The 115343-nt window shown below is 52.1% G+C and carries 103 protein-coding genes, 2 pseudogenes and 1 riboswitch (1 of these 106 running past the window's edge); of the genes and pseudogenes, 54 read left to right on the forward strand and 51 right to left on the reverse strand.

The window, feature by feature from the left end; all coding sequences use genetic code 11:
• Window positions 1–332 precede the first annotated feature (332 nt).
• The 8 genes from ACO0LG_RS23440 to ACO0LG_RS23475 form a co-directional block, all read right to left on the reverse strand.
• Window positions 333–1427: an enoyl-CoA hydratase/isomerase family protein gene (locus ACO0LG_RS23440; RefSeq protein ID WP_423029974.1), complete on the reverse strand. Its 1095-nt coding sequence runs from the start codon at window positions 1425–1427 to the stop codon at window positions 333–335.
• 806 nt (window positions 1428–2233) lie between these two features.
• Entirely contained in the window at window positions 2234–2581 is a 348-nt protein-coding gene (gene hpf / locus ACO0LG_RS23445; RefSeq protein WP_110255966.1) for a ribosome hibernation-promoting factor, HPF/YfiA family, read from the reverse strand.
• 107 nt (window positions 2582–2688) lie between these two features.
• Window positions 2689–4179, reverse strand: coding sequence for an RNA polymerase factor sigma-54 (locus ACO0LG_RS23450; RefSeq protein ID WP_423029976.1), 1491 nt, complete (start codon window positions 4177–4179; stop codon window positions 2689–2691).
• Between the two features lie 11 nt (window positions 4180–4190).
• Window positions 4191–4946 carry an LPS export ABC transporter ATP-binding protein gene (lptB, locus tag ACO0LG_RS23455; protein WP_162039597.1) on the reverse strand — a complete coding sequence of 252 codons (756 nt, stop codon included), beginning with the start codon at window positions 4944–4946 and terminating at the stop codon, window positions 4191–4193.
• 1 nt (window position 4947) lies between these two features.
• Entirely contained in the window at window positions 4948–5511 is a 564-nt protein-coding gene (locus ACO0LG_RS23460) for an LptA/OstA family protein (RefSeq protein WP_162057449.1), read from the reverse strand.
• A 20-nt stretch (window positions 5512–5531) separates the two neighbouring features.
• A complete protein-coding gene (gene lptC / locus ACO0LG_RS23465) occupies window positions 5532–6176 on the reverse strand; it encodes an LPS export ABC transporter periplasmic protein LptC (protein WP_423029979.1) in 645 nt (214 codons plus the stop codon).
• The gene (locus ACO0LG_RS23470) at window positions 6173–6706 is read right to left on the reverse strand and encodes a KdsC family phosphatase (RefSeq protein WP_423029981.1); all 534 of its coding nucleotides are present in this window, start codon (window positions 6704–6706) and stop codon (window positions 6173–6175) included. Before ACO0LG_RS23470 ends, lptC begins: the two co-directional genes overlap by 4 nt.
• Window positions 6706–7746 (reverse strand): KpsF/GutQ family sugar-phosphate isomerase, encoded by a 1041-nt coding sequence (locus tag ACO0LG_RS23475; RefSeq protein WP_423029983.1) that lies wholly within the window; start codon window positions 7744–7746, stop codon window positions 6706–6708. Before ACO0LG_RS23475 ends, ACO0LG_RS23470 begins: the two co-directional genes overlap by 1 nt.
• A gap of 113 nt (window positions 7747–7859) precedes the next feature.
• On the opposite strand from ACO0LG_RS23475, the gene ACO0LG_RS23480 reads away from it, so the two are divergent.
• The 7 genes from ACO0LG_RS23480 to ACO0LG_RS23510 all read left to right on the forward strand — a co-directional run bounded on the left by ACO0LG_RS23480 (window position 7860) and on the right by ACO0LG_RS23510 (window position 14426).
• Window positions 7860–9842, forward strand: a complete 1983-nt coding sequence (locus ACO0LG_RS23480) for a monovalent cation:proton antiporter-2 (CPA2) family protein (protein ID WP_423029985.1) — start codon at window positions 7860–7862, stop codon at window positions 9840–9842.
• Window positions 9843–9874: 32 nt separating this feature from the next.
• The gene (locus tag ACO0LG_RS23485) at window positions 9875–10417 is read left to right on the forward strand and encodes an adenine phosphoribosyltransferase (RefSeq protein ID WP_423029987.1); all 543 of its coding nucleotides are present in this window, start codon (window positions 9875–9877) and stop codon (window positions 10415–10417) included.
• Window positions 10418–10503: 86 nt separating this feature from the next.
• Window positions 10504–10956, forward strand: coding sequence for a GNAT family N-acetyltransferase (locus ACO0LG_RS23490; protein WP_423029989.1), 453 nt, complete (start codon window positions 10504–10506; stop codon window positions 10954–10956).
• A gap of 128 nt (window positions 10957–11084) precedes the next feature.
• A riboswitch (S-adenosyl-L-homocysteine riboswitch) is annotated at window positions 11085–11159 on the forward strand.
• 25 nt (window positions 11160–11184) lie between these two features.
• On the forward strand, window positions 11185–12615 hold the full coding sequence (gene ahcY / locus ACO0LG_RS23495; RefSeq protein WP_423029991.1) for an adenosylhomocysteinase: 1431 nt from the start codon (window positions 11185–11187) through the stop codon (window positions 12613–12615).
• Window positions 12616–12722: 107 nt separating this feature from the next.
• Window positions 12723–13082 (forward strand): phage holin family protein, encoded by a 360-nt coding sequence (locus tag ACO0LG_RS23500; protein WP_423029993.1) that lies wholly within the window; start codon window positions 12723–12725, stop codon window positions 13080–13082.
• Entirely contained in the window at window positions 13069–13896 is an 828-nt protein-coding gene (metF, locus tag ACO0LG_RS23505) for a methylenetetrahydrofolate reductase [NAD(P)H] (protein ID WP_423029995.1), read from the forward strand. Before ACO0LG_RS23500 ends, metF begins: the two co-directional genes overlap by 14 nt.
• A 77-nt stretch (window positions 13897–13973) precedes the next feature.
• A complete protein-coding gene (locus ACO0LG_RS23510; protein WP_423029997.1) occupies window positions 13974–14426 on the forward strand; it encodes a DUF3592 domain-containing protein in 453 nt (150 codons plus the stop codon).
• A 156-nt stretch (window positions 14427–14582) separates the two neighbouring features.
• Here the strand turns inward: ACO0LG_RS23510 and ACO0LG_RS23515 are convergent, their stop codons facing one another.
• Window positions 14583–15485, reverse strand: coding sequence for an AEC family transporter (locus ACO0LG_RS23515; RefSeq protein ID WP_423030264.1), 903 nt, complete (start codon window positions 15483–15485; stop codon window positions 14583–14585).
• Between the two features lie 206 nt (window positions 15486–15691).
• Between ACO0LG_RS23515 and ACO0LG_RS23520 the strand changes: the two genes are divergently transcribed.
• Window positions 15692–16474, forward strand: coding sequence for an MBL fold metallo-hydrolase (locus ACO0LG_RS23520; protein ID WP_423029999.1), 783 nt, complete (start codon window positions 15692–15694; stop codon window positions 16472–16474).
• A 6-nt stretch (window positions 16475–16480) separates the two neighbouring features.
• Here ACO0LG_RS23520 and ACO0LG_RS23525 read toward each other — a convergent pair whose 3' ends face one another.
• Window positions 16481–16960, reverse strand: coding sequence for an Lrp/AsnC family transcriptional regulator (locus ACO0LG_RS23525; RefSeq protein ID WP_423030001.1), 480 nt, complete (start codon window positions 16958–16960; stop codon window positions 16481–16483).
• Window positions 16961–17137: 177 nt separating this feature from the next.
• Here ACO0LG_RS23525 and metC point away from each other — a divergent pair, with 177 nt between their 5' ends.
• Entirely contained in the window at window positions 17138–18364 is a 1227-nt protein-coding gene (metC, locus tag ACO0LG_RS23530; protein ID WP_423030003.1) for a cystathionine beta-lyase, read from the forward strand.
• Between the two features lie 32 nt (window positions 18365–18396).
• Here the strand turns inward: metC and ACO0LG_RS23535 are convergent, their stop codons facing one another.
• From ACO0LG_RS23535 to ACO0LG_RS23550, 4 genes are all read right to left on the reverse strand, one after another.
• A complete protein-coding gene (locus ACO0LG_RS23535; protein ID WP_423030005.1) occupies window positions 18397–18900 on the reverse strand; it encodes a hypothetical protein in 504 nt (167 codons plus the stop codon).
• 355 nt (window positions 18901–19255) lie between these two features.
• A complete protein-coding gene (locus ACO0LG_RS23540) occupies window positions 19256–21514 on the reverse strand; it encodes a penicillin-binding protein 1A (protein WP_423030007.1) in 2259 nt (752 codons plus the stop codon).
• An 8-nt stretch (window positions 21515–21522) separates the two neighbouring features.
• Complete coding sequence (locus ACO0LG_RS23545) at window positions 21523–23289, reverse strand: ABC transporter ATP-binding protein (RefSeq protein ID WP_423030266.1); 1767 nt, start codon at window positions 23287–23289, stop codon at window positions 21523–21525.
• Window positions 23279–25030 (reverse strand): ABC transporter ATP-binding protein, encoded by a 1752-nt coding sequence (locus ACO0LG_RS23550; protein ID WP_423030009.1) that lies wholly within the window; start codon window positions 25028–25030, stop codon window positions 23279–23281. The genes ACO0LG_RS23545 and ACO0LG_RS23550 overlap by 11 nt, the downstream gene beginning before the upstream one ends.
• Window positions 25031–25577: 547 nt before the next feature.
• Between ACO0LG_RS23550 and ACO0LG_RS23555 the strand changes: the two genes are divergently transcribed.
• Together ACO0LG_RS23555 and ACO0LG_RS23560 are read left to right on the forward strand one after the other, a co-directional pair.
• On the forward strand, window positions 25578–26465 hold the full coding sequence (locus ACO0LG_RS23555) for an amino acid ABC transporter substrate-binding protein (RefSeq protein WP_423030011.1): 888 nt from the start codon (window positions 25578–25580) through the stop codon (window positions 26463–26465).
• 371 nt (window positions 26466–26836) lie between these two features.
• Window positions 26837–27727 (forward strand): amino acid ABC transporter substrate-binding protein, encoded by an 891-nt coding sequence (locus ACO0LG_RS23560; RefSeq protein ID WP_423030013.1) that lies wholly within the window; start codon window positions 26837–26839, stop codon window positions 27725–27727.
• A gap of 50 nt (window positions 27728–27777) precedes the next feature.
• On the opposite strand, the gene ACO0LG_RS23565 is transcribed toward ACO0LG_RS23560, so the two are convergent.
• The 3 genes from ACO0LG_RS23565 to ACO0LG_RS23575 all read right to left on the reverse strand — a co-directional run bounded on the left by ACO0LG_RS23565 (window position 27778) and on the right by ACO0LG_RS23575 (window position 31493).
• Window positions 27778–29889 carry a prolyl oligopeptidase family serine peptidase gene (locus ACO0LG_RS23565; protein WP_423030015.1) on the reverse strand — a complete coding sequence of 704 codons (2112 nt, stop codon included), beginning with the start codon at window positions 29887–29889 and terminating at the stop codon, window positions 27778–27780.
• A 262-nt stretch (window positions 29890–30151) separates the two neighbouring features.
• A complete protein-coding gene (locus ACO0LG_RS23570; protein ID WP_423030017.1) occupies window positions 30152–30910 on the reverse strand; it encodes an anti-sigma factor family protein in 759 nt (252 codons plus the stop codon).
• On the reverse strand, window positions 30900–31493 hold the full coding sequence (locus ACO0LG_RS23575; protein WP_423030019.1) for a sigma-70 family RNA polymerase sigma factor: 594 nt from the start codon (window positions 31491–31493) through the stop codon (window positions 30900–30902). Before ACO0LG_RS23575 ends, ACO0LG_RS23570 begins: the two co-directional genes overlap by 11 nt.
• A gap of 139 nt (window positions 31494–31632) precedes the next feature.
• Between ACO0LG_RS23575 and ACO0LG_RS23580 the strand changes: the two genes are divergently transcribed.
• The 3 genes from ACO0LG_RS23580 (at window position 31633) to ACO0LG_RS23590 (ending at window position 33393) form a co-directional block, all read left to right on the forward strand.
• Window positions 31633–32031 (forward strand): c-type cytochrome, encoded by a 399-nt coding sequence (locus ACO0LG_RS23580; RefSeq protein ID WP_423030021.1) that lies wholly within the window; start codon window positions 31633–31635, stop codon window positions 32029–32031.
• A 103-nt stretch (window positions 32032–32134) separates the two neighbouring features.
• On the forward strand, window positions 32135–33007 hold the full coding sequence (locus tag ACO0LG_RS23585) for a metallophosphoesterase (protein ID WP_423030023.1): 873 nt from the start codon (window positions 32135–32137) through the stop codon (window positions 33005–33007).
• Between the two features lie 2 nt (window positions 33008–33009).
• On the forward strand, window positions 33010–33393 hold the full coding sequence (locus ACO0LG_RS23590; protein WP_423030025.1) for a cupredoxin domain-containing protein: 384 nt from the start codon (window positions 33010–33012) through the stop codon (window positions 33391–33393).
• A 35-nt stretch (window positions 33394–33428) separates the two neighbouring features.
• On the opposite strand, the gene ACO0LG_RS23595 is transcribed toward ACO0LG_RS23590, so the two are convergent.
• Window positions 33429–35531, reverse strand: a complete 2103-nt coding sequence (locus ACO0LG_RS23595) for a sensor histidine kinase (RefSeq protein ID WP_423030027.1) — start codon at window positions 35529–35531, stop codon at window positions 33429–33431.
• Window positions 35509–36246, reverse strand: coding sequence for a response regulator transcription factor (locus ACO0LG_RS23600; protein WP_162039622.1), 738 nt, complete (start codon window positions 36244–36246; stop codon window positions 35509–35511). Before ACO0LG_RS23600 ends, ACO0LG_RS23595 begins: the two co-directional genes overlap by 23 nt.
• Before the next feature lie 406 nt (window positions 36247–36652).
• Between ACO0LG_RS23600 and ACO0LG_RS23605 the strand changes: the two genes are divergently transcribed.
• The 16 genes and pseudogenes from ACO0LG_RS23605 (at window position 36653) to ACO0LG_RS23680 (ending at window position 50584) form a co-directional block, all read left to right on the forward strand.
• Window positions 36653–37957 (forward strand): SPFH domain-containing protein, encoded by a 1305-nt coding sequence (locus ACO0LG_RS23605; protein WP_423030030.1) that lies wholly within the window; start codon window positions 36653–36655, stop codon window positions 37955–37957.
• 2 nt (window positions 37958–37959) lie between these two features.
• A complete protein-coding gene (locus ACO0LG_RS23610) occupies window positions 37960–39372 on the forward strand; it encodes a hypothetical protein (RefSeq protein ID WP_423030032.1) in 1413 nt (470 codons plus the stop codon).
• 111 nt (window positions 39373–39483) lie between these two features.
• On the forward strand, window positions 39484–39978 hold the full coding sequence (locus tag ACO0LG_RS23615) for a hypothetical protein (protein ID WP_423030034.1): 495 nt from the start codon (window positions 39484–39486) through the stop codon (window positions 39976–39978).
• Between the two features lie 357 nt (window positions 39979–40335).
• Window positions 40336–41655: an HlyD family efflux transporter periplasmic adaptor subunit gene (locus ACO0LG_RS23620; RefSeq protein WP_423030036.1), complete on the forward strand. Its 1320-nt coding sequence runs from the start codon at window positions 40336–40338 to the stop codon at window positions 41653–41655.
• 161 nt (window positions 41656–41816) lie between these two features.
• A complete protein-coding gene (locus tag ACO0LG_RS23625; RefSeq protein ID WP_423030038.1) occupies window positions 41817–42224 on the forward strand; it encodes a hypothetical protein in 408 nt (135 codons plus the stop codon).
• A 76-nt stretch (window positions 42225–42300) separates the two neighbouring features.
• The gene (locus ACO0LG_RS23630) at window positions 42301–43278 is read left to right on the forward strand and encodes a TraB/GumN family protein (RefSeq protein WP_423030040.1); all 978 of its coding nucleotides are present in this window, start codon (window positions 42301–42303) and stop codon (window positions 43276–43278) included.
• A gap of 15 nt (window positions 43279–43293) precedes the next feature.
• Window positions 43294–43698: a hypothetical protein gene (locus tag ACO0LG_RS23635; protein WP_423030042.1), complete on the forward strand. Its 405-nt coding sequence runs from the start codon at window positions 43294–43296 to the stop codon at window positions 43696–43698.
• 95 nt (window positions 43699–43793) lie between these two features.
• Window positions 43794–45911 carry a peptidase domain-containing ABC transporter gene (locus ACO0LG_RS23640; RefSeq protein ID WP_423030044.1) on the forward strand — a complete coding sequence of 706 codons (2118 nt, stop codon included), beginning with the start codon at window positions 43794–43796 and terminating at the stop codon, window positions 45909–45911.
• A gap of 103 nt (window positions 45912–46014) precedes the next feature.
• Window positions 46015–46425 carry a hypothetical protein gene (locus ACO0LG_RS23645; RefSeq protein ID WP_423030046.1) on the forward strand — a complete coding sequence of 137 codons (411 nt, stop codon included), beginning with the start codon at window positions 46015–46017 and terminating at the stop codon, window positions 46423–46425.
• 177 nt (window positions 46426–46602) lie between these two features.
• Window positions 46603–47850 carry a putative Na+/H+ antiporter gene (locus ACO0LG_RS23650; protein ID WP_423030268.1) on the forward strand — a complete coding sequence of 416 codons (1248 nt, stop codon included), beginning with the start codon at window positions 46603–46605 and terminating at the stop codon, window positions 47848–47850.
• Window positions 47851–48082: 232 nt separating this feature from the next.
• A complete protein-coding gene (locus ACO0LG_RS23655; RefSeq protein ID WP_423030048.1) occupies window positions 48083–48508 on the forward strand; it encodes a hypothetical protein in 426 nt (141 codons plus the stop codon).
• On the forward strand, window positions 48447–49148 hold the full coding sequence (locus ACO0LG_RS23660; protein ID WP_423030050.1) for a gamma-glutamyl-gamma-aminobutyrate hydrolase family protein: 702 nt from the start codon (window positions 48447–48449) through the stop codon (window positions 49146–49148). Before ACO0LG_RS23655 ends, ACO0LG_RS23660 begins: the two co-directional genes overlap by 62 nt.
• Window positions 49099–49428, forward strand: a pseudogene (locus tag ACO0LG_RS23665) (sodium:proton antiporter); the annotation flags it as partial. The gene ACO0LG_RS23660 and the pseudogene ACO0LG_RS23665, both read left to right, overlap by 50 nt.
• Window positions 49429–49509: 81 nt before the next feature.
• A pseudogene (locus tag ACO0LG_RS23670) lies at window positions 49510–49728 on the forward strand (glutamate--cysteine ligase); the annotation flags it as partial.
• 8 nt (window positions 49729–49736) lie between these two features.
• Window positions 49737–49970 (forward strand): isochorismatase family protein, encoded by a 234-nt coding sequence (locus ACO0LG_RS23675; protein ID WP_423030052.1) that lies wholly within the window; start codon window positions 49737–49739, stop codon window positions 49968–49970.
• A 146-nt stretch (window positions 49971–50116) separates the two neighbouring features.
• The gene (locus tag ACO0LG_RS23680; RefSeq protein WP_423030054.1) at window positions 50117–50584 is read left to right on the forward strand and encodes a hypothetical protein; all 468 of its coding nucleotides are present in this window, start codon (window positions 50117–50119) and stop codon (window positions 50582–50584) included.
• Window positions 50585–50709: 125 nt separating this feature from the next.
• Here ACO0LG_RS23680 and creD read toward each other — a convergent pair whose 3' ends face one another.
• The 4 genes from creD to cdd all read right to left on the reverse strand — a co-directional run bounded on the left by creD (window position 50710) and on the right by cdd (window position 55048).
• The gene (gene creD, locus ACO0LG_RS23685) at window positions 50710–52137 is read right to left on the reverse strand and encodes a cell envelope integrity protein CreD (protein WP_423030056.1); all 1428 of its coding nucleotides are present in this window, start codon (window positions 52135–52137) and stop codon (window positions 50710–50712) included.
• A gap of 268 nt (window positions 52138–52405) precedes the next feature.
• Complete coding sequence (creC, locus tag ACO0LG_RS23690; RefSeq protein WP_423030058.1) at window positions 52406–53845, reverse strand: two-component system sensor histidine kinase CreC; 1440 nt, start codon at window positions 53843–53845, stop codon at window positions 52406–52408.
• Window positions 53842–54564: a two-component system response regulator CreB gene (gene creB / locus ACO0LG_RS23695; protein ID WP_423030060.1), complete on the reverse strand. Its 723-nt coding sequence runs from the start codon at window positions 54562–54564 to the stop codon at window positions 53842–53844. The genes creC and creB overlap by 4 nt, the downstream gene beginning before the upstream one ends.
• Before the next feature lie 82 nt (window positions 54565–54646).
• Window positions 54647–55048, reverse strand: a complete 402-nt coding sequence (gene cdd, locus ACO0LG_RS23700; RefSeq protein WP_423030062.1) for a cytidine deaminase — start codon at window positions 55046–55048, stop codon at window positions 54647–54649.
• Between the two features lie 51 nt (window positions 55049–55099).
• Between cdd and ACO0LG_RS23705 the strand changes: the two genes are divergently transcribed.
• From ACO0LG_RS23705 to ACO0LG_RS23720, 4 genes are all read left to right on the forward strand, one after another.
• Window positions 55100–56572, forward strand: coding sequence for a diguanylate cyclase (locus tag ACO0LG_RS23705; RefSeq protein WP_423030064.1), 1473 nt, complete (start codon window positions 55100–55102; stop codon window positions 56570–56572).
• A 139-nt stretch (window positions 56573–56711) separates the two neighbouring features.
• On the forward strand, window positions 56712–57353 hold the full coding sequence (locus ACO0LG_RS23710) for a DUF5610 domain-containing protein (RefSeq protein ID WP_423030066.1): 642 nt from the start codon (window positions 56712–56714) through the stop codon (window positions 57351–57353).
• Between the two features lie 504 nt (window positions 57354–57857).
• Window positions 57858–58289 (forward strand): CC0125/CC1285 family lipoprotein, encoded by a 432-nt coding sequence (locus ACO0LG_RS23715; RefSeq protein WP_423030068.1) that lies wholly within the window; start codon window positions 57858–57860, stop codon window positions 58287–58289.
• A gap of 1 nt (window position 58290) precedes the next feature.
• Window positions 58291–58728, forward strand: a complete 438-nt coding sequence (locus tag ACO0LG_RS23720; RefSeq protein WP_423030070.1) for a hypothetical protein — start codon at window positions 58291–58293, stop codon at window positions 58726–58728.
• Between the two features lie 188 nt (window positions 58729–58916).
• Here ACO0LG_RS23720 and ACO0LG_RS23725 read toward each other — a convergent pair whose 3' ends face one another.
• From ACO0LG_RS23725 to ACO0LG_RS23760, 8 genes are all read right to left on the reverse strand, one after another.
• Complete coding sequence (locus ACO0LG_RS23725) at window positions 58917–59759, reverse strand: 2OG-Fe(II) oxygenase family protein (RefSeq protein WP_423030072.1); 843 nt, start codon at window positions 59757–59759, stop codon at window positions 58917–58919.
• A 12-nt stretch (window positions 59760–59771) separates the two neighbouring features.
• The gene (locus tag ACO0LG_RS23730) at window positions 59772–60770 is read right to left on the reverse strand and encodes a nucleoside hydrolase (RefSeq protein WP_423030074.1); all 999 of its coding nucleotides are present in this window, start codon (window positions 60768–60770) and stop codon (window positions 59772–59774) included.
• Window positions 60771–61158: 388 nt separating this feature from the next.
• Complete coding sequence (locus ACO0LG_RS23735) at window positions 61159–62130, reverse strand: ABC transporter permease (protein WP_423030076.1); 972 nt, start codon at window positions 62128–62130, stop codon at window positions 61159–61161.
• A complete protein-coding gene (locus tag ACO0LG_RS23740; protein WP_423030078.1) occupies window positions 62127–63209 on the reverse strand; it encodes an ABC transporter permease in 1083 nt (360 codons plus the stop codon). Before ACO0LG_RS23740 ends, ACO0LG_RS23735 begins: the two co-directional genes overlap by 4 nt.
• Before the next feature lie 76 nt (window positions 63210–63285).
• Complete coding sequence (locus ACO0LG_RS23745) at window positions 63286–64815, reverse strand: ABC transporter ATP-binding protein (protein WP_423030080.1); 1530 nt, start codon at window positions 64813–64815, stop codon at window positions 63286–63288.
• 121 nt (window positions 64816–64936) lie between these two features.
• Complete coding sequence (locus ACO0LG_RS23750) at window positions 64937–65941, reverse strand: BMP family lipoprotein (RefSeq protein WP_423030082.1); 1005 nt, start codon at window positions 65939–65941, stop codon at window positions 64937–64939.
• Between the two features lie 279 nt (window positions 65942–66220).
• Entirely contained in the window at window positions 66221–67150 is a 930-nt protein-coding gene (gene rbsK / locus ACO0LG_RS23755; RefSeq protein WP_423030084.1) for a ribokinase, read from the reverse strand.
• Between the two features lie 446 nt (window positions 67151–67596).
• A complete protein-coding gene (locus ACO0LG_RS23760; protein WP_423030086.1) occupies window positions 67597–67974 on the reverse strand; it encodes a hypothetical protein in 378 nt (125 codons plus the stop codon).
• Between the two features lie 244 nt (window positions 67975–68218).
• Between ACO0LG_RS23760 and ACO0LG_RS23765 the strand changes: the two genes are divergently transcribed.
• Window positions 68219–68446: a hypothetical protein gene (locus tag ACO0LG_RS23765; protein ID WP_423030088.1), complete on the forward strand. Its 228-nt coding sequence runs from the start codon at window positions 68219–68221 to the stop codon at window positions 68444–68446.
• Window positions 68447–68475: 29 nt separating this feature from the next.
• Here ACO0LG_RS23765 and ACO0LG_RS23770 read toward each other — a convergent pair whose 3' ends face one another.
• From ACO0LG_RS23770 to ACO0LG_RS23795, 6 genes are all read right to left on the reverse strand, one after another.
• Window positions 68476–68787, reverse strand: coding sequence for a hypothetical protein (locus ACO0LG_RS23770; RefSeq protein WP_423030090.1), 312 nt, complete (start codon window positions 68785–68787; stop codon window positions 68476–68478).
• A 309-nt stretch (window positions 68788–69096) separates the two neighbouring features.
• Window positions 69097–69288, reverse strand: a complete 192-nt coding sequence (locus tag ACO0LG_RS23775) for a Thivi_2564 family membrane protein (RefSeq protein ID WP_422952219.1) — start codon at window positions 69286–69288, stop codon at window positions 69097–69099.
• A 100-nt stretch (window positions 69289–69388) separates the two neighbouring features.
• Entirely contained in the window at window positions 69389–69676 is a 288-nt protein-coding gene (locus tag ACO0LG_RS23780) for a collagen-like protein (RefSeq protein ID WP_423030092.1), read from the reverse strand.
• 312 nt (window positions 69677–69988) lie between these two features.
• Window positions 69989–71875, reverse strand: coding sequence for a hypothetical protein (locus tag ACO0LG_RS23785; protein ID WP_423030094.1), 1887 nt, complete (start codon window positions 71873–71875; stop codon window positions 69989–69991).
• Between the two features lie 413 nt (window positions 71876–72288).
• Window positions 72289–75060, reverse strand: coding sequence for a peptidylprolyl isomerase (locus ACO0LG_RS23790; RefSeq protein WP_423030096.1), 2772 nt, complete (start codon window positions 75058–75060; stop codon window positions 72289–72291).
• 1 nt (window position 75061) lies between these two features.
• Window positions 75062–75811, reverse strand: a complete 750-nt coding sequence (locus ACO0LG_RS23795; RefSeq protein ID WP_423030098.1) for a hypothetical protein — start codon at window positions 75809–75811, stop codon at window positions 75062–75064.
• A gap of 161 nt (window positions 75812–75972) precedes the next feature.
• Here ACO0LG_RS23795 and ACO0LG_RS23800 point away from each other — a divergent pair, with 161 nt between their 5' ends.
• The 5 genes from ACO0LG_RS23800 (at window position 75973) to ACO0LG_RS23820 (ending at window position 81464) form a co-directional block, all read left to right on the forward strand.
• Window positions 75973–77064: a PfkB family carbohydrate kinase gene (locus ACO0LG_RS23800; RefSeq protein WP_423030100.1), complete on the forward strand. Its 1092-nt coding sequence runs from the start codon at window positions 75973–75975 to the stop codon at window positions 77062–77064.
• A gap of 93 nt (window positions 77065–77157) precedes the next feature.
• A complete protein-coding gene (locus ACO0LG_RS23805) occupies window positions 77158–78084 on the forward strand; it encodes a pseudouridine-5'-phosphate glycosidase (RefSeq protein WP_423030102.1) in 927 nt (308 codons plus the stop codon).
• Between the two features lie 393 nt (window positions 78085–78477).
• The gene (locus tag ACO0LG_RS23810) at window positions 78478–79419 is read left to right on the forward strand and encodes a sterol desaturase family protein (RefSeq protein WP_423030104.1); all 942 of its coding nucleotides are present in this window, start codon (window positions 78478–78480) and stop codon (window positions 79417–79419) included.
• Window positions 79420–79436: 17 nt separating this feature from the next.
• Window positions 79437–80591 carry a sensor histidine kinase gene (locus tag ACO0LG_RS23815; protein WP_423030106.1) on the forward strand — a complete coding sequence of 385 codons (1155 nt, stop codon included), beginning with the start codon at window positions 79437–79439 and terminating at the stop codon, window positions 80589–80591.
• A gap of 18 nt (window positions 80592–80609) precedes the next feature.
• Window positions 80610–81464, forward strand: a complete 855-nt coding sequence (locus tag ACO0LG_RS23820; protein WP_423030108.1) for a LytR/AlgR family response regulator transcription factor — start codon at window positions 80610–80612, stop codon at window positions 81462–81464.
• A 105-nt stretch (window positions 81465–81569) separates the two neighbouring features.
• Here the strand turns inward: ACO0LG_RS23820 and ACO0LG_RS23825 are convergent, their stop codons facing one another.
• Together ACO0LG_RS23825 and ACO0LG_RS23830 are read right to left on the reverse strand one after the other, a co-directional pair.
• Complete coding sequence (locus ACO0LG_RS23825; protein WP_423030110.1) at window positions 81570–82676, reverse strand: patatin-like phospholipase family protein; 1107 nt, start codon at window positions 82674–82676, stop codon at window positions 81570–81572.
• Window positions 82677–82690: 14 nt separating this feature from the next.
• Window positions 82691–82888 carry a hypothetical protein gene (locus ACO0LG_RS23830; protein WP_423030112.1) on the reverse strand — a complete coding sequence of 66 codons (198 nt, stop codon included), beginning with the start codon at window positions 82886–82888 and terminating at the stop codon, window positions 82691–82693.
• Window positions 82889–83105: 217 nt separating this feature from the next.
• Between ACO0LG_RS23830 and ACO0LG_RS23835 the strand changes: the two genes are divergently transcribed.
• The 3 genes from ACO0LG_RS23835 to ACO0LG_RS23845 all read left to right on the forward strand — a co-directional run bounded on the left by ACO0LG_RS23835 (window position 83106) and on the right by ACO0LG_RS23845 (window position 90652).
• Window positions 83106–86411 carry a hypothetical protein gene (locus ACO0LG_RS23835; protein WP_423030114.1) on the forward strand — a complete coding sequence of 1102 codons (3306 nt, stop codon included), beginning with the start codon at window positions 83106–83108 and terminating at the stop codon, window positions 86409–86411.
• Window positions 86408–88060, forward strand: a complete 1653-nt coding sequence (locus ACO0LG_RS23840) for an SWIM zinc finger family protein (RefSeq protein WP_423030116.1) — start codon at window positions 86408–86410, stop codon at window positions 88058–88060. The genes ACO0LG_RS23835 and ACO0LG_RS23840 overlap by 4 nt, the downstream gene beginning before the upstream one ends.
• Before the next feature lie 678 nt (window positions 88061–88738).
• Window positions 88739–90652 (forward strand): reverse transcriptase family protein, encoded by a 1914-nt coding sequence (locus ACO0LG_RS23845; RefSeq protein WP_423030118.1) that lies wholly within the window; start codon window positions 88739–88741, stop codon window positions 90650–90652.
• A gap of 248 nt (window positions 90653–90900) precedes the next feature.
• Here ACO0LG_RS23845 and ACO0LG_RS23850 read toward each other — a convergent pair whose 3' ends face one another.
• The 3 genes from ACO0LG_RS23850 to ACO0LG_RS23860 form a co-directional block, all read right to left on the reverse strand.
• A complete protein-coding gene (locus tag ACO0LG_RS23850) occupies window positions 90901–91590 on the reverse strand; it encodes a tetratricopeptide repeat protein (protein WP_423030120.1) in 690 nt (229 codons plus the stop codon).
• A 323-nt stretch (window positions 91591–91913) separates the two neighbouring features.
• On the reverse strand, window positions 91914–92384 hold the full coding sequence (locus tag ACO0LG_RS23855) for a cache domain-containing protein (RefSeq protein ID WP_423030122.1): 471 nt from the start codon (window positions 92382–92384) through the stop codon (window positions 91914–91916).
• A gap of 228 nt (window positions 92385–92612) precedes the next feature.
• Complete coding sequence (locus ACO0LG_RS23860; protein ID WP_423030124.1) at window positions 92613–93377, reverse strand: creatininase family protein; 765 nt, start codon at window positions 93375–93377, stop codon at window positions 92613–92615.
• A 482-nt stretch (window positions 93378–93859) separates the two neighbouring features.
• Between ACO0LG_RS23860 and ACO0LG_RS23865 the strand changes: the two genes are divergently transcribed.
• Window positions 93860–94213, forward strand: coding sequence for a DUF1428 domain-containing protein (locus tag ACO0LG_RS23865; RefSeq protein ID WP_423030126.1), 354 nt, complete (start codon window positions 93860–93862; stop codon window positions 94211–94213).
• A 179-nt stretch (window positions 94214–94392) separates the two neighbouring features.
• Here the strand turns inward: ACO0LG_RS23865 and ACO0LG_RS23870 are convergent, their stop codons facing one another.
• Window positions 94393–95319, reverse strand: a complete 927-nt coding sequence (locus ACO0LG_RS23870; protein WP_423030128.1) for a LysR family transcriptional regulator — start codon at window positions 95317–95319, stop codon at window positions 94393–94395.
• A 121-nt stretch (window positions 95320–95440) separates the two neighbouring features.
• Here ACO0LG_RS23870 and ACO0LG_RS23875 point away from each other — a divergent pair, with 121 nt between their 5' ends.
• Together ACO0LG_RS23875 and ACO0LG_RS23880 are read left to right on the forward strand one after the other, a co-directional pair.
• Window positions 95441–96193 (forward strand): SDR family oxidoreductase, encoded by a 753-nt coding sequence (locus tag ACO0LG_RS23875; RefSeq protein WP_423030130.1) that lies wholly within the window; start codon window positions 95441–95443, stop codon window positions 96191–96193.
• Between the two features lie 22 nt (window positions 96194–96215).
• Window positions 96216–96428 (forward strand): tautomerase family protein, encoded by a 213-nt coding sequence (locus tag ACO0LG_RS23880; protein ID WP_423030132.1) that lies wholly within the window; start codon window positions 96216–96218, stop codon window positions 96426–96428.
• Window positions 96429–96509: 81 nt separating this feature from the next.
• Here ACO0LG_RS23880 and ACO0LG_RS23885 read toward each other — a convergent pair whose 3' ends face one another.
• Entirely contained in the window at window positions 96510–97400 is an 891-nt protein-coding gene (locus ACO0LG_RS23885) for a LysR family transcriptional regulator (protein WP_423030134.1), read from the reverse strand.
• Between the two features lie 168 nt (window positions 97401–97568).
• Between ACO0LG_RS23885 and ACO0LG_RS23890 the strand changes: the two genes are divergently transcribed.
• Window positions 97569–98432 (forward strand): MBL fold metallo-hydrolase, encoded by an 864-nt coding sequence (locus tag ACO0LG_RS23890; protein ID WP_423030136.1) that lies wholly within the window; start codon window positions 97569–97571, stop codon window positions 98430–98432.
• A 189-nt stretch (window positions 98433–98621) separates the two neighbouring features.
• Here ACO0LG_RS23890 and ACO0LG_RS23895 read toward each other — a convergent pair whose 3' ends face one another.
• On the reverse strand, window positions 98622–99488 hold the full coding sequence (locus ACO0LG_RS23895; protein ID WP_423030138.1) for a LysR family transcriptional regulator: 867 nt from the start codon (window positions 99486–99488) through the stop codon (window positions 98622–98624).
• Between the two features lie 96 nt (window positions 99489–99584).
• Here ACO0LG_RS23895 and ACO0LG_RS23900 point away from each other — a divergent pair, with 96 nt between their 5' ends.
• Window positions 99585–100502 (forward strand): DMT family transporter, encoded by a 918-nt coding sequence (locus ACO0LG_RS23900; RefSeq protein WP_423030140.1) that lies wholly within the window; start codon window positions 99585–99587, stop codon window positions 100500–100502.
• 28 nt (window positions 100503–100530) lie between these two features.
• On the opposite strand, the gene ACO0LG_RS23905 is transcribed toward ACO0LG_RS23900, so the two are convergent.
• Window positions 100531–101259 (reverse strand): metallophosphoesterase family protein, encoded by a 729-nt coding sequence (locus ACO0LG_RS23905; protein WP_423030142.1) that lies wholly within the window; start codon window positions 101257–101259, stop codon window positions 100531–100533.
• A 160-nt stretch (window positions 101260–101419) separates the two neighbouring features.
• On the opposite strand from ACO0LG_RS23905, the gene ACO0LG_RS23910 reads away from it, so the two are divergent.
• Together ACO0LG_RS23910 and ACO0LG_RS23915 are read left to right on the forward strand one after the other, a co-directional pair.
• Entirely contained in the window at window positions 101420–102010 is a 591-nt protein-coding gene (locus ACO0LG_RS23910; protein ID WP_423030144.1) for a hypothetical protein, read from the forward strand.
• A gap of 260 nt (window positions 102011–102270) precedes the next feature.
• On the forward strand, window positions 102271–103059 hold the full coding sequence (locus ACO0LG_RS23915) for a hypothetical protein (protein WP_423030146.1): 789 nt from the start codon (window positions 102271–102273) through the stop codon (window positions 103057–103059).
• A gap of 71 nt (window positions 103060–103130) precedes the next feature.
• Here the strand turns inward: ACO0LG_RS23915 and ACO0LG_RS23920 are convergent, their stop codons facing one another.
• Window positions 103131–103361, reverse strand: a complete 231-nt coding sequence (locus tag ACO0LG_RS23920) for a hypothetical protein (RefSeq protein ID WP_423030148.1) — start codon at window positions 103359–103361, stop codon at window positions 103131–103133.
• Between the two features lie 204 nt (window positions 103362–103565).
• On the opposite strand from ACO0LG_RS23920, the gene ACO0LG_RS23925 reads away from it, so the two are divergent.
• Entirely contained in the window at window positions 103566–105281 is a 1716-nt protein-coding gene (locus ACO0LG_RS23925; protein ID WP_423030150.1) for a serine hydrolase, read from the forward strand.
• Window positions 105282–105294: 13 nt separating this feature from the next.
• Here ACO0LG_RS23925 and ACO0LG_RS23930 read toward each other — a convergent pair whose 3' ends face one another.
• Window positions 105295–105468 (reverse strand): hypothetical protein, encoded by a 174-nt coding sequence (locus tag ACO0LG_RS23930; RefSeq protein WP_423030152.1) that lies wholly within the window; start codon window positions 105466–105468, stop codon window positions 105295–105297.
• A 725-nt stretch (window positions 105469–106193) separates the two neighbouring features.
• On the opposite strand from ACO0LG_RS23930, the gene ACO0LG_RS23935 reads away from it, so the two are divergent.
• Window positions 106194–109430 (forward strand): PAS domain S-box protein, encoded by a 3237-nt coding sequence (locus tag ACO0LG_RS23935; RefSeq protein WP_423030154.1) that lies wholly within the window; start codon window positions 106194–106196, stop codon window positions 109428–109430.
• A gap of 25 nt (window positions 109431–109455) precedes the next feature.
• On the opposite strand, the gene ACO0LG_RS23940 is transcribed toward ACO0LG_RS23935, so the two are convergent.
• Entirely contained in the window at window positions 109456–110097 is a 642-nt protein-coding gene (locus ACO0LG_RS23940) for a glutathione S-transferase family protein (protein ID WP_423030156.1), read from the reverse strand.
• A 59-nt stretch (window positions 110098–110156) separates the two neighbouring features.
• Window positions 110157–111029 carry a helix-turn-helix transcriptional regulator gene (locus ACO0LG_RS23945; protein WP_423030158.1) on the reverse strand — a complete coding sequence of 291 codons (873 nt, stop codon included), beginning with the start codon at window positions 111027–111029 and terminating at the stop codon, window positions 110157–110159.
• Between the two features lie 719 nt (window positions 111030–111748).
• On the opposite strand from ACO0LG_RS23945, the gene ACO0LG_RS23950 reads away from it, so the two are divergent.
• Together ACO0LG_RS23950 and ACO0LG_RS23955 are read left to right on the forward strand one after the other, a co-directional pair.
• Window positions 111749–113701, forward strand: a complete 1953-nt coding sequence (locus ACO0LG_RS23950) for a glycosyl hydrolase family 18 protein (RefSeq protein WP_423030160.1) — start codon at window positions 111749–111751, stop codon at window positions 113699–113701.
• A 90-nt stretch (window positions 113702–113791) separates the two neighbouring features.
• Window positions 113792–114841 (forward strand): cupin-like domain-containing protein, encoded by a 1050-nt coding sequence (locus ACO0LG_RS23955; protein ID WP_423030162.1) that lies wholly within the window; start codon window positions 113792–113794, stop codon window positions 114839–114841.
• Between the two features lie 122 nt (window positions 114842–114963).
• Here ACO0LG_RS23955 and ACO0LG_RS23960 read toward each other — a convergent pair whose 3' ends face one another.
• Window positions 114964–115343, reverse strand: the 3' end of a protein-coding gene (locus ACO0LG_RS23960; RefSeq protein ID WP_423030164.1) for a chitinase. The gene runs 1330 nt beyond the window's last position; the window shows 380 of its 1710 coding nt (coding positions 1331–1710); its start codon lies beyond the right edge, outside the window; the stop codon is at window positions 114964–114966.

The following is a 115343-nucleotide window of genomic DNA, read 5'->3' on the forward strand; positions in this document are numbered from 1 at the left end:
AAAGGCGACGGCGCACCTGGCCCTCAAGTTTTATGGCGCGGATTCCAACACCTGCCACATATCACCGACATGTTTCTAATCATGCGGAGCAATAAGTAATATGTGGGTAATGATCAGCCCTAAAGGGAGTTCCCGTTTGTGCAGTTCAAAAAATGGGAAGGCCCGAAACTCGCCTTTGGCTCAAACAGCGGTCCTTCTTAATTCATTTTCTGTACAGCACAAACGGCGTCTACACATGGGAACTGCGGAAAATCAAAAACAACGTCATCGCGACCTTCGTGCAAATTTCGTGAGCTACGATTGATCAAAGCTTTGATCGGTCATTCTTGCAATCACCCTTCCAAATACCGCAAAGGATGCGCATGAGCAGGCCAGGCTTCGGCAAAGAATCCTGTCAATTGTTCCGTCGTTACTTCAGCCAATGTCGCAGGTGACCAGCGTGGCGTATTGTCTTTATCCACCACCAATGCACGCACGCCTTCCAGCACTTCGCCATGTTTGAAGCAATGGCGTACCATGTTTCTTTCCATGCGCAGGCAGGCCGATACTGTCATGTCTTTGCTGCGGCGCAGTTGTTCCAGTGTGACTGACATCAGCAATGGCGAACGCTTTTGCATGGTGGTCAGGGTTTGCTGGGCGAATTCGCTGTTGTGCTGCTCCAGTTTTTCACAAATGGTAGTAACACTATTGCCTTGGAAGATGTCATTAATGGCCGCATGTTGCGTTGCCAGTTTGCTGATATCCGGTTTCGCCTGGTCTGCAAAAGTTGCTGCGAAATCGCGTATCGCCAGGCGCAGGTCCGTGGCGGTGCTTTCACTGAGCAAATTCATCAGTGCCGGTATTTCTGCAGTAGGTATATAGACATCCGCCAGACCGGCATAGATGGCATCAGCGGCAGTGATGATATCGCCAGTCAATCCAAGGTAAGTACCAATTTCCCCCTCAGTGCGCGACAGGAAATAGCCGCCCCCTACGTCAGGGAAAAGACCGATATTCACTTCCGGCATGGCCATCTTGGTACGCTCAGTGACGATACGCAAACGGCAATCTGGCCCTGCCTGTGCGATACCCATGCCGCCCCCCATGACCACGCCATTCATCAGCGCGATATAGGGTTTTGGGTAGAAATGGATTAAATGATTTAAGGCATACTCTTCCGTGAAAAAATCTTCCAGCAGGGCGGAGTCACCTTTGGGTGTGGCCGTGCCGACATCATAGAAAAAACGGATATCACCACCAGCACAAAATGCTTTCTCGCTGCTGCTGTGGATAAACACGGCACGCACGCTCTGATCATCCTGCCAGGCCAGCAAGGTCGTCGTCAGCGCTCTTACCATATCGAGTGACAGCGAGTTCAAAGCTTTGGGTCTGTCTAGGGTGATGTAGCCTATATTGTTCTTGACGGTGGTAAGTACAAATTCGCTCATGGTGGTTGACTATGCAGGGTAGGGGATGAAGCTGCTATTTTAACTTTGTCGGGCCTGGGCGTCACGGGGTGTATATGTTTATGAGGAAATAGCGTAAGGACTGGTTGTGGTTGCCGTTGGGTTTGACTTTGGGGTTTATGTTGTTTTTGATTTTCCGCAGTTCCCATGTGTAGCCGCCATTTGTGCAGTACAGAAAATGGAAAAAGAAGAGCCGCTGTTTGAGGTGTAGCAGGGGTTTCGTGCAGCATGCTGCACGCCTGCGTAACGGCATGCGCTTGCAAGCGCATGTTCCTAAGGGCAAGGCCGCAGGCGAGTTTCGGATCTTCCCATTTTTTGTACTGCACAAATGGGCACCCCGTAGGGGCGGCTACGCCTGGGTCGCCTTTCTTTGAATACTTACTTTGGCGACGCAAAGAAAGTATTTCGGCTGCCGGGCCGAGACCCGGCTTGTATCCACGGAGAGCAAACGTTTTAGTCAAAGTGCCACATGTAAAAAAACGCCACGGCATACGACGAACGCCGCTGGATTCCAGCCAAAAGCATGCTGGAATGACGTTAATACGCGTACAGGATTGTTGCAAGGCATTCACGCTACGAACGCACTAGCCAGGCGGATTTCAGCTAAATCTATGCTGGAGAGCTAGCCAGGTAGAATGACGGTTAATAAGTATGCGGATTTTCTCAGGGTAATTCAGTTACTGATTGATGTAAATTGTTAACCTCAAAACCATGCACCCAACAAAAAGGACGCCTTTAGCGTCCTTGTTTTGGATGTCCACAACCCTGTCAGGGTAAGGACTGGGGTCTTATGAAGCCGATGCCGGATCAGGTATGTGCTTGATGGCGTCGTGCTGATGGTCTTGCATTTTATCTTTGTGCTTGATGACCTGGCGATCAAGTTTATCTACCAGTGCATCGATTGCCGCATACAGATCATGCGCCAGACTTTCAACGTGGATATCTTTACCGCTGATATGCAGATTAATGTCGGCTTTGTGTCGTTTATCCTTTTCCCGGAGCTTGTCCACCGTCAGGATGACGGCGATATCAATGACCTGGTCGAAATGCCGCCTGATACGTTCTAGTTTGGTATGTACATATTCACGAATTGCAGGAGTTACTTCGACGTGATGTCCACTGATGGTGAGATTCATACTGTGCTCCTATAGTGATGTTGCTTGCTGTAATGATACGCTCTCAGCATTTATTTGCCTTGAGCTAAATCATATATAGCAATTCAAACCGTGATTACAAGGACTGCTTACAAAGATTTACGCAAACTGACTGGGGGGATTTTGAGGGCTTCACGGTATTTGGCAACTGTCCGTCGGGCAATTACCATGCCCTGTTCACCCAGCATGTCTGCAATTTTGCTATCAGAGAGTGGGCTTTTCTGGTCTTCTGCTCCTATCAACTGCTTGATGAGTGCACGTATCGCGGTGGAAGATGCTTCACCCCCTGTTTCCGTCGCGACATGGCTGCCGAAAAAGTACTTCAACTCAAACATGCCATGTGGGGTCAACATGTATTTTTGAGTTGTAACACGGGAGATAGTGCTCTCGTGTAATCCTAGTGTATCAGCAATTTCGCGCAAAACAAGGGGTCGCATAGCAACAGCACCGTGCGTGAAAAAATTGCGTTGCCTTTCGACTATGGCTTGTGCAACGCGCAATATAGTCTCAAAACGCTGGCGCATATTCTTGATCAGCCAACGGGCTTCTTGCAATTGTGCGCCCATGCCAGCTTCGCCACGGTTTTGCTTCATGATGTTGGCATACATGCTGCTTACCCGCAGCCTGGGCATGACATCCTGATTCAACATGACTTGCCAGCCGTTAGTAGATTTTCTGACGATCACGTCTGGCACGACATAATCAGATTCATCGGCAGCAAAAGCAATGCCAGGTCTGGGTTTGCACATCCTGATCACAGTTTGTGCATCGCGCAAATCTTCGTCATCACAGTCGAGGATTTTCTTGAGTTTGGTGAAATCTCTTTGTGCAAATAAAGTCAGTTGTGTTTCAACAATTTGCAATGCCAGCCTGCGTGTGACGAAAGCAACTTTTGGTAAGCGCTTGATTTGCAGGGCCAGGCATTCTGACGGGCTGCGCGCACCGACACCTGCCGGGTCAAAGCTTTGCAGCATGTTCAGGGCAAAAGCCAGTTCTTCTGGTTCTACAAACAACTCCAGTGGCAAACTGGCATGTATTTCATCTAATGTTTCGGTCAGGTAACCATTATTGTCGAGCGCATCGATCATCAACTCGACCAGGGCGCGGTCACGCGGTTCACGCAGGTTCAGGCGCATCTGTTCCAGCAAGTGCTCACGCAGGGTGACATGGGCTGCACCCAGCTGCGGGCGGCCATCTTCATCATCGCCAGATTTGCTGCCATGCTGCACATCATCAAAGCCCCAGTCTTCTTCGCTGGAGGTGGTGCTGTCGTTACTGACGACGGTTTCTGCATCAGCCGGGGCTGGGTCGGCAGACCTGTCGCTGTCGTCTCTTGGCACTGGTGCTTCCATGCCCGCATCGGCAGAAGTGCTGCTGGTATTAATGGCACCATCGGCCAGCAGGCGCACGGCGTGATCGAGGGGATCATCGACGCGTTCCAGCATGGGATTATCGGTCAGCAGCGTCTCCAGCTCCTGATGCAATTCCAAAGTGGATAACTGCAATAATCGTATTGATTGCTGCAATTGCGGCGTTAAGGCCAGATGTTGTGAGGTACGTAGTTGCAGGCTTTGTTTCATGATGATTCCCGTCACATCCGGAAGTGTTCTCCGAGATAAACGCGACGTACAGATTCATTTTGTATGATGTCGTCAGGCTTGCCGCTGGCAAGTACCGCTCCTTGATTGATGATGTAGGCATGATCGCAGATGCCCAGGGTTTCGCGCACATTATGATCGGTGATCAGCACACCTATGCCGCGTTCCTTGAGGAAGCGCACGATGCGCTGGATTTCGATGACGGCGATAGGATCAACACCGGCAAAGGGTTCATCCAGCAAGACAAAGCGTGGGTTGGTCGCCAGTGCACGGGCAATTTCGACGCGGCGACGCTCACCACCTGACAGTGACAGCGCCTGGCTTTCGCGTATTTTTTCTATCTGTAAATCTGCCAGCAGGGCATTGAGCCTTTGCTCAATTTTCTTGGCACCGAGATACTTGCCTTCGCTGTCTTTTTGCAATTCGAGTACAGCGCGGATATTGTCTTCTACCGTCAGCTTGCGGAACACTGATGCCTCTTGCGGCAGGTAAGACAGACCCAGTACGGCACGTTCATGGATAGGCAGTTGCGAGATATTCACATCATCAATCGTGATGTCTCCTGCGTCTGAGGGCACCAGGCCAACGATCATGTAAAACGAAGTAGTCTTGCCTGCGCCATTCGGGCCTAGCAAACCGACTACCTCACCGCTTTTCAATAGCAGTGATACATCGCGCACCACCTGGCGCGCACCGTAACGCTTTTGCAAGCCCTTGACAAGCAAGGTGCTGCTTGACTGTGCTGTCATCTTATTTAGCCTGTTTTTCTGGTTTTGGTTGCAAGGTAATGGTGATATTGCCTGAGCCATCCACATGCTGGCCGCTCGTTGAATTCGTGCCAACAAAAACATCATTCTTGCTGTCATAAGACAAGTATTCACCTTCTTGTTCCTGGGTGACGCGCTTGCCTTCGAGATAGCGTACCTTGGCCTTGGAAATGAATTTGACGATTTCTGTACTCTGGTTATATTCAGCGCGGTCTGCTTCGCCATCAACCCACAAGTCAGGGCCACCATCGCGTTTCTGGCGGAAGGTGACTTTGCGGCCACTGCCACCTGTCAGAACAACAAACTGATCGCCATTCGGGGCTTCGGTCACGACAGCACTCTCAGAAGTGACGGTCAGGGTGCCGCGCACCAGGGACACGCCCTTGGATAATCTGCTGACGCTGGCTTTGCCATCACTGATGCCATACCCTGCTTTGATGATGGTTTCCTTGTTGCTGTCGGCTTTTTCTGCATTGGCAGAAACACAGGCTAGCCCCAGGCAGGCCAGGCTGATCAAGCGTGTGACGCTAAATGATGTTTTGATCATGTGCATAGTCGCTTTCTTGCTTATTTATTCCCGGTTTTGGGAGCTGGTTCACGTTTCTTGAGTTGAATGTAAACCTTGCTCAGCAATTCCAGGCCTTGGGTTGAATTATTGGCAATCATGCCAGTTGCAGTTGAATGCAGTTTGCCGGTCGTGATTGAAACCGGTTTGTCGGTTTTAACGATATCGTCATCCGGCAAGAGCAAAAGATAATCAGACTCCACACGCACGAATTGTGAACTCAGACCCTCGGGTCTTTCCATGCTGACATTGTCATACAGATGAACCATGTCATGCTCACGCTTGGGCGTGGTCAGCGATGATTTTTGCGATACAACGGCGAGTTCAGCACGCAGGTGCAGCGGTGGCCTGTCCTGGTCAAAGCTGTTGATCTGCGGGTGCTTGATTTCTATATTGTCAGTCCGCGGCAAATGCACCAGGCTGTCACCGGTGATGTGGTAATTGGCCTTGCCATTGTTCGACAGCCGGATGAAATTGAATTTCTCCACATAGTAATCCGGCGCTGACCTCGCAGAAGTGCGGTTTTGCTCATCATCTGCATGACGGCGTATGACTTCCATGACCCAGATAGTGCCCATGGTGATTACGCCCAGCAATATCACGGCCAGCCAGATGCGGAAGCGGTCTATGGTCATTTGGGGTTTCATGTCAGATATGCTTGTAAAGCCTGTTCATATTTGCCCTGGGCGCGCAGGATAAAGTCGCAGACTTCGCGCGCAGCCCCCTGGCCGCCACTGGCCTTGGTAATATATTGAACGCGCTGTTGTACTTCGGCATGGGCATTCGGTACGCTCGCTGCAAAACCGACCCGTGTCAGTATTGGCAAATCAATGACATCGTCACCAATAAAGCCGCATTCTTGCGCAGGTATGTCCAGCTTCGCCAGCAGTTCAAGAAATGCACTCTTCTTGTCATGGATGCCCTGGCTGACGTGGCTGATGCCAAGATCAGCAGCACGCTTGCTGACGATGGCCGATTGCCTTGCGCTGATGATAGCCGTGATGATGCCTGCCTGTTGCAAGAGCTTGATGCCTTGCCCGTCGAGCACATTAAAACACTTCATCATTTCGCCTTCTGGTCCGAAATACAAGCTGCCGTCGGTCAGAATGCCGTCCACATCAAAAATCATGAGCCGGACTTTACTGGCTCTCTCTACAGAACCTACAGGATTATTCATCAGATCACCTTGGCTCTGGTCAGGTCATGGATATGCAAGGCACCCACCAGTTTGCCGCTGTCGTCAGCGACCAGCAACTGGTTGATGCGGTAAGTTTCCATGACTTCGACGGCTTCAACAGCCAATTGTTCCGGGCGTATGCGGCGTGGGCTGTGGTTCATGACATCCGCAATGCGCAACTGGGTAAAGTCGCGAGTGCCATCCATCAGGCGGCGCAAGTCACCATCGGTGAAAATGCCCAGTACCGTTTGATGTTCATCCACTACGGCAGTCATCGCCATGCCTTTTTTGGTGATTTCCAGCAGCGCAGTTTTCAGGCTGGTTTCTGGCCCAACCTGCGGGATGTCTTCGTTGGTGCGCATGACGTCTCTGACGTGTGTCAGCAGACGGCGACCAAGCGAGCCACCGGGGTGCGAGCGGGCAAAGTCTTCTTCTCTAAAGCCACGCGCATCCAGCACCGCCACCGCCAGGGCATCGCCCAGCGCCAACGTCACTGTGGTGCTGGCAGTCGGTGCCAAATTCAGCGGGCAGGCTTCTTTGTCTACATGCAAGTTCAGATGGATATCAGCCAGCTTGCCCAAGCTGGATTCCGGGTTGCCCGTCATGGCAATCAGTTTCACACCCAGCCGCTTGATGATGGGCAGGATGGACATCAACTCAGACGCTTCACCAGAATAGGAGATGGCAATAAACACATCCTGCGAAGTGACCATGCCAAGGTCGCCATGCGCAGCTTCAGCCGGATGGACAAAAAACGATGGTGTGCCCGTCGAGGCAAAGGTGGCCGATATTTTTCGGGCAATATGGCCAGACTTGCCTATGCCAGACACCACGACCCTACCGTGGCATGCCAACAACATACTGACTGCCTGCGCAAATCCTGCGGCATCGCCATTACCCAGGCGTTTTTGCAGGGCAAGCAGGGCGTCAGACTCGATTTGCAGGGTTTCACAAGCCAGTTTCAGGGCGCGCTGTGCTGCGACAGCCGCGTCTGTCGCGGGGTGTTGTATAAAAGATAAATGTGTATTCAGTTCATTCATGCCAGAAGTATAAACGAAATCCTCTAAGCAAAAACTTTGCCAGTTGTAACGTAATGAATTATGTTTGCCCAAAAGCAGGATAGCAAGCCGATAAATCGGCAATAATAGGCGACATGACAGGACTGGACACCACACTTTTATTGCTGGCTGCTGCCGTATTGGGCGTGGTCGCATTCCGTATGCTGCAACTGCCGCCCATGCTGGGTTATCTGGTGGTTGGCATCTTCATCGGCCCACACGGTTTTGGTATGGCCGAAGACGGTGCAGTAACCCATGAACTGGCCGAATTTGGCGTGGTCTTCCTGATGTTCTCCATAGGGCTGGAATTTTCCCTTGCCAAACTCATGGCCATGCGTAAGGCCGTATTTGGCCTGGGGATGGCACAGGTGCTGGTCACGATACTGACCAGCATGGTATTTGGCTGGGTAGCCAGCCGCTTTTTGCCAGGCATGTTTCAGATCAGTTGGGAAGCTTCATTCGCACTTGGTGGCGCATTGGCGATGTCCTCAACTGCCATCGTCTCCAAAATGCTGACAGAAAGACTGGAACTGGAAAGCCTGCATGGCAGGCAAATCATTAGCGTGCTGCTGTTTCAGGATCTGGCTGTGGTGCCTTTGCTGATCCTGGTTCCAGCATTGGCGTCAAAATCACCGGACCTTGGCAAAACTCTGGCGCTGGCGAGTGGCAAGGCGGCGGTGGTGCTGGTCTTGCTGCTGGTGGTCGGGCAAAAACTCATGCGCGCCTGGTTCCACATCGTGGTCAAGCGGCGCTCACAAGAGCTGTTCATGCTCAACCTCTTGTTCATTACTCTTGGCGCGGCCTGGCTGACCGAGAAAGCCGGTTTATCGATGGCGCTGGGTGCGTTCGTTGCTGGCATGCTGATCTCAGAAACCGAATACCGCCATCAGGTGGAAGAAGACATCAAACCCTTCCGCGATGTCTTGCTGGGGCTGTTCTTTATTACTGTCGGCATGTTGCTCAATGTGCGTCTGGTGTATGAGCAATTCTGGCTGGTGCTGCTGCTGCTGACAGGGCCAGTCTTGCTGAAGTTTGTACTGATCGCGGCGCTGGCAAGAGCATTTGGCAATTCCACCAGCGTTGCCTTGCGTACCGGTCTGGGGCTGGCACAGGCTGGTGAATTTGGTTTCGTTTTGCTAAACCAGGCAGGTGGCTTGCAACTGGTTGATCCCATGCTGGTGCAATTGATATTGGCGTCCATGGTGATTTCCATGCTGATTTCACCCTTCATCCTGTCCAAGTCCGATGCCATCGTCATGAAATTCTCTGCCAATGAATGGATGATGCAATCGCTGGCACTGACCCAGATCGCTGCCCGCACCATGACCACCAAGAAGCATGTGATCATTGCCGGTTTTGGTCGCAGCGGGCAGAGCCTGGCGCGTATCCTGTCTGAAGAAAATATTGATTACCATGCCCTCGATCTTGACCCCGACCGTGTGCGGGAAGCGCAGACTGCCGGTGCGAATGTCTCGTATGGCGATGCGGCACGGCGTGAAAGCCTGCTGGCTGCGGGCGTCAACCGCGCCTCGGCACTGGTGGTGACCTATACCAGCACCGCATCCGCGCTCAAGGTTTTGCATTTCGTCAATGAGATGAACCCCAGCCTGCCTGTCATCGTGCGCAGTCATGATGATGTTGATCTCGATAAGCTCAGGGCTGCCGGTGCCACTGAGGTAGTGCCAGAACTCATGGAGGGCAGCCTGATGCTGGCTTCGCATGCGCTGGTGATGCTTGGTGTGCCTTTGCGGCGCGTGGTACACAGGGTGCAGGTCGCGCGTGAGGCGCGCTATGAATCGCTGCGTGGCTTCTTCCACGGTGCCAGTGACGCCGCTGACAGCCCTGAGAGCATGCAGATACGCCTGCATACCGTTGTCTTGACCGACAATGCCAAAGCGCTAGGTCAGAAACTGGCAGAGATCAACCTGGCTGAGCTGGAAGTCGATATCCACACTGTCCGCCGTGGCAAGACCAGGCTGGAACAGCGCGATGACATCGTTTTACAGAATGGCGACGTGGTCGTTGTCAGAGGAACTTCCGAAGCAGTCGCTAGAGCAGAGCAGCGGCTGTTAAAATAGCGGGTTATTTTTAAATTTGAAGGACATGCTCGATGTTGAATCCGGCTGAATACATTAAACAACATATACGCACGGTGGAAAACTGGCCACAAGCAGGCGTGATGTTCCGCGACATTACCCCCTTGTTGCAAAATCCTAAAGTATTCCGTGTGCTGATTGATATGTTTGTGCATCGCTACATGGATGAAAAGCTTGACGTTGTAGCTGGCCTGGATGCACGCGGCTTCATCATCGGCTCTGTGGTGGCGTATGAGCTGAACCTGGGATTTGTGCCTATCCGCAAGAAAGGCAAGTTGCCTTTCCATACCGTATCTGAACAATACGAGCTTGAATATGGCAGCGCAACGGTAGAACTGCATTCTGATGCCTGTAAACAAGGTGACCGCGTAGTGTTGATCGATGATCTGATCGCTACTGGTGGCACCATGATGGCAGGCAAGAAATTGCTGGAACGCCTGGGCGCAACAGTAGTGGAAGGTGCTGTCATTGTTGACTTGCCTGAGCTTGGTGGCTCAAAGATCATCCAGGAGAGCGGCCTGCCGCTGTTCACTGTCTGTAATTTTGATGGTCATTAACATATGAGTTAAAAACATATAAGTTAAAAACATATAAGTTAAAAACATATAAGTTAAAAACATATAAGTGACAAGCCTTGACCTACATGAGTTCGTTTTATATAGCCACCGTTGACCCAGCCTTGCCCGAGGCCGCTGTTTTGCTGGATGAATTGTCTGCCAGCCTGGCAGCCATCACAGGTGACAGTGGCCGTTCTTCATTTGACATGCAGGATGTGCGCGTGCCCGGTGCCTTGTTTGTGCTGGCACGCAATGAAGATGGCAAGGCCGTGGGTTGCGGCGCTTTTCGTCCGATAAGCGAGGGTGTGGCTGAAGTCAAGCGTATGTATGCACAGGCAGCGGGTGTGGGTCTTGCCGTATTGTCACATCTTGAAGCTGCCGCCAAAGAATTTGGTTACCTGAGTCTACGTCTGGAAACCCGCCTCATCAACCAGCGTGCGGTCACTTTCTATGAGAAACATGGCTACGTACGGATTCCAAATTTTGGTAAATATGCGGGACGGACAGAGGCTGTTTGCTTTGAGAAAATACTCAAGTAATCAAATAAAAGACTCACGATTGCTTAAATGCCAAATCCCTGCAAAGGGTGGCCAGTTTCTTTGTAAGACTTATTCGTTACAAATAGCAAGAAATCTGCACAAAGCCCAGAGCTGCGCTATACTTCAAATCTTCCAAGGAGCGTTGCGACGAAAACTACGAGTTTTTGCCAGGCTTGGGATATCCATAACCGCGCTCACGTTACTTTTTTCATTAGAAAGGAGGGCGTGATGAACGCCGTCGTAGCAAACACATCCACTACTAATACTTCTCAAGATTTTTTCGTTGCTGACCTGAGTCTCGCTGATTGGGGCCGCAAGGAAATCCGCATTGCTGAAACAGAAATGCCGGGCCTGATGGCTATTCGTGAAGAGTTCGCAGCTAGCCAGCCTTTGAAGGGTGCCCGTATCACCGGTTCCCTGCACATGACTATCCAGACTGCCGTGTTGATTGAAACACTGCTGGCCCTGGGTGCAGAAGTGCGCTGGGCATCTTGCAATATTTATTCCACACAAGACCATGCTGCTGCAGCGATTGCTGCTGGCGGCACACCAGTGTTCGCTTTCAAAGGCGAAAACCTGGATGAGTACTGGGATTTCACTCACCGTATTTTCGAATGGAAAGACGGCGGCTATTCCAACATGATTCTTGATGATGGCGGCGACGCGACATTGTTGCTGCATCTGGGTACTCGTGCTGAAACAGATATTTCTGTCTTGGCCAACCCAGGTTCAGAAGAAGAAATCTGCCTGTTCAATGCGATCAAAAAACACCTGGCGATTGATGGTACCTGGTACTCCAAACGCCTGGCAGAAATCAAGGGCGTGACAGAAGAAACAACGACAGGCGTACATCGCCTGTACCAGATGCATAAAGATGGCAAGCTGGCTTTCCCTGCCATCAACGTCAATGATTCCGTCACCAAGTCCAAGTTCGACAACCTGTATGGTTGCCGTGAATCCCTGGTCGATGGCATCAAACGAGCAACTGACGTCATGATCGCTGGCAAGGTCGCCGTTATCGCTGGTTACGGTGATGTAGGCAAGGGCTCTGCGCAAGCCATGCGTGCCTTGTCTGCCCAGGTATGGGTAACTGAAATCGATCCTATCTGCGCATTGCAGGCAGCGATGGAAGGCTACCGCGTTGTGACCATGGAATATGCTGCTGAACATGGCGACATTTTCGTGACAACGACAGGTAACTACCACGTCATCAGCCATGCGCACATGCTGAAGATGAAAGACCAGGCCATCGTTTGCAACATCGGTCACTTCGATAATGAAATCGACGTCGCCGCATTGAAGCAATACACTTGGGAAAACATCAAGCCGCAAGTTGACCATGTGATTTTCCCTGACGGCAAGCGTATCATCCTGCTGGCAGAAGGTCGTCTGGTGAACCTGGGTTGCGGTACTGGCCATCCATCGTATGTCATGAGTTCTTCTTTCGCCAACCAGACCATCGCGCAAATCGAATTGTTTGCCAATACAGCGAAATATCCAGTCGGCGTCTACACTTTGCCTAAGCACCTGGATGAAAAAGTCGCCCGTCTGCAATTGAAAAAACTCAATGCGCAACTGAGCGTGCTGACAGAAGAGCAGGCTGCCTATATCGGCGTGAGCCAAAACGGCCCTTACAAGCCAGATCACTACCGTTATTAATCACCCGGCACCTATCCGTGTTTGCCATATGTCATGGCAGGCACGGACAGGTGTAATGAAGCTGTATCTTGTGGCTACAGCTTCATCCCTCTACGACAGGAGCATGTATGCGTTTACTGGCAACCTGGTTGGTCAATGCGCTGGCTTTGCTGGCGATCCCTTATTTGATTTCTTCAGTACAAATCGACAGCTTTGGTACGGCGCTGGTCGTGGCTGTAGTACTCGGCCTGGTGAATACCATCATCCGCCCCATCGTATTGATACTGACTCTGCCAGCAACGGTCTTGAGCCTGGGCTTGTTCATCTTTATCATTAACGGCCTGATGTTCTGGGGTGTGGCAAATATGGTGGATGGCTTTCACGTTACCGGCTTCTGGGCTGCAGTGGGTGGAGCGTTGTTATACAGCGTGATCTCCTGGGCACTCTCGACCTTATTGTTGCAAAATAAAAAAGATGAAGACGCCTAATTTCAGCATAGAATTTTTTCCGCCCAAGACGGCGGAAGGCACGGAAAAGCTGCGTGTCACTAGGGCCAAACTGGCTGAACTTAATCCTAAATATTTCTCTGTCACTTTTGGCGCTGGTGGCACGACTCAGCAGGGTACGCTCGATACCGTGACCGAGATACGCCGTGAAGGCCATGACGCGGCACCACATCTGTCCTGCGTTGGCGGTACCCATGAATCCATCCGTACTATCCTCAATGAATTCAAGGCCAATGATATTCGCCGGCTGGTGGCACTGCGTGGTGACTTGCCCAGTGGTTATGGCATGGGTGGTGAATTCCGTTATGCCAATGAGCTGGTGGAATTTATCCGTGCCGAGACTGGTGACTGGTTCCATATCGAAGTCGCGGCCTACCCGGAAATGCACCCACAGGCGCGTTCGCCACAAGATGATCTGAACAGTTTCGTGCGCAAGATGAATGCTGGTGCCAATGCTGCGATTACCCAGTATTTTTATAATGCTGATGCCTACTTCCGTTTTGTTGAAGAAGCACGCAAGGCGGGTGTCACAGCACCTATCGTGGCAGGCATCATGCCTATCACTAACAGCACACAGTTACAGCGTTTCTCTGAAATGTGCGGTGCCGAGATACCGCGCTGGATACGCCTTAAACTCGCCAGCTATGGTGACGATACGGCTTCCATCAAAGCCTTTGGCCTGGATGTAGTGACCTCCATGTGTGAACGACTGTTGGCAGGTGGTGCGCCGGGTTTGCATTTCTATTCTTTGAACCAGGCAGCAGCCACGACAGCTATCTGGCAAAGACTGGTTTAATATAACTTGCTCATCGCAACACTATCCTCGCCAGAGATGATCTGCCGGGGATTTTTTATGTCAGGTTTTTTGCAGCCATGGGAATCTACTTCGCTATTCTGTTCATCTTCATTGCCGTTGCCTGGATGTTCTGGTCTGTACTGGACCTTTTCAGGGCCAGTCAAAGCCTGCACTGGCCTACAGTGCAGGCAAAAGTCAGAGTATGCAAAGTACGAAGATACTTCCATCGCACGACGGGATATAAAGACAGTGCCATACAAGAATGGAGTTTCCAGTTACTGTATGACTACAGTGTCAATGGTCAGGTTTATCAGGGAGACAAAGCATTTTTTTGTGGCTGGCCGAGCAAGCGGGTCGCAAGGAATATTGTCGCCAAATATCCCGAGGGTAGCACCGTCAGCATTACTTACCATCCCGATAAGCCGAGTGTGAGTGCGCTGATCCCTGGGGTGAACCGCTTTGCCTGGCTTGTCTTGCTGGCTGGCCCCATGGCGCTGGTGCCGGCTTATATTGCCTGGCGGCTTTTCTAAGAACCTGCTTACGATCTTACTGCGCGAGCGCAATGGGAGTCCACGCGGGACTCATGTGCTGCTCAACATGCTCAGGTACTTAAGTACATTCCGCTTTTTGCGCTGCGTTTTTTTACCCTGATCGCGCTGACGCTCGCTACAGATCGTAAACAGACGCTAACGCAAACCCAGCCACAAACCCAAAGGTACAAACAGTAGAGCGGCGGCATTGCCAAGCAAAACTATCGACGCGACTTTGTCCGGTTCCTGTTTGTATTGCTCCGCTACCATGAAGCAAAATACAGCGGGTGGCAGCGCCGCAAACAGATACATCTGGCCGCGCTGAGTTGTTGTCAGCGGCAAGATCAATTCCAGTATTCCGGCCACCAGCAAACCCGCCAGCGGGCAGACGATGGCACCCGCCACGCCTATGCGCCAACTGGCAAAATTGATATCCAGCATGCGCACACCGAGTGCAAACAGCATGATGGGGATGCAGGCATCACCTGTCATTTTCAAAGCCAGCAATAGCGTGGGCTGCAAGGGAATTTGCAAGACCGCGAACAGCATGCCTGCTGCCATCGCCAGCATCATCGGGCTTAACAGAAAGCGCCAGGGGTTATCCTGATGATCAGGATGCCCATGCTGGATGATGCGTATGCCCACTGTGAAGTACACCAGGTTGCAAGCCATGAACAGCGCCACAGCAGCCGACAGGCCGCTGGTACCAAAGGCCAGCGCCGCCAGCGGCAAACCCATATTGCCGCAATTGTTATACATCATCGGTGGCACGAAGCTGCGCACGTCGTAACCCAGCAATCGCGCGACGGGCCAGGCCAATAAACCTGAACCCAGCGCGATCAACACACCCGCCAGTATCAGCCACAGGTTGCGCGCCACATCAAAGTCTTTGCCCGCCAGCGCAGTAAAAATCAGCAAGGGACACAGCACGTCCATGCTGATGCGGTTGACTGAGACCATGTCCGCTGCAGCAGCCGGGCCCTTGCGCCGTGCGTAGGCATAGCCCAGACCGATGATGATGAACACAGGAAGGATGATGGATAGTATGCGTTCTATCATGCGTGCGCTTGTCATGAAAACTGGGGGGAGTCTTATTGCCAGAGTGTAGCTGCTTTGCTGGTTTAGCGCTGTGGCAGAAATACAGATGACAAGATTTCATGTGAACAGAATTAGCCAGGAGCTTTATCTATCCTTGATCCACGTCAAGGGCAAGCCTGCCAGTTTTTCTACAATAGCCGTTCACACCTATGGTATGCGGGGATCAATTGGCGATAGAACTTTTTAATGATGGCAAACACATCTGCGTGATGTTTAATGATCTGCTGGATGACACTGCTGATCATGCCGTCCAGGCCAATCAATTCCTTGTTGTATCGGAAGGTGAGGGCGCGTTGATTGATCCTTCCGGCAACCTGACCTATAACGCATTGCTGGTCAGCCTGCACAAGTATCTGCCCAAGAAAGACCTCAAGTATTTGTTCGCTTCGCATCAGGACCCAGATATTATCGGCGCACTCGACAAATGGCTCATGGGCACGAATTGTGATTTGTATGTCTCCAAATTATGGTCACGTTTTGTGCCGCATTTTTGCAACTTGAACCGTGCAGAAGGCCGCATCGTTGGCATCCCCGATGAAGGCATGCCAGTGCGTTTGCGCGACACCATCATCCATGCCGTGCCTGCACATTTCCTGCATGCTGAAGGTAACTTCCAGTTCTACGACAGCAAATCGAAAATCCTGTTTTCTGGTGACGTTGGTGCATCCATGGTCGAGGCGCATGACATAGAAACGCCAATCACCACCAAGGCGCAGTTTTTAGATCATGTGCATACCATGAGTGGTTTTCATCAACGCTATATGGTGTCCAACAAGGTGTGCCGCCTGTGGGCGAATATGGTCAGGCAGATGGATGTCAGCATGCTGGTGCCCCAGCATGGCCGCTACTTCGTGGGGCGTGAAGCGATCACTGCTTTCCTGGACTGGATAGAAAACCTGCAATGCGGCATAGATTTGTTCACGCAAGAACATTATCGCTTCAGAGGCTGAACAAACTCAGTTTTTGCCACTCTTCAGCACCGCGTAATTCAACGGCAAGGCAGTAGTGTTCTTGATGACTTCCATCACAAAGCTGGAGCTGACATCTTGCAAGTCCGCCACTTTCACCAGCTTTTTATAGACCTGGTCAAAGCCTGCCATGTCTGGCACATAGACTTTCAACAGGTAGTCGATCTCGCCACTCATACGCAAGATTTCGACAATTTCTGGTATCGCCCCCACGCCGGCAATAAAACGCTGCATCCACTTCTCATTATGCTGGGCCGCCTTCAGTGCCACCATCACCGTCAAACCCAGGTTCAGCTTGACCGGGTCACAGAGTGTGACTTGCTGCCTGATCACGCCATCTTCCTGCAGCTTTTGCACACGGCGCCAGCAGGGGGTGACCGACAGATGCACGGCCTGGGCCAGGTCGGCCAGTGCAATGGAGGCGTCTTTCTGCAAGATATTCAGTATTTCTAGATCAATTTTGTCCATATATTCTAATTTTTAGGAAATTTTTCTAAAAATAGCATAAATCCTTGAATAATTTGGTAAAAAATTCTTATGCGCTGTTGCTAGGATGTAGCTGGTATCACCTGACGCGATCTTGGTTATTACGGATAGGCATCAGGTAGCAATCAGCTAATGCACAGAATTAACAAAGGAATCACCATGATTATCGTCGAGCCAGTGTTACAAACTTCCACCCGCCTGACACATGCAGGTCGCAAGGGCAAGGATCATGCGGCTTTTGTGAACCCGTCCGTGGTACGGGCTTCGACCATGCTGTTTCCTGATGTCGCCTCCCTCAAGAGTGCCTGTGGCACACGCCGTGCCTATGGCCGTCATGGCAATGAAACCACACAGGCGCTGGAACAGGCCCTGTGCGCGGCTGAAGGCGCTGCTGCCTGCATGCTGACACCGTCAGGCTTGTCAGCCATCACCACCACCTTGCTGGCCCTGCTACAGTCTGGTGACCATTTGCTGATGGTCGATACCGTATACGACCCAACCCGCTTGTTCTGCGATGGCATGTTGAAACAGATGGGCGTCACCACGACTTATTATGACCCGCTGGTGGGCCGTGGCATTGCTGATCTCATGCAATGCAATACCAAGGTGATCTTTGTTGAGTCGCCAGGCTCCCTGACGTTTGAAATACAAGACATTCCCGGCATTGCCGCCGCCGCCCATGCGCGAGGTGCTGTCGTCGTGTCTGACACTACCTGGGCCACGCCGATAGGCTGGGATTCGTTTGAGCTGGGTATCGATGTCTCCATCCATGCTGCCACCAAATACATCGTCGGTCATTCGGATGCCCTGATGGGTGCGATTTTGACGACGGCAGCGCTGGAAGAGCGTATCCGCAATACCTACCGCCAACTGGGCATGACCATAGGCGCAGATGATGCAGCACTGGCCTTGCGTGGCCTGCGCACCCTGGCAGCACGCCTGGCAGCGCACAGGGAAAGTGCCCATGTCGTGGCACGCTGGTTGAAAGAACAGCCAGAAGTGGCCGAGGTCTTGTATCCGCCCATGCCAGGCAGCCCTGGCCATGAATTGTGGAAGCGTGATTTCAAAGCGGAATATGCCTGCGGTTTGATGGGCGCAGTATTCCGTGCCGACATCACTGAGCAGCAGGTCGCTGCATTGATAGACCGCACCCGCCTGTTTGGCATCGGTTTTAGCTGGGGTGGTTTTGAGAGCCTGATCTTGCCGACCAACCCGGCCTCTTACCGCAGTGTCAATGCCGCTAAATGGCAGGCACCGATGTTGCGCCTACATGTGGGGTTGGAAGCAGTACAGGATTTACTGGCTGATCTCGATCAAGGCTTTACCGCCTTGCGCAAGGGCCAGGAGGCTGGACGTGAGCGCAATTATCTGAAGGCTGTTGTGTAGCTGAAATACAGAGTTGAAAACAGCCCGCCAGTTCAGCTATTCACCCAGGCTATCGCCTTCTTGAATATGCCGGAAGGCGGTGGGGTAAAGGCTTCGGCATTGCTGGTGCTGGGTTCGTCTGGTTCGAGGTGGCGCATCATCGATAGCGTGTGTTGCTGGCGTACCAGGCCCTGGCGGTTGATGGTGGCAATGATGTTGGCGATTTTACCGGCAGCAACGTCGAGATCGAATTCATAGAATTCATCCCCGCGTTTGCCACGGCGCTCTTGCTGGAACAGTTTCAGGATTTCATCAAGCGCCTGGCCACAATCCTTGGTATGCAGTTCAAATGCGCATTCATACTGGCCGGGGATCAGTTGTTGCTGGTCACGGTTGAGTTCCATGGCCTTGGAGACGCCAGAGCGGCGGGTAGCACCGATCTTGTACAGACCCTGGCGCAGGCCATCGTTTTGCAGAATGTAGATGGTACCTGGCGTGCCATGCATGAATTGTGGCTCGCGCGGCAAAGACCTTTGTGGGCGGTAGGTAGTAGTCATCTCTTAACCTGACATTGTGTAAAGCGATGCAGAAGAGTCTACAAAATCTGCAAGGTGTTTCAGGCGCGGAATAAGAGGGTGCTTTGTGCTCTATTCGCTCAATAGAAGTTTGATGAGCAAGAGTTTGTGAGATTTACCACCATCCTGTTTGCTTCCCGCACAGGATTTTAGCCCGTTGGCCTCTGCCAGCGGGCTTTTTTTATGGCGGCCATGATTTGTCATGCGCTTGTCATGTCCAGCCACTACCATGCGCCCATCCTGAAAAGTTTTACCTCCAAAGGTCGGGATACTTACCCGCAGAGCAATCTGCGGGTTTTTTCTTTGTGGGCGATGGTACAGGTGAGCTATTTGTCAGCTATTGCGTGGCTGAACTTGCTGCCGGGTCTGCCACCGGTGCATCACCCATGTCCAGCGTGCGCACGCCGGCACCGTTGAGGAATTCATTAAACATCCAGTCACCCTCGGCATTGCTGATGCCTTCAGGCACGGCACGCACTACTTCAGGCTTGCCAGCCAGTGCCACGCGCATGGTGTCTATCCAGATAGGCAGGGCCAGGGTAGATCCAAATTCACGGCCACCCAGGGTCTTGGGATCGTCATAACCCATCCAGGCCACTGCCACGACATTGGCGGCATAACCGGCAAACCAGCCGTCGACAGCGTCGCTGGTCGTACCTGTCTTGCCTGCCAGGTCGCGGCGTCCCAGTTTTGCAGTGGCACTCGCACCAGTGCCGCTGCGCACTACTTCGCGCAACATCTGGTCGGTGATGTAGGCATTGCGGGCATCAATGACGCGGGAATCTTCCTGCGCCTTGGCAGGTGGCTTGTTTTCAAACAGCACGACGCCCTTGCCATCCACCACCTTGCTGATCACCCAGGGGTTGACCGCGTAACCACCATTGGCAAATACCGCATAGGCCGACGCCAGTTGCAGCGGTGTCACGGAACCAGTACCCAGCGCCATGGTCAGGTTGGCAGGGTGCTTGTCCTTGTCAAAGCCAAAGCGTGGCAACCATGTCTTGGCATGATCGACGCCGATGGCTTTCAAGATACGCACCGACACCACGTTCTTGGATTGCGCCAGCGCTGTGCGCATGGTGATGGGGCCATCATATTTGCCATCATCATTACGCGGGTCCCAGCGTAAGTTGCTGTCCGATGTTTCCGAGAGTTGCACGTCATTGATCAGGGTGCCGGGGTAAAAACCTTTTTCCAGCGCGGCAGAATAAATGAAGGGCTTGATGCTGGAACCAGGCTGACGCCAGGCGCTGGTCACATGGTTGAATTTCTTGCGGTTGTAATCAAAACCACCCACCATAGCGCGGAAAGAACCATCGTCTGCATTCAGCGCCACGAATGAACCTTCCACTTCAGGAATTTGGGTGATTGCCCAGCGTTTTTTTGCATCCTGCATCACCCTTATCACAGAACCAGGGCGTATCTTGATGCCCGCTTTGGCTTTTTCGGTCAGCGCTGCGGCGGCAAAACGCAAGCCATCGCCAGTGATTTCTATGCTGTCACCGGATTGCAGTTCAGCCTTGACGATCTTGCTGGACACCTGGGTCACCACGGCTGCCAATAGCTTGTCATTGTCAGGATGCTTGCGCAAGATCTGGTCTATGGCGTCATCGCGCTCATCTTCGTCGGCAGGCAAGTCTATATGCGCTTCCGGGCCGTCATAACCATGACGCTGGTCATAGGCCATGATATTGCGGCGCACGGCTTCATAAGCGGCATCCTGCTCAGCCTTGTTGATGGTGGTATAGACCTTGATCCCCTTGGTATAAGTGTCTTCCTTGTATTGCGCATAAATACTCTGGCGTACCATCTCGGCAACGTAGTCAGCATGGGCATCGAATTGCTGGCCCTTGACGACCTTGATGTCTTCCTTGGCGGCAGCTTCCATCTGTACTTCGGTAATGAAGCCATTCCTGACCATGCTCTTCAAGACCAGCAACTGTCTTTGCTTGGTCTTTTCAAAATTCACAGCGGGATTATGTCGCACCGGGTTTTGCGGTACACCCGCCAGCATGGCGGCTTCTGCCAAGGTCAATTGATCGAGTGATTTGCCAAAGTAAGTTTTGGCGGCACTGGAAAAACCATGGCTGCGTTTGCCCAGGAAAATCTGGTTCATGTACAGTTCCAGGATCTGGTCTTTAGTCAGTGCGTCTTCGATACGGTAAGTCAGCAAAATTTCTTTCATCTTGCGTTCTACCGACTTTTCATTGGTCAGGAAAAAATTACGTGCCACCTGCATGGTGATGGTCGATGCACCCTGATGAAAACCACCGCGCAGGTCTGCCAGAATGGCGCGCCCGGCACCGATGAAGGAGATACCACCATGCTCATAAAAGCGCGCATCTTCTATCGAGAGCAGCGCATTTTTCATGACAGCCGGGATTTGCTTGATCGGTACAAAATCACGGTGCTCTTCACCAAATTCACCGATCAAGGCATTGTCGGAGGTGTAAATGCGCAGCGGTATTTTGGGGCGGTAATCAGTCACCGCTTCCAGTGTGGGCAAACCGGGCGCTACAACAAAAAAAACAAATGCCAGGGCTGCCAAAAACAAGGTGGTACAGAGACTGAGGCCAAATATTATCCACTTCTTCATGCTATTCCTTACTCTTCCAGGGTTTGCAGCAAATACAGGCGCTGATAAATGCCCTGATCGATTTGCATTAATTCTTGATGATTGCCTTGCTCCGCCAGCTTGCCGTGATTCAGCACGATGATGCTGTCAGCATCGCGTATGGTGGATAGCCTGTGCGCAATCGCGATGATACTGACCTTGCCGCGCAATTCCGTCAGCGCGGTTTGTACTACCTGTTCGGTTTCGCTGTCGATATGGGAAGTCGCCTCATCCAGGAACAGGATGCGCGGCTTGCCAGCCAGCGCCCGGGCAATTGCCAGCAATTGTTTTTGCCCCGTAGAGAGCCGCGCACCACCTTCGCCCAGCGGTGTATCGTAGCCATTTTCCAGTTGTAAAATAAAATCATGGACATGCGCAGCCTTGGCAGCAGCGATGATATCTGCCTCGCTGATGTCACGCCCCATGGCGATATTCTCGCGGGCATTCGCTGCCAGCAAAAAGGGTTCTTGCGGCACCAGCCCGACCTTTTCGCGAAAGTGCGCATCCGTGATGCTGGCCAGCGGCTGAGCATCGACTTCCATGCGGCCAGACTGCGGCGTATAAAAACGCAGCAAGAGGCTGAGCAGGGTGGATTTGCCACTGCCAGTATGACCGACGATGCCATAAAAACTGCCCGCCGGAATATTCAGGCTAAAGTCATGCAAGACTGGCCGTGCAGGGTCATAACCAAAGTTCACTTTGTCCAGCATCAGGTGACCATTGGTAATACGCGCATCGCTAGTGGCCTGTACATGCTGGTGTTCGTTCAGCAGCTTGTTGACGCGGGCAGCAGATACCACCGCTTGCTGTATCTGGCCGAATTGCAGGGTGATCTGTATCAAAGGCTCCACCACGCGGGCGATGTAGCTGACAAAGGCATATAGCACACCTATCTCCACACCAGAAAAACTGCGCTGGCTGAAAGTGAAAATCACTACCACCAGCAAGATCGAATTCATCAGATCCAGCGCTGGGCGCAACAACCAGGCATTGGCACGCAATTCATCCAGCCTTGCTGCGTAATGCAACTGGTTGGTCTTGGCAAAGCGCTCACCAAAACGGCGCTCGGCATTGCTGGCTTGCAGCGTGCTCATGCCATTGATGCTCTCTGCCACCTGGGCATTGATTTCACTGCGCAGCTGGCGCGCCTTGCTGACGGCAGGCGCACTCCAGCGCTGGTAAAACCAGACGATGATGATGACTGCCGGTATCAGCATGATGACGATGAGCATCAAACGCCATTCCAGCCAGGCCATGGCAGTCAAAGCACCGATGACGACGATGGTGCTGTCGAGCATAACGAACAATACTTGCACATACAGGCTCTTGACCGATTCCGTGTCATTCGTGACGCGGCTGACCAGTTGACCGGTAATCGCCTTGTCAAAGAAAGCCATGGGCAGGCGCAAGACATGTTCATACACTTGTTCACGCAAGCGCCTCACTGACCGCATGGCGACACCTGCCAGCCGCGTCAGTTGCAGATAGCGTAACCAGGTCGCAGCCCAGCCTGATAATACATAGGCAGCCAGCAAGCCTGTGACCATGCCCATATTCATTTGATGCGGCAACAGGTACCTGTCTATGAAGGCTTTGCCCAGCAAGGGGCCAATTGCTTCCAGACCAGCCGCGATAAATAAAAAGAAAATGCCCAGCCAGACATGGCGTTTTTCACTGCGGGCTGCATGCAGCAGCAAATGCACTGCCTGTTTTTTTTCTGACATGGCAGCGGGTAGTTTTTTCGTATCAGGCTGCATCCAGGCTTGCTTCCAATTGTTGATAACGCCATTGCGTTGCATACCAGCCATTCAAATCCAGCAAGGTCTGGTGATTGCCTTGTTCTATGATTTTGCCTTCACGCAAAACCAGGATGTGATTGGCTTCCAGTACCGCACTCAGGCGGTGACTGACGATGACAGCACTGCGTTCAGGATGTTCTTGTCGCAACTCTGCCAGATGTTGCAGGATATGCGTTTCGGTTTGTGTATCGACTGCCGACAAGGCGTCGTCCAGCAGCAATAAGGGGCTGGCCGTCAGCAAGGCGCGGGCGATGGCCACACGCTGTTTCTGGCCGCCCGACAAAGTGACACCACGTTCTCCCACCAGCGTGTCATAGCCATGCGGGAAGCGTTGTATATCATCATCGACTGATGCCAGCTGTGCTGCTTTCATCACGTCGGCGCGGCTGGCATCTGGATTGCTGAGGGATATATTGTCAGCAATCGAAGCCGAGAATAAAAATGGTTCCTGCGCCACCCAGTTGATAGCCAGGCGCAAGGCTTGCAATTTGTAGTCTGCCAGCGCATGTCCGCCCCATACCACATGGCCTTGCTCAGCCTCGATCTGGCGCAGCAACAGGCGCACGACGCTGGATTTACCTGAGCCGGTGGGGCCAACTATACCTATGGTTTGTCCCGGTGCAATACGCAGGCTGATGTCTTGCAAGGCTGGCCTGTTCTGCCCAGGATAGGCAAAGCTGACATTGTCCACGATCAAATCACCGGCGGGTGGTGTCTCCAGCTTGCCTTCGTCGTTGACACTCAGTTCCTGCGTCAAGACCGGTTCCAGCCGCGCCCAGGCTGCCTTGCCGCGTTCCAGCAGCGACAAGACCCAGCCGGCGGCAAACATCGGCCAGATCAGCTGACCTAAATACATAGAGAAACTGGTCAGCGCACCGATACTCATTTCACCATGCCAGACCAGGTAACCACCGACACCCAGCGTCAATGCACCCGCTGCGGTCAGGCTCAGGCCAACGGCAGGTTCATAGGCAGCTTCCCAGCGTTGGGCATTCAGGCTGGCAGCGGCGGCGTTTTCTGCCAGTTCGGCAAACTGTGCCGCGCTGCGTTGTTCCAGGCCCAGGGCGCGCAGGGTGCGCACGCCGGACAAGGTTTCTTGCACCTGGTCATTGAGTTTGCTGAAACGGTCGAGAGAATCGCGTGAGGCATCCTGTATATGATGGGTAATATGCTTGAACGCCCATGCCATGAAAGGAAAGGGTAGCAAGGCCGCCAGCGCCAGCCGCCAGTCCACGCCCAGCAACATCATGCCTATCACCAGGGCAAATGTCAGGCTGCCATCAAAACCGGCCAGGGCTGCTTCGCCCGCTGCCAGTTCTATGGCATCGGCATCATTGGTGCCTAGTGCCATCAGGTCGCCGGTTCTTTGCTGCTGGAAAAAACGCGAACCCTGCACGCTCAGCCTTTGATACAACTGGGTACGCAGTTGCATGCCCAGTTGATATGACGCGGTAAACAATTGCGTGCGCCAACCCACCCGCAGGAAATAGATCGCCAGGCCCATGCCCAGCAGCCACGACAGTTCCCACATCAGACCTAGATTGTCAAAACGCCTTGCCACCATGCCATCGATAATCATGCCGACACGGCGTGGTATCAAGACCGTCATGACAGCAACGGCAAACAGCATCAGACCAGCACTGATGTACTGACGCCAGTGCTGGCGGATAAATTGCGCTAAAAGCTGGTACAGACTCATAGATGGTTCAGACCAGAAAGGCAGAAAATGGTTGCATGCCTCTGGGCGTATGAATGGCAAAGCAGGAAATGATACAGTATCCTCAAATTCTGATTTCATTCTCTGCGATTTAGCTTGCTGCAGTATTCATTTTCCATTTGGTTTTGAATGGCTTTGCATTGTTGTTTGCCACACGTTGTTTTGTTTATATGGAAAGCAAAAACATAAAGTTTTGTCATTCCATGAATACACGTTTCTTGTCTATATTTCTATCTGATTTTTTATCTCCTTTTATTCTCCTTTTTTCTCTCCCTTTTTCTCCTATCACGCACTAGAGGTTTACTTCTCCCTCAAGGCACTCAGTCCGCTATATAATCCGCACCCATACTGTTGAAACCCCCACGCTTGTTGCAAAATATCCCGGGCTTATTTGCGTAGCCCCGCTGTATTACCTATACTCAGGCAATAGCTGCTCATGGTAGTTATGCGCTGCCTGAACATCTTTGCAACAGCTTCCACATAAATGCCTCGATAAATGTTGTCTTTTTTAAGAGCATAAGGAAACCATATGAAATTGCGCTGTATTCTTCAGGCTGGCGTATTTGTGTCTGCCGCCATTCTTTCCCAGATGTCTTCTGCTGACACGCTGGACCGTATCAAAAAAAGCCAGACCGTCAATATCGCGTATCGCGAGTCAGCCCTGCCTTTCTCTTATTTGTCAGACAGCAAAGCCCCTGTCGGCTACACCATCGACATCTGCAAAAAAATGGTCGATGCGCTTAAAAAAGAATTGAAATTGCCACAACTCAAAATCAATTTCGTACCCGTCACGGCAGATAACCGCATAGAGGCCATGACATCCGGCAAGGCAGATATGGAATGTGGTTCAACCAGCAATACAGCAGACCGCAGGAAAGTGGTTGATTTTACGATACCTCATTTCTTTTCTACCCTGCGCATGATGGTCAATACCAGTTCAGGCATCAAGAACTGGACAGATTTGAAGGGCAAGAAGGTCGTCTTCACCAAAGGTACTTCTACTGACAAATTCATCCTTGAGCGTGATAAAGTACGCGCCCTGAACATGAAGCTGGTAGAGGGCAAAGACCACAGCGATTCTTTCAATATGCTGGAAACAAACCAGGTCGATGCCTTTGCCCAGGATGAAGCTCTCTTGTTCGGCTTGAAAGCCAAGGCCAAAGACCCTTCCAAGCTGGCCATCGTTGGTGACCCACTGGCTTCTGAAGCCTATGCCATCATGCTGCCCAAAGGCGACGCCGCATTTAAAAAAGTCATCGACACTGAAATGGCACGCCAGATGACTGACGGTGAAATCACCAAGCTGCACGAAAAATGGTTCACCAAACCGATACAGCCAAACAATATGAACCTGGCATGGCCCATGGGTTCACTGCTGAAGGAAACAATACGCTTTCCTTCTGATAAAGTGAATTAAGCTGCTCACGGCTGATCTCGCAGCTTATCCATGTATGTTCACCAACCCGGGATATTTGCCCGGGTTTTTTATTGATATTGCTCAACTGCGTGAGCGTCATCAGGTGTTGAATCATGACATTAAGCAAAATGCATGAATTTTTGATTGTTGTCGCGTAGAAATATTCCTATAATCCCGGCCTGCGGTGTTTTTGTCGCAACTGATATGGGTTCACTTTGGTCTGGCAAGTATCGCGCAGTATTTTTCCTTCAGCGCGACAGCATATGACAATGCTATTGAAGTAGCATCTTTCCTCATTTCCTTGCCCTGATTTCTCTCTCCACATCAGTTCTTTATCATCCTCATTACTCCAACCGGGTCAAGGAAGTCGCATGAAATTTCGTCGCTTTATCAAAGCAAGTTTAATTCTTTCAAGTTGTATGCTGGCGCAGTTATCCTCTGCAGCCGATACACTTGAGCGTATCAAAAAAACCAATACGATCAACATCGCATTCAGGGAAACCTCACTCCCATTCTCTTATCTGTCAGAGAATAAAACACCTATCGGTTACTCGATTGATATCTGCGCCAAATTTGTGGATGCCATCAAAAAAGAATTAAAACTGCCGCAGTTGAAGCTCAACTACGTCCCCGTCACTTCAGATACACGCATGGATGCGATGACTTCAGGCAAGGCAGATATTGAGTGTGGTTCGACCAGTAATAATGCAGAACGACGTACTAAAGTAAATTACACACTTCCTCATTTTTTTGCCACGATACGCATGATGGTCTTTGCTGATTCTGGCATCAAGAACTGGCAGGATCTGAAAGATAAAAAAGTGGTGGTGACCAAAGGTACTTCCACAGACAAATTTTTACTGGAAAGGGATAAAGTGCGCTCCCTGAATATGAAAATGGTGGAGAGCAAAGATCATATCGAATCTGTCAGCATGCTGGAAAACAAGCAGGTCGATGCATTTGCACAGCATGATGCAATCCTGGCTGGTTTCAAGGCCAGGTCCAAGCTTCGCGATAAACTCGTCATCGTCGGTGACCCATTGTCTTCAGAAGCTTATGCGATGATGCTGCCCAAGGGCGATGCCGCTTTCAAGAAGCTGGTCGATATGGAAATGGTGCGCATGATGACAGATGGCGAGCTGACCAGACTCTATGAGAAATGGTTTACAAAACCGGTGCAACCGAATGGCGTGAACATGGCCTTGCCCATGAGCGTGTTGTTACGTGAAACCATACGGTTCCCGTCGGATAAAGTCGATTGAGCAAAAAAAAGCAGCCACACCGGCTGCTTTTTTCATCGTACCTGACTTGATTAATGCACTTGCACCGCATCATTGTCGCGCTTGAGCATATTCCACAAGAAGGTATATGTGATTGCACTCATGTCTGCACGTTGGGCATTGTTGGCCGCACCACCGTGGCCACCTTCCGTATTTTCGTAATACCAGACATTCTTGTGACCCTGCTCCATCATTTTGGCAGCCATCTTGCGTGCATGGCCAGGATGGACGCGGTCATCACGGGTAGAAGTAATGAACAGCACATTAGGATAAGTCACACCTGCCTTGACGTTCTGGTAAGGTGAATATTTGGAGATGTAATCCCATTCTGCTGGCACATCAGGATTGCCATATTCACCCATCCATGAGGCACCGGCCAGCAACTGGTTGAAGCGGCGCATGTCCAGCAAAGGTACCTGGCTGACCACGGCATTGAACAAGTCGGGGCGCTGGGTCAAAGCGACACCAGCCAGCAGGCCACCGTTACTGCCACCCATGGCACCCAGATGCTTAGGACTGGTGATCTTGTTCTTGATGAGGTCTTCTGCCACAGCAGCAAAGTCATCATAGGCGCGTTGACGGTTTTCTTTCAGCGCCAGTTGATGCCAGCGCGGGCCAAACTCGCCGCCGCCACGGATATTGGCAACCACGTACACGCCGCCTTTATCCAGCCAGCTCTTGCCCAGGCCACCGGAATATGAAGGTGTCATGGAAATCTGGAAACCACCATAGCCATATAGCAGGGTAGGGTTATTGCTATCGTACTTCATGTCCTTGCGGCGCACCACAAAATAAGGGACTTTGGTACCGTCTTTGGATGTCGTGAATTTTTGCTCTGTTTCATAGGCGCTGGCATCAAAGAAGCTTGGTGCCGACTTCAGCAGTTCACGTTTGTCATTGCCCGCATGGGCCATCATGTAGACGCTGGGTGTCAGGTAATCAGAATAACTGAGCAGGTAATCATCAGAATTTTCTGCGTCCATGCCACTGACGCCAACAGCACCCAGGGTAGGCAGGCTGACCTGACGCGCAGACCATTTGCCGCCACTGAATTTCCATTCTTTCAGATTGCTCTTGACGTTGTCCAGTGTTTGCAACAACAGGTAATTTTTCGTGATGGTGGCACCGGTGTACGATGTGGTGTCACTTGGTTCAAACAACACTGTGAACTCACGATTGCCTTTCATGAAGGCATCAAAATCGATCGCCAGTACACTGCCTGACGCATAAGTCTTGCCGCCAACTGTCCATGCTTCACGCGGGGTGATCACTGCCTGTTTGTCGAAGAAATACAGATTGCTCTTGGCCGGAATATCCAGCTTGGTCAGCTTGTCGCCTTCTTTCAGATATTGTTCTGACGTGTAGAAAGTGATCTGGCGGCTGACGAGTTCCCTGTGTATACCTTTGTGGTCACTGGAATTGGCACCTACAGCCATATCGGTTTTCTGGCCTTCAAACAGGGTCTTGGCAGTAGATAATTCCGTGCCGCGTTTCCATTCCTTGACAACGCGTGCATAGCCAGAATCAGTCAGCGTGCCGGCACCAAAGTCGGTGGCGACAAACAGGGTGTCTTTATTGACCCAGTCCAGGTTCATTTTTGCTTCTGGCAGACTGAAACCATCTTTGACGAAGGACTTGCTGGCCAGGTCAAATTCACGGGTAACAATCGCATCGGCACCACCGCGTGACAACTCGATCAGGCACCGGTCATACACGGGCTCGCGGCATACGCTGCCTTTGTATACCCAGTTTTCATTTTCTGCCTTTGCCAGTGCATCAACGTCGAGCACCACTTCCCATTTAGGTTGGGCTTTCTTGTATTCTTCCAGGCTGGTTTTACGCCAGACACCACGCTGGTGTTCTGCATCCATCCAGTAGTTGTAGACAGCATCGCCCATTTTGCGTATGCCGGGGATACGGTCTTTGGAATCGAGCACGACTTGCAAATCCGCTTTCAGTTTGTTGAAACCTGCATCGTTGTCCAGCTTGCTGCGGGTGACCTTGTTCTGGTCCTTGACCCAGCTCAATGCCTTGTCACCGGTGACGTCTTCCAGCCACTGGTGTTTGTCTTCTGCCTGGGCCAGCGCCAGGCTGGCGGCGCCTGCCATGCACAGCGCGGCGATCAATTTTAATTGTGGTTTCATTGCTTTCCTTATTGTTGGACAGGCCGTCTCAGCCTGGTATTTTTCTCACAGACGGCTATTGGCTATAGACATAGCCAGTCATTGACCCCGTGAGCAGGCGTTTGGTTCAGCACACCCGTCAGGGATTCTAAAGCCATGCTTTCCGATAGTGCGACGTGATTTATATGATGATACAAAACTAAGTTTTGCTTTTTGGATAAAAACTGTCGATGTCGTCAGGTTAATATGTTTTTGATAATTTTTCGGTATGTATGTCGAGATTTTATTCAGCAGATATCTTGATCTGATTCGCAAATTGCGCCAGCTCTTCGGCATTCATGTCGGAGACGGCGACATAGTGCATGCCAGCCGCGTTCCATTGCATCAACTGGTAACCCCGGCTTGATACGGCTGATGCTGACGCAGCCGGAGATTTGCCATTTTCAGGATAGACATACAGACTCACAATATGTTTGCGGCGCTGGTACACCAGTGCCGCCACTTGTCGGCCAGCCAGGTAATCAAGCCTGCCACCCAGCAAGGGGTAACCCTGCGCCGCCAGATCACGTACAGGCGGTGAAAAATCCAGCTTGCCCGCATACCAGGGCTTGACCGTATGCTGGTCTGAAGAGACAACGTCAACCAGATGCCCCGGTGCCAGCGAGCGGAAATGGCTGGACAGCACGTCCTCATTAACAATGTCATTGGCAGAAGGCTGGTTCAGATAGAGTATCAGCATGCCCGCAAAGGCAGCGCTGCTCATGCCCGCTAAACCCAGGTTGATCCAGGCCCAAGGCCAGCTACGGAAGCGGGACGGGCGTTGCTGCGACAGGTCTGCCATGATTTTTGTGCGCAATCCCGCAGGCGCGGTATGGTAATGCGCATGTTGTTTCACGCCTGCCTTCACTGCCTGCATTTGTGATAAAGCATCGCTACAATCATGGCAGCCTGTGATATGCATCTCCACCTGCGATGCCTGCCTGGCATCAAGCTCCTGATCGAGGTAGGCAGACATCAATGGCCTGATCTGCTTACATTCCATGTTCATCTCCTGATGGTCCTGCTTGCAGAAATGCCAGCAATAATTTTCTGGCCCTTGCCAGTCGTGACATCACCGTGCCGATAGGGATACCTGAGACTTCTGCGATTTCCTTATAGGAAAAATCATCCATTTCTTTCAATACCAGCACCTCCCTGAAAACCTGCGGCAGTTTTTCCAGTGCGAGATTGACGGTTTTGCCCACATCACGCATTTCCCATACATGGGCAGGGTCTTTGTCAAAGGCGTAGCTGGAATCTTCATTGCTGCCTGCGGCATCACCATGCATGGCTTCATCAAAAGCAATATCTGCGGCCATGCTCTTGTTGTCACGCAAAGTCGTGTAGTAGGTATTGCGCACTATCGTCATCAGCCAGACGCGGATATCTCCGCCGTGATAACTGTCACGGAAACGGAAAGCGCGCAGGTAGGCATTCTGCACCAGGTCTTCTGCATCATGGTCATTGCGCGTCAGCCAGCGTGCAAGGTTGTAGGCGGCATCCAGATGCGCAAGGGTGAGAGTTTCAAATTCTTTGGCAGCACGGTCATCTTTCAAAAACACACCCATTTTATTGATCCTTGCCATGAAGACTCAATATCGCACAGATTTATTCCCGACCTGGGCAAAAAAATAAAACAACATTTTTTGAGTCTGACGGGAATAAATTCCTGCCATTCCGGGTATTTGCCTCCATCAGTTTCATATCAAGGATAAGGCTAATCAGATGAATAGTCGACCATATTTGCTGGCAACACTGACCATACTGGCCGGCCTGGCCAACCTCGTAATGGCGGCAGAAGCACATGCAGCAGGCGATGCCGGTGCAGGGCAGGTGCTTTACCAGGCCAGGTGTGCAGCCTGCCACTCGGTTCAGTATAACGGTGTCGGCCCGGCGCATCTTGGCGTGTTTGGCCGCAAGGCGGGCAGCGTGGACGCTTATGTCTATTCTGCCGCCCTGAGCAAGGCCAATCTCGTCTGGAATGAAAAGCTGCTGGATGCCTGGCTGCGCGATCCTGAGAAATTATTACCCGGTCAAAAAATGGGTGTCTCTGTCGCTTCGGCACGCGAGCGTGCAGACCTGATTGCCTATCTGAAGACCCTGAAAGCACCGCCGACGCGGTAGCCGTGAATCAGCTGCCTTTAATTATCTGTCTTTTTATCCGTCTTTTTATCCGTCTTTTACCTGTATTTTTTTGAACAAGACCCTCTTCTATAAAGGAAACACCATGATAGACCGCAGAAATTTCCTGAAACTTGGTGCCGTAGGCGGTGGTGCCGTGTTCATGTCCGGCCTGTACCGCTCGGTACTGGCAAATACGGAATCTGATTTTTATTTCGTCCAGCTGTCGGATACGCACTGGGGTTACAGCGGGGACGCCAACCCCGAGGCCAAGAATACGTTGAGGAAGGCGATAGAAAGTGTCAATGCCTTGCTGCATCAACCTGATTTCATCATCTTCACGGGCGATCTGACCCATACCACTGATGACCCGGTTGAACGCCGTAGGCGCATGGCAGAATTCAAGGACATCACTGGTGACCTGAAGGTCAGGAATATTCGTTTCATCCCAGGTGAACATGATGCTTCACTTGATGCCGGTGCCGCCTATAAAGAGCATTTCGGTGCGACCAACTATAGTTTCGATCATAAAGGCGTACATTTCATTGCGCTGGACAATGTGTCCGACTCAGGCGCACGCATAGGCGAAAAACAGCTGGCCTGGCTGGAGGCTGATCTGAGCAAGCAGGCGAAGGATGCGCCTATCGTCCTGTTCACGCACAGGCCGCTATTTGACCTGGTGCCCCAATGGGACTGGGCCACACGCGATGGCGCGCAGGCGATTGCCTTGCTGACGCCATATACCAATATCAGCGTGTTCTACGGCCACATCCATCAGGAACATCATCACATGACGGGGCATATCCCGCATCATGCTGCCAAATCCCTGATTTTCCCGCTACCCGCCCCAGGTTCTCAGGACAAGCGCACCCCCTTGCCATGGAAGCCTGATGCACCATTCTCAGGTCTTGGTTTCCGCGAAATTGATGTGGACGGCAAAGTAAGCAGCGTCAGCGAATTCCCCGTGGTAAAGGCATGAACATGAAAGCATCCAGACGCCTGTTTTGTACGAGTGCGGCCGTGACACTGCTGGGCGCGGCATCCGTCATGACTGACAGCCAGCTTGCCCATGCGCAGGGACAATCCAGAAAGCGTGTTATCCCGGTCAAGGCGCAAAAATTTTTATTCCTGCCAAATCGCATAGAAGCAAAAGTAGGCGAAACCATCGTACTGGCTCTCACCGCATTGGATTTCACCCACGGTTTTAACCTGCCTGATTTTAATCTGCGCATGGATCTGGTGCCAGGCAAAGTCATCAACGTAGAACTGAAACCGGACAAGCCTGGCACCTATGAATTTTTATGCGATAACTTTTGTGGTGATGGGCATGAGGGTATGAGTGGCAAACTTGTTGTTATCGCCTGAATTTCAAGGCTTGAAAATCAGCATTTGAAACCAGCTTAGCAATTCCCTCTTTGCAGGCTGAGCGTAAAACTGACCCCATCGGCGACATTCTGTGCGCTGATGGTGCCCCCCATTTTTGCCATATAGGTTTTGGCGACAAACAAGCCCTGGCCACGGTTGCCATTTGCCCCTGAATCCAATTGGTCAGAAACACCATATTCAAAAATCTTGTCGATCAGGTCTTCCGCAATATGCGGGCCGGTATTGTGGATGCTGATCGTCACTGCCGTTTCCGTGCTTTGCAACCTGATGCTGATAGGCGTATCACCCTGGCGATAGCGCTGGGCATTGCGCAAGACATGGGTGACGACATCTTCGAGGGAATATTCGTCTGCCTTGACCATGATGACTTCATCCGGCCCCTGGTAAACCACATCCGGTATATCCACCATGGGGGCATTGTCAGCGACGTTTTTGAGGAACAGGGTGATATCAATTTCACTGACTTGCAAGACAGTAGATTGAAATGCCTCGCTCGGCGAAGCGCTGCCATACAGCACACGTATGGCCTGCTGCATGCGGCTGATGTAGCGGTTGCTCTGGTCATCTGCCGTGCCATGCAGGGCCATCAAAGACTGTAGCGGAGACATGATTTCATGGCCCACTGCATGCCACATTTCTTTTTCCTGCTCCGTGCGTATGGTTTCACGCTCCACATCTTCTTTTACCCGTCGCAATAAATCATGCAGGCAACTGGCCAACACGCCGAGTTCGTCCGGGCTGCGCAAATCGCTGACATCGAATTGTTCAAGCTCACCCGCACCTTTCATGGTCCTGGAAAGCGACACCGCGCGTCTGGTCAGCAGAGTGATGCGCCTGATGATGCTGACTTCGATCAACAGCCAGGCAAGGGTTAATGCAAGCAGCATCGCACCGACAAACCAGGACACGCGGCTGGCGACCACGCTCAGGCTCTTGCTAACACTGCGTACATCGCCCTTGAGCAAGACCTCATAATTCGCCAACGGTGTACTGATGATTTCTTTGCTTTCAAGTGGCACATCGTATTCATCCACAGGCAGCCTGCGTATCAGGCGCGTGATGATATTCCATGATTCATCGCTTTGTTCAAAGGCACCGGTCAGGTTGATCAAATCCTCCTTGTTGCCTTTACTGTCTTGATTGTCAGGCTTGCGAATGCGCAGGGTTTCGCCAGGCAAGAGGTTGCCTTGCAAATCCTTGAGGGAGAATGGTGTTGCAGTCGGCGTATTCTTGCTGTCGAGCAGGGCGGTGTCTGAATCTGGTGGCAGCACAGACAGGCTGACTTCCATCTGATCCAGGTCTTGTGGCGGCCAGACCGGGCGTTTTTTTTCAAATAAGGCTTCCTGCAAGACTGGTATCGGCAGGCGCAGTGAGAAGAAGGTATTCTTTTGGCAGTCAGCATCCTTGTCGTCCAGGTCAGCCTGGTTGCAAACTGCCTGTTGCCAGGCCCAGCCACGGAAGTCTTTGACTGGACGTGCATTCGGTTTGTTGGCTTCGCTTTCATTGAAACCTGTCCAGCGCCCGCGCACGCCCTGGTTTTGCCTGGCGGGTGCAATCTCTTCTTCAAACGGCGCTATCCAGCGATATGTCTGGCCGCGCAGGCTGACACTAACTTTCAGCCTGTGTGCCTGTGTCAGGCTTTCATTGCCACGCTTGTGAGATACCAACTGGCTACTGTTGAAGTTGCCCGCGATATAGATAAAGCCGCCCGCCCATGGGTTATTGCCTATGCCGCTACAGAGTGCACCTTCATTACCATACTGGACGAGGCAACCTGACATGGCGATCGCTTGCTGCACCTTGTTCTGGTCGTCAAAATCAATTGCAGAATACGGTAACAACAGCGGACGCAAGGAAGCGCGTTTGTTGTCCGCAGGGGGATTCAGCAGCGCCAGCTGCCCGGCAGGGTGGCGTAGCGTGGCTGATATTTGCAAACGGGTTTTATTGAAATTGCTTTGGTAATTATTATAGCTGAGCTGCTTTTCCTGCTGCAAGACAGACAGCGCCAGCCCCACGGTTGCCAGTGCCAGCAAGAGAAAAACGCCGCGAAATAAAATTCGCAGCCGGTAAGTCGCTAGCAAAAACTTGCCCATGTCAGCTTCTGCCCGCGTCGTCATCCACCCATCTGAAACCGCGCATGGGGACGTTTTCTATGCATTCAAAATCCGCATCAATCTCACGGAAGGCATCACGTATCGTCGAGACATGCTTGCGTATATTGTCGCGGTTGCGCCCGCTCTTGACGACTTCATACAAGTCTTCATACGACACCACCTGGCCACGGCGGGCAAACAGGGCCGCCAGTATGCGTTGCGCAGTCAGCGGCAGGTTGATGCGCTGGCCGCGCCAGATAGGGGTGCGCTGGCGCAAGGGGTCCATACTGAGCTGGTCGGCCGCCGGGCTTTTTGCGGCTTCTTTATAGGCTGCACTCTGGCTCTCTTTGTGCTGCTTGCGTTCCTTGACCGAGCGCAGCATTTCCAGAAAGGTTTCGATGAAATCAGCTTCTTCAAAGGTCGCCTTTTGCAGATAATCCCAGGCATCCAGTGCTTTCATGATGCTGCGGTAGATAGTGGCTGGCATGGCAGACACCACCAGTACTGGTGTTGCATGCTGCTTGTTGATGGCGTTGATGATGGCAACGCCGGCATGGCGCTCGCGCCCCAGTTCAATATCGAGCACCACCAGGTCATAGTTTTCGCGTGCGATAGCGGCTTCGGCATCGTCACGGCTGAACCACTGGTCTATCTGTATGCCCGGCTTTGCTGCTTCTATCCAGGTTTTTAACTGATTGCTGGTGGGCAGATCGTCTTCGATGACAGCTACTTTGACCACGGTTTTCTCCTGCGATGTATTCAATAACCGCAGTATCCACGCTTTCGCCGTAAATGTCATAAAGCCGCTGTGAGTTTTTCTTCACACGCGGCAAGGCTTACTCCAGGCGCGGAATAAATAGCTTGCCACAGTGATATTTCTGCCCCCACCGCAGCATTGTATGCTCCGTGGCTTGCGGAGCATGATGTGTCTCAGAACCTGCCGACGATCTTACTGCGCGAGCGTGATCGGGGCTCATGCGCTGCTCAAAATGCTCATGTACTCAAGTACATTCCGCTTTTTGCGCTGCGCTTCACTCCCGCTGACGCACGCTCGCTACAGATCGTCGGCAGGTTCTAAGGAAAGCAGGGCAAACGCCACTGCAAGAAACCCTAAGAACCTGTTACTACCTTATTGGAGAGCCATCATGTCTGACCGTATCAAATCCCTGGTACAAGCCGTAAGATCTACGCTGTCTTCCGTTTTCAGCAAAAGCGCATCGGGAATCAAAGCCGGGGCCAGGGTCACGACAGAATCAGGCATGTTCAGTAAAGTCACTTTCAAGCGCCTGGTAGTGCTCAGCCTGGTAGGTGGTGCCGTGTATGCGATCAGCACGCATCCACCGGTCAAACATATCCCGCGTGGTGACGTGGGTGTGCGTATCAACCAGTTGACCGGTCATGCTGACCAGGTGCGTGACGGTGCCCTGATTGTCGTACCCGGCCTGCATGAGTTGCGCCTGTTCAGCCTGCAAGACCAGTTATACAAACCCACACGCAGCAGCCGTGCCGATGGCGAGGCACCGTTCCAGTCGGTAGAAGGCTTGTCACTGGGGGTAGACCTGAGCATACGTTATGCGGTTGATCCGACCAAGCTGACCAATATGTCCACCAGCCTGCCAGAGAACATCAATACCGACATCGTTGAACCGGCAGTGCAGGGTGTGATCTACAAGGCATTCACCCTGTATACAGTACGCGAGATATTTTCCAGCAAGCGCGCAGAAATCCAGAAACAGATAGAAGCTGAGTTAAAACCCAGGCTGGCCGCTGACGGCATCATCCTGCGCAGCGTCATGATGGGCAAGGTGGACCTGCCTGCTGACTATAAACGCGGCATGGAAAAACTGCTGGCCGAAGAACTGGAAAGTGAAAAAATGCGCTATACGTTGGAGCTCAAAGACAAACAGGTAAAACAAACCGCGCTGGAAGCGGATGCCGACAAGATCAAACGCGAAAAAGCAGCCGAAGCTGCGGGCAATGAACAAATCATCGCTGCCAAAGCACAAGAAGAAGCCATGAAGCATGTATTACCGTTCAAGCAAAAGCAGATAGAACAACGGCAGTTTGAAGCCGAAGCAGAAAAGGTATCCCGCATCAAAACCTCGGAAGGCACGGCCCAGGCGCGCGTCATCGAAGCCCAGGGTGAAGCCGATTCGCGCCGCAAACTGGCCGATGCAGAAGCCTACAGACAAGACCTGGTCGGGAAGGTCGCCAGCGTGCAGATGGAGAGAGAAGGTGCACTGCTGACCAAGCACCCCTTGTTGATACAGAAAACCATGGCTGACAAATTGTCAGACAAGATATCCGTCATCATCGCACCACCACCAACAGATGGCAGCTTCATTGGTGCTGCATTGCTGGGTAGCGGCAGGAATAACAAGCAAGGCATGCAAAAAGTCTCGACAGAAGCTGAAACCGAAACCACCAACGAAAACAAAGAGAGCCAATAATCATGTTTGCTACCTTAGCTGCTGTCGCCGTGCTCGCTGTTGTCACACAAGACCAGGCACAATTGCGCGCCGCCCCCAAGGACGGTGCGCAACAACAAGCCATACTCTGGCAAGGTGACAGCCTGGAAATCCGTGGAGAAAAACTCGACTATCTGCAAGTGTATGACCACAGGCGCGAGCGTGCAGGCTATATCAAGGCATCGCAAGTACGCCTGGTGTCCATGCAGCCTGATGATGCGCCGGATGCCTTCGCCGTCATCCGCTTCCTGCGCGATACACCGGGTGCAGAATCCCTGGGCATCAGTTATACCGCGGCTTATTTGAAAGCCGCACCAGCCAGTGCTATCGGTGCAGAAGCCTTTGACGCACTCGGCAGCATGGCAGAACGCCTGGCAAAGCGTGCATCGAGCAAACAGCCCAAGCAAAATGAAGCCACCATCGCCGCCCACCTGGAAGTGGTTGCCAATTACGGTATCAACATCAAAGGCTATGAACGTGAAGGCCGCATGCAACTCTGCTACGACGGTGAAGCCTTCCGCCGCGTGCTGGCCATGAATGCCACACCCGACCAAAAAGCCCGTGCTGCATTGGCAGTAATCAGACAGGATTGCATAGACCCCACCATGCGCCCCACCGAGCGCTATGCCCTCGACCAGTGGCGTGCCGATGTACTCGACAAGGTCAACACCACCAGCCTGCCCGAGTATCTGAAAAACCGCATGCGCATGCGCAAGGCCAGCGTCTGGTCCAGCATCGCCTTCCAGCGCGCCCGCAAAGGCGATAAAGTAGATGACGCCGCCAATCGCGCATTGACAGAACTGGCCGCCGTCAATAAAGAAGAATTCGCCGATGAAGATGTCTATGCCTATGCCGACGCCGGTGTGCGGGTAGGCACGACGCGTTGGGCCGTAGAACCCGCCATCGTCCCCAAACCTGGCCTGAATGTCATCACTGCCCCAGGCCAGCCAGGCGAAACCTGCGTGATGCTGACTGATGCCAAACATGACGTAAAAACCCCGCTGGCAAAGCGCTGCACCTATAGCGTGGTCTGGGCCGCATCTGCCCGCGCCAATGCACAAAGCACTGCGCTGACACTGGCTGTACAACCCATGGAGAACTGGCGTGAACTCTGGCTGTTCCATCAGACCAGCCAGGGCTGGATCATCGACATCCTGCCACCAGCGAATAGTGACCCCGATCTTGGCTATGCAGAATTCGCAGGCTGGGTGCCCGGCACCAATAAAATGCTGGTAGCACGCGAAGCCAAAGTCGAAGGCCGTTTCAAAAAGAGTTTTGAAGTCGTCAGCATGGACAGCCTGCAAGTTGAAAATGGTGCCGATAAGCCGGGTTCTTTGAGCGTGTTCTACAAGTGGCAAGACCCGGCATGGAAGAGGCAGACCATCAGTTTGAGGTGAGGTATTTGCAGTGAGCGCAGTGGTAGTAATCAGTAGAAATAATCAGTTGAGGCAAAGTAGGTTGTATTCAAACAATACTTAAACATTTACATCACTATCAGGAGTTTTGCCATGAATTTCAAATTAGCGTCCGTCGTGCTGTTGTTCGCCAACAGCATCGCTTTTGCACAGGATGTGTCTCCCAAGATGCAATTGCCGGACTGGGCAAACAAGCAGCTTGATGGCTTGTCCAAACAAGAATCCATCGAGGTCAACAGCCGCATCAATCCCTTTGTCTGGCGCGGTAATTTTCTGGGTGCTGGCAAGGGTGACCTGGCGGTCCTGGTCAAAGATAGCAACAGTAATAAAGAGGGCATCGTCTTTTTGTCGCATGGCAAAGCCAAGCCTGTCATCGTTGGTGCCGGACATGCGACAGGCAATGGTGGTGATGACTTTTCGTGGCTGGAACTTTGGTATGTCGAAGACAAAGGCTCGCAGCCGCACAGCTATCATGCCAAGTCTGTCAAATTGCAACACGATGGCCTCGTGGTAGCGAAAGAAGGCTCCGCCAGCGGCTTGATTTATTTGAGGTCGGGTAAAGCAGTCTGGCAGCAGCAAGGCGACTGATTTTTGCACATGCGCGTGAATGGGTCGGGATTTAAAAACAGATGTCTGGACATTAGAACGATGTCCAGACGCTGAATGACAGCTCTTTGATGACCTGGTCGCTTTACATGGAAAAGGAGCGATCAGGACAAGCGGTTTTCAAGCGCCCGAGCACGCGGCGCGATCCTAGCAGAAAAATATTAAATAGTCTTTAAGCATGCTTAAAATATATTTTTTAACTTTCTTTGACATTTCCCGAGTGTTTTCATTTATGCTGTTAATCAGTGCACGGGAATTAAGTGCCTTTTTTGAAATATTGCTGTAGATAAACGAAGATGCCATTGAAATCGCAACAAATTGCAGTGAATAAGGCGGGTGATGAGTAAGTCCAGCCCCCTGTTTCGCCCTGAAGTGACAGCAGCATTAGGTAGTCAATGGATGGGATCCATCCGCCTGGCACAACCGCTCTCCGCTTCTTTGATTGCGATTGTTGCCCTGATCATTGCCGCGGTGTTGATTGCCTACATCACTTTCGGCAGCATCACTAAAAAAGCCCGCGTCACTGGTATCACAGTGCCTATAGGCGGCCAGCTCAGCGTGGCTGCCCCCAACGCCGGTATCTTGCTGACTACCCACGTCAAGGAAGGCGAGCAAGTCAAAGCCGGGCAAATCCTGTTCACGCTGAGTACAGAGCGCCAGAACAGCCAGGGCGAAATCACAGCCCTTGTTGCCCAGCAACTCGCCAGCCGTGCTGACAGCATGGCCGCAGAACAAAGATTGCGCCAAAGTCAGTACCAGGAAAAAAAGCAGGCCCTGCAACAAAGGCTGGCGAACCTGGCTCAGGAACAGTCACAGCTTGAGCAAGAACTCCTGCTTGCCCAGCGCCGCCAGCAACTGGCACAGCAAAGCGTCGCCAAGTATGAAACCCTGCAAGGCAATGGCTATGTCTCTGCCGCCCAGACCCAGCAAAAGCAGGAAGACCTGCTCGACATCAGCACCCGCTTAAGTACGCTGCAGCGTAGCAAAACCCAGTTGCAGGCCAACCAGATTGCACTGCAATCAGAACTTGATACTTTATCGAATAGCCTGGCAACAGACCTGACACAAATAGAAAGAGCCAAAGCCAGCCTCAAGCAAGAAGCAGCAGAAAATGCCAATCGTCAGGCTGTGCAAATCGTAGCCATGCAAGCCGGGACGGTGACAGCGTTAACGAACCAGGCGGGACAGGCCATCAATGCAGGACAAGTGCTGGCCAGCCTGATTCCTGTTGATGCCAACGGAGCTAATGCTGAAACAAATTCACTGGAGGCACATCTGTATGTACCCAGCCGCACAGCAGGTTTTATCCAGCCAGGGCAAGAGGTGCTGATACGCTATGCAGCCTTCCCTTACCAAAAATTTGGCTTGCACACAGCCACCGTCGTTGATGTCAGCCGGACGCCTTTTGCCCCGGCAGAGCTGCCAGCGCATCTGGCCAGTACGATCCTGAGCAATGCCCAGCAAGCCATCAATGGCTTCAACGCGAACGAAGCGCTGTACCGCATCAAGGTCAGGCTACATGAGCAAAGCATTAATGCCTATGGGCAAGCGCAAATGCTCAAGCCTGGTATGACGCTGGAGGCGGATGTGATACAGGACAAGCGCAGGATTTGGGAGTGGGTGCTGGAGCCAGTGCTAGCCATGAAACAGCGTGCCTAGAAACAGAAACAAAGAATTTCAGAATTCGATGCTGAGTCTGTCAGGAAAAACCAACAGACCCAGCCCGAAAAAACCGTTCAAGGTAGTCAAGACCTTGGACGGAGCAGTAAAGCCATGCCATGAGGTATGGTTCACTTAACCATGTACAGGAGTAACACAAAATGCGTATGATTACAAATGAAGAATTGATGGCCGTTGCTGGCGGTGATGATCCTGATCCAGTTATAGGAGTGGGTGCTGTTCGGTTTGACGCTGCCGCGACTCGTGAACCTGGTCAAAACTCTTGGGGAGAATCTACTTCAGGGGGGGCTACATTTTATGCGATTGCTATGGCAAGTGCTGCCTCAGATGCTGCTGCGTACAACAGGTGCATGGCGGAAAATTCAAAGCCAACGACGAGTAATCAAGTTGCATCTGGTATTACAGCGACTGGTGCCGGATTAGCGGCTCTTCCGTTTGGTGGACCAGTTGGTGCGGGTTTGGCAATAACAACTGTATACACCGGAATGAATGCTGCTGCTGTACAAAGTAACCAAGCAGGCTGTGATAGTGCCGACTACCGTCCCTGATTTTTTGAAATAAAGAAAGTGGACGTGACACAAAATCACGTCCAAGAAATATCATCAACCACTCAATGAGCCTGGAATGAAACGCATAAATTTTGACTTGAAGATACTTTTTTTCTTTTTTCTTCAACTGCTTTTCGTAACGTTGCCGATATATGCTTCAGGAGAAGAAAAACCTACTCAAGTACAAACGTTTTATATCAAGGTCTCAGGTCACGGAAACAGTTTTAGTGTCGCGCCGTCAATGCACAGTTCATTACACATTCTTTTCCCACACTATTATGCGTTCGCTATCAAGGAGCAGATAAGCAAGGCAAAAGGATTGTGCCTTGAAGTCGATGCTGTTGCTGGAAAAGAAGATATGTTATCCGGTAAATATGCACAGAAAATGCTTGTTAATGATGACTATAACATCCAACGTTATCTCGATAATGGGGAAAAGTTGCAGATATTAGCCAGTAATGCAAAGATTCCACCGCAATTACTCTCTCAATATATTGCACATGCGACCCCATTTAACTTGCAACAAGCAGCATTGATAGGTGCCTTAACGGATTCGAGTAACGAAAAGAATAAATCTCCTTCATTGGATATTCAATTTGAAGAATTTGCAAAAGTAGTCAAAGTTCCAATTCACTACTTGGAAAGTTCAAGCGAGGGGGCAGAACAAATTATCAGTACATTCTCGGACATAAAAGGATGGCAAACTTCATTACTAAGGCTGGCAGATTTTCTTGAATGTGAAGAGTGCAAGAAGAAACACATTCAACGTGGCTTAAGTATGGAGGAAGCAATTTTTCTTCGTGGAGATTTCAAACAGGCAAAAAGTGATTATGACGAACTCGGAAAACTTACTGGAGCTGATAAGCCTGCGGGTGTGGCGATTGGTGATAAAAGAACTGTGTATTTATTAGAAAAAATAGTGAAGCGTGCGAATGCAAATGAGTGCAGTGTCTTTGCGATAGGTGCAGCCCATTTTTTTGGGGCACATTCTTTGCAAGAAGAATTTAAAAAGCGCGGCTACAATGTCGAAATGGTTAATGTTGTGCGCGAATAGTACTGTATAAAATAAATGAAACCAGCACACATACACAATCCTGATCTCAGCAAGGCAGCACTCTGTGCACTCGTTGCCTGCCATATTTCAGTCGTCCTGTTTTTTGTAACCAATGCAGTCCTCAATCAAGCGCGATTTCTGAATTTCTGGCTGCCAGCCGTTGCCTTCTTTTGCTTGTATGGCTATATCAGTACTGACGATGAAAAAAAACTGGATATCAGAGCAGTAACGAAAGAGAAAATGTCATTGAAAAAAGGAGTAATCGTTCTTTTTTTCTTGATATTTCTACTCGCGACCAAGAAGCAGCCACTGGACTTTTCAGATGCTTTTTTATTGACCATTCTGTTAGCTATTATAAAAGATTATCTGGTAGATATGCTGGCGATGCATCAATTGGCTGGTAAGCCTGACCAGCAATAATCATGTCTATCCCTACCTTTATTGCGCTCCGTCGCAGTCAATGTTTTTCGTCCTCGTTGCCCCCATCCCAAGCACCAATTTATTTCGGGTCATAAATGAAGCCCATCCTCCAAACCGAATCCAGCGAATGCGGTCTCGCCTGCCTCGCCATGGTCGCCAGCCATTTTGGCTATCACTCTGACCTCGCGGATCTGCGCCGTCAATTCTCGATCAGCCTCAAAGGTGCCACACTAGCGCAACTGATGCGTCATGCATCAGCAATGCAATTGAACAGCCGCCCTTTGCGCCTGGAACTGGATGAACTCGATCAACTTGCCTTGCCTTGTATCTTGCACTGGAATCTGAACCACTTTGTGGTACTGAAAACTGTGAGCAAGGATTGGCGTGGCAAAGTCACTCTGGTCTTGCTGGACCCGGCTGTCGGCGAACGTCGTGTCGGGCTGGAAGAAGCCTCCAAACATTTCACGGGTGTCGCCCTTGAGCTAGCACCCAGCCCAGCCTTTAAACCGAAGGATGAAAAAAAGCAAGTCGCCCTGCGTGATCTGACAGGCCATATCGTCGGCCTGCGTCCTGCCATTGTCAAAGTGATTGCCTTGGCCCTGGCCCTGGAAATTTTTGCTATATGCTCACCTCTGTTCAACCAGTTCGTCATTGACGAAGTCATCGTCAGTGGTGACAAAGAATTACTCGTCGTGCTGGTGTTTGGTTTTGCACTGTTGATGATTACCCAGACTGCAATCGGTCTCGCCCGTAGCTGGTTTTTGATGCGCTGGAGCATGGATATCGGCCTGCAATGGTCGGCGCGTGTATTTGCCCATCTGGTGCGTTTGCCGGTTTCTTATTTTGAAAAGCGGCACCTCGGTGATGTGGTGTCGCGCTTTGGTTCCATCGGTGCCATACAAAGTACCCTGACCAGCATGTTTGTCGAGAGTGCGCTGGATGGCCTGATGGCCGTACTGGCGCTGGTCATGATGATGGTGTATAGCGTCAAGCTCAGTATGCTGGTATTGGGTGCTGTGGCCTTGTACGCGGGTTTGCGCTGGGCCTTCTATCAACCTTTTCGTGAAGCATCACAAGAGCGGCTGATCCTGTCGTCCAAAGAAAGTAGTCACTTCCTGGAAACCATGCGTGCCGTCACGCCCCTGAAACTGTTTGGTCGTGAGACTGAAAGACTGTCGCGCTGGCAAAACCTGAAGATCGATGTACAAAACCGTGATATCAAGACGCAAAAGCTGTCCATTATCTTCAAGGTCAGCAATACCCTGATCTTTGGCATACAAGGCCTGGCGCTGTTTTATATTGGTGCTGGCCAGGTCATGCAAAATACCCTGACGGCGGGCATGCTGATGGCTTTCTCCAGCTATGCCGGTACGTTTACTGGCCGCATTTCCAGCCTCATTGATGTCTTCATCAGTTACCGCATGCTGAGCCTGCATAGTGAAAGGCTGGCCGACATCGTGCTGGAAGAGGCCGAGGCAGAAACTGCGATCGAAACTGATCTCTCGCGCATCAAGGCGGTGATCACGCTGAAGAATATCAAGTTCCGTTATGCCGAGGGTGAACCCTGGGTACTCAAGGACATTAATCTGACCATACCTGCTGGGCAAAGCATCGCCCTGGTTGGCCCCAGTGGTTGTGGTAAAACTACCTTGTGCAAGATCATTCTGGGTTTGTTGAAACCAACAGAAGGTGAAGTGCTGATAGACGATATCCCTATCACTCAACTGGGTATCAAGACTTATCGTCAACTGGTGGGCACGGTCATGCAGGAGGATGTCTTGCTGGCGGGGTCCATCATGGACAATATCGCTTTCTTCGACAGCCATTGTGATCAGCAGAGAGTAGAAGAATGTGCGAAGCTGGCAGCCATTCATGAAGAAATCAGCAAGATGCCCATGGGTTATCAAACCCTGGTAGGTGATATGGGCAGCAGCCTGTCTGGCGGCCAAAAGCAGCGCGTACTACTGGCCAGGGCCTTGTACAAGCAGCCTAAGGTATTGGCACTCGATGAAGCGACCAGTCATCTGGATGTGAACAATGAACATAAGGTCAATCAGGCGCTAGGCAATTTGCAGCTGACGCGCATCATGGTGGCGCACCGGCCTGAGACCATCAATGCGGCTGAGCGGGTGGTGTCTATTCAGGACGGGGCTGTGGTGGAGGTGCGGGCGGCTGTTGTGAAAGAAGATGGGGCGGGTTTGAAGCTGGCCTGATCAGTCAATTTATAGACATCTGGCGGACACAATTGGTGTTCCAGATATGCTTGTTGTCTGTGATAACAAATTTGGCTGATTGAATACTGTAAGGAACAAGCAAATGACGACAGAAAAGAAGAGCATTTTTGAAACCAGCAAAATGGCTGTGTATGTTGCGCTATTGGCCAACGTCTCAGTGTTTTTATTTTTTATGATCCATGCTATCCGCGATGGTGCACCAATGTGGAGTTTCTGGGTGCCGCTCGCGGCCTTTATCATGCTCGAAGCGTATGTCGTTTTTGAAGCATACAAAAAAACAAATGCAATGACGATGAGGATTAATCTCAGGGCACAGTGGACTGGCATCGTATTCTTTTTCCTGGCGCTGTTCTTGATCATGACCAGGAACTGGGCTGAATATAAATTGACTATGGTAGATGCATTTATCTTGTGTGCCTTGGCTGGTTGCATCAAGGATAGTATTTTGCAGGCCATGGCAATGCATAGATTTTCCGGCTTTTCTGGCATATGATGGCTTGGCTGACTGCCGTACTCTAAGGTATTGGTGAGTAGAAAAATACAGTGATGTTGAACTCTGCCTAATACAAAATGGCAAGGCTTTTATCGGTCTCTGCCACGCCGGTTTAGCTCGTAAGCAGGCTCACGCTCGTGTAATATATGTCTCTGTATTGATGCGGGAATGAGCGTGATGAACCTGATGGAAACCCTGGGTGCAGTGATTTTTGGCCTGGCTCTGTTGCATACTTTCAGCGCCAAGTTTTTTGAAGTGCTGGCGCACCGGCATGCCAGGCATGCGGGCCTGTTTCACTTGTTGGGTGAAGTTGAAGTCGTGTTTGGCTTCTGGGCTTTTGTGCTCATCGTGGTGATGGCGCTGGTGTCTGGTGGAGATGTAGCCGTAGCCTATGCCGAGTCGCGTCAATATACCGAACCCCTGTTTGTCTTTGTCGTCATGGTGGTCGCTGCGTCGCGCCCCGTGCTGGAGATCGTTGGCCGTGTGCTCAAGGTGCTGGCGCGTTTCACGCCTGTGCCTGATGCTCTCGCGATGGTGTGGTTTGGCCTGGCAGTCGTGCCTTTGCTGGGTTCATTGATTACCGAGCCGGCGGCGATGACTCTGGCTGCCCTGATGCTGGCATCAAGAATTTTTAGACAGGGCATGCCTGAGTGGCTCAAGTATGCTGCGCTGGGTGTGCTGTTCGTCAATGTCTCCGTAGGCGGTACGTTGACTTCTTATGCCGCGCCGCCGGTGCTGATGGTGGCATCAGTGTGGCAATGGGATAGCGCTTTCATGCTGGCCACTTTTGGCTGGAAGGCGGCTGTGGCAGTGCTGTTCAATGCCAGCGTGATTACACTGCTTTTGCGCAAGCACATACCGGCGCAGAGTGCAGCAGACAGCACGCAAGTGCAGACAGTGCCGCTGATCGTCAGCCTGATACATCTGGCTTTTTTGGCGGGCGTTGTCCTGTTTGCCCATCACCCGGTATTCTTCCTCGGCCTGTTCCTGTTCTTCATGGGCTATACCCAGGCGTATGAACGCCATCAAAGCCCCTTGATTTTGAAAGAGGGTTTGCTGGTCGGTTTCTTTCTCGCTGGTCTGGTGGTGCTGGGCGGTATGCAGCAATGGTGGTTGCAACCCATCGTCTCCAGCCTGCAGCCGCATACCCTGTTTTTTGCGGCGCTCGGCCTGACGGCGATTACGGATAATGCGGCACTGACTTATCTGGGTTCCTTGATTGCTGGCCTCAGTGAGCAGGCAAAATACCTGCTGGTTGCCGGTGCGGTCGCTGGTGGCGGGCTCACCGTCATCGCCAATGCCCCCAATCCTGCAGGCGTGGCTTTATTGAAGCGTGGCTTCAATGATGAATCGATAGGCGCAGTTGGTTTACTGCTCGGTGCCTTGCCGCCAACGCTGGTAGCGGCATTGATGTTTTTGTTGTGATGTAAGATGTGAAGATCGCTTGAATCCGCTGCTGTAGTCATATTTTAAAAAAACAGAGTTGAACTATACTGAATAAACCGCTACTGCATGAACTGGCTTGCCTGACTCAGACGATGGAATCAAGCCGCTCTAGCGTGTAGTATCTTCACTGTCACAGCATGACGATGTTTCTTCATGAGTATGCAGACAGGTATGCCTTGGCTTTCACCTTTATCAGCGATGGATATATGCCATGCCGGATGAGAAAAATGATCAAGCACAACAAAATACCCCGCACTCTGGAATAGTGGCGTCTGTTGTTGCAACTGACCCACCCGTAAATCTGCCCGTACATACGGTATCAGGCAATCTGGCAGAGCAGGCCAATCTATCCCCATCTGCCATCCCAGTGACACAGACTGCAACTGCGACCAAAGAAACAGTTGAAGGGCAAGCCTCTTACCTCGCTGATGAATCTCCGTGGCGCACGATGATACGTGTTATTACTGCGCGCCTGCGGGCTACCTCCATGCGTACAGCCAAGGGCATTACCCAGCGTACCCTGAAGATTAGGGGTATCTGCCCGCATCTTCCATCCGCAGGCGGGTGCAAAGGGCTTGTCGAGCAAGACCTTGCAGTATCTGGAAGAATCCATCGCCCAATGGGTCATGGCGCGTGATGTGATGGTGTTCATGATCCCCTCAGTCAACACTAATGGCTTGATACGGCCCAGCAATATACGCCTGCGTGACTATGCCAGGCATCTTGATGGCCTGGTCTTGCAAGGTGGTGCCGACGTTGCACCTGAAAGCTACTCACAACAATCGACCCGCCCTGAGTGGAATGGCGACCGCACGCGCGACATGTATGAACTCGAGTTGTTGCATGAATTTATCGAAGCCGACAAACCGCTGCTCGGTATCTGCCGTGGCTGCCAGTTATTGAATGTGGCTTTTGGTGGCAGCCTGTATCAGGACATCGTCACTGAAGTGCCTGGTGCTATCGCCCACGTCAATGACCTGTACGACCAGCATGGCCATGAATTGCAATTTACGCCGCACTCCTCACTGGCACAGTTGTTCCCTCCTGGCATTGTTGCCAAAGTTAATTCCATCCACCATCAATCGATCAGGAATCTGGGCAGGGATATCAAGGTAGAGGCCATTTCACCTGCAGACAACATCGTTGAAGCAATACGCTATCAAAAAGCAAAATTTGTCGTGGGGCTGCAATGGCCTTGTGCTGCTCGCCAATATCGCCTTTGGCTTGATGCTGTTCGAGTTTGTCTACCGCATCAACCTGCGCTGGCTTCGCCTTAATCCCTGGGTAGCCGTGACAGGTTTGTTGGAAGCAGCAGCCAGCTTTGCTACCGTGTATTGTGTCGCCCTTTGGTATGGCAGCACGCAACTGATGTCGCTGTTAATGGCGGCACTGGCGATGTCATCTTCACCCACTGCCGTATTACGCGTGACTAACGAGCAACGCAGTTCTGGCCAGGTCAGTGAACGCATCCTGCACCTGACTGCGATCAATTCTGTGCTGGCAGTTTTTGCCTTCAAACTCATCCTTGTTTATAGGGTCATGCAGGCACCAGGCGATATTCTGAAAGCTTCGGCCCAGAGTTTGCAAGTGATGCTGGTGGCTTGTGCCTTGTGCCTCCGTGCTGGCGGGGACAGTATTGTGGAAAGAGCTGCTGCCCTGGCCGCCTGCCTACAAGTCCTGTGTTCTTACTTGGTGAAAAGACGCGTAGCAGCGCCAGAAGAAGACGACTATCTCGTCTATAACTACAACCGATTCCAGGCCTGCCGTTTTGGCTTTGAGGGTGTCACCGTGCATCCCAAGACCTGTCAAAACAGCATCTTGCGCGAAGACATACTCGCTACCCTGAACAAACTCAAACACAGCAATTGCGCGCAAAAGACATACAGGAACTGATCATTTGCGGGCTTAAAACCCAGTACTGCATAGACAGCAATTGCCGCGCTGCCAGTGAACTGGGTTTCAAGGTGATTCTCGTAGAAGATGCGCATAGCTGCAATGACACCGAGTTGCTGCCTGCCAGCACCATCATCGCCCACCATAATTCGACCCTGAATGGCCTGTTTGCCAGCCTGGTCACGACCGAAGATCTGCGTTTTTAATTCTGCCAGGCAAGAAAGCCGCCAGCCAGTGCGGATTGAAATTGCAAAAATTTCAATCCGGACTAGAATGCTATGGTCTGGCTGATCGTAACCAGCCTGGTGAATACGGTTGAACTGCATTTCAAATCCTGAACACGGAGGCAAGAATGAAATTACTGCGCTTTTATGTTGAAGTAGGAGGAGAAGAATTTGATGCCGACCGCTTTGCCCTGGCGGCGGATAGCAAGGGGCTTGATGGTGCAGTCTCGCGCATCAGTAACAATAGCAAGACACTCAAGCGCTGGGGTGAAGATGCGCAGGTGACGATTCATCTGGCAGGGCCAGCGCAGCCAGACAGCAATGGCGGGGCCAGGCAATGGTGTACCGGCCTGCTGGAATGTGCCGGCGAATCAGAAACAAACATGCCTGCATGGCTGGCAGAAGAAGCGCAACTGCTGGATTTTTTGGAGCAGGTCAACTACAAATTACCTGCTGTTGCAGACTATTGCGATGGCGAGTACTTTATCTTGCTCAGGCTTGTTTATGCCACCTCAGGCGCAGGCCTGCATTATTCAGAAACCCTGGTGCGCACTCTGACCGAGATCAATGCGGGGTTGACGATAGACCACGCATAAAAAAAACAGAACCTTGCCTGCAAATTTGCAACTGACAAGGTTCTGCTTATTTCTGCTTATTTCGAGCTATTTCTGATTATTTCTGATTATTTCTGGATAGTATACTTACCCAGTTGATTTACTGATCAGGCATGATCAACCACGCTGTCTGTGGCTGGCTTGCCGAGATGGTACCAATCGACCTTGCGGGTCGCCAGCATGATGCCGGACAGGACAGCAAACAGCAGCAGGCTACCCATCATCATGGCATTGTTTTCTGAACTCAGCAGACCAAACAAGATGCCGTACAAGACCGTCAATGCTGCGCCAAATCCCAGGCCGCGCTTCCAGTTATGCAGTACATTGGCCAGGTAAATACCAATAAGCAAAATACAGGCGGCACTGGCTGTCAGGTAGGCCAGCACGAAGCTGATCTTCTCTGACAGGCTGACCAGCAGCAAGAAGAAAATCACCAGCGCCAGGCCCACCAGGGTGTATTGGACAGGGTGGATAGGCAGTTGCTTCAAGACCTCGAACAAAAAGAAGGCGGCAAAGGTCAGGGCGACGAACATCAGGCCATATTTGACGGCGCGGTCAGCTTGCGTATAGATGTTGACAGGTTCGATGTAAGAGACACTGAAGATATCGATAGGCGATGCCGATGAAGTGGGGCTGCCATCTTCATTCAGGTTTGTACCACTCGCTACTTTGACTGCATTCCCGGCATTTTCGAGTCGCGTCATTTGTTGCTGGGCATTGCTGGACAGGGAAGAAATAGTCCAGTTTGCACTGGTACTCTTGTCTGTATTCACCCTGCCTTTTGTTGATGGCAGGAAGCGGCCACCGTATTGCATATGCGGCCAGTTGGATGCCAGCGTCACCTGGTTATTTTTTGCCAGTGGAGTAAAGCTCAGTTTTTCTATGCCATCAAGATCCAGGTCTATCTTGAATTTGACTTGCCTTGCACTGGCGAGATTAACGCTATCGAGCCCTGCATGGATACCGCGCTGGAAAGAACTGAGTTTGCTGCCTTGCTTGAATTCTACGGTTTGTTCATTCCATGTGAGTTTAGGGAAATTTTGCAGGCCACGGGTATCACTTAATCCCATGGCAATATAAGGCGTTTCCGCCAGGGTGATGACGGCCTTGGGATTGTCCTTCTGCACCATGTTCGACAGCTCAGGCAGCAGGAAGTCCCCCGTTATTTTATGGTGCCCGGTATACACCAGCACTTTGTGGATGCCGCGATAACGCTGGTCAGTATCGATATTGCCCATGATCTGCATCTCATTAGGGTAGATGTAATGCTTTTTATTGACAGACATCTGGCGGCGCGTGGTTTTATTCAACGTGGCATCAAAGCTCTCATCTTCCCAGGTCTCAGTATAGGGAACAACGAGCACCGGCCCGACGATGACTTGCTCACTGACAGAATCCGCCGTGATACTGCGCACCGCTTCATCGCGGTAACGCATGCGTTCCCAGATGGTGGCTTGTATCATCGTCAGCGGCACATACAGCAGGATAGCCAGCAGGCCAACGATAACGATTTTAAATAGCAGACTTCTTTGCATGACAGGCTCCGGTAATGGCGAAGCTTGTAATGTAAAAAAGGAATGTGCGGGGATGATGTGGTTTGTGTGAAGTGGGGTGTTTCTTTGTTGTTGGAAACGTTAGCCAGTTCAAGAGGTTGATGTTGATTGGCGAATGCCACTAGTATCGTAGGTTGGGCTACGGGGTATCAGCCCAGCACTCGGTGTTTACATAACGTATACGTTTGTCGAGGTCCAGCGTTGGGCTGATGAAGCGTAGCCTAGCGAGGCCCGGCCTAACCTATGACATTCATACGTCCAAACACAACATAGCCCGCACGCCACCATCAGCCTGATTGCTCACGCTGATACTCCCGCCATGCAACAGTGCCACTTCGCGCACAAACGGCAAACCCAGTCCCGTGCTTTTTGCAGCATGCGGGCGGGGCAGGGAGTAGAAGCGGTCAAAGATTTTATCGAGGGCGTAATCTGGTATGCCTGGTCCCTGGTCGCTGATACTGATTTGCAGGGATGGCGAACCATCGGCGCTATTGATGAGATGGGTTTGCAGGCTGATACCGCTGCCTGCAGGGGCAAAGGCAATGGCGTTGTCGAGCAGGTTACCCAGTGCCTGGCGCAACAGTAATTCATCACCATTGATGCTGGTGATGGCGATGTCTATATCCTGTTGCAAGTGCAGGGACTTGGCTAATAATCTGGGTTGCGCATCTTCAGTCACCAGTGCCAGCAGGCGCGGGATGTTGATGGCTTGTACGTGCTCCAGGCTTTGCTGTTTTTCCAGCTTGACCAGGGCCAGCAATTTATCGATAAGTTGACGCTGGCGAGAATTTTGTTCCAGGATGTTGTTCAAAAAATGCTGCCTGTCAGCGGCGGGCATGTCTTCGCGCATGAGTTCGGCAGAGCCTTGTATCGAAGCGATGGGACTCTTCAACTCATGCGCCATGGTGTGCATGAGTTGTTCTACATATTGCTTGCCTTCGAGCTTGTCACGCATGGCTTCAAGCGCACGGCCCAGGCTGCCGATTTCATTATTGCCCAGTGCCGGTAGGCTAGTTTTTTCGCCGTTTTCTACGCTGGCAGCATAGGTTTGCAGCTTGCGCAAAGTGCGGTTCAGCCACCATGAAAAACCTAACCCTATTAACAGAGACCCCAGCCACAACCAGGCACTGCGTTGCAATATCTTGCGCTGGCTGCGCCAGATAAACGGGTTGATGGTGGAGATGGGTTTGGCGACCGTCAGTGAACCTATGATGCGGCCATGGTCAAGGATGGGGGCTGCCACATGCATGACACTGCTGCCTTCATCTTCCGATTTGCTACGGGTGCTGCGGGCACCGTATTTGCCTTGCAGGGTGCGGTTGACATCATTCCAGCGTGAGTAGTCCTGCCCCACGTCCTTGCCATCGCTGTCAAAGATGACGATGCCTTTGATGTCGGTGATATAGATGCGGTAATCAAGGCTGGTCTTGCGTATACCGCTGATGTTGGCATCGATGCTGCGTTGCGCATAGTTTTGCAGACGCTTCATCAAATCACTGTCGGCGACTTTGCCTGCTGCCACGTCTTCTGCCACCAGGGTGGCCAGCATGTGGGCAGTGTCGATGAGGGTGTCTTCCAGCGTGGCGCGCACACCGGGTTTGATTTCTTCGACGACCACATTCAGGATCAGCCAGGCGCTTAAACCCAGTATTAAAAAATAACCCAGCAGTATGCGCAGGCCTATCTTCATGCAGGTGACCAGCTATAGCCCATGCCGCGGTGGGTGATGATGCCTTCATCATTTGCTTCAGCATCATCTGTCACGGCTGTATTGTTGAGCCTCGCCTGCCGCAGTTTGGCGCGCAGGCATTTGACGTGGGCATCGACGGTACGGTCCAGCGTATCAGGCGCGTTGGTCCAGACGATGTCCATGAGTTGGGCGCGTGAAAATAAATGGCCGGGGCTTTCCATGAGCGTCTTGAGCAGCAGGTATTCATAACGCGTCAGGTTCAGTGTCTGACCATAGGCAAGTATGCGCGCTTCTTGCGGTTTCAATTCAAAACGGGATACTGCAGTTTCTGCCGCAGTTTGCACCTTGCCTTGCTGGCGCCGCAAAATCGCGCGTATGCGGGCCACCACTTCGCGTGGTGAAAAGGGTTTGCTGACATAGTCATCCGCACCGATTTCCAGCCCGACGATGCGGTCTATTTCATCGTTGCGTGCAGTTAAAAACAGCACGGGCGTATCTGAAAACTGGCGTAACTGGCGGCAAACATCAAAGCCGCTGATATCTGGCAAACCGATGTCGAGCACGATCAGGGCAGGTGGCGTATCCGTGGTACGCAAGAGCTCAATTGCTTGCTGGCCCAGGCTCAGGTGTTGCGGGATAAAACCGTCAGTCTTCAGGGCATAGGCCAGGGTATCGGCGATGCTGACTTCATCTTCGATGATCAGTATGGATTTGCTCATGCAGGAGATGATAGGTATTGAAGATAGCGATGTTGAACATCCCGCACAGGGATGTTGAAATGCTGTGCGGGATGCTGGAAATTTATTCCGGCTTCAGGTAAAACGCATCTGGCAACTGGTCGCCTGCCGTGGTGGTCTTGAGATCACCTTTGAGATTCGTCAGCAGCACGGGCAATTCTGGCCCACCCAGCTCAATGATGACCTGGCGGCAGGCGCCGCATGGGGCGATCGGGCCTTCGGTATCGCCCGTCACTGCGATGGCAGCAAAATCGCCAGGACGGTAGCCGGCAGCAATGGCAGAAAATAGTGCTGTGCGTTCTGCACAATTGCACAAACCATAAGAGGCATTTTCTACATTACAGCCATGAAAAGTCTTGCCATCCTTGGTCAATACGGCAGCGCCGACCTTGAATGTGGAGTAGGGCGCATAAGCGGATTCACGGGCTGTATTGGCAGCTTGCAATAGTTCACTTTTGTTAAACATGTTCGTCTTTCGTTGGTATAGGCGACATTGTATTATCAAACCATGTCAAATATGGTGAATCAGCTTAAATCCTCCGCTCCCGGCCAGGTCGGGCAGGATGGACAAGCGCATTCTCCCTTAAGAAAAAAACTGCAGGAAATCGTCTTCCTCATCTGTGCAGCTGGCCTCTACTACCTTGCTGCACGCACGGGCATGCAATTGTTTGCCCTCAAACCCAGCAATATCACCTTGCTGTGGCTGGCGTCTGGTATAGGCATGGTAATGGGCATGCGCCATGGCTTGCTGGCTTTCCCTTTCATTTTGATTGCCAGCTTCTGTGCAAATTATCCCGGCATGGTCGAGGTGCACAAGAATTCCCCTGCGCTTTACACGCTGATCTCTGCTATGGCTGACGGTCTGGCCGGCATCGTTGCCATGCTCATGATGCGTTTGTCCTTGCCGCAAGGTTTGCGTCAATCCACTGATTTGTTGCATTTCGGCATTAAAATCTGTTTAATACCGACCATGCTCAGCAGTCTCATCCTGAGCCTGAATTTGTCTGTCGGCGGCTACATCCATTGGGACGAGGCGGGTAATTTCTTCCGCATGCTGGTGCTGGCCGATAGCCTGGGTATCTTGCTGATTTATCCCCTCTACCAGGCCTGGCGTGATGACCATCAATTGCACAGTAATGAAGTGCAGCGGCTGGTATTGACCGGCCTGGGCATAGGGGTGCTGTTATACCTGGCGTTTCGCGGGCACCCCGGATTTATCTATTTCGTTTTGCCCGTGCTTTTGCTGCTGGCTTTTTATGTCAGCCTCAAGCTCATGACGCTGGCGCTGACTGCCAGCATGGTGGCCATTATCGCTATTACCGGGCAACAGTTAGGCCCTTTCCAAAGCAGCAATCTGGTCGAGGCGAATTTCATGCTGGTGTGCTTTGTGTGCACGACCACCTTTACGATATTGGCGGTCGCCTTGCATAACCGTCAATTGCTGACAATAGAGGCGGCCAGGCAGGAATGGCAAAAAGCCGCGGAAGTGGATGAACTGACCACGCTGATTAATCGCGCCACCTTTTTACCCATGCTGGCAGAAGAACATCAACGCGCCAAGCGCATACAACGACCTTATGCCCTGGCCTTGCTGGATATTGATCACTTTAAAAAGGTCAACGATGTATACGGGCACCAGACCGGCGATGAAGTAATCGCTCACTTTGCCAGTCTGATGCAAGCCAATACCCGTGGCATAGACAAGGCTGCCCGCCTTGGTGGAGATGAGTTTGCCGTGCTTTTTCCTGAGTCTGCTGCCATGGATGCCGCTGCCGCCATGGAAAGATTGCGTCTGCGCCTGGAAAAAAGTCCTGTCACCGTGGCCGGTATTGATATTTATGTCACCGCCAGCATAGGCATTACAGAATACCAGGGGGGAGATGTGACCCCGGGCATGGTGCGCACCCGTGCTGATCAGCTACTTTATGCAGCAAAACATGCAGGCAGAAACCGCATCATGTTTGATGCCGTGACCGACGAGGCGGCATGATATTTCAATGCATAATTATTATGAAAAATAGTTAATGGCGGTAATAATCATCTGATTTTGCCATTGCATTTTTGCCTTCCATGCTCCATAACGATAGTACAGGACTAAACATCCACCACTATTATCAGGGAGCAATACGATGAGTATAGGCATATCCAGACAAGATCTTTACGTGCGCACTTACCAGACTGCGCAAACCAAAGCGCCCAAGACGGACGAGCAAACGGCAGACACGAATGCCACTGCCACATCTGACAGCACCAGCGTTAATCTGGATGCCAGCAAGAATGATACGGTGGTGTATTCCGACCCGCGCCTGAATAAAACGGCCGCGCCTGACCTGCAAGCCCTGCTGGAAGAATCGAACCGCAAGGCGCAGGACATCGTCAACCTGATCAAACCTCTGGTAGAGCAACAGGGGCTGGAATTGTCCAAGGTGGTCAGTGGCCAGCAAAAAATCTCGGCCAGTCCGGAAGCCATCAAGGCAGCGCAGGCAGCCGTGGCTGATGGTGGTGAGTTCAGCGTACAAAAAACTGCTGAGCGCATACTTAGCTTTGCCAAGGCAGCTATTGGCGATGACCCGGCCAAGCTGGACAAGATCACTGCCGCGGTGGAGCAGGGTTTTAAAGAAGCATCAGATATACTTGGTGGAAGTTTGCCTGATATAAGCAAGCAAACTCTGGAAACCATAAAGACAGAATTTGCACGCTGGAAATCGGATGGCATACCCTCTGGCGATACCGTGACGCTGGCAAAACCAGCGACAGCGAAAGCAGCCTGAGATGAATCGTGGTATTGCTGGTGGGGTGCGCCTTTCGCAACATCGCCTTTACGCCATATGTTTGCTTAGCCAGGGAGCGTTGCCGGGGATACCCTACAAAACTCCGTTGAACTGATGACATTAAATCCTTGTTGGTCTGCGAGCACGTATACCGCATTAAAACCCGCAGCCCCAACCCTTCATGCCGGACTCGATCCGCCATGAAGGCTACGGTCTACTTGCAGGCGATGTTTATTGCCCTGCATAATGCCGACCCTGTATCCTTTCCCCTCCCTGCCACAACAATCATTGCGCGCAAGATTTCAGCCTGTGTAAGCGTATAATTTGTTAAAATCCCCCGTTCAAAATTCGCGTGCCATGAATCTGCTGTCTTAGTGGATTTGGTCTGGCATTTGCAAGACACCACATCAGTGCTCCAGTTTTTATATCACTGATGAATACTGTTCCGTGGTCTTCGCTCCGTTCGCACGCAATCCGCACTTATTCGTTATCAGGAGTTATTTTTTGCAAAAATTATGTTTTCTTTTGGCGTCCAGCATTTTGCTGAGTGCTTGCGCCACCAGCTACCAGAGCTCGGGCATTACTGGTGGATACTATCAAATACCCGGACCAGGCAAACTGGATAAAGTGATTTTCTCCGGAAATGGATTTATCAAGCCAGATAGTGTGCAGGACTATGCGCTGTATCGTGCAGCAGAAATCGCCAAGTCAAAGAACAAGCCTTACTTCATTCTTTATCGTACCCTGGTTCATGCGGCAAAGGATGTTCCTGCCTACTCTCCTTTGGTGGGCTGGATGGATGGCAAGCCAGTTGCCTATTCCTTTGTGCTGTATCTCGACGAATTCCAAACAGGTGCATTTACAACGGCAACAGTGTTGACTGATCTCGCCAAGGTGGTACGGCCCGCACCAGTTGTAGCAGGCAGGGAGCAATGACATGAGATTATTTAATTATGCGACCATCACCTTAGCCGCCCTGGTGTTGTGTGCCTGCAATACTTTACCTACTTATACACCGGGCGCAGATACCAAGATGGTACCGATCCGTGTCATGTCTGGCGGTACCTATTCATTATGTCAAAAAGGGAAACGCTTTAGCCTGCCTTTGAAAATGGAAGCGAACGATGTGGGCCATATCTATGTGCCAGCCGGCGATGTGATCGGCTTATCAGTGTACTCATCGCAACCAGGCTATAACAAAATTACCTATTGCACGGTAGGCCTTAACTTCAAGCCGATGGAAAACCATGCTTATGTGATGAACAGCGGTCTTTATGAAAGCAAATGCTTCACTGAACTGGTCAGGCAGGATTCAAGCAAAGATACTGGCGTCAGCGTTGATTCTAGCGTTACCTACTATAGCTGCACACCCTGATATGCGGTTGGTTCCACGGTTTTAAAAGTGCTTGGTGGTGCGTGTCGTGCGTACCATTGTATGGATACCATGCATTTACTCAGGTGGGAAGCGGTGTGCGTGGCGTAACATACAAAAAAGCCCGCAACAGGTGTCTGTTACGGGCTTTTCACTTGCAGATGGCCTTGCAAAACCAAACTGCAAAAAGCTTACTTCTTCACACCCAGCTCGCGCAAACGCTCTTGCAGATAACTGCCAGAAGTATGACGCTCGGACAGCACCACATCTGCACGCGGATGTAAGAACAGTGGCAGTGAGATGCGTGATTTTTTCGCTTCTTCACCGGTAGGGTTCAGCACGCGATGGATAGTCGATGGATAGTAACCTGCCGAGGCTTCATCAAGCATGTCGCCGATATTCACGATCAGCATGCCAAAGTCGCAGGGCACGTCATGCCATGCATCGTCCTTGCCTTGTACCTGCAAACCGGCTTGAGTCGCAGCAGGCAGCAGGGTCAGCAGGTTGATGTCGCCATGGGCAGCGGCGCGTACTGCATCTGGTTCTTCATCGCCACGCAGAGGGGGGTAATGCAGAACGCGCAGCAGGGTCAGGTCACTGTCGGTGATCATGTCTGACAGAGGCATGGAATACCTGGCCTTGACATCAGCAGGTGAGTGATCTTCTACCCATTGCAACAACTCTGCTGCCAGCTTGGCACCATCGTCATAATACTTGCGTGCCGCATCCGACACTTCAGTCGGATAACGGCCTGTCGGGTAGATATGATAAAACTCTTTCAGGTCACGCTTGGTCTGGCCCTTGGCTGTTTCGGAAATTTTTGGCGAAAAATAGCCATCCATTTTCTCAGCATCAAAGTCATACTTGTTCTTCGCATCGGTCTGGAAAAACTCATACCATTCCTTGTAGATGGTTTCCAGTGTGCTTTGCGACAAGGGGTGATTGGTCAATACACCAAAGCCGGTGCGGTGCAGGCTTTCAGTGAATTTTTTCGCAGCATCGGGTGCGCGATAATCAACTGGTTCTATGAACATGATGGTCTCCCCTTATTGCGCCAGCGGTGCCTGCAACCAGTTTGACGCCAGGGTTGCATCGATCAATTGTTTACATGCCTCTGCATCGACCTTCATGCAAACGCGGGTTTCTGGTTTGCTGGCTTCCCAACCTGCCTGCGGATAAGGAATAGGCAGTTTTGCCATCATGGTCTGGCCATTGCCTATACCTTCTTTGGCAACACGTACGCGGCCAGAGTTGGTTTCGAAAATCTGCGGTGCCACCAGCCAGACAAATGCCAGCACATCGTGACCATAGCAGGCATGACCCAGGTCCGGGCGTATGCTTTGGTAGAAGTTGGCGTAGAAGTTGACCGCGTGTGACAGGGTATCCATCGCCACATGCTTGTGTTTTTCTGCCAGGGCAGCAAAGAAGGTCGAAGGCAAGACCACGCGGTGAGTCACGTCCAGACCCACCATGGTCAAATCCCAGCCTGCTGTGAAGACCAGATCAGCCGCGTCCGGGTCATTCCAGACATTGGCTTCTGCCACTGGCGAGACATTGCCTGGTTCATCAACGGTACCTGCCATCAGCACGACTTGCTTCAGCAGTTTTGGCAGTTGTGGTTCCATCTTCAGGGCCAGGCCCAGGTTACCCAGCGGGCCAACCGCGACCAGAGTGATTTCGCCCGGATGCTGGCGTGCCATCTTGACGATGAATTCAGCGGCGCTTTCTACTTCTGCCTTGCCACCGACTTCAATACGGCTGTTCAGGTTACCCAAACCATCAGCACCGTGGATGAAATCTGGCGGCATGCCAGGTGCTTTGGCGAAAGGTACAGGCACGCCTTGGGCGACAGGGATATGGCGGCCCGCAATGCGTGTCAGGTACAAGGCATTGATGGTGGCTTGCTCAACATGGACATTACCAAAAGTAGTCGTGATACCAACCACATCGATATCAGGATGTGCCAGTGCGAAATACAAGGCCATTGCATCATCGACGCCTGGATCCGTATCAAAAATGACTTTATGTTTTGCTGTTGTTGACATGTGTATGCTCTCCAAAATTACACCGGCTGGCCATTGGGCAGAACCCAGTCGCGATGTGAATTGTTGCAGTTGACCCGGTTCAAGGAGGTCGAAATTATGTTTTAAAATCTTAGACCGAAAAGCACACCACAGAGGCACGGAGACACAGAGGGTGCACAGAGAAAGGCGAGTGAGAAGCCGAAGTGTTGGCTTATTCGTAGGTTGGGCTACGGTTTACCAGCCCGACACTCGGCGTTTCAATAACGTATTCGTCGATTGTAGGCTAAGTGTTGGGCTGATGAAGCGTAGCCCAACCTACGTATTTGCAACCTACATGACTCTTCCGTCTTTCTCTGTGCCCCCTCTGTGTCTCTGTGCCTCTGTGTTGAGAGGTCTTATGTTTTTCAAATTATCGTGACTTCACAAACGGCTGACCAATCGCTTTCGGGGCGACGGACTTTGCCATCAAGCCTGCCAGAACGATCACGGTCACGACGTAAGGTATCATTTGTATCAAAGAGCCCGGTACCTTGCCTATGCCAGGGAAGACCACGCCTTCGATCTGTACTTGCAGGGCGGCGAAGAAGCCGAACATCAGGCAACCAAGTGCAGTGTACAAAGGCCGCCAGTTGCCAAACACCAGCGCCGTCAAGGCCAGGTAGCCATTACCGGCGGACATGTCGCGCAGGAAGAAGCCACTTTGCACGATGGATAAATACGCACCAGAAAAGGAGCACAGCACGCCAGCGCACAGCATGGCCATGAAGCGGGTGCGTTCTACATTAATGCCCGCCGCATCTGCCGCATGCGGGTTCTCGCCTACAGCGCGCAGGCGCAGGCCAAAGCGGGTGTGGTATAAGACCCAGTGCACGACAGGGATCAAGGCAAATGCCAGATACACCAGCACGCTATGTCCACCAATGAGCCTGGTATAAAACCAGCCCAGAAAGGGGATGTTGGCAACAGCGGCTGAACCTGGCAGCACGATATCAAACAAACGCGCATCACCCAGGTCAGGCGTGCGGCCACCCTGCTGGAAGAAATACTGGGCAACCACAAAGGTCAAACCACTGAGCGCGATATTAAGGGCAATACCGGCGACCAGTTGATTACCTTTTTGCGTGATGCTGACAAAACCTTGCAACAGGGCGATGGCAGCAGAAATACCCACGCCCGCCATGATACCCAGCCAAGGGTTCTTGGTCACAACAGCCACGGCCGCAGAAACAAAGGCGGCGGCCAGCATCTTGCCTTCCAGTGCCAGATCAACGACACCGCTGCGTTCTGCAAACAGGCCAGCCATGGCAGCAAACATCAATACCGGTGCATTGCGTATGGTCGATACCAGGATGCTGGAAAATTGAAAGTCATCAAACATCATTTTTCCTTACGCTTGAGCAGGGCAGACAGGGCAGGTGCATACAGGTTTTCCATGGCACCGCAGAACAGGATGATCAAACCCTGGATAAAGATAAACGTCTCTGGCGGGATATTGGCTTTTTCTAGCGACAGATCAAAACCACCCTGTATCAGCGCGCCAAATAATATGGATGACAGCAGGATACCGACCGGATGCTGACGCCCCATCAGGGCAATCGCGATACCGATAAAACCGGCACCAGCAGGGAAGTTCAGCGGCAGGTAATGGGTAGAACCCATGATGGAATTAACCGCCGCCAGGCCCGCCAGTGCACCAGATACCATCATCGTGATGATAATGGTTTTGCTGATGGAGATACCGGCATAGTGCGCCGCATGCTGGTTCAGGCCAGTGGCGCGCAACTGATAACCCCAGGTCGTTCGCCAGACCACGACGCCATAAATCACCAGCGCCACCAGCGCCAGCACAAAGCTGACGTTCAAAGGAGTTTCACCCAGCACCGGCAAGATGCCATTCAGTTTAGGCAACCAGGAGGCATCGGCAAACATGCGGCTGGAGGTATTTTGCCCGCCCATAGGTACCAGGATGCTGATGATCACAAAATTCATCAGGCAGGCAGCGATGAAGTTGAACATGATGGTCGTCACGACCACATGGCTGCCGCGTTTGGCTTGCAGATACCCCGGCAAAAAAGCCCATGCCGCACCAAAAGCGGCACTGCCCAGCATCGCCAGTGGTATCAGCAACCAGCCTGGTACGGAAGAGTCCAGCCACAGCAAGACCAGGGTCAGGCCCAGGCCGCCGAGATACATTTGGCCTTCACTGCCGATATTGAACAAGCCGGCCTGCATGGCCACCGACACGGACAAACCGGTGAAGATAAAGGTCGCTGCATAAAACAGGGTATAGCCCAAACCCTCAGGGTTCAGCACAGCGGCGTTGATGAGGATGCCCAGGCATTCTACCGGGCTTTCACCCAGCAGATAAATCACACCCGCCGCGACCAGTAAGGCAGAGAACAGGTTTAACAGCGGCAGGGCAAATGCGGTGGCCCAGCGTGGGAGGTCGGCTTGATTCATCGTTGTTTGGTCGCTTGTCTGTGTTCGCTTCTTCTTGCAATATTCTTACCAGGGCTGGATCTAATCCATGGTGCTTTTAATGCGTATGGATACCACCCATGAGGCAACCGATCTCGGTTGCATCAAATTCTTCTGCCTTCAATTCACCCGTGATCGCACCACTTGAAATCACCAGGATGCGGTCAGCCAGGGCACGTACTTCTTCCAGTTCTACCGATACCAGCAAAATAGCAATGCCGGCATCACGCATCGCCAAGAGGCGGGTATGCAGGCTTTCTATCGTGCCTATATCCACACCACGGGTAGGCTGGCCCACCAGCATCAGTTTGGGGTTGGCCGCAATCTCGCGTGCCATCACCACTTTTTGCTGGTTGCCACCAGACAGCAGGGCAATACGCAACTGCGGGTCTGCCGGGCGCACGTCAAATTTCGCCAGCAAGTCTGTGCAATTCTTCAAAATGCTTTTGTAGTCGAGCAAACCAAAAGACTTGCCGAGTTTTTTCTGGTAACCCAGAAAGCTGTTCATCATCACCGAGAAATTCTTGACAACGGCATCGCGCAAGCGGTCTTCCGGCACATGGGCTATGCCCAGGTCGCGGAAAGTCGCCGGCAAGCCATCGGCATCCTTGCGGCCAGCAAACGGTAAATCCTTGCCCTGCATTAGCAGCTTGCCACTGGTGGGCAGGCGCATGCCGCTTAAAATCTCCAGTAACTCACTCTGGCCATTACCAGAGACACCGGCAATCGCCACGATTTCACCAGCGCGGATATTGAAACTGACATTCTTCAACAAGCTGACTTTTTGCGCGTTGACGAGGTTCAGGTCCTTGACTTCCAGCACCGTCTCGCCCGGCGCATAGGCAGCGCGCGGCAAGTGGGTGACTATCGGGCGGCCCACCATCATCTCGGCCATTTGTGCCGTCGTGGTGTCCTTGGTCGCTACTGAACCGATGACAGCTCCACCGCGCATGACGGTGACCTGGTCGGTGATTTCCTGTATCTCTTGCAGCTTGTGGGTAATCAGGATGATGGTCTTGCCCTGTTCCTTGAACAGGCGCAGCACTTCAAATAATGAGGCTGTCTCTTGCACCGTCAATACGGCGGTAGGTTCATCGAGGATCAGGATATTCGCGCTACGGTAAATCTGCTTGAGGATTTCCACCCTTTGCTGCACGCCGACAGACAAATCCTGTATCGTCGCCAGCGGATCTACATCGAGGGAATAGCGTTTGCAGATGTCGCGCAACTTGGCTTCTACTTCATGGCGCCTTGGCTTCAGGCGATAGCCGCCTTCTGTGCCCAGCATGACATTGTCGAGCACGGTCATGTTCTCGACCAGCATGAAATGCTGATGCACCATGCCTATGCCCAGGTTGATCGCCTCCTGGCTGTTGCGGATATGTTGTTCTGCGCCATTGAGGAGCAGCTTGCCGCTGTCGGCGCGGTAATAGCCATACAGTATGCTCATCAGCGTGGACTTGCCTGCGCCGTTTTCACCAATCACGCCGTGGATGGAACCCGGCGCAATGGAAAAGCTCACATCACGGTTGGCCTGTACTGCGCCAAAACGTTTGGAGATCTGTTGAAATTCGACTGCTGGCTGCATACTTTAGCGTTTCTTTAAAATACGATGTGCGACAGATTGGGCTCTAAACATCAATCAGGGCGCAAAGTATCTGATGAAGATACTGCGCCCTTCATACATTATTTCTACCTGATGCCAATGATCAGACTGGGCACTTATTGCCATCACGGAAATCAGCGACCTTGACCTTGCCATTGATGATGTCTTGTTTGGCCGCATTGACACGTTTTTCCATGTCAGCGCTGACGACGCTGCGGTTGTCCTTATCCAGCGCCCAGTCTACGCCGCCTTCTTTCAGGCCTTTGTATTGGGTACCGTTTTTCCAGTTACCGTTTTTCAATTGCATGAAGCTGTCATAAATGGCTTGATCTACGCGCTTGACCATGGATGTCAGCATGCTGCCTGGGTGCATGTAGTTCTGGTTGGAGTCAACACCTATGCCCAGCTTGCCTTTTTCTTTGACCGCTTGCAAAGTGCCCATGCCGCTACCACCGGCTGCTGCAAAAATCACATCGACGCCCCGCTCAAACTGGGCGCGTGCCAGCTCGCCGCCTTTGGCCGGATCATTCCAGGCTGCAGTAGTGGTACCAACCATGTTTTGTACCACATCAATCTTGGGCTCAGTCGCTTTTGCACCTTGTGCATAGCCACAGGCAAAATTGCGGATCAGCGGGATATCCATGCCGCCTACAAAGCCTACCTTTTTGGATTTGCTGGCAATCGCTGCTGCCACGCCCACCAGGTAAGATCCTTCCTGTTCCTTGAACAGCACAGAGCTGACATTGTCACCTGTGGCAATACCGTCTATCAGCACGAATTTGGTTTTTGGGAATTCCTTGGCGATGTTTTGTACCGCCTGTGCCTGGCCAAAGCCGATCGCGGCGATCAGATCGACATTTTTACGAGCCAGGTTACGCAAGACTTGTTCAGTCTGGGTGTCACTGGCGACTTGCACTTCGATGAAGTTCAGCTTGGTTTCTTTCTTGAAACGCTCTGCGCCTTCCGATGCGGACTGGTTGAAGGACTTGTCAAACTTGCCGCCTGCATCGTAGATCACTGCAAATTTAAGGTCTGCAGCATAAGCACTGGCCGCGCCGCCGACAGCCATCAGGGTCGCCAGGGACAGGCAGATTTGCTTGAGTTTCATGAAATTTCCTTCATCAGATGTCGTTGTGCTGTGCGCTCAAAAAGAGCATGCAGCGCCCAAATTAAAAACCACGTTACTTTTTGCTGCCACAGCCTGGACTTGATAAAAGTGAGCCAGTCTTGAAAGCCTGTGCAAGCCTAACATGGTGCAGACATTTCGTTTCAGCCACGCGGGCGAAATTTTATCAAAAACAGAGTTGGTGCTGGTGGCGGGGCATGATTTGGGACTTTTACTCAATGTTGCCCAATTGTGGTCCTGCTTTCCAAGCCTGTTTTTTTCTCAAGCAGCCTTGCCAACCGCCATAAAATCCAGTACCTGCTGGCGTTGCGGTATGGATGTCTGTGCGCCCAGCTTGGTGACAGTGAGTGCTGCCGTGTATTGCGCTTCACGGCTGGCATCCATCACGCTTAGGCCATTCGCCAGACCAACCGCAAAGGCACCGACAAAGGTGTCGCCAGCAGCAGTGGTATCGACCACATCGACCTTGACAGCCGGGATGAACTGGCTGCCTGTGCTCTCAGTGATCAGGGCACCATGCTCACCCATGGTCAGCAAGACCGTGCCTGTACCACGTTGCAAGATTTGTTCCGAGGCGGCTTTGGCGCTGGCCTGGTCAATCACCGTCACGCCACTCAATTGCGAGGCTTCGGTTTCATTCAGGATCAGGTAATCGACCTGGGCCAGCAAGGCATCTGTCAGGTCTTGTGCCGGGGCCGGGTTCAAAATGACTTTAACACCCTTGGCGCGGGCAATTTCTATCGCGCGGGTCACCGTAGCGAGCGGGGTTTCAAGTTGGCAAACCAGTAATTGCGCACCGGCGATGGTGGCTGTAGCTGCCTCAACCTGGGCAGGGGTTAAAGTTGCATTGGCACCTGCTGCCAGCACGATGCTATTGTCGCCGCCATCTTCTACCAGAATGCCAGCCACGCCTGTGGCAACACCGGCTACGCGCGCCAGATGGGTCAGGTCCATGCCCTCAGCGGCCAGGCAATCGTGTGAAAAACTGCCAAAACCATCATCACCCACCGCACCGATAAAGCTGACCTGCGCACCCTGGCGGGCAGCGGCTACGGCCTGGTTGGCCCCTTTGCCACCGGGAATCTGACAAAATTCATGGCCATGCAGGGTCTCGCCCAGGGCCGGCATGCGCGGCGTGCGAAAAACCAGATCCATATTGACGCTGCCGACTACAGTGATGCGTGGCTTCATGATGCTATTCTCGGTAAAAAGTTGTCGCGCAATCGTTTGCGCAATCGATTTCGTATTTAACTATGGCGCCTGTTTAACGTCAAGCGCAATCTGATTTTTTGGTCAAAAATTGTGCAAAATCGCGGCAGGCAGGCAACCATTTTATGAATATTGTTTTCAGTCTGTTTTGCTGGCATCTTCAGAGAAGGAATTTGTTGCATTGCATTAGACCATCGCGCAATGAAAAATATCATTATTGCTAGAGAATTTCATCTAATTTGCCAGCGCGGGCTGATTGTGGGGCTGTCGCGGGTGGATGTCAAATTTGGCGAGCAGTGGAGGGGAGGGAGCGAGCGAGGTGCAAATCCGAGCTTGTGCTCAAGTCTGATCTCAAAAACCAGAAGCCTGTCATTTGCCAAATAAATCGATTCAGCGCATTGGACGTATCAGCAATTGCAATAAGTAGCTCACTTTTGCTCAAGTGCATCCAATCTGGCTTGTATTTCCTTTACCTGTTCAGGGTAGCGATCTGCGTCAATGCGGCCAAGAATTCGCTTTAGTTGCAACGCATCGTCATTGGCAAAATTGAGTGCCGATAATTTCTCTCGTTCTTCTTTTGCTTTTTTTCGTGGTGAAGTCAAGATCGCATTAGCGTGATATTCGTCTGTCCCGGCATATAGTTTCTTCACGCCGACTATAAAAATAACAATTCCGATCACCACGAAACCCAGGGCTTCCCATTGACGCCATGAATAGGGTTCTGCATGCAAAAATAGGTATCCACCCAAGCATGTCATCAGTGGGCCCAGCAGCCATCCGGGCAATTTTTCCCAAGGTAAAAACATGCAGAGCTCTTTCTTGAATTCCTTGAGGATGGTGTTGAGTATAGCAAATGCAAATTAAGCATTGATAGAAAACCCCTGGAAGCTATTTTGCAAATCTGTGCAAAAGCATGAAAAACAATCCAGGTTTTCAGTGGCCCGCTTTGTACTTTCACTCATAAAGCCTGTTAATCTCCAAGCCATACGCTGTTAGAATTGTTCCTTTAGTGTCCTGTAGTGTCCATTAGTGATTTGCATCAACGATTCCATGAGCAGCAAAACAGACAACAAATTCTTATCTTTATGCCGCGCTGCCTACAAGCGCCAGGGTATGCGCATACTTTGTGCGGCTGGCCTGATCGCTGCTGCGGCTTCCTACCGCAGCAAGCAGTTTGATCTAGAGATCATGCTCAAGCTGCTGCTGGTGAGTGCAGGATTTTTTCTGGTAGCGGTGCTGATTGAATGGCAGCGGGAAAAATTTTTTGGCAAGAAATAATTGGCAGTCGCTGAGCTAAGGTGTCAGGCTCAGGTTGGTACAGGGCGGCGCAATGTTGGTTCTGCCAGTGTGACAAGGTGGCTGGAGCGGGTGTCGTCGCCCATCAGCAATCCGCCACTGTCTTCTTTATTGATTAGTACTGGTTTGGCTGCCGCAAGCTGAGGTGAGTCTAGTGCCTCGCCCGCATCCTTGTTGGGGCTTGCAGCCGATAATTTATCCCGGATGATATGCATGGGAGATGCGGGCTTGCTTTCACCATCCAATGACTTGTCTGGTTCGCTCTCTTTAGTAACGGGGAGTTTGGGCGGACTACCTTTCACGGCTTTGGCATTAGCTGTCATGTAGATTTCTTCTACACTGCCAGTATTTGGTGCTACACCTGTGATTTTATATTTCTGTTGGTGAGTTTGCTCGTCTACGAAGGCTTCAGATTTGACTTTGGTATAGCCTTGTCTCTGGGCGAGAGCGATTAACCCGCCTTCTACGCTTTCTGCTCCTGTTACGGCTTATAAATTAGAAAAGGCGTGCGAGAGGCGCGAGGGGGATAGGTGAGGGAGTGGAAAAAGGAGACAGGAAATGCAAGGAGAGGAGCAGGCATGCAATAGAATCCGCATGCCCGCAAAAGTAGCGAGCCGTAAGATGGCTGAAATCTACCAGCGCAGCTGCGGCATGTGTATACCAGGCACGATACCAAAGGCAGACAGCACGATGATGATCAGCAAGACGATGAACAACACGCGCACAACCTGGGCCACCGGAGCAGGCAAAGGCAAGAAGCCAACCAGCCACCAGATCAGGCCGAATACAACAAGATAGATAATGAGATTGACGAGCTGAACCATAATTCACCCATGTAAAGAAAGACGATGAAGTGGCAAGCATGCGTGTGTCGTGACACCTTGAATCAAGGAAACAACGACAGGCACATACTTGCCAGCAGGCTTACTTCTGTGGCACGACGACGATGGTGTCGCCTGGTTTGCCTGGCTCACCTGGCTTGCCATCTGCACCTGCCGGGCCAGTGGCACCGACTGAGGCTGCGGCTCCTGGTTCACCCTGGGCGCCAGTTGCGCCGGGCGCTCCTGGTGCGCCAGCAGGGCCAGGTACTGCAACTGGCACAGCAACTGGTACGGCTACAGGCACTGGAACAGCAACTTCTGTAGGTTTACGGTCACAAGCAGTAGTTGCCATTACAGCAGCGAGTGTCAAAACAAGGATGGAAATTTTCATAGGATTAGCCTTAGTTAATTAAAATTCTAAATAGTCACATAACAATGCCATCACAGGATGCGCGCAATAAAGTTTTGCATCCGTACGCTGACGAACATACGGCGCAATTTTTTTGACCTATATTGGCGATACCGGTAATACAAAGTGAAGTACAAAACCCTGGTTATCCGCACTGTAAAAGCAATTGGTGTGGCTGACGGGGATGAAATAGAGCAAAGAAATAGATCAAAGAAGAAAAAAACCGCAGACCTGTAAAGTCTGCGGTTTTTTTGTTGGTAATGACGCTTGGTCATGACTGTTCGCTTCGTCCGCTTACTTGGTTTTTGCTTTCAACAAGGTTTTTGGCAAGGGATTAAGCTCATTCCAGATATGGCTGACAGTGACAGTATTACTCTTGTGGCAGCTAAAGCAATTGGTGCCGCCAGCCCAATTGATATTCGAGCCCTGATGCACGGTTTCCATCGTGGTATTGGCCAGCCTGCTGGTGCCGACCTGGTTGATGGCCGTGGCTGGTGCTTTGTCTGAATCAGGTGCGCGGCCACCAGTGGTCCAGGTAGAACCTATCATCAAATAATTCTTGCGCACATCACCTGATGCCAGTTGTGAAATGACGCTATTGTTGATGGACACCAGGTCAGTGTTGGATTCTGGCGGAGTGATGACCGGGCCAGCATGGGTAGGATCAGCCTGACGCGGATTCTGGTCGGCCGCCGCACCCCAGGGCTTCCAGCGTATGGTGTCATTGGGTTTGACGATGCAAGGCTTGCTGGTATCGGTGCAAGTGATGGTATTGCCAGACGCCTTGTACAGAGTCTGGTTGAAAGGGCCTGTTGCGCCATCCTGGCTGAACAGCCATTTGCCCTTGGTATTTTGCGGCACCAGTTTTTCCACACCATTGACGTCGATGTATTTGTATTCGGCATTGGGGGTGTTATCCATGTGCTCAAAGGTCGCCCAGATCAACTCTGGATTCCCTTTTGCGCTGCCAACCACATGCACGCCTACCAGTGCCAGTTTGGTTTTTTTGTTCTTGACTGCACCCTGTTTCAGCGATGCTGGCTGGTTGATGCTGACATCTGGTATTTCAGCATCAATGATGATGAATTTCTTTTTGGTCGCTTCATCAAAACCCGTGGTTTCTATCCATGCCAGCTTCACTTCAACAGCCAGCGCTTCTGGCGCTGCCAGGTCACGCAGGCCGGCTTTCTTGGCATAGGCAACCACGTCGGCCAATTCTTGTGCCGTGGTTGGATACATCAGGTTTGCTGGTGCATTGGCTTTTCTCTGCGTCAGGAAATAAGCAAACAAATCATTCGCGGCAATTGAGTAATACACCAGCGAGCCGTTTTGTGCGACCAGTACATTGCTGCCGCCCGCCTGGCCTATCGTCATATCGACTTCGTTGCCTGCTGCATCCAGATAAATCAGGCCACCTTTGGCATCCCGCTTGAAGCTTTGCACGATATTGCTGTCGGTACTTGCCGCGGTCAATAAGGCAGTTTGCTTTTTGGGCAGGCGGGCACGCAGGTTGGCAAGCAGATCAGGTTCTATCTGCTTGCCACCCTTGGCCAGCAGGCTGACCTTGCCAGCCGCACCCACTTCAGCATGGTCTATTTCTACCGTTTTGCCAGCCTTGTCTATCGTCGTGGCCTTGCCACTCGGGGCCAGCTTGGGTGGGAGTACTTCAAACAATTTGCCGGACTTGTCAAAGGCCACGGGCAGATTATTCGGCCCCAGTTGCCGCAGCAAAGGGCTGAAGTTCATCGCCTGCCTGGTCAATTGCGGTATGAAGTTGCGTGCTCCACCGGCAGCTGGCGATACACCATAGAAAGCCGAAGAAGAGAAGATATGATCGCCACCGGGAAGCCCCTTGGGCGTGGGTGAGGTCAGCCATAAAAACATCTGGTGTGACCATTGGTAAAAACTGCATGCCGACGCATCAGCAAAATTCACACTATCGGCAGCCTTGACCAGGCCACCGTTGGTGACCACGGCTGGTTCAAACCATTGCGCGAATGGAATTGGCGCTGGGCCACCGGGATTGGCCGGGGTGGAGGTCGTGCAGGTTGGTTTGGCATCAGGCGGCAGGATTTGTGCTTGTGCCAGCGGACAAAGGCAAGCCGTAACCAGCAAAGTGATGCTGGTAGTCAGTTTCACTGCGTGGGCAGACTTGCGTTGCTTGCGATCAGACGTGTTCATGGTTTCCCTCCCGGTAGTTTTGTTTTGATGTGCTGGTGCGTCAGCTTGAATGCCTATGCAGAAAAGCATTACTTGTTGAAGATTATTGCGTTGAAGATATATCCCGGCTCTGGGGCAAATCTGCCGAATAAGATTAACATTTATTTATCTAAAGTTGTAAATAAGATTAGTAAATATGTTAATTGTTGTGAAATAACTCATCCCGTTCCCAGGGGCTTGTTTTGAGCCGGATGTTTGCAACCAACGGAAGGAGGGATTCTCACCGCAGAATTGAAGGCGTAGTGCCCGCTGATGGGTTGCTAAAGCAAACGCTGAATTGAAAAATGGGTGCAGAGTTTGCTGCACCCATCTGTACTGATCCAATTTACTTTTTACTTGATTTTTACGGACTTACTGTTTCTTTACTTATTTACTTATTTACTTATTTGCTTGTTTCCTTGTTGCCGTAATTGTTCTTCGATATACGGCTTTGCTTGTTCATAGCTGGGGAAAACGAATGGTCGTATGCCCTTGACCTCAATCAAATGCCAGCCAAAAGCAGTTTGTACAGGCGTGGGGTAGCGCTCAGGTTTGTCGATTGATGTAATGGCATCTGCAAATGGTTTGACGTAGACATCCGCCAATGACCAACCGAGGTCACCACCTTTATCTTTGGAGCCAGGGTCTATGGAAACCTGCCTTGCAACTTCGTCAAACTTGGCGCCATTCTGTATTTTGCTCAATGCGCTTTTGGCCTCCGCTTCGGTTTTGACGAGAATGTGGGATACACGGTATTGCTGTTTCCCGGCAGTGCGCTGTTTTTCTTTTTCATAGATGTTACGCACCAGTTCTTCGCTGACTGGTCTTGCCGTTCCTGCCACAGGTCTGACATTCGGCGCTGCTTTGCTGGGTGGCATGCTGGCCCGCACCAGTTTGACAGCGTTGACCAGGGCATCGCTGTCGGCGCTGATACAGCCCAGCTTTTCAGACAATATGACGGCGTCTGCCATGCCTTGCAGGGCCGGATCATTCGGTGTGGATTTGGCTCTTAGCAAGACTATCCTGGCCAGCCAGTCTGCGGCAGTGCCGAGTTGTCTGAGTTTATTCAACTCTGCTTCACTGCGGACCATATCATTGCTGATGTCGGTGCTAGCAGGCGTGACCCGCTGTATGCGTGCTTGTAACTTGAAATCCTCAGGGTTGAATGAACACCACCAGTTTGCTGCCACGAAGCGGTTGTTGGCTGCACCAAGTTTTTCCCTGATGCGGTAAACTTGCGGCGACATATGGAAAACCATCGCCAGCCTGGCCAGGTAATAATGGCGTTGTTCTGCATCATTGGTGGCAAGATAGGCATTGATACCGGCAGCCATGGCAGGTTGGCTGGGTAGCAGCAGGCGGGCTGCTGCTTCTGCCGTGGCAGTCTTGCCCACCATATCACTGCGCCACCAGGCGGCCATCAACAGTTGCTCTATCATGCGGCTGTCGGTCGCCGGTTTTTTTGCCAGGCGCAACAAGTCTTCTGAAGACAAGTAACGGTTTAATAAGGCATCTGCATCAGCGCCTATGCGCCATGCAGAGTCGCGTAACAGATAGGGCAGCGCCTCTGCCTCAGTCTTTGCCATCGCCAGCATTTCTTGCCTGAACAGATTATTCGCACTGGCCGATTCCGGCAAGATGGCCGGGTCTATCGACGTGCCATCCACAGCCAGCACTGATTTGATGATGGCGACGGCTTCATGACGGCGGCCCGCCTGGCGCATCAGCCTGGCGATGTAATAGCGTACCGTTAAATATTCCTTGCTGTCTGCGCTTGCCTGCAAGGCCGGGGCGAATGTCGCCTCGACTTGTGGTGTCAGTTCACGCGCGGTCATCAGGCTGGCGATGAGCCAGGTTTTTGCCTTGGTCTTTTGCCACAGGGTCAGTGCATGCTGATGCTCTTGCGTACATAGGCCAGAATAATTGGGTGAATCAGGATTGTCAGAGCAAGCCTGTATGGTACGTATCCAGTCAAAGTACTCTTGCTGTTTGCGCAGGCTGACCAGCAGATCAAGATTGCCACGGTAATCAAGCAAACGGTCGCCCAGACTGCTCCAATTGTCGAGCTGGCCATTGACTTGCACGTCTTTGTCAAAGCGGCCCAGTTGATTGCTGAGCTCGGTATATACCTGTTCCGGGACGATATATAGAGCGGCCTGGGTCAGCAGCTTTTGCACAGCCTGATGCTGTTTGCTGCGGCTTTTATCTGCCAGTATGAGTTTGGCGCGCGCCTTTATCTGGGTATAGATTTGCGCCATCTTGCGCTGTTTTTCACTGAGGGCACGATTGTATGCCTCTACTTTTTGCTCACGCGTATCATTGCTGGCCCTGATGTCAATCAGGCGTTTATCCAGGTTGTCATCCAGGCTGCCGCTACGCAATAATGCGCGCAAGCTGGCATGGCTGGCCCAGCCCGACATAGGGTGGGATTTAACCGCTGCAATGGCGTCGAAGCGTCGCAAGGCTTCATCAAATTTTTCATCATAAAAATACGCAGTGGCAATCTGATACTGGCGTAACTGACGTAAATACGCGGGAGTGGAGGCAGGTAAATCTTGTGGTATTACGCTGGTGGTATTCGCTTCCGGGTCACCGCATAAATCGAACACGATATCTTGCGCTGTCACCCATTCCTGCACCGCAGATTTACTGATCTTGTTATTGGACTTCAAGGCTCCTAGTGTCTCTGCAGCAAAATTGTAGGCTCCGATAGTGCAATTCAGGTAGCCGCCATAGGCCCGGCCTTTAAAGCTCCTGTTTTCGGCCAGCGGGCGACGCAGTGGCTGGTCGCTGACGCTCGCTCTTTGTGCCGTCCACGCGTCCATGCCGCCCTTGGGTATGTCGGTTTCAAACGCGTATGCAGGTGTATCCTGTTCCTGTTTTTTCAGGGTTTGCTGATCAAGTGTCAATGCCCGGTAGGCCAGGTACAGCGCACTTCTTTCGTAGGATGGTAACAAGACACCCAGACGACCGGATTTATACTGCTGATTGTATTCACTGTCTGGCCGCAGACGCTTCACTATGCCGTCCTTGCTTTCGCTTTCATCCCGCTCATAGGTGGGAATATTCCTCGACCCCGCATGTGCGTTTGATGTGGATAGCACAAAAAGTGCCGTACAACTGCCGATGGCAGCCAGCCGGAACAGATGATTCAGATGTGGATGCAAATTATTCCCCTTTGAAAAATGGTCTGGAAGGCATGAAAACAGCATCGACATGCCAGTTTTTGTCATTGAACCAGTAGCGACGCTGATAACGCTGGTGTACGTTAGATGAAGGTGTTTCTTGCACAGAAAAGCCGATAGCCTGATCGCGGCATTGTGGGGCCAGTTGTTCAGGATGATAGATCAGACGATCTTGATATCGGCTGGCATTGCTACCCATTTTAAAAAACATGGGGACGATTTCATCGGCCTTTATTCTGGCCAGCAATTCGGGCTCACTGCACCATGCTGCCATGGTCGTTACACTGAGTTTGATATTTGCTGGCAGGCTTTTTTTCAGGCCATTCACCAGTTCCAGATAATACGGTTTCTGGCTCTCCATCGCCTCAAAATCAAGTTGTATCCAGCCTGTACTGCTACGCCTGGCCGCCGCCAGCATAGCTTTGTTAATGGCGTCGGTGTGTTGTTGTCCAAGCACAGGCGTCGCAGCCAGATCAACTTGCACATGCACCACAGGTGTGACCTGCACACCAGGAGCAACGACGAGCCGGTTCATCCTGCGCCTGAGTTTTATCCCCGTGCTGGAAATAACAAGATGATCAAGCAGCAGGCCAATCTGCTTCGCATCAGCAGGGGCAGCGCTGGAATGCCATACCCATGGAATGTCTGTCGTCGCAGATGCAGATGATGTCGCTGGTGCCAGCATCAAGCTGCAAAACAGAACGGAAAGCGCGAGGCGAGTCAGTGTAAGCATGCACCGCAGTAAAGTGAATAAAACTGCAAGTGTGATGCAGAATGGATAAGAAATGCAAGCGTGGTGTTTTATGCTTTGACAATGCGCGAACTAATGTTTACCATTATAAACAATTGTCCCTAATGGCGAACATTTGTTTGTGATTTGTTTATGATTTGTTTATGATTACCCCCTCCTCCAAAAAAGAACAACTTTATCAACTCATCGCTGCGCAGCCTTTTATCTCGCAGCAAGAGCTGGCAGACCATCTGGGTTTGTCACGCTCTGCCGTGGCGGGTCATATAGCGGCGCTGATACGTGAAAAACGGTTGCTCGGGCGGGCTTATGTCTTGCCAGACCAGCGGCCTGTGGTGTGTATAGGCGGCGCGAATATAGACCGCAAGTTGCGCACGCTAGGTCCGGTGCAGATGGGCACCTCCAACCCGGTCAGCCAGCATGAAGCCTTTGGCGGCGTCGCCCGTAATATTGCCGAGAACCTGGCACGCCTGGGCATGCCCACTCGTCTTTTGTGCGCGGTGGGTGACGATGCTGCCGGGCGCAGCATGCTTGATCATGCGCAATCCGTTGGCATTGATGTCAAAGCCTGCTTGCAAGCGACTGGCGTGCATAGCGGCAGCTACACTGCTTTGCTCAATGATGAGGGCGACATGGTGCTGGCATTGGCGCATATGGCATGCTGCGATGCCCTGACGCCAGATTACCTGCATAGCCGCCACACCCAGCGCGGCCATGCTGCCTTCACCATCATCGACTTGAATTTGCCGACAGATAGCATAGGCTTGTTATTGCAAGAAGCGCATCAACAGGCCATGCCGCTGATGGCCGTGGCCGTGTCTGAACCAAAGATGGCACGCCTGCCGCAGGATTTGCATGGCTTGCGCCTGCTATTATTGAACCAGGGTGAACTCGCAGCCGCTGTTGGACATGGCATACAAAACCAGGCAGAACTGGAAGCAGCCTGCAAACAATTGCAGCAGCGTGGCGTGCAAGACATTATCGTCACCAGGGGGGTGGCAGGCGTGACTTTTACCAATAGTAGCGGTATGCAGCACATGCCTGCGCCAGCAGCCAGCGTGCGCGATGCCACAGGTGCGGGTGATGCCTTTGCTGCTGGGGTAGCCTGGTCTTTGTGCCGCCAGCCAGACGACCTGCGCCTGGCCTGTGAATATGGATTGAAGCTGGCAAAACTGACGCTGGAAAGCGATGCGACAGTGGCAGCAACGATCAGCCCGATGATTTTTGAAGAAGCTTAATGGGCAACTAATGCACAACTAATGCGCAATTAATACTCGACTAATACGCAACTAGTACACGACCTATCCTGTTTTTCTACAAAAGGAAACATCATGCAATCTTACCTGGTCTTATCCGACGAAGTCCGCGCTGCGCGTTTGGCGGCCAAGCCTGTGGTGGCACTCGAATCCACCATCATCTCGCACGGCATGCCTTATCCGCAAAACGTGCAGACTGCGCGTGAACTGGAACAAATTATCCGTGACGGTGGTGCTGTGCCTGCCACCATCGCCATCATGAATGGCAAAATCCATATAGGCCTGGATGAAGAAGAACTGGAATTGTTGGGCAATTCGCCAGACGCCATGAAAGTCAGTCGCCGCGACCTGGCCTATGCGCTGACCAATAACAAGCTCGGTGCAACGACTGTTGCCGCCACCATGATCTGCGCAGCTCTTGCAGGCATAGAAGTGTTTGTCACCGGCGGAATAGGTGGTGTACACCGCGGTGCTGAAACCAGCTTCGATATTTCTGCCGACCTGCAAGAGCTGGCACGCACCTCGGTTGCTGTGGTCTGTGCTGGTGCCAAATCCATACTCGACATAGGCCTGACGCTGGAATATCTTGAGACCCATGGTGTACCCGTAGTCAGTGTCGGCCAAGCATCCTTCCCGGCTTTCTTTACTGCCGACAGTGGCTACAAGGCAGACTTCCAGCTCGACACTGCCGAGCAACAAGCCGAGTTCATCCATGCCAAATGGAACCTGGGATTAAACGGCGGCGTGGTCATCGCCAACCCGGTGCCGGTTGAATCTGCCATGCCAAAAGAAGAGATTGAAGCCATCACCCAGCAAGCGCTGAAGCTGGCAGACGAGATGGACATCACTGGCAAGGCCATTACCCCTTTCCTGCTGAACCGCATCAAGCATATGACAGAAGGCCGCAGCCTGGAAACCAATATTGCGCTTGTGAAAAACAATGCTGTCGTCGGCACGCAGCTGGCGTTGGCACTGCATCATCTGCGCAAGCGTACAGTGTAAATTTTGTCGTGTGCGCCGTGCGCACCATGACCAACTACGGGTTAGATAAAAAGTGGTGCGCGTGGCGCACCCTACCCAAATTCCGAAGTGCGCTTGGCAAGTGCACATTTCCCGCAATGCCTGTTCCAGGCAAATCCAACGACCGAAAAATTTGACGCCGCGTTTCTGTCATTTCGCGCCCGACCAGGCTTTTTTCGTCGCATGCCTGTGGCAGCCGCAGCTGCTTTGATCAAGCATAGGGATGTAGGGCGCAAATCCACATCAATACCGACTTTCGCAAACCGGGCTCAGGAACACAGACGCCTGGCCGCATGGCGGAAATTGATCGAGATCTTGCTGACCCAGAATCCTCATCTTGTTTATCGAGCTTGTCATTCTTGCGGAAGTCATGCCATGAAGCCTTTAGATTACTACCTGCTGTTTGTTGCGGCCCCTGTCGTGCTGGTGCTGGCATTGATAGAAGGTATCGTATTGTCGCTCAGACAGCGGTATGACTGGCGCGCATTTGGCGTGTCGGCATTTGACCTGGTGAGCCGGATTGCAGTGAATCTCCTATTACCTTTGTCGATAGCCACGCCGCTGGTGCACTGGGCTTATGTGCACAGGTTGACGACGATACAGCTCAATACCGGGTTGAGCCTGTTGTTATTGTTTATAGGACAGGAATTCTGTTATTACTGGTATCACCGGGCCGCCCATAGAGTGCGCTGGTTTTGGAGTACCCATGCTGTACACCATTCACCCAATGACTTGAATTTATCGGCGGCAGTGCGCATAGGCATACTCAGCAAGCTGACTGGCACGGCGGTATTCTTTACACCACTGATCTGGCTGGGTTTTGATATCCGCACCGTGTTTTCTGTGCTGACCCTGAATTTACTGTACCAGTTCTGGATACATGCGACCTGGATACCAAAGCTGGGCTGGCTGGAAGGCATTCTCAATACCCCGTCTGCGCACCGCGTGCACCATGCGGCTAATACTGAATACCTGGATGCCAATTTTGGTGGCGTGTTATTGATTTTTGACCGCATGTTCAGGACCTATGTTGCTGAACGCGAAGACCTGCCTTGCCGCTATGGCCTGGTGCAGCCCATCACCAGTTATAACCCGTTGAAGATAGAACTGGCGCAATGGTTCAGCCTGCTGCGTGATCTGGCAAAGGCGCGCAATCCACGGGCATTTTTTGGTTACCTGTTGATGCCACCGGGCTGGGTACCGGATGGCGTTGGCAGTACGACGGACGAACTGAAGGCGCGTGAGCAGGGAAAAAAGGTGAAAGAAGTGCAGGAGCAGGGACAAGTGCAAACCCTGTTTCCATCTGCTCGTAATTAACGCATAATCCACTGATCATGTCTGCACCACCGCCCACTCTCTTGCCTGATTTACCCAGTAGCTCTGACAGGCTGTGGCGCAACTTGCGCATCAGTATTCCAGCGATGCTGGTAGCGGCCTGTTACTTCAGCATCATGTTTCGCGATCCTTTCTTTACTACGCTGGTGTACGTCGCTTGCATAGGATTCTTGATACAGGTCTTGCTGGGTTGCGGTCACTATGGCATGGTCAGGTATTTACGCAAGTACAAGCCAGAGCACACGGGCGCTGTGTATAACTGGCCGGGCTGGGGCTGGATGGGTCCGTGGATCATCATCTCTGGCGTATTGGGATTTTATTTTGGCACCTTGCTGGCGAATGTATTGACTGGTCAGCATCGTGAACCCAGCGAGGTCTTGCGCAATGTCCGCACACTGACGATGGTCATGTCCGTTGTCTTTGTCAGTACTGCGGGCCTGGTTTTCCTGGTGTATATGCGCGGGCGTATGGCCTTGATGGAAATGCGTACACAAATCGCATTGCGGGCCGCCGCCGAAAACCAGCTCAAGCTGCTGGAATCCCAGCTAGAACCGCATATGCTGTTCAATACCCTGGCCAACCTGCGCGTATTGATCGGCCTGGACCCGCCACGCGCGCAGGAAATGCTGGATCACCTGACAGGCTTTTTGCGGGCCACGCTAGAGGCTTCTCGCAGCAATACACATACGCTGGCAGCCGAATTTTCCCGCATCGAAGACTATCTGACTTTGATGGAAATACGCATGGGCAGTCGTCTGCGCCATCGTCTCGATTTACCACCTGAACTGGGCAGCCTGATGGTGCCACCCCTGCTGTTACAGCCACTGGTAGAGAATGCCATCAAGCATGGGCTGGACCCGGTTCTGGATGGCGGGCGCATCGAGCTCACTGCACGGTGCAAAGCAGGCGTGCTCTTGCTCAGCGTACGTGATACCGGTATCGGGCTTGGAGAGTCCCGACATGGCAATCCTGATCCAAGTAACACCCATGACAAAGCTGGTACACACTTCGGCCTGCAGCAAGTTCGCGAGCGCCTGCTCGCCCTGTATGGCAAAGCGGGCAGCCTTGAGCTAAATGCTGCCGATGATGCAGAGGGCGGTAGCATGGCTCTCGTACGCTTGCCACTTCTGCCTGCCAGCAAGACGATTAACTAAACCAGGAATGCACTGTAGATGAACGCCACTGCCCTGATTGCTGAAGACGAACCCCTGCTCGCTGCCAACCTGCAAGCTGAACTTGCACAGTTGTGGCCAGGCCTGCGCGTGCTGGCGAATGTCACCCACGGCACTGCCGCCTTGCAGCAGGCATTGGCGTTGCAACCCGATGTGCTTTTTCTGGACATCCACATGCCGGGCATGACAGGGCTGGAAGTGGCACAAGCGCTGGCAGAAGACTGGCCAGATGATGATACAGACTTCCCCCTGATTGTGTTTGTCACTGCTTATGATCAATATGCAGTACAAGCATTTGAGTGGGCTGCCTTTGATTATGTACTCAAACCAGTGCAACCGCAGCGCCTGGCGCATACCTGCAGTCGTGTGCAGGCAGCCTTGCAGCAAAGGGGCAGGGCTGTGTCACTACCAGCTAGTGCTGCCACTCCGGATTTGATAGAGCAATTGCGCAGTCTGCTTGACAGCAAAGCAGGGCATGCATTGGCACCAACAGCGCAGCCAGCAGTTCAGCATTCGACGCAACCAGTAACACCTTTGCGCGTACTGCAAGTCCAGGCCGGTAATACCATCAACATGGTGGCGGTGGACGAGGTCATCTATCTGGAATCTGCTGATAAATATGTGCGGGTAGTGACAGCCACCCGTGAACACCTGATACGCATCTCCCTGCGTGAGCTACAGCCCCAGTTGGACCCGCAAGTTTTTTGGCAAATCCACCGTGGCACCGTCGTGCGCTGTGATGCCATTGCCAGTGCCGTGCGTGAGGGAAATGGCAAGCTCATGCTCAATCTGCACAATCACCCAGACCGCCTGCAAGTGAGCCGCCTGTATCTACATCTGTTCAAGGGATTGTAAATGAAGATTAGCAGGAAGAGACCTTGATCATTATATCAATCAGGTCTCAAACACTGCCTTATGCTTGTTCAGGGTTTTCTGCATGAGTGCTTCGTTCCCCCTCGATTACTCCTGCGGCAATTCGTGAATCACCAACCCCGCATGCGGTGGCAAAGGTTTTTGCCATGACTTGTGGCGCAAGGCACGTTTGCAGTCGTGGATACCGGCAGCCCAGCGGGCTTCCATGGTCGCCAAACTGAAATCGACATCCTTGAAATAATTATCGTCTGGCAGTGCCTTCATGATGAGGTGGACGACATTGATGGTGTGGTCGCAACCCATCTCCATCAGCGGTTTCAACGCTTCTTTTTTGCGCTCTGATGCTGGCAGATGTTCGGTCAATGTGCGTACGGCGCGTTGCAAATCCTGGATGCGCTGGTAGATCAGCAATTGTTCTGCCGAACGGCTTGCGTACTGTATGCTTTTATAGCGCGTCATGGCACCAGCGATAGACTGTGGACGAGTCTCTGAAGGGTCCCACAGATCGATCATGAAGCACAGCGCATCTGCTTTTCTTTCTTCATCCAGAAAAACATCAAGCGGCGTGTTGGAATATACGCCACCATCCCAGTAGGCCCTGTCACCTATCTTCACAGGTGCGAAGCCAGGTGGCAATGCACCGCTGGCCATGATGTGTTCAACGTCTATACGTCCGCGCTTGCTGTCAAACACCACACCCTGGCCACTGTCGATATCGACCGCGCAAATGCTGACCCGGATATGGCCATCATTAAGGTAGTCAAAATCCACATATTTTTCCAGCGTGTCCTTGAGGGGGGATGTGTCATAAAACCCGGCTTCTTCTATCGGTACCTTGGCATTGATGTCCCAGGCAGCACCAAAGCGTGGCTTGAAAAAACCATTAACACCCTGCGTAATGGCAGTCAGGGTATTGAGGTTGTTGGTGAGGTTCATCCATGGCGAAAAGGTCGGCCAGAAACTGCCACGGCTGACTGCATCCGGTGCCAGGCTGTCCCAGAATGCCCGCATTTGCGCAATACGCGTCTCTGGCGGGTTACCCGCAATCAGCGCAGTGTTGATGGCGCCAATAGAGGTGCCTATGATCCAGTCCAGCGGCGTTTCTGCTTCATGCAATTGTTGATATACGCCCGCCTGATAGGCACCCAGGGCGCCGCCGCCCTGCAAAATCAATACGGTATCCTGGTTGGCCATGGATGTCTGCGGCCTTAGGCGAAACCGCCGAGTTGTGCCAGTTTGTGCTCTTCACCATCGTGGGTGACCGAGATCAGGTCGACCTGGAAAGGCGCATTCAATTCATGGCGCAAATGCGCGCCCTGGCTGACTGCGGCCATGAAATCATCGCCAGCTTCTGTGGATTTAACGACTTCTTTTTGTTCATTACGGCTAATAAGACGATAGTGCATAAGTTCCCCGGGGAAATGTTGTAATGTGATTGATGCGGGCATTGTAACATGTGCATTTTGTATGCATATTTCATAGTGTAATAGCGATGAAATCATCTTTGTAGCTAAACGTAAGTATGTATTGCTGACAAAATAATCGATGTCATAATGCTTCGCTTTATGATGCCGGAATACTGACATTACTGGTCCGGCTGGCGACATTTTCCGGAGCATGGCTATGCAGGGCATGATTAAATTGGTGAAGCTGGCGCGCATGCAGCCCACAGAGCGGCATTGCGAAATCGAGTTATCACAGGCACCGCAGGGCGAGGGTGCAGCCCCCTTGTATCTGGTGAATGTGCGTGAAGGTCATCCTGATGCCGAATGGCAGGAAAGCACGAGAACCCCATATCCCATTGGTCTTGAACAGGCAGAAAAACTCTACGCCCAGATACTGGCCAGTAAACTGGAGCAGGGTTTCGTTGATATATCTGCACCTCCAGCTATGCCAGTTACCCGAGCAACGCAGGACCAGGTCAATGCGGATGCCATGCAATGGGGCCATTCTTCGCAAACCCTGGTACAAAAAATCAGCAAGCCAGCCTCTGTATCCGGGCAGGAAAAAATCCTGCTTGACCGCCTGCCACCACGCGTATGGTCGGGCCTGTCACGCGCTGAGCGCAGCCGCACGGTCTGGCGCATAGGCGAACGCCGCTTGCCTGCTGCCGTGCCACGCCTGGTAGAGTTATTGGGCAGTGCCGATGCCATGCTTGATTACTGCATCGCCTACGCCGTAGGCCGTTGCGGCGATGCTGGTGCCAGACAGGCCATGCATGAGCTGAGCCAGCGTTCCGAAGAAACGCATGTCAAACATATGGCAAGCCAAGCCTGGCTGGCTTTGGCATCGCCAGAAGAGGCGCAGCAATATGCGCAGGCTTTGATTACGCAATGGCCCACTGATTTACACGCTGCGTGGCAAAAAGCGCAGCAAATAGCCGACCTGCAAAAAGGCATGGACAAAGTCTTGCTCGCCTTGCTATCAGCCAAAGCCTGGAAAGACTGGCGTCATGATGATTGGCTGGAGCAACTGGACATGATAGATCAGGCTGGCATCTCGCCACTGGCGCGGCCCTTGTTGCTACAACAGTTGCGTAACTTACCGGTGAACCTGCTGGTGTTCCGCGCCTTCCGTCATTTATACAAAACCGCGGAATTCAGAGCTGATGCTGAACTGTTCGGCATCCTGCACCAGCGTGTTGAAAAAGCCTGGCCGCTGTTTTTGCTGAGTTCCAATACCAGTTATGTATATCTGGAAAGGCGCTATGTCAGCTATGCCGATGAAGTCAAAAAGCCGCAAACCCGTGTTGCCTATTCCAGCCTGACGCGTGATTACCTGCGCCGCCGCACCTGGCGCACACTGCGCCGCCTGGGCGAGCTTGAAAGCGCAGATTTCACCAACATGGCAACGGGCATATTGCTGGCCTGCGACGATGCGCACGCAGACAAGGCACATATACAAAGACTGGTGAACTGGAACTATCAAAGTCGTTCTTACACGACAGAACTACGTTTCCTTTCTCCCTATGCCAGATGGATGGTATTCAACCAGCTTGTGCATCAGCATGATAGCGATGTCAAGACCAGCCGTACCACGCTCAAATGGTGGATACCGGCGACGACAGATAATCTCGATTACCCGCCGCGCACAAAACGGCAGGAAGCTTTCCCCAAACTATGGGATGCCGCACCAGAAAAATTGCTCTACCTGATGCAGCACAGCCAGTGCCATGGCGTGCATGTGTTTGCCGCGCGGGCTTTGGTGGATAACCAGGCTTACTGCCAGCAATTGAGTATGGAACAAGTACAAGGCTTGCTGCAAAGCGCCTTTCTGCCAACCAAAGAATTTGCTTTTACCATTGTCAAACGACGCTTTGCACAGCAAACGCCAGACCTCAACTGGCTAATGATTTTGCTGGCGACGGATTATCAGCCTGCCGCAGATTTTGCACTGGGTTTTATCCGCAAGACGCCAGAGCTGTATGCACAAGACGCTGGCCTGGTCCTTGCGATGATCACCAGCCCGTCGCAAGGGGTGCGCGAAACTTGCCGTTTGCTGGCGCATGGCACAACTGTTGCAACACGACAGATCATCCTGAGCCGCTTGTCCATCTGGGCAAGACAGAACACCATGACGACAAACCAGATCGACACTTTGCGCGATGACTTGCAATGGCTGATCCAGAATGTGCTGGCTGAGCAGGTCGCACAATTGCCTGATCACGATATCGCCGTCTGGTGCGACTTTCTACAGGCCACACAATTCTGGCAACAGGCACTGGCGACCGATATCTTGCTGGCCCACCCGGCAGGCATTGCCCATGTCTCACCACTGACACTGCGCGACTTGTTGCAGGATACAGACCCCGGCAGGCAAAGCCTGGGCAGCCGTTTGTTTGCAGCTTTGCCAGTCGATGTATTGCGCCAGCAGCCTGATCTGGTCGCTACCTTGGCAACTGCGCTGGATGCGCGTGTGCGAGCGGCCATGACACCAGTGATTACGCAGCTCGCTACTGATGCGACTTTTTCTGAAAAATTGTTGGCACACTTTATCGATGTGATTTTCCGTAGCGATAATACCAATGGTGAAGAGAGCGTGCATGCCGACATCATCAACTGGTGTAGCGGCCCTTTGCTGACAGCAATACTGGCACAGCCTGTCGATATGCAATGGCGTCTGTTGCAGGCCCGCAGCAAGGGCGCGCAAGAGCTAGGTGCCATGCTGTTGATACAGACAAGCGGTACATTGGCCGCCAGCCTCAGCGTCCTGCAATGGGCCTTGCTAGGCAGGCACGCGGTCTTGCAAGTGCGCTTGCGGGCGCAACATTACTTCAACCAGCATGTGCCTGAAGTACGCGCAAACCTCAACGATGCACTGCGCATACTCGATACCCGCTGGCCAGAAACCCGCTCTTTTGCGGCAGATTATTTTGCCCGCAATATCAGTGCTGACGAATGGTCGTTGAGCCAGTTGCTGGCCCTGTGTGACCATCAGCAAGCTGCCATACAAAGACTGGGCAGACAATTGATTACCCGCCACTTCCGTATTGAGGATGCCGCAGAATACGTATTGAGCCTTGCCCAGCATCCCTCGGCCAACATGCAATTGTTTGTCAGCCAGTGGCTGGAGCAAAGTGTGCTGGCGTACAGTGATCAGCAATTGGCATTGCAACACCTTCAGCAACTGCGTCCTTATTTCCTCAGTGTCTTGTCACATGTGAACAAGGCCCGCACGGTCAAGAACCGCGTGATCCGTTTCCTGCAGAATCAGGGTTTGCTGTCTGAAGCGCATGCACAATTTGTCGCACGGATTTTTACGCGTCAGGTATTGACCGTAGCGATACAGGACAAGGCGCAATACATCCTGGGCTTGACGCAATTGCAGGCCACTTATCCGGCACTGGCTGAAGTAAATGACTGGCCCATGCAGCTTATCGCTCCACGCTTGCACCATGATGCAGCCACCATTTCTGCGGAGTCTGTATGAAGTTTGAATACCGCTATTTTGGCAATAGCCAGGTGAATGACAGCGCCACTGCCACCAGCATGCAGTTCGCACCTGACACTTTACGTACTCCCACGTATTTTGCCGCCACCCTGCAACCGACGTTGGCGCTGGCTTACCGCGAAGCCATCAGTGCTATGCATGATGTGGTGGTATCCGACCTGCGCACCCAGCCCAAGGACAGGACAGCTTACTTTGCCTGGCTGGCAGACAATGAAGCCAGCCTGCTGGCAGATTTCATGGCGCAGGAAAAAGAGTTGCGTGAAAAAATCACGCCGCTGCGTGCCGAACTCACCAAGGTACAGAATCAAAAATATGGTCTCATGCAGCCTTTCTATCAGGCCCAGCGCGAGTACTTTGATTACCTGTACAAAGAAAATCGCGACATGTGGATTGTCCTTGACCCTGTCATCACCGTGCATCCCGACAAGGTTTTCTTTGAATGCTTCAGCCGTGATGAATCAACTTATGCCAGCCTGAGTTGCCGCCACAATGTCTTCAAACACCTGGGCGAATTTGCCTGCGGCACCACCAATATTGATTATTCGTCCGCCCTGTATGATGAATTTCAAAAGATACGCGCTTATAAAGAAACCCGCTTTGAAATCCAGGCAGATGGCTTCCAGGTACAAACTGGTCATGACGAGCAATACCATGAAGCCAAGATCGATTTGCCTGACAGTTGGCTGCGTGGCTTCTTGCAAGTCAGTACCGCCATGTCGCTGCCAGGCCACAAGCTCGATTTACACCCCATGGACGTGCACAGCATCTGCCACATCCTGCGCCGCAAGACTGAGCGGGTAGGGCCACGTTCAATACGCTTCATCCTTGAGCCAGGCCAGCCCATCACCATGCTGTTTGAACCTTGGGGCATCAAGCTCGTCTGTCAGCGCTCTGTTTTTGCTGGCAAGGAGGCGGCAGAGGTCAGGATATGGGGCCGCCGCCGCTTGCTGACGCTGGAGAGGCTGATTGCCGTTGCCGACAAGTTCAGCGTCATGCTCATGGGCACAGGCTTGCCCAGCTTCTGGATTGCCCATCTGCCTGAGATGGATTACACCCTGGGCTTGTCAGGCTGGACAGCGAACGACTGGTCACGCGCTGGGCAATTTGATTTGCTGGCGCCGCGCCTTGATGTCGATGACATGACAGCACAAGCTGTAGCACATGCCTTGTCTTCGCAATGGTCAGCCAGCACCGCGAGCCTGGCGCAGCAATTGCAGCTCGACAGCAAGCTGGTGGCATCAGCCCTGACCGGACTCATGCAAGCGGGCCGCGTGGTGTATGACGCGGTGGATCAGGTGGCACGCTGGCGCGATCTGGTGCGCGAACCCATCAACGTCGCCAGCCTGCGCTTTGCCAGTGAACGTGAAGCCCTGGCAGCGCAGCTCGTACACAAAAACCTCTTGCTTGATTTGCAGTCTGCCCACGTTGTCGGTGGTGGCATCGAATGGAAAGCCAGTGTCAGTGCCAGCATCACCAATACCAAGAAACTCAGCAAGACCATGATCAGGCTGGACAATGATGACAGGCTGGTGGAAGGCAGTTGCAGTTGCGATTATTACGTGCGCAACCGCATGTTCCGCGGGCCTTGTGAACATATGCTCGCCATACGACAAGTCGCTAATAAATAGGACATACGCAAAACCGCCCCAACTGCGTTGCAGCGCCAGCAGTGAGTAAAATTCGGTACTAAAGTACTGTCTTCGTCGCTGCGGTGTAGTTGGGGTTTCGGACAACATGTTGTCCGCCAACGTAACGAACCGTCCTTGCAAGGACGGTTTACTGAAGCGATAGCCTTGCTGGGACAATTTTGCGTAAGTCCTATTAAGAATTAATTGTGGGATGGAAAAGTAGTTTCAATGAGTTCGCTGTACTTTTTAAATGACTTTGTGCAAGCCATTGAAGTAAAAAGTAGTTACAAAATTTTTACATAGTAGTTATTTACAGGAGGTGAACCGGACATTAGAATAGATTTTGGCAGGAAGGCTCTTGCAATCCGGATGGTGTATCGCCATCCATGTTTTTTGCTTAGCTATGCATCACTGAGTTTCTCTTCACTGTGCCGGAAACGACTACCGGCGTGATGACGATGTGGATTCCGTGAACCCCATCACGCCGGTAGTCGTTTCCGGCGTCGAGTGGAGCCTCTCAGTCTGAAGGCTCTTCGATGAGCTTCCTGCCGCTTTTCCTTCTATTGTCTGGCTCACCGTTTTTGTTTTATTTGGAAAACGTGAATTCTTTTTGCAATTAGTGATATCTGCTGATATTTGCCGATGTCAACGTGCCAAAAGAAAACTGAGACCAGCTTCATGACACAACACCAGCAGTCAGCACAACAAGCCGAACAGCCAACATCTGACAAACCCTTGTCACAGATGACACGCGATGAATTGTATGCCCACCTGCGCACGACCACCAAAGATGCCGTGGTCTTGCAAGAAATGCGCCGTCTGGGTTTTTGGCCTGCCGACAGTGGCAAGCCATCGGTAACAGATGCACTCATCACGCGTGAAGCACAACTCAGTAACGAGTTGAACGCGTTAACTGCCCAGTTACGCCGCGTGCAAGACCCCAAGGCTGCCTTGCGTGATATGCGCAAGCAGCGCATGGCGGCAGCGAAAGAAAACCGCGAGCTGAACAAACAAAAACATGCGCAATTGCGGCATGCCAAGGCACTGGCCTGGCAAGAAAAGCGCAAAAGCGACATAGGCTATCTGGGCGAAGGTGTTTCCACTGGTTTGAATTACACCAGCCCCAATACCGACAAGCTGGCATGTTATCAATTGCCAGCACTGCAAAAATCCCTTGACCTGGCAACGGCAATCGGCATTCCTTTGGCCGAATTGCGCTTCATGAGTTTCCAGCGCAAGGTCAGCCAGGTCAGCCACTACCAACGTTTTGCGATTCCCAAAAAGACTGGCGGCCAGCGTTTTATTTCTGCCCCCATGCCGCGTCTCAAGCGTTGCCAGTACTGGGTGCTGGATCACATACTCGCCAACGTGCCATGCCATCCGGCGGCGCATGGTTTCTTGCCGCAGCATTCCATACTCAGCAATGCCTTGCCGCATGTGGGGCAGGCCGTGGTCATCAACCTCGATTTGCAAGACTTTTTCCCCGGCATAGAATATCCGCGCGTCAAAGGTGTTTTCAAATCACTGGGTTATGGTGATCAAATCGCCACCTTGCTGGGTTTGCTGTGCACGGAACAGGCAACAGAAGAGGTGCGCGTCGATACACAGAAATATTTTGTCGCGGGTAAAAAACGCAGCCTGCCACAGGGTGCGCCATCCAGCCCCATGATCACGAATATTTTGTGCCATACCTTGGACAAGCGCCTGCATGCCGCAGCGACCAAGCTGGGTTTTGTATATACCCGTTATGCCGATGACCTGACGTTTTCCAGCAAGCAAAAAGAACGTCCACCTGTCGGCAAACTTCTGTGGCGCGTCAAACAGATCATCGCCGATGAAGGCTTCACCCTGCACCCCGACAAGCAGCACATCATGCGCTACAGTCAAAAGCAGGAGGTCACCGGCATCGTCGTCAATCACAGCCCGACTATCGATGCCAAAACCCTGCACCGCTTCCGCGCGACCCTGCACCAGGTAGAAAAAAATGGCCCGGCTGGTTATCACTGGAATGGCAATACCGATGTGCTTGGCGCACTGGAGGGCTATGCCCGCTATGTCTGCATGGTCAATCCGGTAAAAGGCAAGCCCTGGCTGCAACGCATCAAGGCATTGCGTGCGCAATATGCAGCTGCGCAGTCAGCCACACGTACAACCAGGCCAACGCTACGCCAGCAAGTTGCCAGCGGCAAGACACCGCAAAGAGCAAACGGCCAGAACTGGTGGCAAGTGCAGGAAGCGGCTGCACCTGTGCTGGAGCAAACTGCGCTGCAAGTAGCGGAAGAGAAAAAGGCAGTGAAGCAAGCTGCGAAGGACGAAAAGAAAGCTGCTATGATTCCCGAGTTCAGGCAGCCTGATACCGCAGAAGCTACAAGTAACTATACCGCAGCAGAGAAAAACAAACTCAGTCGCCGCCATGGCATGTTAGGCCGGATTTTCCAAGTTTTTTTGTGCACCATATTCTCCGCCAGCCTGCACAGTCTTTATCCGTTGACATTCGGCATCGCACTGATTTCTCTCGGCCTGATCAGCCGCCGCAGCAGCCTGGTGTGGGTCATGGTGATGCTGGCGTTGAGTGTGGTTTTGTTGAGTTGAGTAGCCTTGTAGGGTGCGCCGTGCGCACCGTCTTTGAATAACAGCAATCGTATTTTTAAGAGTGGTGCGCACGGCGCACCCTACGAAATTACACATATCGCGAATATTTTACGCTAACGTATCGATTGCTTTTCATTGAGTGTGAGCACAATTTAATAACATCCAGTAGGGTATGCCATGCGCACCGTTTTTTGATCAACAGCAATCGTATTTTTCAACGAGGGTGCGCACGGCGCACCCTACATCTGTCACTTGCGGCCAGCAAAAGCGCTGTTGAGGCGCTTGACCAAATCACGGTTCATGGCTTTGGTATCGCTATTCCAGTGCCTCATGTTTTGCTGGATTTCTGCGTATTGCGCATCAGCGATACCTTTTTCGCCTGCCTGCAAGGCCCAGACTGCATATTCAACGCGGGTTTCCATGCTGCCGAAACGGGCGACGGCATCGGCAAAGGAGTTGCCTGCTTCTTGCTGACGGCTGGCAGCCACATAGGCCCTGCCAAGCAACAGTGCTTGCTGTTCTGGCCTGTGATTGGGTTGGTCCTTGCGTACTGCCTGGAGCAAAGTGATGGCCTCTTCAGCCTGACCATGCAAGATCTTTGCTTCGGCGGCATTCATGCGGATCACCGCGTCGCTGGCAAAAGGCCCTTGCAGGCAGATGTCGTATTGTTGCACTGCCTTGGCAGTATCACCGGCATCCAGATAGGCATTTGCCAGACGCATCTGGTTTTGTGCTGTCGGTACCAGGTCAAATGCCTGCTGTGCTTCACGCAGTTCGCGGCCAGGGTTGAGGCTTTTGGCAGCGGCAATGACTGTTTTGCGCATACCGCGCTCCAGGCGTGATTCTGGCAAGAATACTGCAAAGAAATACACCGCGCTACCCAGCAAGGGGAACATGAACAAAATCATCAGCCAGTACATCTCGCGTTTGTTGCGCATTGCGTGCACCGCAAAAAATAGGGCGATGAGAAAATGAAAACCTGCTCCGATATATGGCATAAAAATAAGTGGTAAAAATAGAGGGCAAATGCATCCCGTGCATCTGGAAGTATCCAGCTAATGTGGGTAGATCAGGATGCAACAGGGGGATAAAAACAGTCTAAAACAGTCAAAAAACAGCGCAGCGAGGCTGCACGCTATCATTTTACCATCAGACAAAAGAAGGGAGCTTGATTGCTGCTGGCCGTCTTGAAACAATCACGGCCAGTCAGCATAGGGGTTTGCCAAGAAATACAGCCTGTTGTGATGAAGCTGGGTCAAATTTATTTATAAATGCCGCAAGCAAAATAAATCTCATCTACCCGTTCTACATAAGTACTTTTTTGCTCCAGCGCTTTGGTTACGGGATTAGGCCATTTGTAATCGACCCAGCCTTTACCTTCTTTACTGCCTGCCACTTCATTGATTTTCTTGACGAAAAAAACACCGTCGCCATCACGCAGTTCACCCAGGGGTTTGCCTAGCAATTTGGGGTTGCCGCCATGAGCGAGGGTAACGCCACCCGGTTTGACTGTACCGGCAAACACATATAAATCCTTGTAAATGAACTGTCCTTTGGGGTCATTCACTGCGGCATAGGTTTTTTCAGGGCCATTCGCTTTGTAGTAGGTGACGACCTTTTTGATCATGTCGATTGCTTCTTGTGCCGTGGCATGTTCGGCGGCAAATGCGCTACTCTGGACAAGTAATGACAGGGATAAAGCGACAAGGATGCTTTTGAAAAATTGTCTCATGATGTCTCCGGTATGTGTTTTTATGGCGTGGCCAAATGCCTGACCGTCACGAACAACGGCGAATCCAGAGTAGGCTTTGCAGGCAGGTTTTACAATGCAAAGACCACACTTTTTCTTTCAGCATCGGGCTACCAGGAAAACAATACCAGATTTCCATGTGGAAATGTTGATGATTTTTTCAGCAGCTTTATGAATCAATGTGACGGCTGTCAGTGGCGATGAGTGCTATCAAGCAGGCTTTTGTTCAGCACTAAATAGCTTGATATCACTCAGCAACCCAGCTACCGCAGTATCGATGATCTGCTGCCCCAGTTCTATCGTCGCCAGACTGGAGTCGGCACCAATGCGGCCATCCGGGAAACGGGCGCGGTAATCGAGGGCATCAAGTATCGGGCCAGTCGGCGGGATTTTTGGTGTCAGCTCTACCTGGCGCACCTGCTCTGGATAAGCCGCATAGGTAACCGCGATTTCTGATGGTGTCGCATGCGAGCCATGGCCGACCGGGAACATTCCATGGCACAAGCTTGCAACACCAGGCAAGTCCCACCAATTTTTCAACCGCAGCGTCAGCGGGCAGGTCTTGTTGTTGTACGAATAATGCGAATAAATTTGCGAGAAAGCCGCTTCGATGGTGGCGATATTGCCGCCGTGGCCATTCAAAAAATAAATGTGGTCAAAACCATGGCGCGCCAGCGACAAGACCCAGTCTTCAATCGCCGCCATGAAGGTCGAAGGCCGCAGCGAAATCGTGCCAGCAAAACCCAGGTGATGTTGCGCCATGCCGATGTTGAAGGTAGGTGCCAGCATCATGGCCTGGCCGTTTTTCTGGGCGATTTTTTCGGCAGCGGTGGCGATGATCTCCGGGCACATCCAGTCCGTACCCAGCAAGCCCATGGGGCCGTGTTGCTCATTCGAGCCTATGGGGATGATGACGGTCTTGGAGTCGGCCAGAAAAGCCGTGATTTCGGGCCAGGTGGAGTAGGCGAGACGCATGGGGTTACTTTCAAATCGGGGTTGACAGATGCAGTTGATTCGTCCGCTGTGGGCTTGGTACGGACGACAAAATTCGCAGCCATCATCTTGCCGCAAATTTTGAAAATCGCCAAATTTTTTTATCTTGCACGTCATCGCATGGCTTGCGATGGATGGAGGGGTAAGGGAATCAGGAATCAGGTTAAGGGAATCAGGAATCAGCCGGGCTAGAACTGGATTACATTGGTGTACATTCAAAATCAATCCTGGATTAAGTTGATTTATATCCAGAACCAATTCTGGATGAAATTGAAGCAGGTGCAAAGAAAATCAAACGGAGCATGCGCATAGCCTGATGACAAAAAATACTTAACATCAGGCCAAATCTTTGCACTAGAATTCAAGCACAGCGACAAATACCGCTGTTTTTTTGATGCGCTGGATAATAAGAAAATCCATTAGCTTCATCCTTCATTTATCTTTGCCAGACCAGGAGTTTCAGCATGAGCTACGTCGACGGATTTGTACTCGCAGTGCCTAATGCCAACCGGGAAGCCTATCGCCTGTATTCGGAAAAAACTTCACCGGTTTTCAAAGAATACGGCGTGCTCAGCATCGTCGAATGCTGGGGTGATGATGTGCCACACGGCAAGCTGACTTCCTTCCCGCTGGCCGTGCAATGCAAGGAAGATGAAACCGTGGTCTTTTCCTGGATGACCTGGCCATCAAAAGAAGCGCGCAATACCGGATGGGAAAAAGTCATGCAAGACCCACGTTTAAGCCAGGAAGCCAACCCCATGCCCTGCGACGGCAAGCGCATGATTTATGGTGGTTTTGAGGTGATGGTGGCGTTGTGATTGGTTGAGGTGATGCCGATGCAAGATGTTCGGCATAGGGAGCGTAGCTTGGGTACGTAACTCGGGCCGCGCTTCGTAGGTTGGGCCGGGCCTGGATTTCTGACAGCGCAAATTGCTTTACGCCGCAATCAACTTCCGCAGGCCTGCCCCATAGAACTGGTAAACGAATTTTTATTAACTTATTTCTCTTTGACTGCCACAGGCAAAACGCCAAATCTCTGCTCATATAAACCCACCAGCCAATCCACAAACACCCGCACACGCGGTGAAAGCTGGCGTCGATAGGGGTAGAGTGCAGTGACCGGCAAGGGCGGGCTTTGCCACCCAGCCAGCACTTCTAGCAGGCGGCCATCGCGCAGGGCATCGGCGATATGGAAGCGCGGCAGTTGTATCAGGCCACAGCCGGACAAGGCACAGGCGACATAGTTCTCGGCATCATTGACTGTCATCCAGCCGCCGACATCAAATTCCTTCACCTGACCGTCGATATTCAGCACGATAGGGTAGTCTATCGCAGTCGTGCTGGAAAAAAACCTGACGGCCTGGTGGAGCATTAAATCATCGGGGTGGTGTGGTGTGCCAAATTTAGCCAGATATGCAGGGCTGGCGCACAGCACTTGTGGCATCAGCGCCAGGCGGCGCGCTACCAAAGTGGAATCTCGCGGGTTGCCGCCGCGCACAACGCAGTCGACACCTTCACGCACCAGATCGACCAGACGGTCGCCACTGCTGACCACCAGGTCTATACCAGGATAGCGGTCACGAAACTCTTGTATGCGCGGCAGCACCACCTGTGTCGCATGGGTGCCGTGCATATCAACCCGCAAGACCCCACGCGGATTGGCAGCCACATGCCGCATTGATGCCTCAGCATCATCGAGTTCACTGAGTATATGCACACAGCGCTCATAGAAAGCCTGACCGTCAAGAGTGGTGCGCACCTGGCGCGTGGTGCGTTCCAGCAAGCGCGTGCCCAGGCGTGTTTCCAGTTGCTTGATGGCATGGGTGGCGCTGGCGCGAGGCACATCCAGCATATCCGCTGCCCGGCTGAAACTGCCGGTTTCGACTATGCGGGTAAAGAGTTGCAGGGTGTCCAGTTTATCCATGATTGTTGAGCTGGTTTGAATTATGTTCTGAGTTTATCAGTATTTATCTTGTTGGGTTGAATGGTTAAAGTGTGATCCATGCAGGCAGCGTGGCCTGAGTATCTGGATCAAGGAGAACACCATGAGCAAAGAAATAAGCAAAGAAACAACTAAAACAGCCATCGTCACCGGTGGCTCGCGTGGCATAGGCCAGGCCATATCCCTGCGTCTGGCGGCTGACGGCTTTGCCGTGGTCGTCAATTACGCTGGCAATGTCGCCAAGGCGCAAGAAACCGTCAGTGCCATACAGGCCAGCGGGGGCAAGGCGATTGCGGTGCAGGGCGATATCAGCAAGCCTGAGGACGTAACGCAATTGTTTACGACAGCCAAAGAAGTATTTGGACGCATAGACGTAGTTGTTAACAGCGCAGGCAGCATGGCGATGGCAACAATCAATGGCAGCAATCTTGATGCCTTTGACAAAGTCATCGCGACCAATTTGCGCGGCGCTTTCCTGGTACTGGCGCAGGCAGCGCAACATGTAGAAAAAGGCGGGCGCATCATCGCTTTATCGACCAGTGTGATTGCCAAATCCTTCCCTGGCTATGGCCCCTATATCGCCAGCAAGGCAGGGGTAGAAGGCCTGGTGCATGTGCTGGCCAATGAATTGCGCGGGCGCGATATCACGGTCAATGCCGTCGCCCCTGGCCCGGTAGGGACTGAGTTGTTTTTTAACGGTAAAACGGAAGAACAGATCAGCAACATCGCCAAAATGAATCCGATGGAACGTATAGGCACGCCAGCCGAGATCGCCTCTGCAGTTGCCTTTTTGGCTGGCCCTGATGGTGTGTGGGTCAATTCACAAGTGTTACGTGTCAACGGCGGTTTCGCCTAATTTAATTTTAAAGGAAATAATCATGCCATTTGCCAATTTCAAATTCCCTGAGGGCATCATCGATGCCAGCCGCAAAGAAGAAATCATCCACCGTACCACCGCCATGTTTGTCGACTATTTTGGCGAAGGCGTGCGGCCTTATACCATGGTGCTGGTGGAGGAGGTGGCCGATGGTGGCTGGGGCAGGGCGGACGAGACCTTGACGCTGGAGAAGATGGGGATGAAGCGAAAGTAAACCAGGGCCGGGGCTCGAAAGCACACTGTAGATCAACCCGCAGTAGCGGCTGAGGCCGCTACTGCGGGCGCAATAATCGACTCACCATGGCTGGCTGGCAAATTCCTCCACCAAAAAATCCAGCAAGGCACGCACAGCCGGCGACAAGTGGCGACGGGATGGAAAGAGCGCATAAATGGTCCTGTCCGGTGCTTTCCATTCTGGCAGGAGGGCGTGCAAGTCACCTTTGCGTACATGGTCGCCCATCAGATAGGTCGGCAATACACTAATGCCCGCGCCCGTCAGGGCAGCCTGCAACAAAACGGTCGCGTCATTGGCATTGAAATGGCTGGCGATATTGACTTGCACGGCTTCATCCCCGCGCTGGAAATGCCAGGTGTTGCGGCCATAATTGATATGGGTCAGGCAGCGATGTGTTGACAAGTCTTGCGGCTGTACAGGCAAGCCCGCCTGGCGCAGATAGGCGGGCGATGCCACCAGCACTGAATCACACACCGCCAGTGGCCGTGCGATCAATAGCGGATCAGGGTCATTGCTGATGCGTATGGCCAGATCAATGCGCGCCTCTACCAGGTTGATGGCGCTGTCGCCCGCATGTAAGTCTATCTTCAGCAAGGGATGCAATGACAGAAATTTGCAGACCGCGCGCGCCAGATGTGCAAATGCAAATGAGGCACTACAAGTCAGGCGCAATTGCCCGCGCAATTCTGCATCATCGCTCCGGGTTTCTTCTTCTATATTCTCCATCAGTGCCAGCATTTGCTGGCTGCGGCGCAGGCATTGCTCGCCCGCATCCGTCAGCGTCACACTGCGCGTGGTTCTTTGTAGCAGGCGGGCGTTGAGCCAGCTTTCCAGTTCACTCACATAGCGTGTCACCATGGCACGCGACATATCCAGCTTGTCAGCCGTTGCACTAAAGCTGCCACTGGTGGCCACCTCGCAAAACACCCGCATTGCTGTCAGCCTGTCCATGGTAGTCCTGTAATTTGGTGACTATGTAATATGCATTTGATCGATATTTGATCGATATTTGAAACAGTAATGTGCATTTTAGTCGATTTATTTGGCTGAAAATTGAAATTACAATGCAGGCACTGAGTCAATACCGATTCAACATCCTACATAAAACTGGAAACCGCCATGTTACGTAATACTGTTTTAGCCGCTGCTCTTGCCCTTACTTTTGGCTCTGCTGTGGCCGCCACGCCATTGCAGGTCAAGGTCTATACCGCCAATGACAATAGCTTCAATGTGAATTCCACCCTGGTCTATGGTGAAAAAGAAGCCATGGTCATCGATGCCGGCTTCACCCGTGCAGACGCTTTGCGCATCGCAGCCAATGTACTCGACAGCGGCAAGCAACTCAAAACCATCCTGGTCAGCCAGGCTGATCCCGATTTTTACTTTGGTGTCGAAACGCTCAAAGAAATTTTCCCGCAGGCAGAAGTCGTCGCCACGCCAGAAGTACTGGAAAAACTGTCTGCCAAAGTCTCAGCCAAAGTCGCTTTCTGGGGGCCAAAACTCGGTGTCAATGCACCACGTACGCCCGTGCTGCCCAAGGCATTCAAAGGCAATAGCCTGACTATCGATGGTGAAGTAGTAGAGCTGCGCGGCAATACAGGCTTGCTGGCACATCGCCCTTATTTTTGGATACCCTCCATCAAGGCCATCGTTGGTGACATCGGCGTGTTTGGCAATTACCACGTCTGGACAGCAGATACCCAAACCGTGGCAGAACGTAGTGCCTGGGTAGCACAGTTAGATGAAATGGCCGCATTGCAACCCAAGATCGTCGTCCCCGGTCACATGAAACCAGGCACCGCCATCGACATCAGCGCCATTACTTTTACCAAGGGCTATTTGCTGTCGTTTGAAAAAAATGCCGCGGCGACCAAGACCGGTGCAGAACTGATTGAGGCGATGAAAAAAGCTTACCCTGACGCGCCACCAAGTTTGTCTCTGGATATTGGTGCGAAGGTGAATAAGGGCGAGATGAAGTGGTGAGTTTGGTTTGTTCTTCTTGAACGAGCAAATTTGTATTTAGTGTTTGATGTTGGTAGTTTTGCGAGCATTTGAAGTGAATAACCAACGCCACTGGGTTCCTGCCTGCGCAGGCTGGAGCCCAGCGGCGTTCGTAGTCCACAAATTGGTACGCAATATGAATCGGGGTAAACACTGTGCCATTGCAGTGACCTACGCCCCACGCCGTTCACTCAGCGCCTGCATGATCTCATTCGCCAGGCACTCTGCCGCAGGCGAATTATTCTTCCTCCCTTTGATGAGCACGATATCCAGCGGCGCTATCGGTTTCAGCCCCTCTGCCTTGCCCAGTCGCACGAGATGCGCAGGGGCGCTGCATTCTGCCAGCGCCGCAATCGCCAGGCCTGCTTCTACCATCGCCAAGATACCCAGCAGGCTGGGACTGCTGTAGGTGGAGTAATAAGGCAGCCCACTTTTTTCCAGTGCGGCCAGGGTTTGTGCGCGGGCAACGCAGCCCTTGTCATACAGGGCGACTGGCAGCGGGCTTCTTTTCCAGACCGCGTGTTTTTCTGCGCCTACCCAAACCATGGGTTCGCGGCGTATAAAAGCACCATCCAGGCCTTCATCACGCGTCACAAATGCCAGGTCGATTACCCCTTTTTTAAGCAAAGGCTTGAGCAAGACACTTTGCAGGCACACCAGCTCTATTTCAACGCCAGTAAATCTTTTTGAAAACCTCTCCAGCACGGCGGGCAGTAACGAAGATACATAGTCATCGGGCGAGCCCAGTACCACTTTTCCAACCACTTGTTGCGTACGCAAGGCGCTGAGTGCTGCCTGTTCTGTCTGCAATAACTGGCGGGCATAGGGCAATAAAGTTTCACCAGCCAGCGTCAGGGCGATGCGCCGGGTATGCCGTTCAAACAGGGGTTGTCCCAGGCTGGCCTCCAGTTTGCTGATCTGCATGCTGACTGCGGCTTGTGATCTATGCACAGCTTCAGCTGCGCTGACAAAGCTCAGGCGTTCGGCGGCCAGCACAAAGGTGCGCAACTGGCTGAGGTTTAATTCGGGGAAATCCATGATTCAGTTTTTCGAAAGTATGACTTCAATTTAATCAGCTTGCCTGATGTGTAGACAAAATCCATGATAGCGCAATAGTCAACCAGAGAGCAAAACATGTCTGCGTCATCAGCCCTTATCCCTTACAACCGCAAAGCCACGATGGCTTACATCGCCGCTATGCTGATGCTGGCGACGCTGGGGATCTTTATTCATGAAGCTGGTCTGGATGCGGTGACGACGGTATTCTTTCGTTGTCTTTTTGCCGCCATCGCACTGACGCTGTATTGCGTATATAAAGACATGTTTGTTGCTGCCAATTTCTCGCGTAAAAATATTCTGCTGGCGGTATGTGGCGGTGTCCTCATGGTGGTGAACTGGGTGACTTTTTTTGCAGCGATACAACGCATAGGCATCTCTGTCACCACCATCGTCTTTCATGTGCAGCCGTTTATCGTCTTGTTGCTGGGGGCAGTGCTGTTCCGCGAGAAAATCGCGGCTAATAAACTGGCCTGGATATGTCTGGGTTTTGCCGGTCTGGTGCTGGCCTGCGGCATGCAACTAGATGGCCTGCAAATGAGAGCGCAATACCTGACCGGTTTGCTACTGACACTGACAGGTGCATGTTCCTATGCAGGTGTGACACTGACCACACGCGCCATGCGCAATATGCCAGCACATTTGATTGCACTGATCCATTGCCTGGTTGGCCTGGTCTTGCTGGCAAGTCTGGTCACCATGCCGGTGGAGGGTATCAGGATGCAGCAATGGGCATGGCTGGCTGGACTTGGTCTGATGCCTACCGCGCTGGCCTATGTATTGATCTATGGCGCATTGCCTAAAATGCCAACGACTGCAATTGCCGTGCTCACTTTTATCTATCCGGCAACGGCGGTTGGTATGGATTATCTGGTCTATGGGCAGCGCATCAGTCTGCTGCAAATGGCAGGACTAATGCTGATCGTGCTGGCCAGCCTGGGTGTCAATTTGAACTGGTCGTGGTATACCGTCAGGCAAAAATTGGCAGCGTTGTAAAGTTCACCGCCTGAGCGTTGATCTCTACTTATCGACGCCTGTGCAGCGTCGCCCAGGGCACTTCATGATCATGCTTGCCTGCGACAATCACATTGCCGTCTATATCCGTCACGCCACATAAGCCCACACCTTGGGCTTTGAAACCCAGGCGCTCCTGGTGTTCGCTGTAATCGATGCGGTCGTGATGATGACCATGGAAGCTGCGGCTCACGCGCATGCTGCGGGCTAGCTCATCGATAGTGGCAAAGCCATGCGGGTGGGCACTCGGGGCTTCATGCGTGACCAGGATGTCGGCGCGCTGGCTGGCCAGGTAGTTGTAGTCAGTAGGGAAGATGGAACTGTAATGCTTGCGCGGCAAGCCATCACGCCAGCGGTTTTCTTTGCCAGCCTTCTGCGTATATTCTCTTTGTGTCTGGAATTTTTTTGCCCCCGGCGGCATCCAGATATGACCACGAAACACGCCGCCCAGACCGGCGATGCGGTAACCGGCAACATCAACCACACGCCCATGCAGGTTGCGGCCAGCCAGGGCTGAGCCAAACAGGTGGTCGTAATCAGCATCGGTGTCAGTGTCATGGTTGCCGTGGATATACCAGACATCAGTGATGTCCACGATGGCAGCCAGCTCCACTTCCAGCGGCATGCGTGCTTGCAAATCACCCAGAAAAACGATGGCGGCGGGGCGCTTCTCCAGCACTGCATCAATCACATGCTGGAAATTGCCATGGGTGTCACCGCAAAAATAAATAGCTCGCATAAAAGTGCATTTAAAATAGTGGCGCATGAAATACACAAGACAAGCGCCGCAAGAGTTCAGATGCAAGGAATATACCTGAGAAACAAATTCAAATAAGATGCAGGCTATAAATATAATAAATATATTGTCAAATTCCACATAAGTGTTTGGATAAATCAAAATGTCACCATGGAAATGGCTATTCGCCGCAGTCATCCTGTTCTTTGCCGTACAACACTGGCGCAACCGCCCTTTACCGGTGCCACCAGGCAGCATCGCGCCCAATGACCCTGTGCAGACCTCAGGTTCTGGCAAGACTTACGATCAAAATAATTACAAGCTGACGGCGCTGGCAGACTTTACGGTAGAGGCGCGCGTCTTGTCCAAACAAACTTATTCATCTGACCGCGAAGCCGAGCTCGCCCCCGTAGATCTGGCGCTGGGCTGGGGTTCCATGTCAGATACGGCGGTGCTTGATCAGCTGTCGATAGGGCAGAGCAACCGTTTTTATTTCTATCGCTGGGAAAAACAGCCGCCAAGGCCACCGGCAGAAATCGCCACCCATAGCGCGAACATGCATTTGATACCCACTACGCCCGCGCTGGAAAAAATCATGAAAGACGTACGTGTTGGCCAGGTCGTCAAGATACGCGGCCAACTGGTTGAAGCCAAAGCTGCTGATGGCTGGCACTGGCGTTCATCTCTGACCCGCGATGATACCGGTGCAGGTGCTTGCGAGTTGATCAGGGTAGAGGCGATTGAGGTTAAGTGAGCTTGGTGAGCTTAAGTGAGTTGACGATAAATTGATAATGAGTCATAAATTCGTAAATTAGTTCTGTCAGATAGTTCCGTGAGGATGAAAATGCAGTACTTTGTCCAAAAATATAGCACCACGCATCAAAAGTGAGGACACTTTGGAAATTGTTGTACCTGTTTCTCCCATATCCTTGCTTGCATGGGATGCAGGCACAGGCTGCTGCGTGGGTATGTATTACCCCGTCCCTGCAGAATAATCATTCAAGGAAATGTTCCATGCCCTCAGTTTTTGTTTTTACTGCTTCGAAGTATGTCGCCACGCTGGCACTCATGCTGGCCATGATGTCCGCACATATTGGTCAGGCGCAAGCGCAGGCCAGCGCACCTGCCAGTACGCCAGCAAGCGCGGCTGAAACTGCAACAGAAGAATTACAAAGTGTCGAAGTAAAAGCTGTCAGAGATCCGGCCATCATGCCGTATAAGGTGGCCTATGAACTGATGTCCAAAGTGCGCGCAGCAAGCAAAGACAAAGTACAGATACAGATACGCATCACCTCCGCAAAAACTCACGCCCCCGTACCCAACCTCAGCATCTACCTTGAAGGCAAGAACACCCGCCAGCAACTGGAAATTTCAGCAACCGGTTTCGTCAACGTGCCGCTCGATCAGGCCGCCTATGCCGATGGAGCAGAGTTTGTCACCAACCAGAAAAAAGGCTCGATGGAAGTCAATATCCTGTTACTGCCTAAGCTACCGCAAGATGTCTTCAAATATGCCGACATCAGCGAAAGCATAGAAGCCGCCCAAATGGCCATCAAGGAACTGGTACCCTGGTATTTTCGCGTGTTCATGCCTGCGGTCAATAGCATAGGTATTTGCTATGCGGGACAAAACCAGACCGTGCTGGTCAAGGGCAATGAAGAACAGCAATTGCCCGCCAACAGTGATGCAACCGACCCTCTCAAAAACAAGGTCCATTGCGCCCGCTTTGCAGCCAAGGATGTCGCCAAAGAAAAAGGCAACCTTATCATGCCGGCAACTGGCTGGCAGGCGATTTATATGTGACAGGGAATGTCTTATGCAGGAACACTTGGCTCCTGTCACGACAGCCGGAACCGCGCTAACCAGGCCCTCAATCAACCTGGCAACTTCACCCGGTAGGTCGGGTGGTGACAAATGCCTGGTGACTGGTGCCACCGTGCAAAATGGTGCCGTGTACCTCGGCAGATGTCATGCAGCGCCTGGCATTTGATGAAGTGGGCATGGCTGGTGGATGGACTGTAACGGCTACCAATCATGACAGCCACACCATCAATGGCCTGCCGCTCAGGCACGCCAACAACTGCAGGTGCTGCTGTCTGCTGCATTGGCAGGCCTGGTAATTGCCAAGGTTCTACACAAAATCTTCCTGGGCGCTAGTCAACTGCAAGATCAGAAGGTGCTTGTTTTCTGATCTTATTGTTGTACTATGATCATCTTTTAAAAAATCATCATGCTGCCTGGTTTCACAAGCGATGTGCAGAGCAGATACCATATTTCTTTGTAGTGCTTAAACCTGTATAGGAATGTTCATGAAGTTATCTTCAGCCCTGCTTGCAGTAGGTGGTCTCATCATTCTGGGGCCTGTGGCTGCAGCAGAAGACTTCGCCGCAGCCGTGCAAAAAATTGCCAGCGCCCGCGTCAGCAATGCCGCCATTCCTGGTCTGGTGGTCGTCACCGTGAATGGCCAGGAGCAAAAGATACAGGGCTTTGGTCTTGTCACAAAAAGTACAGACGGCAAAAACCAGCCACAGTCCCTGCCTCACCTGCCAGATGCCAATACCGTTTTTGAAATCGGCTCCGTCAGCAAAACCTTTACTGCCTTATTGCTGGCAGATATGCAGGTGCGTGGCCAGCTCAAGCTTGATGATGCTGTAGCAGCGTTGCTGCCTTCTTACACCATACCGCAATATCAGGGCCGTGCCATCACCCTGCTGGATCTGGCTACCCAGACTTCGGCCCTGCCACGGCTGCCTGCCAATCTCATGCCCAAACAAGCGGATAACCCCTATGCAGATTACGCAGAGAATAATCTGCGTGACTTCTTGCGCAGCTATCAACTGACGCGCGCGCCAGGCGCAAAGTATGAATATTCCAACCTTGGCTTTGGCTTGCTAGGCCAAGCCTTGTCTGCCCGAGCAGGCAAGTCTTATGCAGAACTTGTGCAAGAGCGTATTACCAGGCCACTGGGCATGGCAGATACAGGTATCGCCCTGACTGCCACCATGCAAAAAAATCTGGCGACAGGCCATGATGCACAAGGCAAGATTGTCGCCAACTGGGACATGCCTACACTCGCAGGTGCAGGCGCCTTGCGCTCCAGCGCGCAAGACATGCTGCGTTATCTGCAGGCACACATGCATGGTGCCAATGTTAAAGTACCTGCAGGTTTGCAACTGGTGCAACAGCCACAACGTGCTACCGGTATGCCGGGTTTGCAGATCGCTTTGGCCTGGCATGTGCAAAGTGCGCGCGGTCAGACTGTGGTCTGGCATAACGGCATGACGGGTGGTTATGCATCCTTCATCGGTTTTACGGCAGATGGGCAGCGCGGCGTCGTGGTGCTGGCCAATGCCAGCGTCAATGTCGATGACATAGGCATGGCAGCCTTGTTGCCTGCTGCTCCTGCTGCTCCTGCTGCCGAAGCCAGCAATTCAGCCAGCACTCCCACAACTGAGAAGCTCAGCGCAACACAACTGGCAGAATACTCAGGCCGCTATCAGCTTGCACCCGGTGCCATTCTCAACATTAGCGCAGGGCCAGATGGCTTGCTGGCGCAAATGACAGGGCAGCCACAAGCACCGGTGTTCCCGCGCAAGAAAGATGAATTTTTTTATAGGGTGGTTGAAGCCAGCCTGCAATTTGAACGTGATGCCACTGGCAAGATACAGTCACTGACCTTGCATCAGAACGGCCATGCATCACCCGCACCGCGCATAGGCGATGCTGCACCAGAAGCCGCCAAACGAACGGAAATACAAATCCCGGCTGAACAGCTCAAACAATATACCGGCAGCTATACCCTCGCACACGGTTTCAAGCTCGTCATTAGTGAGCAAGCGGGGCAACTGTATGCCCAGGCTACCGGCCAGGGCAGCAATGCTATCTTTGCCGAGACAAAGGACAAATTCTTTTTGAAAGTCGTCGATGCGCAACTGAGTTTCCAGCGTCAGGCAGATGGCAAAATCAGTGGCCTGGTTTTGCACCAGAATGGCCGCAATATGCCGGGGCCGCGTGATGCGGATTAGCAGCGTCCACAATTCATGCAAGCTTGATCAATGCATGTACCGTTGATGCCAGCATGAGCAAAGCCAGGCCTATACTCGGAGGAGAAAGTTTTTTAGGCCTGCGCCTGTTTATTTTTTTGTTGCCGGCATTGTTGCCTGCATTGTTGCCTGCATTGTTGCCTGCATTGTTGCCTGTATATGAGTTCATTTTTTCCCCCGGGGATATTGTTATAAGGAAGTGAAATTATCTGTCCATGAGGCGTATGATGAATTTTCCAAGTCAAAATGGATGTAGGAAGACAGAACCAGCTTGCGTAGGATTTTGCAGGAAGCGTATGTTTTAGTCTTACTTTTGCCAAAATTTAGCAAAAAATCGACATAAGGGCTGAAATGCGCAGCTGGAAATCATGGTTGAAATTCATGTCCAAAATTCACTTCACATCCAACACATATTGGTCTCACATGCCCTGGTAAGCTGCGGGTTTGCTTACTACCACCGTCTTATCCGGCTTGACTATGTCTTCATTTGCTGGCCCATGTTGCCGCGGGCCTTACCCTGCATTTTTGCAAGCGCGACGACCAGGCAAACCCGGCGTATCCGGGTGTGGCATTGGCGGGCTTGTTAGTCGTCAGGGACGTGTCGATAGCAAGCTGATGGCAGACTGATTTGATAATGATTGGGCAGTGATCAGGCGACAATGCGGCGATAAGCTGGCGTATGCAAGCCTGCTCATGACAGCACAGGTGTCGCTTTATACCCACATCTTGTAATTTTAAGTCTTTGTTTTAAAAAGACTTTTCTCGAAAGGCGTGATTATAAAATGCGCTATTCCGTTTGATATTGTGTTTTATAATGGCAGGCTCGCATGAACCCCGCGTCATTGCCCTTTGATGGACTTGGCGGTGGGTACCCAGTTACCATTTACTAAGCCAATGATCAATTCCATCCCTAACGAACGCGCACATCAGCCCTTTTTGAACGATACCGGCGACATTGGTGAGCTGGTCAGTCAATTTGACTGGGCAGGTACTGCTTTAGGTGATATCGATACCTGGTCTGCCGGTGTCAAGGCCGTGGTGGCAATGATGTTGCGTTCGCCCATGTCCATGGTGATGTTGATGGGGGTGGAAGGTGTCATGATCTATAACGAGGGTTATGCAAAATTCGCTAGCCCGCGTCACCCATACTTGCTGGGGATGACGGCCAAAGAAGGCTGGCCAGAAGTGGCAGAATTCAATGCCATGATTATCAGCCGCGTGTTTGCCGGTGAAAGAATCAGCTACACCGACCAGGAGTTTGCGCTCAACAGAAAGGGCACGCTGGAACAGGTGTTCCTCAATCTTGATTACTCTGCCGTCTCTGATGAGAATGGCGTCACTGTAGCAGTGCTGGCAACCGTAGTGGAGACGACAGATAAAGTAAGGGCAGACCGCTGGATCAAGGGTGAGCATCAGCGCCTGCAAGCCATGTTTGAACAGACGCCTGGCTTTACCGCCATGCTGACCGGGCCACAGCATATTTTTACACTGACCAACCGCGCCTATTCATCGCTGGTGAACAATCGCCAGGTATTGGGTAAAAGCGTGGCGCAAGCTTTGCCAGAGGCTGCAGAGCAGGGCTTTGTTGATTTGCTCGACAAGCTGTATGTGAGCGGTGAAATATTTGAAGGCCATGCGATACCGTTTTCTCTGGCTGATGATATGAACAGCGGCACCAAAGAGCGTTTTCTCGATTTTGTGTATCAGCCACTGAAGAATGATGCAGGCGAGATATTTGGCATCTTCGTACAAGGCTTTGATGTGACCGACCGCGTGCTGGCAGAAAAAGCACGGCTGGAAAGCGAAGCGCTTTTCCGCACACTGGCGCAGGCCGTGCCCAACCAGGTGTGGGCTGCATCGCCAGACGGTTTGCTGTACTGGTTCAACGACCGGGTGTATAGCTATAGTGGTGCAAAACCAGGTGAGCTTGATGGCGACAAATGGGCGAGTATCCTTCACCCTGATGAAGTGGCAGAGGTGGCCGCGACCTGGATAGCCGCCATCACTTCTGGTGAAGTCTATCAGACAGAATTCCGCATCCGCCAGCATGATGGGAATTATCACTGGCATCTGGTGAGGGCGTTGCCCATCCGTGATGAACAGGGCGAAATCTTGCGCTGGATAGGCACCAACACCGATATCCACGACCAGAAGAGCGCTTCACAAGTGCTGACGTATGAAAACTTTAACCTGACTCAGCAAATAGGCAAGCGCACAGAAGAGCGTGACCGCATGTGGCGGCTGGCAACAGACCTGATGCTGGTGGCTGATGTGGATGGCAATATCACCTCGGTCAACCCAGCCTTTACTGCGCTCCTAGGCTGGGCAGAAGCCGATGTCGCGGGCATGCCCTTTATCAGCCTGATACATCCTGACGAACAGCAACGCGCAGGCGGCAAATTATTTGCATCTTCTGATGGTAACAATACCTTCAAGTTTGAAAAACACGTACGCCGTGCTGATGGTACCTACAACCTGATCTCTTGGACAGGCTCGCGTGACGCCGGTCTGTTCCACGCCGTAGGCCGTGATGTCACCGCCGAGCGTGCAGCTGCCGCCGCCATGAAGCGTACTGAACAGGCGCTCATACAATCACAAAAAATGGATACCATAGGCAAGCTGACCGGTGGCGTGGCCCATGACTTTAACAACCTGCTGCAAGTCATCTCTGGCAACCTGCAATTGCTGGCCGCTGAAGTCAAAGACAATCCGCGTGCGCAACGCAAGATAGACAATGCGCTCGATGGCGTATCACGCGGTGCCAAGCTGGCCAGCTACCTGCTGGCATTTGGCCGTCGCCAGGCGCTGGAACCAAAAGTTGTCAAGGTCAGCCGCTATGTAGGTGCGATGGAAGACATGCTCCGCCGCAGTCTCGGTGAAGCCATTGACATAGAAATGATCGCCTCTGGCGGCCTGTGGAATTGCCTGGTCGATGTACCGCAACTGGAAAACGCTATCCTCAACCTGTGCATCAATGCCCGCGATGCGATGGAATCCAACGGCAAACTCACCATAGAAATGGGCAACGTTGCCCTTGACGACGACTATGCCGCCAGCCATCTCGAAGTAGAGCGCGGCCAGTACATCATGATCGCGGTCAGCGATACCGGCAGCGGCATGACGCCTGAAGTCATGGCGCAAGCTTTCGAGCCCTTCTTCTCGACCAAGCCAGAAGGCAAGGGTACGGGGCTGGGCTTGTCCATGGTGTATGGTTTCGTCAAACAGTCTGGTGGTCACGTCAAGATTTACAGTGAAGTCGGTGACGGTACTACCGTCAAACTGTATCTGCCCCGCTCAATGGCGGCAGAAGAAATGCCCACTATTATCGACAGCCGCGAAATCGTCGGTGGTGAAGAAACCATATTGGTGGTGGAAGATGATACTGGTGTGCGCAAGACCGTTGTTGAAATGCTGGGAGGCCTGGGTTACCGCGTCTTGCAGGCAGGCGAAGCTGAAGGCGCACTCGCCATCGTGCAAAGCGGCCTCGCCATCGACTTGCTATTCACTGACGTGGTCATGCCCGGCCCGTTGCGCAGCCCCGACCTGGCGCGCGAAGCACGCGGCTGCCTGCCCAACCTGGCCGTGCTGTTCACCTCTGGTTATACCGAAAACGCCATCGTCCACGGCGGTCGCCTTGATGCTGGCGTAGAACTGCTGGGCAAACCATATACCCGCGCTGCCCTGGCGCAAAAAATCCGCCATGTGCTGGCTAACCAGAAACAGCGCAAGCAAGCTGCTGCGCCCACGCCTGCGAGTGCTACTACAACCACTACACCCACTGTGCTATCCACTCCTCTGCGTGGCAAGCGCATCCTGCTGGTGGAAGACGATGAGGTCATCCTTGCCAATACGACAGAGTTACTATCCTTGCTGGGTCATACCGTCCTTGAAGCCAGTAACGCCGAACAGGCCTTGCGCTTGCTGTCATCATCGCCATTCGATGTCCTCATGACCGATATAGAACTCCCCGGCATGTCCGGCGAAACCCTCGCCACCCAGGCCCGCCGCATCCTGCCCGCATTGCATGTCGTGTTTGCATCAGGACGCCACCAGCAAATCAGCCTGCCGGGTGCAGTCACGCTCATCAAACCCTATGATGTAGCGGCGCTGGCGGAGGCGGTGAAGGGTTGAGCGATTAGCCTGCAAACATGCCGGATCATGTCAGCAATGGCGTCAGGTCCGGGTCACCCTTTGAGATGGCGCTGCGATATGCCGGACGCTCTCCTATGCGTTGCAAATAAGCACGGATATGGGGATAAGGGCCGAAATCAACAGGCAGGAAAAGGCGCATGGTCGTCAGAGAGAATATGCTCATGATATCGGCAGCGCTTAACTCCTGCCCCGCAAGGTAGGGAACATTGCCCAAGCGTGTGTCCATATGATGCAAGACCTTGTCCAGCCTGTCTTGTGCCGATGCCAGCATGGGATGATCGATGGGCAGTTTTGCGCTACGCACAGTCATGAGGCGCAGCATCACTGGCTGAAGATTGCCATTGGAAAAATGGAACCAGTAAAGAAAATCCGTATAGTCTGTGTGGTCAGGGCCTGGCTTGAGGCGGTCATTGCCATGCCTCGTGATAATGTATTCGACGATGGCTGCTGATTCAGCCAGCAGCAGACCCTGATCCTCAATCAGGGGTGCCGCGCCCAGAGGATGCAGGGCTTTTAATTCAGGTGGCGATAGCCTGGTGACAGCATCGCGCTTGTAATGCACCAGTTCATACGGGAGACCCAGTTCTTCGCAGAGCCAGATAATACGTTCAGATTGTGAGTGACCGAGGTGATGGATTGTGATCATGATCTTTTTAGAGACGTTATTACAGTTGAAAATCAGAGTTAAAAATCAGAGTTGAAAACTCAGCCTGCCCGATGATGGCCACGCACACTGGTCGGCGCGAAGCCGAAGCGTTGCCTGAACCTGATGGCAAAGCGGGACGATGACTCGTAGCCAACCGATAGTGCTATTGCAGACACTGGCTGTGTTGTTGCCTGCAACAGGGTGAGTGCGGTTGCCATTCGTGTATCTACCAGCAAATCTGTCAGGGTATTGCCCTCTGCTGCCAGGCGGCGTCTGAGTGTTGCTTCTGACAGTGCCAGCTGACTGGCGATGCGTTCAGCGGTCCAGGCAAAGTCCAAAGACTGGGTAATCACCTCCCTGACCTTGCGCGTTACATTGTCGATGAGCGTTGGATTACGCAGGACAATCCCTTCTTCCAGCAGCCAGTGCAGTACCTCCAGCGTGCGCTGGCGCGCCACTGCGTCCGGGATGCCATTGCCGCTAACCAGAGCGTGCCATGCATGCATGTAGGCGCTGCGCAAACTTTCCCGGAATTCTGGAATCAGGCGCACCGGTGCGTGATTCTGGTTGGTGGTTTTCAGTGCTTCTGCCCGGCAGCGATAATAAGCGTCTTCAAGTAATTCCGCATCAAAGACCAGCCAGCGCGCTTCATATGATTTGCCAGCTTCGAGCAGGTTTGTGAAGTCAAGGGTTTGATTTCCACCGAGCAGTATGGCTTGCCCGGCTGTAGCCTGGACACAGATCCCAAGATCAGTGCGTACAGATTTGCTGCCTCGCTCAACGAAGATGAGCGCTGGTTGCTGTATATGAAGACGTTTTACCTCCAGCCCGTTTCCCTGCATGACGTGGGCGGCAATACCCAGCTCTTTCCTGACATGTATCTCGCGTGTTGCGGCAGCCTGGCCCGGTTTATTGACGACGTGACCAGTCAATTTGCGCTCCTTGTGACGATGCGTAGCCGGGGCTTTGCAATGGCCAGGGTATGCGTCAGCAAGGAGAAAAATGAGTTTGCAAGCATGTCAGCGGCTGGTGAAGTAAACAAGCTCAGTATAGCTGCCGTATCAATCTGACATGGTGCGGTGCAAGTCGATTTTGGTGCCAGGCCAGTCAATTTTTTAAGCATCCCTGAGTCGCAGAGTGAGTAGCAAAATGAATCGCAGCAAGAGTCTGGCAATGGCCTGAGATTTTACTTGTCAGCATAGTCAAGACGAAAAGAGGGCGTGTGTCTTTTTGCTGCATGGCAAAAACAAGGTGCTCATTCATGTGCTGGAGTGTGCTTTCTTTAGTGAGGTGTCATTGCGTCTTTATCCCACTTTATAAATTTTTCTGGTTACCGGGAGGTTTTTGTGTTGTCCGATCTGCGTTTTTTGCGACAATACCACTTTGATTAATTGTAATTATTGGTATTGTTAAGGTATCTAAGTTGTGATACCAATTTTGTCGCTACGCCCCTCAGTATATTCTTTCCAAAGCACAACCCCCTCAATTGGACTCATCTTTTGTAACAAGATTTTGTTTCAAAAAAAACCACTTGACCGCCTGATATTTAAGCAACATCGTTGCCTCAGTTTCTGCTCAAAATGAACAGGAACGACGAAAGTGACCCCACAAAACCGGGGCATTTATCTATCAACAGTTCAGGGGGAATAGGATGAGACATAGAACTGGAATTCGCATTAATCACCTCATGCTCAGTCTGGTCGGCGGTATGCTGGCAGCCTGCGGTGGAGGAAGTAGCAATTTGACAGATACACCCAAGACCGGCGCGCACATGGCAATGCCGCCGGCAGAGGTGCCTGGCAGTTGCGCAGTCTGGAGTAGCACCCAGGTTTATACCCAGGGTAATTGCGTTACCTACCAGGGCGTTACCTATAAAGCCAAGTGGTGGACGCAGGGGAATGTGCCGGGCACAGAACAGTGGGGACCATGGGAAGTAAGTGCGGTCACGCCAACACCAACACCAACTCCAACGCCGACGCCAACGCCAACGCCAACGCCAACGCCGACTCCTACTCCTACGCCTACATCAGGATGTGCGCCTTATGTGGCAGGAACCAGTTATCTGGCAGGCAGTGTCGTCAGCAATGCCGGGGGCTATTATCGCTGCGATGTCGCGGGCTGGTGTTCTACCGGTGCTTCTGCTTATGAGCCTGGTGTAGGCTGGGCCTGGACCAGTGCTTGGACTGCGGTGACTGTCAGTGCCTGTACAACGCCCACGCCGACGCCAACACCGACCCCAACCCCAACGCCAACGCCAACGCCAACGCCAACGCCAACGCCAACGCCAACGCCAACGCCAACGCCAGTCGGTGGCCGCGAAGTTGGTTCCTACTTTGCCCAATGGGGCGTGTATGGCCGTGGCTATGAAGTGGCAGATATCCACACCACGCAGACACCAGTCAATGGCGTGCAGACCAGTGTCGCTGATCAACTGACCTTCATTAACTATGCCTTCGGCAATGTGTATGCCAAAAATGGTGGCTATGAATGCGATATGGTCACCAAGGCAGAGACCGGCAACAACAATCCTCCACCAGCAGATGCAGGTACCGGTGGTGATGCCTTTGCCGATTACCAGCGTCAGCCTGCCCGCACCGTCGATGGCAAAACCATCCCCTGGGATGCCAAGCTCACCGGTAATTTTGCGCAACTGAAATTACTGAAGGCCGCGCATCCTAACCTGAAAGTCTTCATCTCACTCGGTGGTTGGACATGGTCGAAGTTCTTCTCGGCAGCAGCGAAAACCGATGCCTTGCGCAAGCAACTGGCGAAGTCTTGCGTCAAGCAATTCATCGCAGGTGATTTGCCGGTACAGGACGGGCGTGGTGGACCCGGTGCAGCGAAAGGCGTATTTGATGGTATCGACATCGACTGGGAATATCCAGGTGGTGGCGGGCAGCCGTACAATACTTTTGATGCTGCCAATGACAAGCATAACTTCACTTTGCTGATGGCAGAATTCCGCGCGCAACTCGATGCGCAAGGGGCTCTCGACAGCAAGCGTTATGCATTGACAGCAGCAATCGGTGCGGGGACTGAAAAGATCGCCCAGACCGAGCCTGCGCTTTACAGCCAGTATATGGATTGGGTGAATGTCATGACCTATGACTTCCATGGCGGTTGGGAAAACACCACCAACTTCCATTCACCGCTGTACCATGACCCTGCAGATCCATCCACGGGTGTGCTTGCCAAGTACAATAGTGATGATGCCATCCAGGCGCTGGTTACAGCCGGGATGCCCCGCAATAAAATCTTGCTGGGTATCCCATTCTACGGGCGTGGCTGGAAAGGGGTCAGTGCCGGGCCAAACGGCAACGGGCTGTATCAGGCGACTGGAGGAGCTGCACCAGCCACCTATGAAGCAGGGATAGAAGACTATAAGGTCTTGAAGAACAAGACCGGTACGCGCACCCTGCACCCGGTGACCAAGCAACTGATGCTGTTGACCAATAATGGCGAATGGTGGAGTTATGATGATCCGGCGGTCATTGCCATTAAAATGAAGTATGTGCGCGACCAGAACCTGCGTGGCGCATTTACCTGGGAACTGGATGGCGATGCCAGCGGTACCCTGGGTAGCGAAGTCTGGAAAGGGCGTTAATCCTGGCTTGAAGTAAATGGCTGCGGATGTGATGATGTATAAAATTACATCCAAAATCACATCCGCAGTTTTTTAGTGAGAGGAAAGCAAATGAATGCACAACCCGGTTTGCATGCGCAAATAAAGCAAACAACGCAATCAGCCCAACCCATGAGCGATGAATGGCGTCGCTGGATTGCAGAAAATCTGCTGCTTGGCGCACATCCGGCCACACTGGAAAATGTCTTGCAACAAAATTCCTTCAGCCTGCATACCGCCAGGCTGGAAATCAGTGCGGCTTTGTCCAGCCCTTATTTTCAAGGGGTGCAAAGACTCAAGAACCGACTCGACAAGCGTGACTGGGTATTGGCCATCACCGCCAAACTCGATCAGATAGAACCGATGACGCTGGAGCGCAAACAGCATTTATCCAGCGAACAGTTTTTGCATGACTATTACCAGAAAAACCGCCCCGTCATCATTACCGGCATGCTCGACGATTGCCCGGCGCGCAGCCGCTGGAACCTGGCCTGGTTCCGTGCGCATTTTTCTGAACGTCAGGTGGAGGTACAATTTGGCCGCAATAGCGACGCTAATTATGAAATGAACAGCATCGCCCACAAACGCCAGATGCGCTTTGGTGACTATGTCGATCTGGTAGAAAAGAATGGTCATAGCAATGATATGTACATGACCGCGAATAATGATTCCAGCAACCGCAAAGCACTCAATGAACTATGGGAAGACGTGCCTTCATTGCCAGAGTATCTGAAGACAGACCAGGGCAAGCAGGGCTTTTTCTGGTTTGGCCCGGCGGGGACGATTACGCCTTTTCATCATGACCTGACCAATAATTTCATGATGCAGATCATGGGTCGCAAGCGCGTCAAGCTCATTGCGCCATGCCACCTCGCCAGGCTGCAAAATGAACGCCATTGCTTTACGCCGGTGGATGGCCGCAATATCGACCTGACACGCTTCCCTCTGATGCGGGACGTGCCTGTGCTGGAATGTATACTGGAGCCAGGCGAGATATTATTCCTGCCTGTGGGCTGGTGGCATTTTGTAGAATCACTGGATATTTCTGTCACCATCGCTGCGACGAATTTTCGCTGGGATAATGACTTCTTCAGTAATTACCCGGCTAATCACGACTTCTGATCAACAGTCTTTCATCATAAGAAAACTGCGCTTGCGGCGAATGCCGGAGCGCATTTTTTTGTATCAGCTATCCATGCCTTGCCTGTCATCTGACAGGCAAGGCACTTCAACGCATTTCCACCTTAAGGCAAAGTTTTCAAGGCAGCCTTGGTCGGTGCAGAGAAGTTGTAGCCATCATGTTTATCCCAGTTGATAGACCAGGTCATGACCCCTCTGAAACCAGGGTAAGCCTGTTTGGGGACGATGGTGCCGCAGTTCAGCAGCTTGGTTAAACAGTTCAGCGCATTGCTGACATCTGTCGACGTGGTAAAGCCGGAATTGGCAGAACTACGGCCAGACGGCACACCAAAAGCAACCTGGTCAGGGCGCAAGCCAACAAAAGTATTGCCACCATAGGTAAAGCCCTCAATCAGCATTTTTGCCGTGCCCACCAGCTGGTCTGCCGACCCTGCCCTGAGCGGTGCAGCCTGGTAAGGTGTGTAGATATCTCCATTGTTGTAAT

It is taken from the genome of Undibacterium sp. Ji42W, assembly GCF_049340405.1.
Lineage (GTDB): Bacteria > Pseudomonadota > Gammaproteobacteria > Burkholderiales > Burkholderiaceae_D > Undibacterium.

Excerpts from the sequence above, each read along its gene's own strand:
- ACO0LG_RS23440 (WP_423029974.1), bottom strand. The coding sequence starts at position 1,427 with ATGAGCGAATTTGTACTTACCACCGTCAAGAACAATATAGGCTACATC.
- hpf (WP_110255966.1), bottom strand. The coding sequence starts at position 2,581 with ATGAATCTCACCATCAGTGGACATCACGTCGAAGTAACTCCTGCAATT.
- ACO0LG_RS23450 (WP_423029976.1), bottom strand. The coding sequence starts at position 4,179 with ATGAAACAAAGCCTGCAACTACGTACCTCACAACATCTGGCCTTAACG.
- lptB (WP_162039597.1), bottom strand. The coding sequence starts at position 4,946 with ATGACAGCACAGTCAAGCAGCACCTTGCTTGTCAAGGGCTTGCAAAAG.
- ACO0LG_RS23460 (WP_162057449.1), bottom strand. The coding sequence starts at position 5,511 with ATGATCAAAACATCATTTAGCGTCACACGCTTGATCAGCCTGGCCTGC.
- lptC (WP_423029979.1), bottom strand. The coding sequence starts at position 6,176 with ATGAAACCCCAAATGACCATAGACCGCTTCCGCATCTGGCTGGCCGTG.
- ACO0LG_RS23470 (WP_423029981.1), bottom strand. The coding sequence starts at position 6,706 with ATGAATAATCCTGTAGGTTCTGTAGAGAGAGCCAGTAAAGTCCGGCTC.
- ACO0LG_RS23475 (WP_423029983.1), bottom strand. The coding sequence starts at position 7,746 with ATGAATGAACTGAATACACATTTATCTTTTATACAACACCCCGCGACA.
- ACO0LG_RS23480 (WP_423029985.1), top strand. The coding sequence starts at position 7,860 with ATGACAGGACTGGACACCACACTTTTATTGCTGGCTGCTGCCGTATTG.
- ACO0LG_RS23485 (WP_423029987.1), top strand. The coding sequence starts at position 9,875 with ATGTTGAATCCGGCTGAATACATTAAACAACATATACGCACGGTGGAA.
- ACO0LG_RS23490 (WP_423029989.1), top strand. The coding sequence starts at position 10,504 with ATGAGTTCGTTTTATATAGCCACCGTTGACCCAGCCTTGCCCGAGGCC.
- ahcY (WP_423029991.1), top strand. The coding sequence starts at position 11,185 with ATGAACGCCGTCGTAGCAAACACATCCACTACTAATACTTCTCAAGAT.
- ACO0LG_RS23500 (WP_423029993.1), top strand. The coding sequence starts at position 12,723 with ATGCGTTTACTGGCAACCTGGTTGGTCAATGCGCTGGCTTTGCTGGCG.
- metF (WP_423029995.1), top strand. The coding sequence starts at position 13,069 with ATGAAGACGCCTAATTTCAGCATAGAATTTTTTCCGCCCAAGACGGCG.
- ACO0LG_RS23510 (WP_423029997.1), top strand. The coding sequence starts at position 13,974 with ATGGGAATCTACTTCGCTATTCTGTTCATCTTCATTGCCGTTGCCTGG.
- ACO0LG_RS23515 (WP_423030264.1), bottom strand. The coding sequence starts at position 15,485 with ATGATAGAACGCATACTATCCATCATCCTTCCTGTGTTCATCATCATC.
- ACO0LG_RS23525 (WP_423030001.1), bottom strand. The coding sequence starts at position 16,960 with ATGGACAAAATTGATCTAGAAATACTGAATATCTTGCAGAAAGACGCC.
- metC (WP_423030003.1), top strand. The coding sequence starts at position 17,138 with ATGATTATCGTCGAGCCAGTGTTACAAACTTCCACCCGCCTGACACAT.
- ACO0LG_RS23535 (WP_423030005.1), bottom strand. The coding sequence starts at position 18,900 with ATGACTACTACCTACCGCCCACAAAGGTCTTTGCCGCGCGAGCCACAA.
- ACO0LG_RS23540 (WP_423030007.1), bottom strand. The coding sequence starts at position 21,514 with ATGAAGAAGTGGATAATATTTGGCCTCAGTCTCTGTACCACCTTGTTT.
- ACO0LG_RS23545 (WP_423030266.1), bottom strand. The coding sequence starts at position 23,289 with ATGCAGCCTGATACGAAAAAACTACCCGCTGCCATGTCAGAAAAAAAA.
- ACO0LG_RS23550 (WP_423030009.1), bottom strand. The coding sequence starts at position 25,030 with ATGAGTCTGTACCAGCTTTTAGCGCAATTTATCCGCCAGCACTGGCGT.
- ACO0LG_RS23555 (WP_423030011.1), top strand. The coding sequence starts at position 25,578 with ATGAAATTGCGCTGTATTCTTCAGGCTGGCGTATTTGTGTCTGCCGCC.
- ACO0LG_RS23560 (WP_423030013.1), top strand. The coding sequence starts at position 26,837 with ATGAAATTTCGTCGCTTTATCAAAGCAAGTTTAATTCTTTCAAGTTGT.
- ACO0LG_RS23565 (WP_423030015.1), bottom strand. The coding sequence starts at position 29,889 with ATGAAACCACAATTAAAATTGATCGCCGCGCTGTGCATGGCAGGCGCC.
- ACO0LG_RS23570 (WP_423030017.1), bottom strand. The coding sequence starts at position 30,910 with ATGGAATGTAAGCAGATCAGGCCATTGATGTCTGCCTACCTCGATCAG.
- ACO0LG_RS23575 (WP_423030019.1), bottom strand. The coding sequence starts at position 31,493 with ATGGCAAGGATCAATAAAATGGGTGTGTTTTTGAAAGATGACCGTGCT.
- ACO0LG_RS23580 (WP_423030021.1), top strand. The coding sequence starts at position 31,633 with ATGAATAGTCGACCATATTTGCTGGCAACACTGACCATACTGGCCGGC.
- ACO0LG_RS23585 (WP_423030023.1), top strand. The coding sequence starts at position 32,135 with ATGATAGACCGCAGAAATTTCCTGAAACTTGGTGCCGTAGGCGGTGGT.
- ACO0LG_RS23590 (WP_423030025.1), top strand. The coding sequence starts at position 33,010 with ATGAAAGCATCCAGACGCCTGTTTTGTACGAGTGCGGCCGTGACACTG.
- ACO0LG_RS23595 (WP_423030027.1), bottom strand. The coding sequence starts at position 35,531 with ATGACGACGCGGGCAGAAGCTGACATGGGCAAGTTTTTGCTAGCGACT.
- ACO0LG_RS23605 (WP_423030030.1), top strand. The coding sequence starts at position 36,653 with ATGTCTGACCGTATCAAATCCCTGGTACAAGCCGTAAGATCTACGCTG.
- ACO0LG_RS23610 (WP_423030032.1), top strand. The coding sequence starts at position 37,960 with ATGTTTGCTACCTTAGCTGCTGTCGCCGTGCTCGCTGTTGTCACACAA.
- ACO0LG_RS23615 (WP_423030034.1), top strand. The coding sequence starts at position 39,484 with ATGAATTTCAAATTAGCGTCCGTCGTGCTGTTGTTCGCCAACAGCATC.
- ACO0LG_RS23620 (WP_423030036.1), top strand. The coding sequence starts at position 40,336 with ATGAGTAAGTCCAGCCCCCTGTTTCGCCCTGAAGTGACAGCAGCATTA.
- ACO0LG_RS23625 (WP_423030038.1), top strand. The coding sequence starts at position 41,817 with ATGCGTATGATTACAAATGAAGAATTGATGGCCGTTGCTGGCGGTGAT.
- ACO0LG_RS23630 (WP_423030040.1), top strand. The coding sequence starts at position 42,301 with ATGAAACGCATAAATTTTGACTTGAAGATACTTTTTTTCTTTTTTCTT.
- ACO0LG_RS23635 (WP_423030042.1), top strand. The coding sequence starts at position 43,294 with ATGAAACCAGCACACATACACAATCCTGATCTCAGCAAGGCAGCACTC.
- ACO0LG_RS23640 (WP_423030044.1), top strand. The coding sequence starts at position 43,794 with ATGAAGCCCATCCTCCAAACCGAATCCAGCGAATGCGGTCTCGCCTGC.
- ACO0LG_RS23645 (WP_423030046.1), top strand. The coding sequence starts at position 46,015 with ATGACGACAGAAAAGAAGAGCATTTTTGAAACCAGCAAAATGGCTGTG.
- ACO0LG_RS23650 (WP_423030268.1), top strand. The coding sequence starts at position 46,603 with ATGAACCTGATGGAAACCCTGGGTGCAGTGATTTTTGGCCTGGCTCTG.
- ACO0LG_RS23655 (WP_423030048.1), top strand. The coding sequence starts at position 48,083 with ATGCCGGATGAGAAAAATGATCAAGCACAACAAAATACCCCGCACTCT.
- ACO0LG_RS23680 (WP_423030054.1), top strand. The coding sequence starts at position 50,117 with ATGAAATTACTGCGCTTTTATGTTGAAGTAGGAGGAGAAGAATTTGAT.
- creD (WP_423030056.1), bottom strand. The coding sequence starts at position 52,137 with ATGCAAAGAAGTCTGCTATTTAAAATCGTTATCGTTGGCCTGCTGGCT.
- creC (WP_423030058.1), bottom strand. The coding sequence starts at position 53,845 with ATGAAGATAGGCCTGCGCATACTGCTGGGTTATTTTTTAATACTGGGT.
- creB (WP_423030060.1), bottom strand. The coding sequence starts at position 54,564 with ATGAGCAAATCCATACTGATCATCGAAGATGAAGTCAGCATCGCCGAT.
- cdd (WP_423030062.1), bottom strand. The coding sequence starts at position 55,048 with ATGTTTAACAAAAGTGAACTATTGCAAGCTGCCAATACAGCCCGTGAA.
- ACO0LG_RS23705 (WP_423030064.1), top strand. The coding sequence starts at position 55,100 with ATGGTGAATCAGCTTAAATCCTCCGCTCCCGGCCAGGTCGGGCAGGAT.
- ACO0LG_RS23710 (WP_423030066.1), top strand. The coding sequence starts at position 56,712 with ATGAGTATAGGCATATCCAGACAAGATCTTTACGTGCGCACTTACCAG.
- ACO0LG_RS23720 (WP_423030070.1), top strand. The coding sequence starts at position 58,291 with ATGAGATTATTTAATTATGCGACCATCACCTTAGCCGCCCTGGTGTTG.
- ACO0LG_RS23725 (WP_423030072.1), bottom strand. The coding sequence starts at position 59,759 with ATGTTCATAGAACCAGTTGATTATCGCGCACCCGATGCTGCGAAAAAA.
- ACO0LG_RS23730 (WP_423030074.1), bottom strand. The coding sequence starts at position 60,770 with ATGTCAACAACAGCAAAACATAAAGTCATTTTTGATACGGATCCAGGC.
- ACO0LG_RS23735 (WP_423030076.1), bottom strand. The coding sequence starts at position 62,130 with ATGATGTTTGATGACTTTCAATTTTCCAGCATCCTGGTATCGACCATA.
- ACO0LG_RS23740 (WP_423030078.1), bottom strand. The coding sequence starts at position 63,209 with ATGAATCAAGCCGACCTCCCACGCTGGGCCACCGCATTTGCCCTGCCG.
- ACO0LG_RS23745 (WP_423030080.1), bottom strand. The coding sequence starts at position 64,815 with ATGCAGCCAGCAGTCGAATTTCAACAGATCTCCAAACGTTTTGGCGCA.
- ACO0LG_RS23750 (WP_423030082.1), bottom strand. The coding sequence starts at position 65,941 with ATGAAACTCAAGCAAATCTGCCTGTCCCTGGCGACCCTGATGGCTGTC.
- rbsK (WP_423030084.1), bottom strand. The coding sequence starts at position 67,150 with ATGAAGCCACGCATCACTGTAGTCGGCAGCGTCAATATGGATCTGGTT.
- ACO0LG_RS23760 (WP_423030086.1), bottom strand. The coding sequence starts at position 67,974 with ATGTTTTTACCTTGGGAAAAATTGCCCGGATGGCTGCTGGGCCCACTG.
- ACO0LG_RS23765 (WP_423030088.1), top strand. The coding sequence starts at position 68,219 with ATGAGCAGCAAAACAGACAACAAATTCTTATCTTTATGCCGCGCTGCC.
- ACO0LG_RS23770 (WP_423030090.1), bottom strand. The coding sequence starts at position 68,787 with ATGACAGCTAATGCCAAAGCCGTGAAAGGTAGTCCGCCCAAACTCCCC.
- ACO0LG_RS23775 (WP_422952219.1), bottom strand. The coding sequence starts at position 69,288 with ATGGTTCAGCTCGTCAATCTCATTATCTATCTTGTTGTATTCGGCCTG.
- ACO0LG_RS23780 (WP_423030092.1), bottom strand. The coding sequence starts at position 69,676 with ATGAAAATTTCCATCCTTGTTTTGACACTCGCTGCTGTAATGGCAACT.
- ACO0LG_RS23785 (WP_423030094.1), bottom strand. The coding sequence starts at position 71,875 with ATGAACACGTCTGATCGCAAGCAACGCAAGTCTGCCCACGCAGTGAAA.
- ACO0LG_RS23795 (WP_423030098.1), bottom strand. The coding sequence starts at position 75,811 with ATGCTTACACTGACTCGCCTCGCGCTTTCCGTTCTGTTTTGCAGCTTG.
- ACO0LG_RS23800 (WP_423030100.1), top strand. The coding sequence starts at position 75,973 with ATGATTACCCCCTCCTCCAAAAAAGAACAACTTTATCAACTCATCGCT.
- ACO0LG_RS23805 (WP_423030102.1), top strand. The coding sequence starts at position 77,158 with ATGCAATCTTACCTGGTCTTATCCGACGAAGTCCGCGCTGCGCGTTTG.
- ACO0LG_RS23810 (WP_423030104.1), top strand. The coding sequence starts at position 78,478 with ATGAAGCCTTTAGATTACTACCTGCTGTTTGTTGCGGCCCCTGTCGTG.
- ACO0LG_RS23815 (WP_423030106.1), top strand. The coding sequence starts at position 79,437 with ATGTCTGCACCACCGCCCACTCTCTTGCCTGATTTACCCAGTAGCTCT.
- ACO0LG_RS23820 (WP_423030108.1), top strand. The coding sequence starts at position 80,610 with ATGAACGCCACTGCCCTGATTGCTGAAGACGAACCCCTGCTCGCTGCC.
- ACO0LG_RS23825 (WP_423030110.1), bottom strand. The coding sequence starts at position 82,676 with ATGGCCAACCAGGATACCGTATTGATTTTGCAGGGCGGCGGCGCCCTG.
- ACO0LG_RS23830 (WP_423030112.1), bottom strand. The coding sequence starts at position 82,888 with ATGCACTATCGTCTTATTAGCCGTAATGAACAAAAAGAAGTCGTTAAA.
- ACO0LG_RS23835 (WP_423030114.1), top strand. The coding sequence starts at position 83,106 with ATGCAGGGCATGATTAAATTGGTGAAGCTGGCGCGCATGCAGCCCACA.
- ACO0LG_RS23840 (WP_423030116.1), top strand. The coding sequence starts at position 86,408 with ATGAAGTTTGAATACCGCTATTTTGGCAATAGCCAGGTGAATGACAGC.
- ACO0LG_RS23845 (WP_423030118.1), top strand. The coding sequence starts at position 88,739 with ATGACACAACACCAGCAGTCAGCACAACAAGCCGAACAGCCAACATCT.
- ACO0LG_RS23850 (WP_423030120.1), bottom strand. The coding sequence starts at position 91,590 with ATGCGCAACAAACGCGAGATGTACTGGCTGATGATTTTGTTCATGTTC.
- ACO0LG_RS23855 (WP_423030122.1), bottom strand. The coding sequence starts at position 92,384 with ATGAGACAATTTTTCAAAAGCATCCTTGTCGCTTTATCCCTGTCATTA.
- ACO0LG_RS23860 (WP_423030124.1), bottom strand. The coding sequence starts at position 93,377 with ATGCGTCTCGCCTACTCCACCTGGCCCGAAATCACGGCTTTTCTGGCC.
- ACO0LG_RS23865 (WP_423030126.1), top strand. The coding sequence starts at position 93,860 with ATGAGCTACGTCGACGGATTTGTACTCGCAGTGCCTAATGCCAACCGG.
- ACO0LG_RS23870 (WP_423030128.1), bottom strand. The coding sequence starts at position 95,319 with ATGGATAAACTGGACACCCTGCAACTCTTTACCCGCATAGTCGAAACC.
- ACO0LG_RS23875 (WP_423030130.1), top strand. The coding sequence starts at position 95,441 with ATGAGCAAAGAAATAAGCAAAGAAACAACTAAAACAGCCATCGTCACC.
- ACO0LG_RS23880 (WP_423030132.1), top strand. The coding sequence starts at position 96,216 with ATGCCATTTGCCAATTTCAAATTCCCTGAGGGCATCATCGATGCCAGC.
- ACO0LG_RS23885 (WP_423030134.1), bottom strand. The coding sequence starts at position 97,400 with ATGGACAGGCTGACAGCAATGCGGGTGTTTTGCGAGGTGGCCACCAGT.
- ACO0LG_RS23890 (WP_423030136.1), top strand. The coding sequence starts at position 97,569 with ATGTTACGTAATACTGTTTTAGCCGCTGCTCTTGCCCTTACTTTTGGC.
- ACO0LG_RS23895 (WP_423030138.1), bottom strand. The coding sequence starts at position 99,488 with ATGGATTTCCCCGAATTAAACCTCAGCCAGTTGCGCACCTTTGTGCTG.
- ACO0LG_RS23900 (WP_423030140.1), top strand. The coding sequence starts at position 99,585 with ATGTCTGCGTCATCAGCCCTTATCCCTTACAACCGCAAAGCCACGATG.
- ACO0LG_RS23905 (WP_423030142.1), bottom strand. The coding sequence starts at position 101,259 with ATGCGAGCTATTTATTTTTGCGGTGACACCCATGGCAATTTCCAGCAT.
- ACO0LG_RS23910 (WP_423030144.1), top strand. The coding sequence starts at position 101,420 with ATGTCACCATGGAAATGGCTATTCGCCGCAGTCATCCTGTTCTTTGCC.
- ACO0LG_RS23915 (WP_423030146.1), top strand. The coding sequence starts at position 102,271 with ATGCCCTCAGTTTTTGTTTTTACTGCTTCGAAGTATGTCGCCACGCTG.
- ACO0LG_RS23920 (WP_423030148.1), bottom strand. The coding sequence starts at position 103,361 with ATGCAGCAGACAGCAGCACCTGCAGTTGTTGGCGTGCCTGAGCGGCAG.
- ACO0LG_RS23925 (WP_423030150.1), top strand. The coding sequence starts at position 103,566 with ATGAAGTTATCTTCAGCCCTGCTTGCAGTAGGTGGTCTCATCATTCTG.
- ACO0LG_RS23930 (WP_423030152.1), bottom strand. The coding sequence starts at position 105,468 with ATGAACTCATATACAGGCAACAATGCAGGCAACAATGCAGGCAACAAT.
- ACO0LG_RS23935 (WP_423030154.1), top strand. The coding sequence starts at position 106,194 with ATGATCAATTCCATCCCTAACGAACGCGCACATCAGCCCTTTTTGAAC.
- ACO0LG_RS23940 (WP_423030156.1), bottom strand. The coding sequence starts at position 110,097 with ATGATCACAATCCATCACCTCGGTCACTCACAATCTGAACGTATTATC.
- ACO0LG_RS23950 (WP_423030160.1), top strand. The coding sequence starts at position 111,749 with ATGAGACATAGAACTGGAATTCGCATTAATCACCTCATGCTCAGTCTG.
- ACO0LG_RS23955 (WP_423030162.1), top strand. The coding sequence starts at position 113,792 with ATGAATGCACAACCCGGTTTGCATGCGCAAATAAAGCAAACAACGCAA.